Source organism: Halopseudomonas sabulinigri (assembly GCF_900105255.1).
GTDB classification, from domain to species: domain Bacteria; phylum Pseudomonadota; class Gammaproteobacteria; order Pseudomonadales; family Pseudomonadaceae; genus Halopseudomonas; species Halopseudomonas sabulinigri.
In genome coordinates, this window is the sequence record NZ_LT629763.1 from 1,380,897 (window position 1) to 1,494,677 (window position 113,781).

A 113,781-nucleotide genomic window follows, 5' to 3' on the forward strand; every position below is an offset into this window, starting at 1 on the left:
CCATGACCGTCTGGGTTTGCTCTGGACTTTGCAGGCGATTGACCGCCAGTTGCACCTCGGCGTCCAGATCCTGCACGCCAAAGCTGACGCGGTTAAAGCCCAGCTCACGCAACAATCCCATGGTGGCCCAGTCGGCCTCACGCGGATCTATCTCGATGCTGTAGTCACCGCCATCGTCGTCGTGCAATACAAAGTGTTCACGCAGGCAGGCCATCAGCTCGCGCAGTTCGGCGTGGCTGAGAAAGGTCGGGGTACCGCCGCCGAAGTGCAGCTGTTCAACCCGCTGCTGCGGGCCGGTATGGCGGCTTACCAGCTCTATCTCGCGCTGCAGCGCCGCCAGATACTCACGGGCGCGGCTGCGGTCCTTGGTGATCACCTTATTGCAGGCGCAGTAATAGCAGATGTTGGCGCAGAACGGGATGTGCACATACAGCGAGAGGCCGCGTTGCTGCTGGCGGCTATCATCCAGGGCATGCAGAAATTCGGTCGGCCGTATGCCATCGTGGAACTGCACTGCCGTTGGATAGGAGGTGTAACGCGGACCGGCGTGGTCGTAGCGACGAATCAGGTCTGCGTCCCAACGAATAGAGCTAAGCATGGAGGTTCTCCGGCGCTATAAAGTCTGAGCTTGCAGACTACGCCGGGGGTTCTTACGAGGTTTTGACGCGGATCAATAGACGCCGGAATCCCGCCACCAGGCGATGAACGGGCGCACGCCGCTCAGCCGCCGGTGGCGTTCATGAAACGCAGCACCTGCACTTCGCCGTCAACGGCAAACTCATGGCGTGCCGGTTTGTGATGCAGGGCGCGCTCCAGGGCTTCGCGGATCGGCTCGTCGTTATCAGGGTGGCGGCGTACCAGGTCACGCATGTCCAGTGCGTTCTCGTGGCCCAAACACAGCAGCAGGCGGCCTTCAGTGGTCAGGCGCACACGGTTGCAGGTATCGCAGAAATTGTGAGAATGCGGTGAGATAAAGCCGATGCGGCTGGCGGGATAGCCCTCAACGCGCAGATAGCGCGCCGGCCCACCACTGGACTCATCGCTATCGATCAGACGATGCTGCCGGCTGATCATCTCGCGCACCTCGGCGCTGGAACAAAAAGCCTCGCCGCGCTCGCGGCCAACGTCGCCCAGCGGCATCTCTTCAATAAAGGTAATGTCCAGCCCACGCTGCAGGGCAAAATCGGTCAGCGTGGTTACTTCATCGTGATTGCGTCCCTTCATCACCACCACGTTCAGCTTGATACGCTCGAAGCCCGCGGTGCGCGCTGCCTCGATACCGCTGAGCACCTGGCCCAGTTCGCCGGTGCGGGTGATTGCCTTGAATTTGTCTGCCTGCAGACTATCCAGACTGATATTCAGGCGCTTGACGCCCGCCTCAGCCAGCGGCTTGGCCAGGCGTTCGAGCTGCGAGCCGTTGGTGGTCATGACCAGCTCATGCAGCCCTGGCAGCTGACTCAGGCGGGCACACAACTCGACGATGCCGCGGCGCACCAGCGGCTCGCCACCGGTCAGACGAATCTTGCTAACGCCCTGCGCTACAAACAGCCGGGCAATGCGCTCCAGCTCTTCAAGACTGAGAATCTGCGCACGCGGCAGAAAGGTCATGTCTTCGGCCATGCAGTAGACACAGCGAAAGTCGCACCTGTCGGTTACCGAGAGGCGCAAATACTCTATGCGGCGTCCCTGACCGTCCTGTAGTCGACCCTGTGTCATGCCTAGCTCCAGTTGCTACTTGATGGGCACTGTACCACGCTGGCTCAGGACTCGGACCAGCGCGACAGTGCCTGTTCATCGCTATCTCGCGCCTCGACCCAACGCTCGCCCTGCGGCGTGGTCTCCCGCTTCCAGAACGGCGCACGGGTTTTCAGGTAATCCATGATGAATTCGGTCGCCGCAAAGGCGTCCTGCCGGTGCGCTGAAGCAGCCCCCACAAACACGATCGGCTCTCCGGGTTCCAGCTGCCCGACCCGATGAATCAACTGCACATCCAGCAGCGCCCAGCGCGCCGCAGCCTGCTCGGCAATCGTCTGGAGGGCTTTTTCGGTCATGCCGGGATAATGCTCCAGCCACATACCGGCGACGTCCTTGCCGTCGTTGTAGTCGCGCACGTACCCAACAAAGCCGGTTACCGCACCGGTGCCGCGGTTGTCGCCGTGCAGCCGGTTGAGCCATTCGCCGGGATCAAACACGGCCTCCTGCACCACAATGCGCATATCAGCCTCCGGTCACCGGCGGAAAGAACGCCAGCTCATCGCCATCGGCGATAGCACTATCGAGCCCACACATTTCCTGATTGCGCGCGCACATGATGCGCGGCTCGGCCAGCACCTGCCACGGCTCGCCGCGCGCCAGCAAACGCTGACGCACATCCTCCAACGTGCGCAACTCGCCGTCCCAGGCAAGCTGTTCTGCGCTGCAGCCAAGCTGCTCACGGTAGCGGGCAAAAAACTGCAGGCTGATCATGGCGCCACCGCAGCCTTGTAATCACCGCTCTTACCGCCCGACTTGTTTAACAGCCGTGTGGCTTCAATCACCATGCCCTTGTCGACCGCCTTGCACATGTCGTAGAGCGTGAGCGCGGCCACGCTGGCCGCGGTCAGTGCCTCCATCTCCACGCCGGTCTGCCCGGCCAGCTTGCAGCGCGCCTGAATGCGCACTGCATCGGGCGCCTCCAGCAACAGCTCTACCTTGACGCTGGTCAGCATCAGCGGGTGGCACAGAGGAATGAGGTCAGCCGTTTTCTTTGCCGCCTGGATACCGGCAATCCGCGCCACCGCCAGAACGTCTCCCTTGGGGTGCCCGCCAGATTGGATCAGCTCAAAGGTTTGCGGGCGCATGCGCACCAGTGATTCGGCGAGGGCCTCGCGCGAGGTCACGGCCTTGTCGGTCACATCGACCATATTGGCGCGACCTTGTGCATCCAGATGAGTCAGCATACATTTGCTCTATCAGGTTCAGTGGGCTCTACTTTACTGGAATCAGGCCTGCGGTTCAGCCTCGGGAAACTGTCAGCGCGCAAAAGAGTCACAGGCCCAGACAGTGTTGCACGCACATTTGCGCTGCCGACGGCAGACCGCCGTTGCCGTCCCTTGAATTTCCCGGCAACAACCTCAGATAGGCAAAAGCTATCTGCAATTTAGTTGAAATTTATTTTAAGTATTCTTAATAGGCGCCTAGTATTGCACCTGTCTTCTCAACCAACGACGCAAACGACTCAACAAGGAGTTAATCGATGTCAGTTATCAATACCGAAATCAAACCTTTCAAGGCCCAGGCATTCAAGAACGGCGAATTCTTTGAAGTTACCGACGCCGACGTAAAAGGCAAGTGGGCGATCTTCTTCTTCTACCCCGCTGACTTCACCTTCGTTTGCCCCACCGAGCTGGGCGACGTTGCTGATTACTACGACGAGCTGCAAGGCATGGGCGTTGAAGTCTACTCTGTGTCTACCGACACTCACTTCACCCACAAAGCCTGGCACGATGCTTCCGAGACCATCGCGAAGATCAAGTACACCATGATCGGCGATCCGACTGGCACCATCACCCGCAACTTCGACAACATGCGCGAAGACATGGGTCTGGCTGACCGCGGTACCTTCATCATCGATCCGCAGGGCATCATCCAGGCGGTTGAAGTGACCAGCGAAGGCATCGGCCGTAACGCTGAAGACCTGGTTCGCAAGGTCAAGGCGGCTCAGTACATTGCTGCTCACCCAGGCGAAGTCTGCCCGGCCAAGTGGAAAGAAGGCGAAGCCACTTTGGCTCCTTCTCTCGACCTGGTAGGCAAGATCTAAGATTGCCTGATGACCCGGCCCGCAGCGGAGCGCCACGCGCTCCCGGTTGGCGGGCCGGGTTTTTTACGCCCAGAATTTGACTATTTGTTTAAAGGACACGCACATGTTGGACGCCAATCTGAAGAAACAACTGGACACGTACCTGCAGAACATCGTTAACCCGATTGAAATCAGCGTGTCCGTCGATGACAGCCCAAAGGGCAAAGAATTACACGAACTCGCGGTCGAAATCGCCGAAATGTCGAGCAAGATAGGCCTGGTAGCCGCTGACGACAAACGCACGCCCAGCATGGGCGTTGGCCCCAGTGGCCAGCCGTCGCGCGTGCGCTTCGCCGGTATCCCGATGGGCCACGAGTTCACCTCACTGGTACTGGCGCTGCTGCAGTCCGGTGGCCACCCCTCCAAGGCCGATCCGGCGCTGCTTGACCAGATCCGTCACCTGGAAGGTGAGTTTCACTTCGAGACCTATATTTCGCTGTCATGCCAGAACTGCCCCGATGTGGTTCAGGCGCTGAACCTGATGGCGACCCTGAATCCCAACATCACTCACGTGATGATTGACGGCGCCCTGTTCCAGGATGAAGTCGATGCGCGCCAGATCATGGCAGTACCGTCGGTTTACCTGAACGGCGAGCATTTTGGTCAGGGCCGCATGACGCTGCCCGAAATCGTCAACAAGGTCGACAGTGGAGCTTCCAAGCGCCGCGCCGCCGAGCTGAACGAGAAGAAGCCCTACGACGTGCTCATCGTTGGCGGCGGCCCGGCTGCCGCTTCGGCCGCGATCTACGCCGCACGCAAGGGCATTCGCACCGGTATCGTGGCTGAACGCTTTGGCGGTCAGGTGCTCGATACCGTGGGTATCGAGAACTTCATCTCCGTGCCGTACACCGAAGGCCCCAAGCTGGTCGCCAGCCTGGAACAGCACGTGAAAGAGTATGACGTCGATCTGATCACCGAGCAGACTGCCGCCAAGCTGACCACTGGTGATTACGTGCAGATCGCACTGGAAAGCGGCGCCACACTGGAGAGCCGCGCCGTGATTCTGGCCACCGGTGCACGCTGGAGAGAAATGAACGTGCCTGGCGAGCAGGAGTACCGCGGCAAGGGCGTGGCGTACTGCCCGCACTGTGACGGCCCGCTGTTCAAGGGAAAACGGGTGGCGGTCATCGGTGGCGGCAACTCGGGTATCGAAGCAGCCATCGATCTGGCCGGTATTGTCGAGCACGTTACCGTGCTGGAGTTTGCCGACACCCTGCGCGCCGATGAAGTACTGCAGCGCAAGGCACGTTCGATGCGCAACATCGACATCATCAAGAGCGCGCAAACCACCGAAGTACGCGGCGACGGCAACAAAGTGGTTGGCCTGACCTACAAGGACCGCACCACCGAAGAGCTGAAGCAGGTCGATGTGGCGGGTATCTTCGTGCAGATAGGTCTGGTGCCCAACACCGAGTGGCTGAAAGACAGCGAGCTGAGCCTGACCCGCTTTGGCGAGATCGAGATTGACGCACGCGGCGCCACCAACATTCCCGGCGTGTTTGCCGCCGGCGATGTCACCACGGTCCCGTTCAAGCAGATCATCGTCGCCATGGGTGCCGGCTCGACCGCGTCACTGGCAGCGTTCGACCACCTGATCCGCACGCCTGACCCGGCAGCGGCCAAGGAAGAAGCCGTCAGCGCCTGATCGCCCGGCTGCACTAACGCAAAACCGCCCCATGGGGCGGTTTTGTCGTTTCTGTGAACCGCAGGCGCTTAACTGGGCAACCAGAGCGAGTCGAGATTTCTGAACGGCCAATCCTCGGGGTTCTCCCGGCCGACAATACGATCCTTCTCATGCTCGCTGGCCAAATCAACGACGGTTACCGGCGTGCCCTGCTTGAGTCGAATCGAGTAGAACACGCTCACCTTGGGTACCAGCAGCGACTCCTTGCCCTGCTCCACCACCACGCCCAGACGCTGCGACTCAAGACGCACCAGCGAACCGACCGGGTAGATTCCCAGCATCCGGACGAAGAGCTTGAACAGCGCGGGGTCAAAATGCCCCTGCCAACTCGCCATTCGGCTGAGCGATTCCGAGGGGTCCCAGCCAGCTTTGTAAGGTCGATTGGAGGTGATGGCGTCATATACATCACAAATGGCGCCTACCCGCGCCAGCAGCGAAATGTTATCGCCAGCCAGGCGTTCGGGATAACCGCTGCCATCCACTTTTTCATGGTGATGCAGACAGACGTCGAGCACCGAGTCCGGCACGCTGTCCCATTCCAGCAACAACTTGTGCCCCTCGCCCGGATGACCACGCATGATGGCAAATTCATCGTCGGTGAGCTTGCCGGGCTTGTTCAACACCGCCTCGGGCATGACCGCCTTGCCCATGTCATGCAGCAGGCCGGCCATACCGGCTTCCAGCACCTGGGGCTCGGACATGCCCAGCGCACGCGCCATACCCACCATCATGGCGGCAACGGCTACCGAGTGCAGGTAAGTATATTCGTCCTTCGTCTTGATGCGGGCAACGCTGATCAACGCATGCGGGTTACGGCTGAGCGAGCTGTTCATCTCGGTGACCAGCTCGCTCAGGCCGGCGGTATTCACCACCTGGCCCAGGCGCACATCAGTAAACATGGCCTTGACCGCCTGTTTGCCGCGCCGAAAGATCTGCTGCGCGCGCAGCACTTCATCGGCCATCGAACTGGCTTGCAGGTGTTCAGCCGGTGCAGGGGGCGTTTGCGTAGCCTCAGCGGCCTCAACCGGGCTGGCTGGCGCCACTTCTAGCGGTTCTTCAATGGCGGGCTCTGGCGCTGCTACATCCAGGCCTTTACTGGTATCGATCACCAGCTCGCTGACTGAACTTTCTTTGATCTGGTTAAGCGTTTGCCGGTCTTCTATCAGCATCTTGCTGGACCAGAATGGGTGCTGTATCCACGAACCACAAAAGCGTTCGACGTACATGCCTATGCGGACTTCATCTGTGGTAATTTTTTTTAACATCGTTACCGGACGTCCCAATATCACTGTTGAGCAAGCATCCTTACCACCTCTATCTGCAGGGGCCCGCGTTGAAATCGGGCGCCTCTAGATGCATACGGCATAGCCATTTGCCACACCCAGTATAAGCAGCCAGCTAAGCGCCTGAACAGCGACTTTAGTCGTCCTCGAATAATTCTGTGCGCGTGTCTGCCGCTGCAGAAAAGTCTGCTCCCATCTGTTCGTTAAGCGCTTGCGGAGAAAACCGCAGCAGGCAACCTTCGCCCTGCAGATCAGGCAAAGCTGCGGCGCCGGCGGCCAGCGGGTCAGCTTCAGCGAAGTCGTCGTCGAACGCCTTCATTTCGGCGCAGCGTGCTGGTTGTAGGTTTGCATGGCACGCAGGATATCCCGGCGACTGATCTGCCCCACCAGCTTGCCCTCATCAATCACCGGCAAGCGGCGCCGGCGCATGCGAATGAAGTGCTCCGCGGCCTTGACGATGTCGGCGTCCGCGTCGATGGTCTCCACCACCACCGTCATCACCGAGGCGACCGTGCCACCAGCTTCCTCGAAGTAGCTGCCAGCCAGGATACCCTTGAGGCAGTCACCCTCTGACAGCAGCCCAATGAGATGACCGTGCTCATCCAGCACCGGCGCCCCCGAAATCCGGTGGGCAAGCAGGCGATCAATCGCCCGAAACAAGTCCATGTCGGCGGTAAAGGTCACCAGATCCGACGTCATGTAATCGCGCACTTTGACCGATTTCAGCATAAAGCCTCCTGCCTTGGGTTGTCCCCTTACAGCTTAGCTGAACACCACAGTTTTGTTGTCGTGGACCAGCACACGATCTTCCAGGTGATAACGCAGGCCGCGAGACAACACCATTTTCTCCACGTCCTTGCCCAGGCGTACCATGTCATCGGCGTTGTGCCTGTGGGTAATGCGCACAACGTCCTGCTCAATGATGGGGCCGGCATCCAGCTCTTCAGTCACGTAGTGGCAGGTGGCGCCGATCAGTTTCACACCGCGCTGCGCCGCCTGGTGATAAGGACGTGCGCCCACAAAGGACGGCAGAAAGCTGTGATGAATGTTGATAATGCGATGGGCATACCGGGCGCAGAGTTCGGGCGGCAGGATCTGCATATAACGCGCCAGCACAATACAATCGGCCTGCTGCTCGGCCACCAGTTCGTTTACCTCGGCAAACGCCGGTGCCTTGTCTTGCGGATTGACCGGCACGTGATGAAAGGGAATACCATGCCATTCAACCATACTGCGCAAATCATCATGATTCGAAATCACGCTGGTAATATCGCAATCAAGTTCACCGCTATGCCAACGGTGCAGCAAGTCGGCCAAACAGTGCGATTCCCGACTGGCCATCAACACCACTTTCTTGCGCTGCGCCGAATCGCTGACGCGCCAGTCCATCTTGAACTCATTGCCGATGGGCGCGAACGCGGTACGTAATCCATCCACATCAAACGGCAATGAATCTGCGCGAATTTCGTGGCGCATGAAGAACCAGCCAGACAAATTATCGGAGTGATGATTGGCTTCGGTAATCCAGCCGTTATACGCCGCCAGAACATTACTTACCTTGGCAACAATACCGACCCGATCAGGGCAGGCGATGACCAACCTGAAAGTACGCATTTTCACTCCTCTATCAATTACCAAAACAACAAAACAATGATCAACAAAGACACCCGGCCGGCGCGAATTGTCAGCCAGCCTGATGAGCTGGACGTCCAGGCGCAGGCGCAACGCAGCGCTCTGGCACACCGAGGCGGGCATTCTAACCGTTAGCACGAAGCAGTGGCAGCGAAATAATGCCTGTTGCAGGATTGTTCAAGCCAGGCCGAGGCACTTAACTTGAAAAAGTGGCCAATTGTCAGAGGGAAGTTACAACTTGTTGTAAGGAAACATTGTATAAACTACTATTACAACGTTTTCGTCTATCACACCCGTTACAAAAGGTAACTTCCATGTCCATGCTGCAAGAATATCGTCAGATTGAAGAAACCATTCGCGAACTTAACGAGCGCCTTCAGTCATTGTCCAATGACGACAAGCTGAAAAAAGAAATTGAGTTTGAAGAAAAGCTGCGCAGCCTGATGGGTCAGTACAACAAGTCGCTTAAAGATGTTGTTGGCATTCTTGATCCTGACAATAAAGTTGCTGCAGGCAAAAAAGCCTCCACCGGCAGCAAGCGCGCACGCAAGGTAAAACAGTACAAAAACCCCAACACCGGTGAAGTTATTGAAACCAAGGGCGGCAACCACAAGACGCTGAAAGCCTGGAAAGAACAGTACGGCAGCGAGAAAGTTGAATCCTGGATGACCATTCTGGGTTGAAGTATTAATCGCTGAAGCAAAAAACCCGATGCCAGGCATCGGGTTTTTTTATGCGTGCAATGTGCTTAGTCGCACTCGATGCCGAGCCTTCGCGCGCGCCCTTTCGCCTCAGCCTGCCAAGCCAGTAGCAGTGCCTGCTGCTGCGCATCAGCCTCAGGCAACAGCGTGTTGATGCCCTGCATGAAGTCGTTCAAGGTGATGGGCGCGCCGGGTGCGGTGCCGGTAAGGCGATCCCGGCAGAACTGCTGCCATTGCGCCCGCTCCTGTTCATTCAGCGACGCCGTAAAATTGCGTGCGCGATAGCGAAACAGCATGTCTACCAGCCGTTGATCACGCAGTGGCCACTGCGTGGCCGCCAACGCACCGCCATCAGCCTCCCGGATCGCCGGCAGCAGCCGACGATCGGCATCACCAATAAAGCTGCCATACAGCTGCAGTTCCGGATCGTCCTCAGCGCCAGCGGGGTTATCCTGGTGCGCGTAGACGTGTGCCAGCAGACCTTGGGCGTCACCACGCCAGGCGGCAAGCTGGTCGGCCCGATGCAGCAACTGCGGCATATCCAGCTGCAAGCGCTCTATGTCTGCCGGCAGGAGCACCTTGGTATCGGCCAGTACCGGGGACTTGTTGATGTGCACGAGTTTCAGCCCGGGGCGCGCTTCGCCTACTGCCAACTCCTCGTGGCGGGTATACAGCAGACGGCGAATCTCTTCGGCCGGCTGTGCCATGATCAGCGCCGGGTCAGCGGCCAGGTCGTAGACAATCAGCGCGTTGCGGTTGGTTGGGTGCCAGCCCAGCGGCAGCACCAGGCCCAAGCCACTGCGCTCACGGCCAAAGCGTCCAGAAACATGCACCAGAGGCCTGGTGCTCTGCAGATCGATCAGTTCACTGACGCGGTGTTTACTGCGCAGCGTCAGCAGGTAGTCAAACAGCCGGGGCTGGGCTTGACGCAACAGCCGCGCCATGGCGATGGTGGCCCGCACATCGGCGAGCGCGTCGTGAGCCTGGCCGTGGTCAATGCCATTGGCGGCAGTCAGCGCTTCCAGACGCAGACTGGTGAAACCATCCTGCTGGGGCCAAACGATACCGTCAGGACGCAGCGCGTGGGCTGCACGCAACGCATCCAGCAAATCCCAGCGGCTGTTACCGCCCTGCCACTCACGGGCATAGGGATCATGGAAGTTGCGATACAGGGTAAACCGCGTCATCTCGTCATCGTAACGCAGGCTGTTGTAGCCGACGCTACAAGTACCCGGCACCATCATCTGCTCGTGCAGGCGATGAATAAACTCGGGCTCGCCAAGACCGGCGGCAACCCGCTCGGGCCCAATACCGGTGACCAGGCAAGCCATTGGGTGCGGCAGCACGTCATCGGGCAGTTGGCAGTCGATGCACAACGGCTCGCCTATTTCCTCCAGCTGCTCGTTGGTACGCACGCCGGCGACCTGCACCGGACGATCTCGGCGTGGGTCTATGCCCGTGGACTCAAAGTCGTACCAGAAAAAACTCTTGCTCATGCCCTGCCCCCGTTAACTGAGGAGAGCAGGGTAACGCAATGCCGCGGCTCAGGCATCCGCCGGCTGACTGAAGCTGAAATAGCGCTGCAGTACTGCGGCGAGGCCGGAAAAAGCATTGGGGTTGGAGGTAATGCTGAAACCGCAGTCGTAGTAGCCCGGGGTGATGTCCTGGCGACACCAGTGGCTGTGAACGCGAAAATGCACTTCTTGCGTTTGCTCGCCCTCGGTCGCGGGCAACTTGAGCATCAGGTCATATTCCTGGTCGAGCATCACCGGTAGAGCGGTTATCAGCATGATACCCAGCCGCGAAACATTGCCGACGTAGCCGAAGGGCCGATCGGTCTGGCTGTTGTACACACGCAGGAAGGCGCTGAGCTGATGACGCGGGATCTGCCGTTGCTCTATCGGCCGATCACTGCTGGAGCTGGGTACCACATGCATATCAACAACCCTCCCGGAGCTGCGCCAGCAATGCATTCTTGCTGGCCTGAACCCGGTCATTGGGAACCTCGACCCGGCGTCCGTTGGCATCTTCCTCGTACCAGAAAACCCGTTTGTCATAGAGCGCCAGTTGCTCACGCAACTTGGCACAGCGTGCGCTCTGCTGCTGTCTCAGCTGCGCATTGAGCTCACGTTGTTCAGCGCGTTCCTGCTCACGCACATCGAACAGACGCTGGCGATTCTGCTCGCTTTCGCGCACGTGTTCTTCACGCTCGACTACTTGCGGCCGCACTTCTATCTGCTCGGCGCCCTGGCGCGGACGCTGATCAAAATGCACTTGCCCCTGCGCATCGACCCAACGATAGATCTGCGCCTCGGCCTGCCCCAGCGCGCAGGTGGACAGCAAAGGCAGCAGCAACAGACGTAGCTTCATGACGGTTCCCGGTGAATCCCTGACCAGACGGTCGAGCATAGCCCACTGCTATCAACGATCCAAGCCCCGCTAATCCGACTAGCGCTATCAGCGTACCTGCGGCGCCAAGGGTTTATCCGGATCGTAATGACCGAGCTGGCGCAGGGTCTCCAGTCGCGCACCCGCGCGGTAGGCGTATTCGTTATGCGGATAATGATCAACCAGATAGCGATACACCTGGGCAGCATCCAGATAGAGCGCCTGCCGTTCCAGACACTGGCCGCGTAACAGGGAAATTTCCGGCTGCAGGTAAGGGCGCGAGCGGCTGACCCGTTCGGTCTCTGACAGCTGGCTGATAACCTCCGCGCAATCACCGCGGTCGTAGGCGCTGTAGGCCTTGCTCAGGTGCTTGCTGTAGGCCGTCGAACCGCAGCCGGTCAACAGCAGCAGGCCGGCAAGCAAGAGTGAAAACTGACTCGTCATGGGCATCTCGGCAAAAGGCAATGTTATTGAAGTATCGGCGCCGTGACGGAATTCTTCAGTCTGCCGTTCACTTGATGCAGGTCAGTGACAGCTGCCGGCATGGGCACTATTTTGAGTCTATGCACTCTCTTTGCATAACGCGCATGCTGACGAGCAAACAAGCATGCCACCGCGCTATGCACCCCACCGCTGCCGGAGAACAACATGAACATTAATCACCTGCTGGTTGTGATAGACCCGACGACCGAAGAGCAACAACCTTGCCTGGCACGGGCGGAAAACCTTGTCCAAAGCCACCCCGAGGCGCGCCTGACCCTGCTGCTCTGCGACTATGTCGCCGCCCTTGACGGCGGCACCCTGTTTGAAAGCAACAGTCTGGAAAAAGCCCGCGCGTCATTGCTGCACAACCACACCGCGTTTCTTGAGCGCCTGGCCGCGCCGCTGCGCGCCCAGGGCCTGCAGGTGGATGTACAGGCGGTCTGGGGCAAGCGACTGGATCGCCATATTCTGCAGGCCGCGCAACAGCTGAAGCCCGATATCGTTCTGAAAACCACGCACCATCACAATGCGCTTAAGCGACTGTTTCTGACCAATACCGATTGGCAGTTGATTCGTCACTGCGAAGCACCACTGTGGCTGGTCAAGCGCGGTGAGCAGCCGATTACGCAAATCGGGGCTGCCGTCGATCCCCTGCACATCGACGACAAGCCGGCCAGCCTTGATCTGAAGCTGATCAACGAGGCACGCGCGCTCGCCGACAGTACCGCAGCTACGCTGCATCTGGTGCACTGCTATAACCCGTTGCCACGCACCATGGTGGTTGATGCAACCCTGGTTGTGGATTATCAGGGCTATGCAGACGACGTGAAAAAGCAGCACACCGATGCCTTCAGCGACTTGCTGGGACGCACCAAGGCGGGCCAGGCTCAGCAGCACCTGCTGAAAGGTTATCCGGAGGAGGCCATACCGCAACTGGTAGAAAAGCTCGGCATCAACCTGTTGCTGCTGGGCGCGGTATCGCGTTCACGGATGGAGAGCGCATTGATTGGCCATACCGCAGAACGCCTGCTGGATGAGGTGCCCTGCGATTTGCTGATCATCAAGCCGGATGATTTTCGCGACCCGAGCAAGCCAGCCTGATCGGGGAATAAACCGCCAAGGCGCAACGCGTCTCAGCGCTGCGCTGCCATTGTGCTGGCGGCCCGGCTGAGACGCGTGATTGCGGCCCAGTCGCCAGCGGCGATGGCAGCCTTGGGTGCGACCCAGCTGCCGCCTACCGCCATGACGTTATCCAGTGTCAGATAGTCAGCGTAACTTTCCTGGTCAATACCACCGGTGGGGCAGAAACGTACGTCCTTGAACGGGCCGGCAAATGCCTTTAGCAGTGCAGTGCCGCCCAGCACGGCGGCAGGAAACACCTTGAAGCGGCGGTAACCCAAACGGTACCCGGCAAGGATCTCCGAGGCGCTGGCGATGCCCGGCAGCAACGGCACCTCGCTGCGCAGGCCCAACTCCAGCAACTCGTCGGTAATACCCGGCGTTACGACGAACTGCGCGCCGGCCTTGACCACCTCGCGGTACTGCGCGGCATCGGTCACGGTACCTGCGCCAATGCACAGCGCCGGACGCTCGCGCCGCAGCAGGGCAATCGCCGGCAGCCCAAGCGCGGTGCGCAGGGTGATTTCCAGGGTGGTGATGCCGCCGGCAGCCAGGGCATCAGCCAGCGGCAGAATGTCGGCCTCCCGCTCGATGTTAATCACCGGCAGCAGCGTCACCTCGGCGAATAACGCATCCAGAGTCTGTGTCATATCCATGTACTGCGTCGTTCTCCCAGCAGACCGTTAAAAAGTGAACGTCCTCATTACCACTCTGCCACAACCCGCCGGCTAACTGGCGTCCGCGCTATAGACAATCTGCAGCGGCGGGCGCAGGAAGGCGCTGACAGGCCACTCCGGCCGCCCCCCGGCCAGCGCTGCAGTCAGCGTGCTGGCTTTATCCTCACCTCTTATTGCCAGCAACTGCAAGCGCGCGGAGTGTAACGCAGCGCCGGTGAGCGTCAACCGCTGCCTGCCGTCCGGCGCCTGGCAGGAAAGGCAAGGTACTTCAGCGTGCCGACTCAGTGCGGCCGCCAGACCCTCCATGCCCGGAAACAGCGACGCGGTGTGGCCATCGCTCCCCATACCCAACACCACGACATCCAGCGGCAGCCAGGCCTGCAACGCAGCGCTGCTGCGCTCAGCATCCGGCGCCGCCCCAGCACCATAATAGAGCGGTTGCCAATGAACCCGAGACATCACCTGGGGCATGTGCCGCCATAGCAGGCCAGCGTTGCTCTCGGCGTGTTCTGGCGGCACCCAACGCTCATCCACCAGCGTAATGCCCACCTGCTCCCAGGCCAGCTCGATCAGGTTCAACGCCTGCAGCAGCGGTATCGGGCTGCGCCCACCGGAGAGCGCCAAAGTCGCGCACCCTCTTGCCAGCAGCGCTTCCTGCAAGGCCTTGGTTATGCGCTGCGCCAACCATTGCGCCTGTTGCTGCGCCGAGGCCGCGGTATGCAGCATCACGCCGTGCTGTTCAGCCAGCCGCGCCAGCTCACTCACCGGTCCGCCTGCTGCAGGCTGGCGGTAAATACGCTACCACCCTGCTCCGCCGAGCTGGCTTCAGCGCGCATGAAGGCAAACAACTCTCGGCCCAGACCGCGGCGTACCGACTGCGGCTGCAGCGCTGGCGTGCGTGCTTGCCATGCCGCTTCGTCCAGCGCCACCTTGAGGTAACCTTGCCCGGCATCCAACGCGATCAAATCTCCATCTCGCAGATAGGCGAGCGGCCCACCGTTTGCCGCTTCAGGACAGAGGTGAATCGCCGCCGGCACTTTGCCCGAGGCGCCCGACATGCGTCCATCCGTCACCAGTGCCACCTGATGGCCACGGTCCTGCAGTACACCCAGATAGGGCATGAGCTTGTGCAACTCTGGCATACCGTTGGCCCGCGGGCCTTGAAAGCGCAAAACGGCTACGCAGTCGCGATCCAGCTCACCAGCCTGGAAGGCCGCGACAAAGGCCTCCTGGTCATCAAATACCCGGCAAGGCGCACTGACCTGCCAGTGCGCCTGTGCGACTGCCGAGACCTTCAGCACGCCCCTGCCGAGATTGCCCTGTAGCAAGCGCAAGCCGCCATCGACCAGAAAAGGCGCGTTGAGTGGACGCAAGATGCTTTCGTCCAGGCTAACTTGCGGCCCGTCGCGCCAGTGCAACTTGCCGTCCTGCAGCACAGGTTCGCGGCAGTAACGTGCCAAGCCGAACCCGGCGACCGTTTGTACCTGCTCATGCAGCAAGCCACCGGCCAGCAACTGGCGAAATAGCCAGGCGGTGCCGCCGGCGGCATGAAACTGATTGATATCCGCCTTGCCGCTCGGGTAGATATGCGCGAGCGTCGGTACCACCGCCGAGAGCGAGGCCATATCTTCCCAGCGCAGCTGCAGGCCGGCAGCCTGGCCGATGGCAACCAGATGGATAGTCAGGTTGGTTGAGCCGCCGGTCGCCAGCAGCATCACCAGCGCGTTAACCAGTGCGCGCTCATCCAGAATATCGGCCAGCCGCACGTCACCGGCTTGCGCCAGCCGCACAACCTGCTCTGCAGCGTGATTGGTCAAGGCATCACGCAGTGGTGTGCCAGGCGCCACAAAGGAAGCGCCGGGCAGCTGTAGCCCCATGGCTTCGAGTAGCATCTGATTGGTGTTGGCTGTGCCATAGAAGGTGCAGGTGCCGGCGCTGTGGTAGGAGGCGCTTTCAGCCGCAAGCAAGGCATCACGATCCACTTTGCCGGCGGCGAACAGCTCGCGTACCCGCGCCTTCTCGCTGTTGGGCAGCCCGCTCGGCATCGGCCCCGCCGGTACAAAGAGCACCGGTAGATGGCCAAACCGCAACGCGCCCATCAACAGACCGGGGACGATCTTGTCGCAGATACCCAAGCAAAGCGCACCGTTGAACATGTTGTGTGACAGGGCGATGGCGGTACTCATGGCGATCACATCGCGGCTGGCCAGCGAAAGCTCCATACCCGGCTCACCTTGCGTGACGCCATCGCACATCGCTGGCACGCCACCGGCCACCTGCCCGGTGGCGCCCATCCCGCGTAGCGCCTGACGAATCTGCGCCGGATAACTCTCGTAGGGCTGGTGGGCTGAAAGCATATCGTTATAGGCGGTGACCAGGCCGATGTTGACCGCGTCCACCATACGCAAGCGATCTTTATCTGTAGCAGAGCAGGCCGCCATGCCGTGCGCCAGATTGCCACAGGACAAGCCCTTGCGCCCCGGAGGAGCGGCCTGGATTTGCGCCAGATAGGCAGCTCGACTGCGTTTGCTACGCTCGCGTATTGCTGCCGTAACGGCTTCAACCTGTGGATGCATGCAACCCTCCTCTGTCAACCTACCCGCGAAGGGCAATTATGTTCTATTGTAGAACCCATTCCCAATCGCCCGTCCATCACACAAGGACCTTCGCATGTCGTTGCGCCGCACCAAAATCGTCGCCACCCTCGGACCCGCCACAAGCAGCCCCGAACGCATCGCTGAACTGATTGCCGCCGGCATGAACGTCGCACGGATGAACTTCTCTCACGGTAGTGCGGATGAACATCGCCGCCGCGCGCGCCTGGTCCGGGAAATTGCCGAAGAAAATGGTCAGCACGTTGCCCTGCTGGGCGACCTGCAAGGCCCGAAGATCCGCATCGGTCGTTTTACCGAAGGACGTATTGAGCTGGAGGTCGGTGACAACTTCCGCCTGTCTACGGTACATGATCTCGAAAACGGCACCAGCGATATCGTCGGCCTCGACTACCCCGATCTAGTGAAGGACTGCCGCGCCGGTGACGAGCTGTTACTGGACGATGGCCGCGTGGTGCTGGCGGTGGAAAGCGTTGGCCGTGATGAAGTGCGCTGTCGCGTAACCGTGGGCGGCCCGCTCTCCAACAACAAGGGCATCAACCGCCGCGGTGGTGGCCTGTCGGCCGCGGCCTTGACCGACAAGGATCGCAACGACATCAATCTCGCTGCCGAGCTGCAGATGGATTACGTGGCTGTGTCCTTCCCGCGCGATGCCGCCGACATGCATCTGGCGCGCAAGCTGCTGCGCGACGCTGAATCCGAAGCTTGGCTGATCGCCAAGATCGAGCGCGCCGAAGCCGTGGCCGACGATGAAGCGCTGGACGGCCTGATTCAGGCCAGTGACGGCGTCATGGTGGCGCGAGGCGACCTGGGCGTAGAAATCGGCGATGCCGAGCTGGTAGGCATTCAGAAACACATCATCAGCCGCGCGCGCAAACAGAACAAGGTGGTGATCACCGCCACCCAGATGATGGAGTCGATGATCTCCAGCCCCTTGCCCACACGTGCCGAAGTGTCCGACGTGGCTAACGCCGCGCTGGATTACACCGACGCGGTGATGCTCTCGGCGGAAACCGCTGCCGGTGACTACCCGGTAGAAGCCGTGCGCGCCATGGACCGCATCTGCCGCGGAGCGGAAAAGCACCCCACCAGCCAGAAGTCCGGGCACCGTCTGTACCAGAAATTCGAGCGCTGTGACGAAACCGTGGCACTGGCGGCCATGTACGCCGGTAATCACTTCCCCGGTGTTACTGCGGTGATCACCCTGACCGAAAGCGGCTTTACCCCGCTGATCATGTCACGCATTCGCTCGCATCTGCCGATTTTCGCACTGTCGCCCAACACCCAGACCCTGGGCCGCGTAGCGCTGTATCGCGGCGTGCAGGCAATTCCCTTCAACCCGGCAGACATGCCCTCCAGCGACATCAACCAGCAGGCCGTCAACAAGCTGCTTGAAGGCGGCTATGTGGAGCCCGGCGACTGGGTCATTCTGACCAAGGGCGACGTTTACAACTCACGTGGCGGCACCAACTCGATGAAGTTGCTGCATGTAGGTGAATCACTGGTGTAAGGAAGCACTATTGGCTGCACATCGTGCCTTGCAGCTGCACGCTTGAGCACTCGCAGAGGGCGTGAGGAACGGCTCAGTGTTTCCTTCACGCTGTAACAAGCCGCTGGCCGGCGAGTCTTTTGGGTAGTTCACCAACCACCCAGGGACTCGCCCCATGCTTGCCACTCTCAACCGTCTGCAAGACCGCCTCGACGCCACCCGGCGTCTCAATTTCATCGCCCCGCTACTGCTGCGCCTTTACCTGGTTCCGGTGTTGTGGATGGCCGGCAGCCGAAAGCTGCAACATATGGATGCCACCATTGCCTGGTTCGGTGACGTGGAAAATGGTCTTGGCCTGCCATTCCCGGAGTTGCTTGCCTGGCTGGCGACCCTGACCGAAGTGGGCGGCGCTGTGCTGCTGTTGGTCGGGCTGGCGGTGCGCTGGATCAGCATTCCGCTGATCATCACCATGCTGGTGGCCATCTTTGTCGTGCATTGGCCCTACGGCTGGCCGGTAATCGCCGATCCCTCGTCATTGTTCGCCACCGACCGCATCGCCGCCTCCGCAGACAAACTGGCCAAGGCCCGAGAGTTACTACAGCAGCACGGTAACTACGACTGGCTCACCAGCAGCGGCCGACTGGTGATCCTCAACAACGGCATCGAATGGGCCGCAACCTACCTGCTGATGCTGTTGACGCTGTTCTTTACCGGCGCCGGGCGCTGGCTGAGTGTGGATTACTGGATCGCGCGGCGCTGGCGCTCTGCCGCACTGTAAGATCGGCGGCGACCACAAAAAAGGGCCTCGCAAGCGAGACCCTTTTTCAACACCTGGTAGCCTTTACTTCACTTCAACTGCCAGGCTCTCGGCAATTTTCTTCTGCCAGATCTGCGGGCCGGTAATGTGCGCCGACTCGCCGGTACTGTCGACCGCAACGGTGACCGGCATGTCCTGCACGTCGAACTCGTAGATCGCTTCCATGCCCAGCTCGGGGAAGGCGATAACCTCAGCTTTCTTGATTGCCTGAGCAACCAGATAGGCCGCACCGCCCACCGCCATGAGATAAACCGCCTTGTGATCCTTGATGGCCTCAATGGCAATCGGCCCCCGCTCGGACTTGCCGATCATGCCCAACAGGCCGGTCGCCTCAAGGATCTGACGGGTGAACTTGTCCATGCGCGTCGCCGTGGTGGGGCCAGCCGGGCCAACCACCTCGTCACGCACCGGGTCAACCGGGCCAACGTAGTAGATAAAGCGGCCCTTGAGATCAACCGGCAACTCTTCGCCCTTGTTCAGCATGTCGACCATGCGCTTGTGCGCCGCATCGCGGCCGGTCAACATCTTGCCCGACAGCAGCACGGTTTCGCCGCTCTTCCAGCTCAGCACATCTTCAGGGGTCACCGTGTCGAGATTGACACGCCGCACGCCCTCGCCCACTTCCCAGGTGATTTCCGGGTAGGCATCCAACGGCGGTGCCTTGAGTTCTGCCGGGCCACTGCCATCCAGCGTGAAGTGCGCGTGGCGGGTGGCGGCACAGTTGGGGATCATGCACACCGGCAGGCTGGCGGCATGGGTCGGGTAATCCTTGATCTTCACGTCCAGCACAGTGGTCAGACCGCCCAGGCCCTGGGCGCCGATACCCAGGGCGTTGACCTTGTCCATGATCTCCAGACGCAGCTCTTCAACCCGGTTTTGCGGGCCACGCGCGCGCAGCTCATGGATGTCGATGGAATCCATCAACGACTCCTTGGCCATCACCGCGGCTTTCTCGGCGGTACCGCCAATGCCGATGCCCAGCATACCCGGCGGGCACCAGCCGGCACCCATGGTCGGGACGGTCTTGAGCACCCAGTCGACAATGGAGTCGGAGGGATTGAGCATCGCCATTTTGGATTTGTTCTCGGAGCCGCCGCCCTTGGCTGCGACGTCAATCTCGACAGTGTCGCCGGGTACCATCTGGTAGTGAATGACCGCCGGAGTGTTGTCCTTGGTATTGGTCCGCTTGCCGGCAGGGTCAGCCAGAATCGAGGCGCGCAATACGTTTTCAGGCAGGTTGTAAGCTTGGCGCACACCCTCGTTGATCATGTCGTCGAGGCTCATGGTGACCCCTTCCCAGCTGACATTCATACCGATCTTGACGAAGATGGTGACGATGCCGGTGTCCTGACAGATCGGGCGGTGCCCGGTAGCGCACATGCGCGAGTTGATCAGGATCTGAGCGATGGCATCCTTGGCCGCCTTCGACTCTTCACGCTCATAGGCTTCATGTACGGCTTGAATGAAGTCGACGGGATGGTAGTAGGAAATATACTGCAGCGCGTCGGCTACGCTCTGAATCAGATCATCTTGCTTGATAACGGCCATGCTCGGACAGGCTCCTCTCATTCGGCGGCTGACACGGACAGCGCTATGTCAGACCAGGCTCACGGAATCGGACAGGCTCGGGTGCTGTAAGGCCACACCCTTGAGAAAACAGTCGCCAAGTATACCCGAGCTGGCCCGATGGCATAGCGCCTCGGGCGACTCTCTGACGAAATGGACCACTCCCTGATCGCTGACTCCGCAAAAACCGCGCGGCCCGCTGTTTTTCAAGACTGCCGAGCCGGTCTCAGTCATTCCCGGTACGAGTGAAATAAAATGCTTTTCAAAACAAGGTTGAAACTATAAATTGACGTCATAATGCCATCACATAAAAACAGGCCGAATCGTGAGCGAATTGCAGGATGCAAACAGCGATAAATTCCAGGCACTGAGGCTGCAGCGCTTCTACCTGGCGCAAATCAACTATCTGATCACCTACGTCGTGATCGGCGTTGCTTGGGCGGCTGGGCAATATGATGCTTCGGCCTGGATGGCCACGACCCATGTGCTACTGGGTATTTTGACCCAGGGCGTCTTTCTGCTGCTGTTCAAGAGCGGGATGAACCTGCGCTTCCGCGAACCCAGCCTGACCAACCCGCAGATCGTGGTCGCCATTCTGCTGACTACCTATCTGCTGGCTTTTGCCGGCAGCCTGCGCGGCAGCCTGGTAATGGTGTACGCCAACATCCTCGTATTCGGTATCTTTCAGCTCTCGCGCCGCGACCTGCTGCTGCAGGCCGGTCTGGCGTTGGCCTGCTTTGGCGGCCTGATCGCCCTGGAAACCAATCGCACCGGCAGCGCCCACAGCCTCACACTGAGCCTGGTGCAGTGGTTCATTCTCGCCTGCTTCCTGGGCTGCCTGACCTTTACCGGTAGCTACATTCGCGAACTGCGCGAGCGCCTGCAGCAACGCCACAGCACCTTGCAGGCGCACCAGGAAACCCTGCGCGGCATGATGGGCCAGCTGCAGAACCTGGCCACTACTGACGGCTTGACAGGCCTGGCCAACCGCCGCTATTTCATTGACGAAACCCGTCGCCGCATGACGCTGATGCGGCCCAGCCAGCAGTTGGGTGTCGCACTGATCGATCTGGATCACTTCAAGCGTATCAATGACCTGTATGGCCACTCTGCCGGCGACGAGGTGCTGCAGGGCTTTGCCACGCTGGCGCGCGACAGTTTGCGTGACGGCGATCTGGTAGCGCGCTTCGGCGGCGAAGAGTTCGTCATCCTGCTCAGCAATACCGATCTTGGCGCGCTGCACCAGTGCCTGGAGCGGATTCGCGACAACTTTGCCAAGGTTCAGTTTGCTTGCTTACCAGAGGGAGTACACTGCACGCTGTCTGCTGGTCTGAGCCTGATCCGCCAGGAAGATGACCTTGAGGTGTGCCTGAACGATGCCGATCAGGCGCTATATCTGGCCAAGCACAGTGGCCGCAACCGCTGCGAGCATCATGTCCCCAAACAAAATCATACCGATCCCGCCTGACTCGCCGCATGCCTGAGCTGAGCATTCGCGGTCATCAGTTCCAGGTGCCCGCCGGCAGCAACCTGCTCTCGGCATTGCAGGCGGCTGGGCAACCGGTGAGTTGGTCCTGCCGCGCCGGCCAATGCCAGAGCTGCCTGGTACAGGCGCCCGCGCAAGCCATACCGGCCGCCGCGCAGCGCGGACTGACACCGCAACAACAGGCCGAGGGGTGGCTGCTGGCTTGCCAATGCAGCGTCGAGCAGGACATGCAGCTGACCCTGCATGACCCGGCCAGCGACGGCCTGCCCGCGCAGATCGAATCCCTTGAGCGACTGCCCGGCGGTATCCTGGTGCTGCGCTTACGCCCTCTGCGGCCACTGCGCTATCAGGCTGGCCAGCACCTGACCCTGTGGTTGTCGCCTCAATTGGGGCGTAGCTATTCGCTCGCCAGTCTGCCCACCGAACCACTGCTGGAGTTTCACCTTCAGTTGCACGAGGGTGGCGCCTTCTCCAACCAGATCCGCCAGGCTGAACCGGGCCAACAGCTTTACCTAGGCGCTGCCACCGGGCATCTGTGTTATGACCCGGCCTGGCACGACCGGCCGCTGCTCTTGCTCGCCCGGGGTACCGGGCTGGCGCCCCTGCAGGCACTGGCCCGCGACGCCCTACGCCAGGAACACGCCGCCCCCATCCAGCTGTGGCACTGGTCGGCCGCCGAGCAAGACTGCTACCTGCAGCAGCCGCTGCGTGAGCTGGCAGCCAATACCCCCAGCCTGCAGCTGCACTTGCGCACCCGCGCACAGTTCGACACCGACCTGCGCGCGCTGCGCATCGGCTCGCGCAACAGCCTCGCGCTGCTGTGCGGCAGCCCAGGCTTTATTGAGCAACTGCGCCGCCCGTTATTCATGGCCGGACTGGCCGGCCGGCAGATCATTGACGAAGCCTTTCTAGCGCCGCAATTGGGCTAACCTGCGCAGCCCGCCACCCGGCCGCTAGCAAAGCACTCAATAGCGCCTACACTCTTGCCGATGGGCCTTGGATCACGGCAGCCGCCAGCGCGCTAGCCGCACATCATCTCTATCGAGCCACAGCATGCTCATTAAACCTGACCGCCCCCGTAGCCGATGTATCAACAGCTTGCTGGCCGCCCTGCTACTGCAGTCTGCCGGCGCCCTGGCGGACTGCGTAACGCCTCCAGCCAACGCCGATTGGCCCACCGCCCCAGCTGGCCAGCATGGCTTTACTGCCGCCCAGTTGCAGGTCGCCCTCAACACCTTCAATGAGCCGGATACAAACCTGCATGCGTTGCTGATCGAACGTGACGGCGAGCTATTGCTGGAATGCTATCGCAGCGGCAAAGACACCCCGATCACCCGCCGCTACGGCTTGCCGCTACCCTTCACCGGCAGCAGCGAGTTCGATGCTGACGAACTGCACGACCAACGTTCCATCAGCAAAAGTGTGGTCAGCCTGCTCTACGGCATCGCACTCGCCGAGCAACAGGCGCCGCCGCTGGATCGACCGGTGCTCAAGGACTACCCCTCGATTACTCCCGTCTGGCAGCACAGCGAGCCACCACTGACCTATCGGCATCTGTTGGGCATGACCGCAGGGCTCGACTGGCAAGAGCTGGGGCATGGCCTGTTCAGCAGTGATGAAACGCCGCTCTACTGGCGCCGCGACCTGGCGGCCTACGTGCTCGAGCGCGACCGGGTAGCCAGCCCCGGCACTCGCTTCACCTACAACGGCGGCGCCACCGCGCTGCTGGCCGCCACGCTGGAGCAGCGCAGCCAGCAAACGCTGACGGCGCTCGCGGCAGATCGCCTGTTCGCGCCCCTGGGCATTACTCGATTCGAGTGGGCTGAGGACGCCCGCAACCGCTCGCTGGCTTTTTCCGGCCTGCGGCTGCGCCCCCGTGATCTGCTGAAAATCGGCCGGCTGGTCAATCAACGCGGCCAGTGGCACGGGCAGCAGTTGGTCAGCGCCGATTGGATCGACAAGATTACCGCCGCTCAGATTACAACCGACATTGATCTGTTCTCACTCGACGGCAAGTCGGTGCAGTACGGCTACCAGTGGTGGAGCGGTACCGTGCAGGTTGCTGGCCGCGAGCACCGCTGGGTAGCCGCCATCGGCAATGGTGGGCAGCGCTTGCTGCTGATTCCAGCGCTGCAATTGGGCCTGGTGCTACAGGGCGGGGATTATGGCTCGGCGGAGATACAGCGCCGTGAAAACCAGCTGGTACTTCAGCTACTGGCAGCCATGACGCGCCAGGACTAATCCGGCGCCGTTATACGGCTTCATTCGGCGCGCCAAGGGTTGGTGGGGCAGCACGCTGTTTCATGCGACCATGCCGCTTTAGCCTTTTGACTGCCAGAACCAGGAGATACCGTGAGCGAACATGTATTGATCGAGCGCAACAGCGGCGTACTGACGCTGACAATGAACCGTGCCGACAAGAAAAATGCCCTGACGCAGAATATGTATGGCGCAATGGCCGATGCCATCAAGGCCGCGCAAGAAGACACGCAGGTTCGTGCCGTCGTCATCCAGGGCAGCGACAGCTGCTTCACCAGCGGCAACGATGTGAGTGACTTCGTCAATTCACCGCGCAGCGACACCAAGAGCCCGGTCTATCACTTCCTGCGCGCCATCTGTCACGCCGAGAAGCCATTGATCGCTGCCGTCAACGGCCCAGCCGTCGGCGTTGGCGTGACCATGTTGCTGCATTGTGACCTGGTGTTCGTAGCGGATAACGCACGCCTGAAAATGCCCTTCGTCAATCTTGGCCTCTGCCCCGAAGCTGGCTCCAGCTTCCTGCTGCCACGCCTGCTCGGCCATCTGCGTGCCGCCGAGCTGTTGCTTTTGGGGGATGAAATTTCCGGCCAGCGCGCCACTGAAATTGGCCTCGCCAACCGGGCGCTGCCTGCCGGCGCTGCAGTACTGCAAGCCGCGCAGGAAGCAGCCCAGCGCATCAGCGAACAGCCTCCGGGTTCGGTCAAGCTGACCAAACAGTTGATCAAGCAAGGGGTGGCGCAGATTGCCGAGCAAACCATGGACGCCGAGGGCGACCACTTCACCCAGTTGCTGGCTGGCCCTGAGGCCCGAGAAGCACTGACCGCCTTCCTGGAAAAACGCAAACCGGTGTTCGCCAACAACTGACCGGCTAGCGGCTCCGCGCGTTGCGTGGAGCCGCCTTAGCGCTGGATACCAAAGATCCGCATCACCCAGCGGTTTATCTGCCCCCACACGCGTATTTTCAACCGGTGCGACAACGGCAGATTGCGCCAGCGCGCCAGAGTCCATTCGTGGCTCTCGGCAAAATCGTTCTCAAAGCTCCCAGTGACCGCACGGGTCAAGGTCGGGTCAACCGCCTGCTGGTTGGCTTCAAGGTTCCAGTGCAGCGTCCAGTGGTCAAAATTGCAGGATCCCAGCGAGACCCAATTATCGACCATGGCGGTCTTCAGGTGGGTAAAGCGCGGCTGAAATTCAAAAATACGCACCCCGGCCTTGAGCAGCCGCCGGTAATAACGCTGGCCAGCATAAAGCACAGCTGGGTGATCGATGCTGGTACCACAGAGCAACAACCGTACATCAACGCCGCGCCGTGCCGCACGCATCAGCGCTCGCCGGATACGCCAGGAGGGCAGAAAGTACGGCGTGGCCAGCCAGGCACGTTCGCTGCTATCGGCCAGTGCCGAGAGCAGCGAGGCGACTACCTCTTTCTGTTCCCGGGCCCCGATGTAAGAGACCCGGCCATGGCCTTCGCCGTCTTTGGGTCGAGGTGGGATTCGCACTCGGCGTACGGCAGAAAGCCCGCGCCGCTGAAAGCGGCCTACCCGCGCCCACTCGGTTTCAAACAGATCGAGCCAGTCAGACACTACCGGGCCCTGTACTTCCAGCATCTGCTCGTGCCAACGCGGACATTGACCATCCTCGTCGGTCTGACAGAACTCATCGGTAAACCCGGTGCCTCCGACAAAGGTGATACGGCGATCAACAATGATCAGCTTGCGGTGGTCCCGGTGGAACATGCGTCGCCCGTGGTACCAGGACGCGGGGTTGTAAATGCGCAGTTCTACACCACCATCACGCAGACGGTCACGGTCATCCTCCTTCAGTTTTTCACTGCCGATGGCATCAAACAGGAAGCGTATTTCCACCCCGCGTTCGGCCGCTCGCAACAATGCATCGATGACCTGGTCGCAACTGGTTCCGGAAGTGACCAAATACATCTCAATATCGATGCTGTTCTGCGCCTGATCAAAGGCTTCGAGCAGGCGCGGGAAATAACGGTGTCCGTCCACGCGCAAGGTGAATTGGTTGTCCTGATGCCACTCATACACGCGCGACGACATAAAACTCCTTGAACCCGACAATAAAGTGCCAGAGATAGATCAGGGGATGCGGTAATCGTCCTGTGTCAGCAGGTCGAGGCCGCATTCCAATTGACTGATCCAGTCCAGAAAAGCGTTGATCATAACAGGGCCAACGAAGGGACGGCCGTGCTGCGGCACCAACATGGCCGGCGCCAGCTGGCGAACCATGTTGGCCCAGAGCCGGCAGGCCTTGTTGCCGGCCATATAGCGCCGGTGAAAGCCCTCCATACTGGATTTGTGAGTCGCAAAGTCGGCCACAGGTTCCGCATCGTCCAGCATTGAAGCGCCCATGTCGCCGGAAAACAGAATGCCGCTGATCGGATCAAAGAACTGCAGGTTGCCTACCGAGTGCAGAAAATGCGCCGGTAGCACCTTGAGAATCGACTTGCCCAGCGGCACATCGGCACCGCGATCGGCAATCGCAATCATGCGATCGGTGGTCGACATGCCCAACTGGCGGTTCAGATAACCCGCACTTAGGTGCGGCAAAAAGCGCGCCCACAGCTTGGAGCACACTACCTGACAGCGGGTGTGCAGCAACCATTTGTCCAGCGAGGCGATGATGTCCGGATCCTGGTGTGAAGCAAATACATAGGTAAGGTCGGTCAGCGGAATGTAACGACTAACCGCCAGCGACAGCGGCATGTAGGTCAAGTCGCCACCCGGATCAAGCAGCGCGTGCTGATCATGATCAATGATCAGAAACTGGTTGGATTGCACCCCATCGCCCGTCACCAGTTGGTCAAAACAAAGCACTTTGTGCGGACCGTTATCAAACAACACCCTTGCCACTGCCATTGCTGCCACTCCCGAACCCGTCATTGGAGCGACCCTTATAAAGCAGCCAGCACTACCGCTCCCTGACCTGTATCAAGATGTACGCAGTAACACGAACGTCACCAAGTATTCACAAGCCTGACACCCGAGCGCCATAGGCTCAGCCTGTACATCAAATAACAGATGCCCGGATGGAGGTGTCCATGTCACAAGCAGCGCTCGCCCTCGAAGATTCCAACAGCCGCCAGCTGGCGGTAGAACTTGTTACCGACGCCCGCCACATCAGAGCCGCACAGGCTTTGCGCTATCAGGTGTTTGCCGAAGAGTGCGGTGCCCGGCTGCACACCAGCGAGACTGGGCTGGATCAAGACCACTACGACCTGCACTGCGAACATCTGATCGTGCGCGACCTGAGCACCAACCGCGTGGTGGCCACCACGCGCATTCTGGATAGCCGACGCGCACCCGCCGCCGGTGGCTTTTACAGCGAAAGCGAATTTCAACTGGTGGGCCTGACAGACCTGCGTGGCGACATCATGGAGATTGGCCGCACCTGCGTGCACGCCGACTACCGCAATGGCGCGACCATTTCGGTGCTCTGGTCCGGACTGGCACAACTGATGAACGAGCGCCGCTACAACTACCTGATGGGCTGCGCCAGCATCGACATGCACGACGGTGGCCTGCAGGCCCACGCCATCATGCAGCGCTTGCGCGGCCGCTACCTGAGCCGTGAGTACCTCAATGCCATTCCGCGTCTGCCGATTCCCGAGCGCGACCTGCCGGCCAACCTGACGGCGCAACTGCCACCACTGCTCAAGGCCTACATGCGCCTGGGCGCCAAGGTCTGCGGTGAGCCGTGCTGGGACCCGGAGTTCAACTGCGCCGATGTGTTCATTCTGCTGCGCCGCGAACAACTCTGTCCGCGCTACGCCCGTCACTTCAAGGCGAGCTGAGGATGACGCTGAACAAGGCGGTGCGTCTGGTGGCGGTGGTGGGCTGGATTGCCTGTGGCCTGCTGTTGGCCACCTGGGTTGCCCTACTGCAACCCTTCAAGCCAGCCTTTCTGGATGGGCAACGGCAACGTCTGACCCGCTGGTGGATGCGCAACTTGATCCGCCTGCTACCGCTGCGCCTGCATGTGCACGGCGCGCCGGTCAACGACACCGCGCTGTGGGTCAGCAACCATGTGTCCTGGTTGGATATTGTGGTGCTGGGTGCGCAGGCGCCGGTGCACTTTCTTTCCAAGGCCGAGGTGCGCCAGTGGCCGGTTATCGGCTGGCTGGCCGCTGCCGCCGGCACCTGCTTCATTCAGCGCGGCAAATCCGTCAGCCAGTGCTTGCAGCAGTTGACCGAGGTTTTACAGCAGGGGCGCAGTCTGGTGATCTTTGCCGAAGGCACCACCACCGCCGGTGACCGCGTGCGTACCTTTCACGGTCGCCTGTTGGGCAGTGCGATAGACGCCGCGGTACCGGTACAGCCGGTCGCGGTCGCCTATCGATTGAATGGCGCCGTCGATCAGGTTGCGCCCTTCATCAACGACGACGAGTTTTCGCAGCACCTGCTGCGCCTGCTCGACGCACACACCATCGATGTGCATCTGCACTTCCTGCCCCCACTGGACAGCCATGACGGCAACCGCAACCAGTTAGCACGCGAAGCCCAGTCAGCGGTGAGTCAGGCGCTGGACCTGCCTGACGGCACGATCAAATCGACGCCACCCACGCTCAGCAACGCCGCCTGATCGGCGGCGTACGCCTGAACCTCGGGCATGAAGCGCAAAAAGTCATCCTCAAACGCCGCGTAATCTGCCTCCAGCTCAGCCACCGCACCAGGCAGCGGGTTATCCCGGCGCAAGCGGCGCGCCATGTTGTCGAGCGCGCGATGCAGATGAGGTAGCTGTGCGTAGCTGCTCAGCCAGTCGTGCTCGCTCATGTGCGCAATCACCGGTCGAGCATTCGCCGGAATCAGCTCAGGCTGATTCAACACATCCCGATAGGCCTGTTGTGCGAACACCGCCAGCGGCTGATCAGAAAACCGCTGCCAATGATGGGCCAGCAGGTGGTCGTAGAACATGTCCACCATGATGCCGGCAAACCGTCGGCGCTCAGCACTCACCCGCGCCTTGCTCTGCAACACCAGCGGATGGCTGTCGGTGAACACATCGATCCGGCGGTGTAGCCAGATGCCACCGCGCACCTCCTCCGGCAGAGCAATCTGTTGCACCGGGCCTTTGACGAAATCTCCCAGCAGACTGCCCAGCGCCTGCTGCGGCGTTTGCGAGCCCATCAACAGGTGGGCCAGAAAATTCATCAGTTGCCCTGCACCTGCGCGTGCAGCGCGGCAAGCTGACTCTGAAGCGTACTGATGCTGCGGTTGGTCTGCAGGCGGAAGCTGTCGATGGCGTCCAGCGCCTGATCGGTTTGCGCTGCGCGCTGATCCAGCTCGGTGCGCATGATCAACAGGCTCTGCTCTATGTCAGCAGTGCCCTTGCCCTGCAGCGCCTGCACTGCCTGCTGCTGACGCGCCAGCTGCGCGGCTTGCTCGCTCAACTGCTGCTGCAACGCGTCCAGGCTGCCCAACTGTGCCTGCAAATCGCTGAGGGCGGTGTTGGCCGTAGTCAGCTGCTCGGTCAGGTTGTCGAGCCGCTGATCCTGCTGCTTCAACGCTTGCTCCGCTGCCGCTGCGCTGGCGCTGAGCGCGGCCAGCTCGGTCTGTTGCGTCGCCAACCGCTTGGCCAGATCAGAGCTGCCCGCATTCGCCGTGCTCAGGCGGCCATCGTGCTCACCCAGGGTCTGGCCCAGCGCCGCAATCTGGCTCTCCAGCTTTGCCACCCGGGCATTACGTGCCTGCTCGGCGGCACTGAGTGATGACTCGTTGGCGCTGACCTTGCCGGTGATGTCCTGGATACGCCCGGAGGCTTCTTCGCTGATTCTCGCGAAGCTGGTCTGGGTAGCGACCAGTTGCTGTTTGAGCAGGGTCTGTTGCTGGTAAGTCCAGTAACCCAGCGCGACCAATGCGAGTGACAGCGCCGCGCAGAGTGCCCACAGGGGCCCGTTGCCGCGCGCAGGCAGCGCCGTGGGCGGCTCGGCGCGCAGACCACTGGCTGGCGCCCGGCGCGCGGCAGCGGCCGGCTCAAAGCCATCGTCACGGCTCGCATGCAAGCTGGGCAAGTCGTCGCTCCTGTCCTGATCCTTCATACATCCCCCACTTATCAATTTCTGCCGAAAGCCCGCGCCAGAGCGGTGCAGGCTCGCACCAAGGCATAGCATACAAGCGCCATATGCCAGCGCTGAAGCGCCCTGACCCCGCCCCGAGCTGCCGATATCCGGTAAATCTGCGTATTGGTACACATTCTGCTTGCAGATTGTTGCCTTGGCTACCGCACCTTGCGCGGCCATTGATACTTCGGGGGTAAAAGCATGATTGCAGAAGCGCAGTTCAACCGAGCGACCCTTGACTGCATGACCAGCCTGCGGCGCCATATCAAGCGCTCACTAGGGGTAACCGTGCGTCTGGGTGATCCGGACGCCGTGGAAAGCATGATCGGGCTAAGCAAGGACTGCCCCTTCGCCGACATCCGCGAGTTGGGCAGCCGTCTGGCCGAGATGGTCGCGCCGCCAGCGCCCGTAGCGGAAGACAGCATGGTCGCCCAGGGGGCCATCGCCGCACGGCAATATCAGGCCCCTGCCCAACGCGGTTCCAGTACAGCGGCTGAGCCGGCGCCCGCAGCGTCCAGCGGCAGCGTGCGCATCTACCGTGGCCAGGTCATTCGCTGACCGCTGATCGATAGCGCGCCGGTTCACACAACGGCGCTTTTGCGCCCACCAGCGCACTCAACCCGCTGGCGCATCCTCCGCGCAGACATTACCCTGAACCTTCCCGGGATCGAGGAGTGACGGAATGGCTGAATGGATGATTTACGGTGCTAATGGATACGCAGGTTCGCTGCTGGCAAGGGAGGCTGTGGCCCGTGGGCTGACGCCGGTACTGGCAGGGCGCAACCAGAAAGCGGTTGCCGATCTTGCCGCCGAACTCAAGCTGCAGGCACGTCACTTTCGTCTCGATGATGCCAACGCCACACGCCAGGGCGTCGAAGGCATGAGCATCGTCGTGCACTGCGCCGGACCCTTCTCGGCAACCAGTCAGCCGATGATCGACGCCTGCCTGCAAAATCAGTGTCATTACCTCGACATTACCGGCGAGATTGATGTGTTTGTCGCCGCCCAAAGTCGTCACAACGAAGCCACCGAAGCCAATATTGTCATTTGCCCCGGCGTCGGCTTTGACGTGATCCCTACCGATTGCATCGCCGCTCGACTGAAAGAGGCGATGCCCGACGCAGACCGGCTGGCACTCGGTTTTGACTCACGCAGCAGCTTCTCTCCCGGCACCGCGAGAACCTCGGTGGAGGGTCTGAAGTACGGTGGACGCATTCGCAAGGACGATAAGATCAAAACCGTGCCGCTGGCCTACCAAAGCCGCGACATCGACTTTGGCAACGGCACCAAGCACGCCGTGACCATTCCCTGGGGCGATATCGCCACGGCCTGGTTCTCGACCGGCATTGACGACATTGAAGTCTTCATTCCCATGGCGCCCAGCGCCGCCACGCGCCTGCGACGGCTGGATCGCCTGCGACCGCTGCTCGGGCTGCCGCCGGTACAGGCGCTGCTCAAGCATCTCGTCGGTCGCCGGATTCTCGGGCCAGACAGCAGCCAACGGGAAAAAGCGCGCACCTACGTTTGGGGCGAGGCACAGAACCGCGCCGGCAAGAAGATTACCGCCCGCATTCAGACCGCCAACGGTTACGACGTGACAACCGAAGGCGCCCTGTTCGCCGTCGAGTTTCTGCGTCAGAACGAACCCGCACCGGGCTACTACACCCCTTCGCGCCTGCTTGGCTCGGACTGTATCGAGAAGCTGCCCGGCTCCGGCGAAATGCACCTGGAATAATCAGGCCAGCAGCCTTGGCACCCGCGCCGCCAGCTCGCGGGTCAAGCCTTCGAGCAGTTGCCCGCCATTGCGCCAGTAATGCCAGTACAGCGCGACTTGCTGCGCCTGCCCGGGTACCAGCTCACACAACACGCCACTGCGCAGCTCGGTGGCGACTTGCAGCGCTGGCACCATGCCCCAACCAACGCCCGCCGTGAGCAAACGGACAAAACCCTCGGAAGACGGACAGAGGTGATATTCGAATTCACCCGTCACACCCAATTGACGTAAAAAACGGTGCTGCAGTTGATCGTCAGGGCCAAATACAATGGCCGGAACCTGCGGCAACTGCGCCATGCTCACACCATCCGGGAAATGCCGCGCAATAAATTCGCGGTTGGCCACCGCCAGATAAGGCATATGGCCCAGCAGCAGGCTGCGCGCCCCCGCGACCGGCTGCTCGGTGGCACAGACACAGGCCGCCACCTCGCCGTTGCGCATCCGCCGCAGGCCTACATCCTGATCTTCCACCTGCATATCCAGCAGCACCTGCTCGGCGCTGCACCAGCCACTGATCGCCTGCGCCCACCAGGTCGCCAGGCTGTCTGCATTCAGCGCGACGCGCAAACGCGACATGCCGCTACGGCTATCCATCGCCGGCAGGTCGGTGCGCAGATCGCGCTCCAACAACCGCACCTGCTGCACATGGTTGAGCAGCCGCTGCCCGGCTGCGGTTGCCTGCGGCGGCGACATTCTGACCAGCACCGGCGTTCCCAGACGCGACTCCAACAGCTTTATTCGCTGCGACACCGCCGATTGGGACAGCCCCAGGCTTGCGGCACCGCGCTCAAACCCGCCGTGCTCTATCACCGCATTCAGCGCGGCCAGCAACTTGTAATCCAGCATGATTAATTTCTCTTATATCTCATCAGTATTATTCTCTTTTTTAATAAACCTGGCCACGCCAGAATGCGCCCACTTACCTGGCCACAAGGCGCGCGCCATGTCCACTCTGCTGCACAGTTACACTAACGGTCTGTTTATCGCCGCCGGATTGATCATGGCCATAGGCGCGCAAAACGCGTTCGTGCTGGCGCAGGGTCTGCGCCGTGAATATCACCTCAGCGCCGCGCTGATTTGCATGAGTTGCGACGCCGTGTTGATCCTGGCCGGAACATTCGGCCTGGCAGCGCTGTTGCAAAGTCATCCGCTGGCAATGGAAATCACCCGCTGGGCGGGTGTGGCGTTTCTCTCGCTTTACGCCATGCAGGCGCTGCGCCGGGCGCTGTCACCCCATGTAATGAATGCGGGCAAGCAGCCACGCCGCTCGCGCCGGGCGGTGCTGCTCAGCACCCTGGCGGTGACCTTGCTCAATCCCCACGTCTACCTCGACACCATGGTGCTGATCGGGTCGGTTGGCGCGCAGAATCCGTTGCCGCTGGTTTTCGCCCTGGGCGCAGTCAGCGCCTCGGTACTCTGGTTCAGCCTTCTGGCACTGGGTTCAGCCAGGTTGGCCCCACTGCTGAGCCGCCCCGTGACCTGGCGCTGCATCGATCTGGCAGTTGCCGCGATGATGCTGGCAGTAGCCTGGTCCCTCGCCAGACCGGCGTTGCAGACACTCTGAATCGCTATAACCCTATACTTGGTGCGTGGATAGGCCCGCTTTCAGGTGCTATCATCGAGACTTCCCGATCGCAAGACGGGCAGCGCCCCAAGGAGCCAGTATCAGCTCCGGCAAAAGAGGCGTAACAGATTGTCTACTCTGCCGGCGTGGCAGCCGTGGCCAACTTGATCGAACTGTAGAGCGGTAAAGCCGGTCGTACAGTAAGCAGTATTCCGTTTCTGGACCCTGATACCTGATGATGGAGATAAATCATGGCTTTTGAATTACCAGCACTCCCCTACGAGAAGAATGCACTGGAACCGCACATCTCTGCGGAAACTCTGGAATACCACTACGGCAAGCACCACAACACCTACGTTGTTAACCTGAACAACATGGTTCCGGGCACCGAGTACGAAGGTAAAAGCCTGGAAGAGATCATCAAGACATCCAGCGGCGGCGTATTCAACAACGCAGCGCAAATCTGGAACCACACCTTCTACTGGAACTGCCTGAGCCCGAACGGCGGTGGCGAACCTACTGGCGAGCTGGCCGAAGCCATCAACAAGGCATTCGGTTCCTTCGCTGCCTTCAAAGAAGAGTTCAGCAAAACCTCCATCGGCACCTTCGGCTCTGGTTGGGGCTGGCTGGTCAAGAAGGCTGACGGCTCTCTGGCCCTGGCAAGCACCATCGGCGCCGGCAACCCGATCACCTCAGGTGACACTCCGCTGCTGACCTGCGATGTTTGGGAACACGCCTATTACATCGATTACCGCAATGCTCGTCCCAAGTACGTCGAAGCATTCTGGAACCTGGTCAACTGGGACTTCGTAGCGAAGAACTTCGCTGCCTGATCGCAGTTACTGCAGTTCAACAACACCCCGCTCCGGCGGGGTGTTGTGCGTTCTGGGTCGGCAAAAGTGATTTCACTTTGACGTCACACTGCAGTTTGTCGATACTCGACTTAACACTGCACAAACGAATAACAATGATTGCAGGAGTTGCGCAGGCCAATCAGATACTTGCATGATGGCCCTGAAGCTCAACTCACCACGACAGGAATAAAAAGATCTTGAAGCTAGAGCGCCGCCACAGCCTTTCCATCAAGCTACTGCGTCTGGTGTTGCTCTGGGCACTCGTGGTCGGTGTTGTACTCAGCATGGGGCAAATCGCCTACGACCTGCGCAAGGAAAGCCAGCTGATCGACAGCAACGCCGAGCAGATCCTCGCCATGTCGCAGGACCCCGCCACCCAGGCCGTTTACAGCCTGGACCGCGAGATGGCGCTGCAGGTCATTGGCGGCCTGTTCGAGCATGAAGCCGTTCGCTACGCCGCCATCGGCCACCCCGATGAAACCCAGCTGGCCAGCCGCGAACGCCCCTTGAAAGACTCTCCCTATCGCACGCTGACCGACTGGCTGTTTGGCGTCGAGCAGCAATACAGCGTCGGACTCTTTGGCCGCGAACCCTACAACGAGTATTACGGTGACCTGCGCATCACGCTGGATACCGCGCCCTACGGCGAAGACTTTCTGCAAAGCTCACTGATCATTCTGCTGTCTGGCGTGCTACGCGCCATGGCCATGGCCTTTGCCCTGTACCTGCTGTACCACATTCTGCTGACCAAGCCCCTGGCCGGCATCATCGACCGCATTGCCGACATAAACCCTGACCACCCCGGCAAGATGCACATTCCCATGCTACCCGGGCAGGAAAAGAACGAACTGGGCTTATGGATCAGAAAGGCCAATGAGCTGCTGGAGTCGATCGAACGCAACAGCAGCCGGCGCCGCGAAGCAGAGGCCAACCTGCTGCACATGGCGCAGCACGACCACCTGACCGGGCTACCTAATCGCAGCATGCTGCAGGAGCAGCTCGCGCGCATTCTCGCCGATGCCGGACGCCGCCAGCGTGGCGTTGCGGTGCTCTGCTGCGGCCTGGATGACTTCAAGGAAATCAACGAGCAATTCAGCTATCAATCTGGCGACAGCCTGCTGGTAACCGTCGCCGACCGCCTGCGTGCCAACAGTGGCCGTCTGGGTAGCCTGGCTCGCCTAGGTGGCGATCAGTTCGCCCTGGTGCAAACCGGCGTCGGTGAGCCCTACGAAGCCGCTGAACTGGCGCAGACCATTCTCGACGACCTGAGCCGCCCCTTCGAGCTGGGCGACCACACTGTCAGCTTGCGGGCAACCATCGGCATCACCCTGTTCCCCGACGACGGCGACAACGCCGAGAAACTGCTGCAGAAAGCCGAACAAACCATGATGCTGGCCAAGGCCCGCTCACGAAACCGCTACCAGTTCTACATCGCCAGCCTGGACAGTGAAATGCGTGTGCGCCGAGAGCTCGACAAGGAGCTACGCGGTGCGCTGGAGCGAAACGAGTTTCACCTGACCTACCAACCGCAGGTCAGCTACGCGACCCATCAGGTAGTCGGTGTAGAGGCGCTGCTGCGCTGGCAGCATCCCGAACGCGGACTGGTACCGCCAGACTTGTTCATTCCTCTGGCGGAACAGAACGGCATCATCATCAGCATTGGCGAGTGGGTACTGGATCAGGCCTGCAAACAGCTGCGCGAATGGCATGATCAGGGGTTCAACGAGCTGCGCATGGCGGTCAATCTGTCCACAGTGCAGCTTCACCACAGCGAGCTGTCACGTGTGGTGACCAACCTGATGCAGCGCTATCAACTGCCGGCCCACTGCCTGGAAATGGAAGTGACCGAGACCGGTCTGATGGAAGATATTGCCGCTGCAGCGAGCCACCTCAACAGCCTCAAGAAGGCCGGCGTACTGATCGCGATTGACGATTTCGGCACCGGCTACTCCTCGCTGAGCTACCTGCGCGGCCTGCCGCTCGACAAGATCAAGATCGACAAGAGCTTCGTCCAGGACGTTCTGGTCGACGAAGACGATGCCACCATCGTGCGGGCCATCATTCAGCTCGGCCGCAGCCTGAATATGGAGGTCATCGCCGAGGGTGTGGAGTCCGCCGAACAGGAAGCCTACGTCATTGCCCAGGGTTGCAACGAAGGCCAGGGTTACTATTACAGCAGGCCGCTGTCAGCTGCCGCGTTCGGCGATTGGATAGTGCAGTACCGCGCCGAGACCAGCAAGACTCGCAGCAGCTCGGAAATCAGCTAACGACCCTCAGGCCAACCAGAGCCAGCAAGCCAAGGTGGCACTGCAGGCCAGTCCGACCAGGGCCCACCTGCTGTTGCCGCGCAGCCTGTTACTGAGGTCATCCTGGTGATGATCCGACAGTACAAAGGGCAAACCTCGGCGCGCCGGCTTGCGCAATACATGTACCACCGGCGCTTGCCCGGCAGTTCGTGCCTCCTGCTCTGCAGCCTGATTGGCCGCGCGGCGCACCCGCTCCCACTCTTCCAGATCGATCTTGCCGTCACCGTTACGGTCAAAACGCGCCAGCAGGTCAGGGTAATCCGCTTTCCAGTTGCTGATTACCTGGCGTGACAGCGCGTTCATATCCACCGCCTCACGTCCGCCACCGCGGCTCTCGAACCAGCCTATGGCATACAACGGCTCCTCCGCTACAAACCACTCTTCGGTGTATCTATAGCGCTTGCGTAGCAGGCTACCCAAAAACCCCTTGGCAACGGACGTTTCCGCCGGCCAGCGCTGGCTGCCCTCCCAGCGACGACGGTGCTTGGGATGCACCTCAGCGCCCAGCGGATTGATCCAACAGGCGCCGGTAGCGTCGCGTAGCAGAAAAGGCCGTTCTGACACGCCCTGCTCCACCGTACGCCACTGACTATCGCGGTCGGAATTGCCCTTGTGCTCCTCCACCCGGAAGCGATACCAGAGGCAGGGGCGCTTTGCCAGTGGTGACAGCAACGGCTCATGCCCACCAGCGTCCAGCATGCCATTGAGCTCAACCAGGCCCTGCGCCGCTGAACGAACGCGTGAGGTAGGTGTATCTTCGATCCAACGTGCGCGCTGCAAGCGCGTCAACATCAGATAAAGGCATGCCACGGCCGCAGCGGTGGCCAGCCCGGTAAACAGATAGTAATGCGCTGGGGACAACCACATCACCCCATGCACATCAATCATGAAAACAGCGCCCGCAGATTAACGTCGGCCTTCTCCTCGTCGGTAAACTGCAGCAGCTCGGCCGATTTGAAGGAAAACAGGCGCGCGAGCAGCACTTCCGGAAACTGCTCGATACGCACGTTATTGATATTCACCGCCGCGTTGTAAAGCTCGCGGCGATCGGCAATGCCGTTCTCCAGTCCGGTAATGCGTTCCTGCAAATGCTGGAACGACTCGCTGGCCTTCAACTCCGGGTAATTTTCGGCCAGCGCAAAGAGTTGGCCCAGCCCGCTGCGTAGCGCCGTCTCGGCAACGCCAACCCCCTTCACATCGCTTTGCTGGCGTGCGCTTGCCACAGCGCCACGCGCCGCGATCACGCGCTCCAGCGTCTCACCCTCGTACTGCATATAACGGCGGCAGGCTTCAACCAGCTTGGGCAATTCATCATGACGCTGACGCAACAACACATCGATGTTCGACCAGGCCTGGCTGACCGCATGCTTCACGCTGACCAACTGGTTGTACAGCATGATGGCGTAGATCAGGCCTACCGCTAGCACCACAAGAATAATCAGAGTAGTCAGTTCCATTGCACAAATTCCTCTTGTATGGCGCGAATGCGCCTTCAGCAAGCCCTGCCAGGGGCATCCAGTGACTACTATAACGGCACATACGGCGAAGTGGCAGAGCATTTCAACTACCGATAAAACGGGAGGGGTTGCTACGCGTACGATGCGGATGGGGGGACTTCACGCTTCACCGCCAGAGACGGTGAAGCGCTATCTGGCCAGCAGGTTTCAGGCCTTACTGGAACAGAGACTCGCTGGACAGGCCGTGCTGCTCAAGAATATCGCGCAGGCGCTTGAGGGCCTCTACCTGAATCTGGCGTACGCGCTCACGGGTCAGACCTATCTCGCGACCCACCTCTTCCAGGGTGCTGCTTTCGTGGCCGCGCAGACCGAAGCGACGAGTCACAACCTCGCGCTGCTTCTCGGTCAACTCGGAGAGCCAGCTGTCGATACTGGTGTTGAGGTCGTCGTCCTGCAGCTGATCGCAAGGATCGCTACCTTGATCGTCCGTCAGCGTATCGAGCAGCGTCTTGTCTGAATCCGGCCCCAGTGACATATCCACTGAAGCCACCCGCTCATTCAGACCGAGCATGCGCTTGACGTCCGCAACCGGTTTGTCGAGCAGCAAGGCAATCTCTTCCGGCGAGGGCTCATGATCGAGTTTCTGCGTCAGTTCACGCGCGGCGCGCAGATAGATATTGAGTTCCTTGACGACGTGGATTGGCAAGCGAATGGTGCGCGTCTGGTTCATGATCGCGCGCTCGATCGTTTGCCGGATCCACCAGGTAGCGTAGGTAGAGAAACGGAAGCCACGTTCCGGATCAAACTTTTCCACGGCGCGGATCAGGCCAAGGTTGCCCTCTTCGATCAGGTCGAGCAGGGTCAGGCCGCGATTGACGTAGCGTCGGGCAATTTTCACCACCAGGCGCAAATTGCTCTCGATCATGCGCTTGCGACCGGCAGGATCACCCTTCTGCGCAAGTCGCGCAAAATGCACTTCCTCTTCGGGGGTCAACAGCGGGGAAAAACCGATTTCATTGAGATACAGCTGAGTGGCATCCAGCTGCTTGGTAAACTCAAAAGCGTTTTCACGCTTGTGATTACGTGGCGTTGCTCTTTTTGCGGCAGTTGTTGAAGCAGACATTGCAGCCTCCTCATCATCCTTGATACCACGCTCAGACGGCGTGGGTTGGTCCATCATGGTCTGCCCTGGCTGTTTCTTATTCTTGACTGCCATATACATGCCCCATTTCCGGTCAAAACGCGGTATGAAAGCTACTGCAGCAACGACCCACCACTGGCCGACAGCATGAGTATCGACCGAGCCGCCCAACATTCATACCTGTGCAAACATCTCTGCTTGTTCAGGCAGCCTGCCTGTACGACATGACAACTTTGTGTCAGCAACAACACCTTAGCATCAAGATTTCGGCAAATACGCCAACGGGTCTACAGGTTGGCCTTTTCGTCTGATCTCGAAGTGCAATTTCACCCTGTCAGTACCGCTGCTACCCATCTCTGCGACAGTCTGGCCGACTTTTACCTGGTCGCCTTCCTTGACCAGCAAGCGGCTGTTGTGCGCGTAAGCGCTCAGATAGGTTTCGTCGTGTTTGATGATGATCATCTCGCCGTATCCGATCAATCCGCGCCCGGCGTACACCACAACACCATCAGCGGCCGCTTTCACAGGCTCACCCAATTGTCCGGCAATATCAATCCCTTTATTCAAACTGCCGTTTGACTGAAAACGCGCCAACAGCGTGCCGCGCGCAGGCCAGTTCCAACCGGCCACTGTCGTCGGCAGGCTGGCCTGCGCAGCGGCGGTCGGCGGCGTCCGTGGTGGTGGCGTGGTAGCGCGCGGCGTCACCGGTGTTGTGGTGGTGGTGAGCCCGGGTTTGGGTTGGGTGGTTGGGCGCGAGACAACCGCCGATCCAGTGCTGGCCGGGACTGGCCTGGCGGTAGGCGGTCGCGTGCTATTGGACGAAGGTCTAACCGGCGCAGGACGCGATGCCGTGCGCGTATTCAGGTTGATACGCTGTCCGGGATAAATAGTGTAAGGGGCCGCCATATGGTTGTTGCTGGCGAGTGCTTTCCAATCCCAGCCATAGCGAAAAGCAATCTGGTACAGGGTTTCGCCACGTTGAACTGTATGGTAACCGGATGTAACCGTATCGGCGCGCTGCCCACCGCGGCCGCGCTCGTCAATAGGAACAGTGCCGGATGGCCCGGCACAGGCAACCAGCAGCATAGCCAGCAAAGAAATACCTAGCTGTTTGATTTTCACACCCGCCTGTAGCCTGTAACGCACACACCGCCCCATTTCCAGGTTGGCTCCCGTTCTTTCCCTACTGCAGCTGTGGTACCGATGTCAGGCAGCCGAGCGCCGCCCCCACCAGTCCAATAGCCACACTAATACCACGGCCAGGGCCATCAACGCCAACCCGGCCTGCCACAAGGAGGGCTCACCGCTGACGCTTTGATACTGTGCCGGCAGCAGGTTCTGCTGCAGCAAGGGAACCTGCTCGCCGTGGCTATCGGTACGCCAGGTCAGGGTTTCCTTCCAGGGCCAGACCTTGTTCAGCGAACCAATCAGCAGGCCGGTCAAAAAGGCCACGGTAATGTTGCGCATATGCCCCAGCAGCCATGACAACAAGCGTGAAAAGCTCAGGATGCCAATGATGCAGCCGAGCAGAAAGCAGCCCAGCAACGCCAGATCGAACGTTTTCACCGCCTGCAATACACCGCTGTACAACCCCAGCAGCAGCAGAATGAAGCTACCGGAGATGCCAGGCAAGATCATCGCGCAGATAGCAATACTACCGCCGAGCAAGAGTGTGAGTGGTGTCACACTCAGCGCCAGTGGCGACGCCACCGTGATCAGGTAGGCAAAAGCGCAGCCTATAACACCCGCCGCCACCGTCGCTGCATTCCAGCGCTGAATTTCACGTCCTACCAGATACACCGAGATCAGAATCAGGCCGAAAAAGAACGACCATACCAGCACACCATGCTCAGCCAACAGGTAGCTGATCACCCGCGCCAGGCTGGCGATACTGCAGAGAATGCCGGCCAGCAGCGCGAGTAGAAAGCCGCCGTCGATGGCTTGCCAGGTTTCGCGAAAACGACCGCGCGCCAGCCACAGCAACTTGTCTGGCGTACAGGCCGCAATGGCCGCCAACAGACGGTCGTAAATACCGGAGATAAACGCGATAGTGCCGCCTGACACGCCGGGCACTACATCCGCGGCCCCCATGGCGATGCCACGCAGAAAAATAAAAATGTATTCCCTCACCTGCACCTTCCTCTGGGGGGTAATTCAGGAACGAATCGCGCCCGCCAGCAAAGGCACAAAGCGAACCGGTTCAACCTGCTGATAAATGAATTCGTCGCCGTTGCGCACCACCAGCATCAGATGCTGGTCCTGCTCCCCGACCGGGATCACCATACGGCCACCGTCGGCCAGCTGGCTGAGCAGTTCCTTCGGCACCTCTGCCGGCGCGGCGGTCACCAGAATGGCATCGTAAGGCCCGTACTGTGGCCAGCCCCAGTTACCGTCGGCGTGGCGAAACACCACGTTGCGGATATTGATATCCTTGAGTACGGCCTTGGCCCGCTCCTGCAGCGGATAAATGCGCTCCACACTGAAAATGCGCTCCACCACCTGGGCCAGAATGGCGGTTTGGTACCCGGAGCCGGTACCGACCTCCATCACCTTGTCGAGCGGGCCACCGCCGAGCAACAACTCGGTCATGCGCGCCACAATGTAAGGCTGCGACAGGGTCTGGTTGTGGCCGATCGGCAGCGCAGTATCTTCGTAGGCGCGGTGCGCCAGCGCTTCATCCACAAACAGGTGGCGCGGCGTGCGGCGAATCGCCTCCAGCACATGCAGGTTGCGGATTCCCTCCTCAAACAGGCGCTCCAACAACCGTTCGCGGGTGCGCTGGGAGGTCATGCCGATGCCATTTTTATAAAGTTCGTCGCGCACCATGGTTCAGCCCAGATTACCCAGCCAGCCTTGCAGGTGGTCGAAGACTTCGTAATGCGTCTTGTCGACCCGCAAGGGTGTTACCGAAACATAACCCTGCATGACCGCGTGAAAATCAGTACCTTCGCCGCCATCCTCGGCATCACCTGCAACTGAAATCCAGTAGCCTTCCTTGCCGCGCGGGTCAGTCCACTTGATCGGCCGCGCTGCACGTGAACGGTGGCCCAGACGCGTCAGGCAGATACCCTTGATCTGCGCCAGCGGCAGGTTGGGAATATTGACGCTCAGAATGGTCCGCGGCGGCAGGTCGAGCTTGTCGTGGGCCTCGACCATCTGCCGGGCAATGGCCGCGGCTGCGGGCAGGTTTTCGGTCTGCCGGCCCACCAACGAAAAGGCCATCGCCGGGCGCGCCAGAAAGCGCCCTTCCAGCGCCGCCGCTACCGTGCCCGAATAAAGCACATCATCGCCCAGGTTAGCGCCCAGATTGATGCCGGAGACGACCATATCCACGCTATCTTCATAAAAGGCATTGAGGCCCAGATGCACGCAGTCGGTCGGTGTGCCGTTAAGGCCGATAAAACCGTTTTCATACACAAAGGGACGCAACGGCCGATCGAGGCTCAAGGCACTGCTGGCGCCGCTGCGGTCTTCTTCCGGAGCGACCACGACGCAGTCGGCATAGTCCGCCAGCGCGCCGTGCAGGGCTTTGATACCCGGCGCCAGCACACCGTCGTCATTGGCTATCAGAATACGCATCAGTTTTCGCTTTCTAGCCCACCGCCGGCCTGGCTGACCAGCACTACCAGCTCGCGCAGTACCGCGGTTGCAAAGCAGCCGGTGGGCAGGGTGAATTCAAGTTCAAGGCAATCCGAGGACGGATAATGCCACGTCAGACCGGCAATGGGGAGGCGTAAAATGCGCCGCGCCTGATCCAGTCCGGCCGCCGCCAACCACTCTGCCAGAAGCCGATGCTGTGCCGCTACCCTTGCCTCCATGTCTGCCTGCTCGCCGCTGCTGTCCAGCTCACCCGCACCCCAAAGCGAAGCGGTCGGGTGCAGATCCAGCTGCGCTACGCGGGGGTCGTCAGCGGCCAGCTCTGCCGCCGGAAACTGGCTGCGACTCTGGGTGAAAGCCAGGCAGTCGCCTGCCATCACGGTGTTCCAGTTGGCCGCCGCCACACGCTCGGCGAGCATCTGGTTAAACAGATAACTGCGCGCCGCAGACAGCAGCCGCGAGCGTGTACCCCGCGCTGGCGGATACGCACTGCGCTCTGCCCAGCTGCGTGCATCGTGCAGATTGCCGCCGGCAAAACCGAAGCGCTGAGGGCCAAAATAATTGGGCACTCCCTGCTCCGCCAGCAGCTGCAGACGCGCATCAAGTCGCGGTTTATCCGCCTGCAGTTCAGTCAGGCGAATCAAAAAGCGGTTGGCGCTATGGGCGCCGCGCTGCAGTTTGCGCTTATGTCGCAGCTGTTGCAGGCAACGGAGGTTATCGCCCCAAAGCGCTGAGAAATCCGGATCGGCCTTGCCCGGCAACTGCAGGCTGAACCACTGCCGGGTGACCGCAATGCGATCCTTCAGCCCGGCATAACTTATGTTGCGCAGAGACACGCCACTGGCGCGGGCCAGCTTGCGCGCCACCTCTTCGGTATTCAGGCCGCGCTTTTCCAGCAACAGCCAAAGGTGCTCGCCCTGACCGGACAGCTCGATATCCAGCACTTCGGTGACGCGAAAGTCTTCCGGCGCCGCTTTCAGCACCGCCGCACCGCAGGGCTCGCCCCAGGCGCGCTGACCTAACAGCTCGGCCTCAAGCATGGGGCAACAACAGGGCAACGGCGTGCACCGCGATACCCTCTTCCCGCCCGGTGAAACCCAATTTCTCAGTAGTAGTGGCCTTGACGTTGACCTGATCCAACGTGACCTGCAGGTCAGCGGCGATCAACTCACGCATGGCGTCAATGTGCGGCGCCATCTTTGGCGCCTGGGCGATGATGGTGGCGTCGACATTGGCAACCTGCCAGCCCTTGCCCTGCACCAGCCCCAGCACATGCCGCAGCAATACGCGGCTATCGGCACCGGCGTAGGCGGCATCGGTATCCGGGAAGTGCTTGCCGATGTCGCCCAGCGCCGCCGCGCCCAGCAGGGCGTCGCTCAGGGCATGCAGCAATACATCGCCATCGGAGTGCGCCAGCAGGCCGAATCGATGCGCAATGCGCACGCCACCCAGAGTAACGAAATCCCCCTCGGTGAAGCGGTGTACATCATAGCCGTGACCGATACGCATACTGTGTTCCTGCCTGATTCAAAGTGCCGGCGATTCTACCGCCTTGGGCCATCCAGTGACAGGCCGATGACCCAAGGCGGAGAAAGCAAGGATCGCCCTATCAGAGCAGCCCCAGCGCTTTGCCGTGATGACGCAAATGATCATCGATGAAGCTGGCGATAAAGAAGTAGCTGTGATCGTACCCAGGCTGCCTGCGCAGCGTGAGCGGGTGCCCGGCTACCTGGGCGGCGGCTTCGAGCGCTTCAGGCTTGAGTTGCTCAGTCAGAAAGTTGTCTGCCTCGCCCTGATCCACCAACAAGGGCAAACGCTCTTCGGCCTCGGCAATCAGTTCGCAGGCATCCCACTGCTTCCAGGCTTGGCGGTCATTACCCAGGTAATTGCCCAGCGCCTTGTGCCCCCAGGGGCAGTCCAGCGGATGGGTGATTGGCGCAAAGGCCGACACCGAGCGATAACGGCCGGGGTTGCGCAGAGCGCACACCAGAGCGCCGTGCCCACCCATCGAATGACCACTGATACTGCGCTGATCGCTGACCGGAAAGTGCTCCTCAATCAGGGCTGGCAGCTCGTCTACCACATAGTCGTACATGCGGTAGTGCTCTGCCCAAGGCAACTGGGTGGCGTTGACGTAAAACCCGGCGCCCAGGCCGAAGTCGTAGGCACCGGCCGCATCATCCGGCACGCCTTCACCGCGCGGGCTGGTGTCGGGCATCACCAGCACCATGCCGAGCTCGGCCGCCAGCCGCTGCGCGCCCGCCTTCTGGCTGAAATTCTCGTCATTGCAGGTCAAGCCCGACAACCAGTACAGCACCGGCAGCGGCTTGCCCTGATCCGCCTGCGGCGGCAGGTAAATACCGAACACCATGTCACACCGCAGCGCCTTGGACTGGTGCCGATAACGCTTCTGCCAACCGCCGAAACTTTTGTTGGCAGAAACCAATTCAATATCGTTCATAGGAAACCTCCGATTTCAGCGGCAAGCTACAAGCTGCAAGCGACCAGCAGAACAGTCATGAGCGCAGGGGCGACAGGTAGATTCCCAACCTGCCCCATCAAGCCTCCAGAAACCTGCTCGGTTCATCACCGAGCAGGTTTTCTTGGCGCTTGCAGCTTGCGGCTTGCGGCTGCGTTAAAAATGAATGACGGTGCGAATGCTCTTGCCTTCGTGCATCAGATCAAAAGCTTCGTTGATCTGATCCAGCCCCATGGTGTGGGTGATGAAGCTGTCCAGCGGGATCTCGCCGGTCTGGGATTTCTCGACATAGCTCGGCAGTTCGGTACGTCCCTTGACGCCACCGAAGGCGCTGCCGCGCCAGACGCGGCCGGTCACCAGCTGGAACGGGCGGGTGCTGATCTCGGCACCGGCCGGAGCCACGCCGATGATGGTGGATTCACCCCAGCCCTTGTGACAGCACTCCAACGCGGCACGCATCAGCTGCACGTTGCCGATGCACTCGAAACTGTAGTCCACGCCGCCATCGGTCATGTCGACGATGACTTCCTGAATCGGCTTGTCGTAGTCCTTTGGATTGACGAACTCATCCATGCCCAGCTCCCGGGCAATAGCTTCCTTGGCCGGGTTAATGTCGACACCAATAATACGGCTCGCGCCGGCCATCTTGGCGCCGATGATCGCGGCCAGACCGATACCGCCCAGACCAAAGATGGCGACAGTCGCGCCCGCCTCCACCTTGGCGGTGTTCAGTACCGCACCAATACCGGTAGTAACACCACAGCCCAGCAGACAGACCTTTTCCAACGGTGCTTCCTTGGGAATCACGGCGACCGAAACTTCCGGCAGCACGGTGTATTCGGAGAAGGTTGAGCAGCCCATGTAGTGGTAGACCGGCTCGCCGTTGTAGCTGAAGCGGCTGGTGCCGTCCGGCATCAAACCCTTGCCCTGGGTGGTACGCACGGAGCTGCACAGGTTGGTCTTGCCGGACTTGCAGAATTTGCACTCGCGGCACTCAGCGGTGTACAGCGGAATCACATGATCGCCGACCTGGACGGATGTCACACCTTCGCCGACCGCTTCAACCACGCCGCCGCCCTCGTGACCGAGGATGCACGGGAACACGCCTTCGCTGTCCTGACCAGACAGGGTGTAGGCGTCGGTATGGCAAACGCCGGAAGCAACGATGCGAATCAGCACCTCGCCGGCCTGCGGCGGTGCAACATCCACTTCTACGATCTGCAGGGGTTCATTCGGCGCAAAGGCCACAGCGGCGCGGGACTTGATCATGGGGCTCTCCAGTGAGTGAGGTAATGACAGGAGGCAAGTGTAGTAGAACGCGGTTTCGTGGATAATCACCCATCGAACAAAACATTATTGCCGCACAGGGATAATCAGGGGCGTTGGTGCATGGGCAACTGGGAAGGTATCGAAGAATTTGTAGCCGTAGCTGAAACCGGGCACTTCACCGGCGCGGCTACTCGTCTGGGCCTGTCCTCATCCCACGTGAGTCGGCAGATTGCGAGACTCGAAGACCGTCTGCAAACCCGCCTGTTCTACCGCAGCACGCGTAAAGTCAGCTTGACCGAGGCCGGACAGACCTTTCTGCAGCATTGCCAGCGCCTGCAGGATGCGCGCGATGAGGCGCTACAGGCGATCACCGACCTGGGCAGCGAACCCAAGGGCCTGTTGCGCATGACCTGCTCGGTTGCCTACGGCGAAAGCTTCATCATGCCGCTGGTAGACGACTTCATGCAGCAGCATCCTCAGCTGCGAATCGAAATGACCCTGACCAATCAGACGCTGGACCTGCTGCACGGCAGCTACGACCTGGCAATCCGCCTGGGGCGTCTGCAAGACTCCAGCCTGATCGCCACCCGGCTGGCACCGCGGCATATGTACCTTTGCGCGGCGCCAAGCTACCTGGTGCACCACGGCGCGCCGCACAGCCTGTCTGAGTTGCCGCGGCACAATTGTCTTATCGGCAGCAGCGATGTTTGGAGTTTTCAGCAACGCGGCAAGGAGGTGCCGGTGCGGGTGCAGGGCAATTGGCGCTGCAACAGTGGGCAAGCGGTGCTGGAGGCTGCCTTGCGCGGGTTCGGGCTGTGCCAGTTGCCGGACTACTATGTGCGCGAACATTTGCGCAGCGGCGCCTTGCGTGCCTTGCTGCCGCAACATCAGCCGCCGCATACCGCGGTGTGGGCGTTGTACCCCCAGCAGCGCCATCTCTCACCCAAAGTGCGCCAGCTGGTCGATTACCTGAAGCACGGACTGGCCTTACGTCCGGAGTACCGGCACGACCAGGCACCCTGAATCGGCCCCCACGAAACACCCACAAAAAAGGGGCCGAAGCCCCTTTTTATGCGTTCCCATAGCGGCGAAAGCTATGGAGATCAGACCTGATCAGGTCTTAGTTGTATTGCTGAGCGCGCTGGCGCAGCTCCATGTCGGTCTGCATACGCGAGGCGATTTCGTTGTAGCGCGGAATGTCCAGCTCCTCGTCCTGAATGGCCTCAACCATCTCTTTCTGGGCACCCATCTGCAGTTCCTGGGCTTCCTGCTGGTCGCCGGCACTGCTCAGCTCCTCAGTCAGGTCTTCACGAATTTCGTTCACTTTCTTCTCGGCACTGACGAACTTCTCCAGATCCGCTTCGCTGACCGGGGCCGATGCCTGGGCTGAGCCTTGTGGCTCACCGTATTGCTGCTGGGTGGCACCGTCCATTGACTGCGCCATGGCAAAGGGTACACCGGCGGTAGCGGTCATGGTGGCAATGGCAAGAGCGGCACTGAGCTTTTTAATGTTCATCATGAGTATCTCCTTCGGTTGAACTCACTGAAGGTATTACACAGACCATGCCAGCTTTGCATAAAACACTCTAACTAGCTGATTAAAAACAATAAAATATTTTAAACGCAGGCAAAGCCCAGCTGCATCAGCTTGCATTAACCGAAATAACATGTATCTTTTTTAAACATGAGCAAAAAAGACCCGTTTAGTTTTGGCACACTAGCCCGCCGTTTGGCTCCTTCGCGCCTGAGCGGCCTGCAGCGCACCCTGCTGCTGTTTGTGGTGCTGCCACTCTTGCTGCTGACAGCACTCGGCATCCGCTTTGGGCTAGAGCAGGCCAGCCAGTTTCAGCAGCAACGCCTGAAAAATGACCTGGAGCTGATCGGCCGCGCCATCAGCATTCCCATCGGCACCGCGTTGGGCGAGAACGACCGCCAGGCTATTGAACTGGCACTGGGCTCGGTCTTCGTGCTCGGCGAGGTGTACGGCGCCTCGGTGTTTGACGTCAACGGCGTGCGCCTGGCTTCGGCGGGCGTTACCGAAAGCGATCTCACGCGTACCCGCATACCCGACCTGATTGTCGCCACCGGCGAGGCACAGCAAGGCTTCAGTCAGGTCGGCGGGCGCCATCTGTTCTCCCACTTCATGCCGCTGTTTGATGTTGGCGGCAACATTCAAGGCCTGATCCAGATTACCCGCCGCGCCAGCGACTTCGGTCGCGCGCTGGACCAGCTGACGATCATCGCCTGGGCCGCCTGGGGCGTGCTCGGGCTCACTATTATCTGCGCCGTCATGCTCGGCCACTACGGCGGCGTAGGTCGGCACGTGGATAAGCTGCTGGAGCATATGCAGCGGGTTGCCCAGGGTGACCATTCCCACCGCGCGGCACTGGAGGGGCCGGCCGAGGTCGCGGCGCTGGCCGAGGGTCTCAATCACATGCTCGACAGCATCGAGCAGGCGCGTCGCGAAGTGGATGAGCACCGCGCGGCGGAGACCGCCCTGCTGGCGCAACTCAAGGACAACGAGAAAATGGCGGCGATCGGCGGCATGGCCCGCGGCGTCGCACATGAGTTGGGCGCGCCGCTCAGCGTCATCGATGGCCGCGCCCGTCGCCTGCAACGCAGCAGCGATCCAGACTCGCCACAGCAACGCGAATTCAGCGCGATACGCGCTCAGGTCGCACGCCTGACCAGCACCGTGAAGCAACTGCTCGATTACAGCCGGCCCGCCGCCGCGACCCTGCGCAGAACCGATCCCGTGCAACTGAGCAACAGCGCGCTGGACGCCATCACCCCGGAGTTCGAACAGTCCGGTAAACAGCTGCAGCGTCACTATCAACCAGCGGCGCCGGCGCTGTTCGGCGACCCGGCAAGACTGGAACTGGCCTTGCTGAACCTGCTGCGCAATGCCCTGCAGGCGGCGCGTAGCCGCGTCGAGGTGAGTCTGAGCAACAACGAGCAGCAATTGATTATCCGCATCAGCGACGATGGCCCCGGCCTGCCGGACAACGATGTGACTCAGTTGCTGGAGCCCTTCTTCACCACCAAGGCGCCCGGCGAAGGAACCGGCCTGGGTCTGGCTATCGTACAAAACATCGTTGAGGAGCACGGCGGCGCCCTGCTGCTGGCCAACCGACCCGAGGGCGGATGCTGCGCCAGCCTGCTGTTGCCCATACACAAGGAGGCGGATGCATGAGCCACACCGAACACCTGTTACTGGTTGAAGACGACAGCGGCCTGCGCGAGTTACTGCAGGAGGAGCTGGAGGCCGAGGGCTATCAGGTCACCGCCTGCGGCAGTGCCGAGGACGCCCTTGGCCCCCTGCAGCAGGCCGAGATTGACTTGCTGATCAGCGATTTGCGCCTGCCCGGTGCCGATGGCCTGAGCCTGCTGCCGCCCGCGCAGGCCCTATCGCCCGCCCCGGCAGTGCTGATCATCACCGCCTTTGGCTCGGTGCAGCAGGCGGTCAACGCGCTGCAAAATGGCGCCGACGACTTCCTCACCAAACCCCTGGAAATCGATCATTTTCTGCTTACCGTCAAGCGCCTGCTGGAGAACCGCCGCCTGCGCCGTGAAGTACAGCGCTACCGCTCGATCATGGCAGTGGAGCAGTTCCACGGCATCATCGGCCAGAGCAGCGGCATGCGCCGGCTGTTTCAGCACATCCGGCAGATGGCCGGTGCCGACGGCCCGGTGCTGATCCAGGGCGAAAGCGGCACCGGTAAGGAACTGGTAGCGCGCGCCGTGCACGAAGAAAGCGGACGCAGCGGCAAGCCCTACATGGTGGTCAACTGTGGCGGCATTCCGGCTGAGCTGATGGAAAGCGAATTCTTTGGCCACGCGGCCGGTGCCTACACTGGCGCGCGCAAGGCCCGCGCCGGGCTGTTTCAACAGGCCGAAGGCGGCACTCTGATGCTCGATGAAATCGGTGAAATGCCGCTCGCGTTGCAGGCCAAGCTGCTGCGCGCCCTGCAGGACGGCAACGTCAGGCCGGTGGGTAGCGACCATGAAATACAACTGGACGTGCGCGTCATTGCGGCCACCAACCGCAATCTGACCGAATGCGTCGAGCAGGGCACCTTCCGCGAGGACCTGTTCTACCGGCTGGAGACCTTCAACCTGCAGGTGCCGCCGCTGCGCGAGCGCAGTGACGACATTCATTACCTGGCGGATTTCTTTCTGGCCCGCTTCAACGCTCGCCAGCAGCGGCAGATCAAGGGCTTCAGTGACGCGGCGCGCCAGGCACTGCTGCATTACCCCTTTCCCGGCAACGTGCGTGAACTGCAAAATGCGGTGGAACGTGCGGCCACCTTTTCCCAGGGCGCACTGATCGAACTGCACGACCTGCCCGAGCGCATGCAAAGCAGCAATCTCAGCAATCCGGTCACCCACAGCCAGGCGCCAGGCAGCCCGCCGCAAACTGACGATCAGCTCCCCAGCCTGGAGCAGGTACAACGCCGCTACATCCATCAGGTACTCGATGCCACGGGCGGCAACAAGCGCAAGGCTGCCGACATTCTGGGTATCACCCGGCGCACGCTTTACCGCTGGATCGAGTAACGCAGAGCATGCACCGCGGGCTGGCACTGCGGTAAGCTAGCTAATCGCACCCAGCCAGGAGAACCTCGTGTCACGCGTGTTACGGCTCAATACATTGCTCGATCGCCGCTTTCAGCCAGGCGCCATATCGCTCGACGCCATGCGGGCGGAACTGAGCCGACTTGATGCCCTGTGCAAAACGCTAGGGGTCAGCGAACTCAGCCGCTTTCTCGACACCACCGCCGTTGAGCTGCAGCAAGCGGTGATCCTGATAGATGACACGCAGGTGCCCACCGCGGACACTGCCAGTGACCCAGAAACCGGTTTAGCCTACGGCATCGAAGACATGAGCTGGCAGCCGATTGCCGCCGGGATGAGCAGCCTGGAAGCGCTGGAGCAACACCTGCAACGTGAACACCAGGGAGCCAGGACCTCATCCCTGCTGGATGAGCTCGCCTACTGCCTCCGGGCCCTGAGCCCACTGGAAGCCGAGGGCGCGCAGTTTCACCTCGCCCTGACCCCGGACTGACGTCCAGCAACCATCAGTCGTCCAGCAACCCCCAGCCGCGCAACTGGTCGATACAGGCCGGCACATCCACCTCATCCAGTTGCTCTGGCGCCAGGAAGCGCCGGCCGTATTGCAGGTGCACACCGGTACTCAGAAACAGCGCCAGCAGCCGCGCGTCCAAATGCTGATCGCGCGCCATGAACAGCATGATGCGTACCGACTCAGAGAGCTTCTTGGCCTCCTTGTATGGCCGATCGGCTGCGGTCAGGGCTTCAAAGATGTCGGCGATGGCCAGCACCCTATCCTCCACCGACAACTGCTCGGCACTGAGGCGCCGTGGGTAACCGGTGCCGTCCAGCCGTTCGTGGTGCGTGGCAGCCAACTCCGGCACGCGCGCCAGCGCCTTGGGAAACGGCAGGGTCGATAGCATGATCAGCGTCTGCACTATGTGGTCGTTGATCTTGAAGCGTTCCTCCGCCGTGAGCGTGCCACGCGCGATCGACAGGTTGTACAGCTCGCCCAGGTTACTGCTATGGGCTGGCAGCTCCATATCAAAACCCCAGCGGTTGGCGGGGTCGTTCGCAGCGACCGGCGGCTTGCGCTCGCCCCAGGGCACCAGGTGTTCCGGGCGGTCCATCAGCAACTGCTCTTCGACCGGCAAGGCCGCCGCCGACACGCCGATCAATTGCTGCTGCTCATCGCCAGACAAACCCAAGCGATTGTCGAAGTAACGTAACCAGGTTTGCTTGCCAATCACCTGCAACCGCTCCCTATCTTCCTGCGCCATGAATTCACCACCGGTGTTGGCCTTGGCGACCACCGCAAACTCCTCACGCAGGCGCGCCTGCTCGGCGTCACGCGTTTGCTGCAACACCGACTCATCCTCGCCCGCGGCGCGACCTTGCCAATAGCGAATATCGGCTTCGCGCCAGAGCACTTCAAAACGGGTGCGAATTTCATGAATGCGGTTGTACAGGGTTTCCAGCTTGGTGGCCTTATCGACGACATACTCCGGGCTGGTGATCTTGCCGCAGTCGTGCAGCCAAGCCGCGGTGCGGAAGGCGTAGCGCTGCTCCTGCGTCAATGCAAAGCTGGCAAAGGGTCCTTCCTCTGCCTGCTGTGCCTGCTCCAGCAGCATTTCCGCCAGCTGCGGCACGCGATCGCAATGGCCGCCGGTATAGGGCGACTTGGCGTCGATGGCTGACGCCAGCAGCCGGATAATCGATTCCAGCAGTAACTGCTGGTCGTCGAATAGCTGCCGGGTCTCAATGGCCACTGCCAGTGTGCCGGCCAGGCTGCCAAGGAACTGGCGCAGGCTGCGCACCGCCTCATTGGTCAGCAGCGGCGAGACCTCTACCGCCAGCACCCCCTGCAGGTCGCCCTGGCGATCACGCAGAGCCAAGGTTAGGTAACGATGCTCGTCGTCCAGCTGGCTGGCCAGGCTGCGCGCCGGATCTTTTAGTCGCGCGTCGTCCAGCGGCACACTGCCCGGGTAATGCACCGGCCGGGTGTCGCCGGCGCAGCGCAACACGCCGTCATCCTCGTCATACAGATACACGGCGCCGCCCTGCCCACCGGCAATCGCGATCAGCTGTTCTAGCACCAAGTCCAGCATGCGCTCCAGATTGGTTTCTCGGCTGAGCGTCAGGGTGATGGTTTGAAAGCGGGCAATCGCCTTCGCCATGCGCGCAGTCATCTTGCTCAGGTCGTTTACCTCGCGGATGCGCGAACGCACGCCAATCGGGGCACTGAAATCGAACCCAGCGAGTTGTTCCACCTGATCGCCCAGCGACTTCAGCGGCTGGCCGAGCCGCTGTCCCAACGCCCAGCCAATAAGCAGCAGCAGCGCCGCCAGAGCAAATACCAGCCGCGCCTGGTCACGCAGCGTATCGCGCACCCCGGCCAGAAGTTCCTTGGCCGGCATGGCGATCAGAATACTGCCGGGATTGTTACCCACCTTGCGCAGCGGCAGATTCAGTACGTACCACTCCTGCCCCCCGAGCTCCACTAACTGCGGCGTGCGCGCCTCAGCGGCCATATTGTGTGCCGCCTCCAGCACTGGGACCCCCAGCTCCGGCAACGTGGCCAACTGCAGACCCTCAGCGCCGTCGGTGACGATCCGCTGCAGATCGGTGTAGGCAATCACTTTGCCGCGCTCGCCCACCAACGCGATCTCGGTACCGGGTGTGAGTCGCAGATCATTTACCTCGCCCGCCAAGTCTTGCAGTGACGCATCCAGGCCAAAGACCACACCGGCCGGATTGCGCCGCGCCATGGTCACGCCGATATTCCTGTTGGTAAAAAACAGGTAGGGCTCGGTCAACACAATATCCGAGGCAGATTCCGCCAATTGATACCAGGGCCGCGTGCGGGGGTCGAACCGGTAATCACTGACCGCCACCTCTCGCAATGCCTCACCCTGGTTGTCATACGCCAGCCAGCGACCTTGCACGTTGGCGCCAGCCAGGTGCTCTATCGACTGCACCAGATAGGCGGTACCTCGGGGCAACTGCCGCCCGCCGGCCTGCAGGCCGGACTCAACGCGGCGTAGCAGGAAGAAGTCGCCATTCGGGTACCCGGCGTACACCGCGCTGAGCGTGCGGTTGCTGCGTAGCGTCTCGATCAGGACCGGCAGGCGTTGCAACCGCTGCTCCAGCGTATTGCTCTGAGCCAAAGGGTCGTAATTCAGAATACGCAGCGCACTTTCCGCCGGCCCCAACAAGCGCTCCGAACGCTCATTCAGCAACACTCCCAGCTGCTGCGCGGCATCATTGGCCGCCGCGATCAACAAGGTACGGGAGCCCCGGTAGCCTTGCCACACGGTCAAGCTGGCCATCGCCAGCAAACAGATCACCATCGACCAAGCGATCAACCACTGCAGACTGACGCTCGACTTCGTCTTTCCCATTACGTTACCCACTCCCTGTCAACATCGAACCTAGCTGGTCTTGAGAATAGCCTAGCCAAGCCGCCTGCGAGCAGCTTCGTAAACGTCAGTCACATCGATTCGGCGCATGGCCGCTACTTCGGCTGGTGAATAGCCCAAGCACAGAGCAAGCCAACTGCCCGCGGTTTTGCCATAGTGTGGCCAGCAGACAACAGGGAGCACCCCCGATGGATCAGTTCGAACACCAGATGATCCCCACCAACAACATCGAGCTCAGCCTTTACACCCTGGGGCCCAAAAGCGGCCGACCGGTATGGCTGCTGCACGGCTTTCCGGAATGCTGGTACTCCTGGCGCCATCAGACGCAGGCATTGGCGGCACAGGGCTACCGCGTGCACATACCCGAAATGCGCGGATATGGCGCCAGCAGTGCACCCGAGGCAGTCGATCAATATGACCTGATCACTCTCTGCGCCGATATCCAGGGGGCGATGAATCACCTTGGCCACGAACAGGTGGCCATGATCGGCCACGATTGGGGCGCCCCGATCGCCTGGCACCTGGCATTACTGGAACCGGCGCGAGTCAAGGCAGTTTGCGGTATGTCGGTCCCCTTCGGCGGCCGCCCCCGGCAACCGGCGATCAACATGATGCGCGAAGCCTACAAGGATCGCTTTCACTACATCGTCTATTTCCAGCAGCCCGGCCTCGCCGAGGCCGAGATGGCCGCTGACATCCCCCGCACCATGCGCCTGATGATGCACGGATTGTCGGGCACCGACGGCGACAACTCGCTGGTGCAGGATAAACCGGCAGACTCGCGCTGGCTGGACGACTATATGGACCCCGGCACGCCGCCAGTCTGGTGCTCGGCCGAAGCCTTTGCGGTTTACGTGAAGACCTTCGAGCAGAGCGGCTTCCATGGCCCGATCAACTGGTACCGCAACTTCGAGCGCAGCTGGCAGCGCACCGAGGCGCTGGCCGGCAAACAGATTGAGCAGCCGGCACTGTTTCTGATTGGCGACCGGGACCCGGTCGGCACCCTGGAGGCCTACACCATCAAGAAAATGCCCAACGTAGTGCCCCGGGTAGAGCAACGTGTCATCGCCGATTGCGGCCACTGGATTCAGGCAGAGAAGCCGGCAGAAGTGAACGCCGAACTGCTACCCTTTCTGGCACGACACTTTCCCGCTGGCTGATATCGGAGCATCACCATGGCCCTGTGCGACCTTACTGGAAAACGTATTCTGCTGACCCAGGCCGATGCCTTCATGGGCCCTGCCCTGCAGCAAACACTGCAGCGCCACGGTGCCGAGGTGGTTGCCGACACCCGCGACTTTCTGGACCCCAAGGCGCCGGAACAGCTGGTCAACGAGGTGGGCACAATTGATGTGCTGCTGCTCAACCTGGGCGTACCCGCGCCCAGCACCCCGGCCGCGCTGGTGGAAGATGACGAGTGGGGGCTGCTGTTTCGGCATATGGTCGACCCGCTACCGCGCTTTGCCCGCGCTCTGCTACCAATGATGACCGAGCGCCAGCATGGCAAGATTATCCTGATGGGCAGCGCCTCCGCACTGCGCGGCATGAAGCGTGCTTCCAGCTACAGCGCCGCCCGCGGCGCGCAGCTGGCCTGGGTGCAAGCGGTCGGCGCTGAAGTGGCGAGCAAGGGCGTGCAGGTCAACGCTATTGCGCAGAACTTCGTCGACAATCCGACTTACTTCCCCGCCGACATACAAGCCAATCCGGCCTTTCAGGCGCGCCTGCAACGCGAGGTGCCGCTGGGCCGCCTGGTCAGCGCCGAAGAAGACGCCAGCTTCGCCGCGTACCTGTGCAGCGATGCAGCCAATTGTTTTGTCGGTCAGATATTTCCGGTTTGCGGTGGCTGGAGCCACTGACACCCCTCTTCACTCAGGATCACAGCATGCAGCAACGCGAACACATCATCAGTATCAGCTCACGCTTTTGCGGCCCTCCCAACAGTGGTAATGGTGGCTACGTTTCCGGCCTGCTAGCCAAGGCCATGGGCGTGCCCTGCCAGATCACACTGCACGCGCCGCCGCCACTGGATACCCCTCTGCAGCTATTGGCCAACGACGAGGGCGCCGAACTACGCTTGGGCGAGCAGCTACTCGGCAGCGCCAAGCCCCATGTGTTTGAGCTGAATTTACCCAGCGCGGTGGATGCGGCAACTGCGGCCCAGGCACAAGAGCGTTTTGAAGGCTTTGAACAGCACAACCTGCCGTGCTGCTTTGTCTGCGGCACCAACCGCGACCCCCTGGATGGCCTGCGCATTTTTGCCGGCCCGACCGAGCTGCGCGACGAGCAGGTTGCCGCGCTCTGGACGCCGGACGATACGCTGACTGACGAGAGCGGTATGGTGAGCAGTGAATATCTCTGGGCAGCACTCGACTGCCCCGGTTACTTCGCGGTGCGCGGCCAGGCCGGTATAGCGCTGCTCGGGCGCTTTTCTGCCCACATCGAACAACCAGTACGCGCCGGCGAACCTCTGGTGGTGGCTGGTTGGGCGTTAGGCCACGATGGCCGCAAGCATTTTGCCGGCACCGCCCTGTATAACCAGCAGGGCGAGGCCGTGGCCTGGGCGGAGGCAACCTGGATCAGCCTGCAAAAGGCCGCCGCAGCCTGAGTGCTATTCGGCGCTCAGGTAGGAAGAGCGCGTCAGCCCCAACCGCAGTGCATCGACAAAGCGGGTGCGCTCCGCGGGACTGAGCTTGGCGCCGGCCACCTTGTCACGATAGAGGGTAACCAGTTCATCCGGGGCAAAGTGCACGTAGCGCAGCATGTCCTCGATGGTGTCGTGGGTTTCGATACCGCCGTGCACCACCTTGCCATCGGGGCGCAGGTAAACATTGACCGAGTCGGTATCACCAAACAGGTTGTGCATGTCGCCGAGAATTTCCTGATAGGCACCGACCAGGAAAATCCCCAACAAGTAGTCCTCACCTTCGCGCAGCTCATGCACTGGCAGGCTATTCTCGATGCTTTGCTCATCCACGTAATGGCGGATCTTGCCATCGGAGTCGCAGGTCAGATCCTGCAGCACGGCGCGACGCAGCGGCTCTTCTTCCAGGCGGTCGAGCGGCATGATCGGCAGCACCTGATCAATCGCCCAGGTGTCGGGCAGACTCTGGAAGACCGAGAAGTTGCAAATGTACTTGTCGGCCATCTTGTCGTTCAGCTCGTCCAACACCTGACGGTGCGAACGCTGGCGCGCCTTCAGCTGGGTGTGCAAGCGGTTACACAGGGCGAAGTAGCACTGCTCGGCGAGCGCCTTTTGCGACAGCGTCAGCTTGCCCTCGGCATACTGCGCCGCGACGTCGGCCATATAGTGTGTGGCGCGCCAGTAGGTCTCGGTGACCATTTCAATATCGTGCTGGTCCTGCAGACCAACCAGGTTGCGCACCACCTGGGGCAATTCGTCCAGATTGTCGATTTCCGGCAGCACGTCGTTGTAGCGCTCTACATCGGTGACTTGCACCACCAGTACGGCGTGATGCGCGGTCATCGCCCGGCCGCTTTCGGAGAAGATGTGCGGGTGCGGCAGACCCTGCTCGTCGCAGAAGTCCTTGAGCATGCCAACCACCGTCTGCGCGTATTCCCGGACGTCATAGTTGATCGAGCTGGCATTGCGAGAATGGGTGCCATCGTAATCGACGCCCAAACCGCCACCCACGTCGATGTGATCGACCGGCAAACCCAGCGCGCGCAGCTCGCCAAAATAGCGAATCGCTTCACGAAAACCATGTTGGTAGTCCGCCAGGTTGGCGATCTGCGAGCCCATGTGAAAATGCAGCAACCGCACGCCATCCTGCAAACCAGCCGCGGTGAAGGCATCGACCACGCGCAACAGTTGCGCCGCCGACAGACCGAACTTTGACTTCTCCCCGCCAGTGTCAGCCCATTTGCTGGAGGCCAGCGACGACAAGCGCACACGCAGCCCCACCTGCGGCGTGACACCCAGCTTCTCGGCCTCCTCAATCACCAGGCGTACTTCAGACTCTTTCTCGATGACGATAAAGACCTTGTGCCCGAGCTTCTGACCAATCAACGCCAGATGAATGAACTCGCGATCCTTGTAGCCGTTACAAACAATGGTTCCGCCCTTGGGCGCCAGCGCCAGCACTGCCATCAGCTCTGGCTTGGAGCCGGCTTCAAGACCAATGGAGACGTTGTCGGTAGCGATGATGTTCTCGACCACGGTCTCCTGCTGATTGACCTTGATCGGGTAAAGCGCGGTGTAGCCGCTGTCGTATTCCAGCGCCGCAATGCTCTGATCGAAGGCGCCGGTCAGTTGCTTGACCCGCGATTGCAGAATATCGGGGAAGCGCACCAGCAACGGCAAATCCAGCCCGCTGTCACGCAGCTGGCCGACCAGCTCATGCAGATCAATACTGCCGGCCTCTGCTCCGCGCGGCATGACCTCAACGTGCCCAGCGTCACTGACGTTGAAATAGCCCGCACCCCAATGCCGAATGCCGTACACACTGCGGCTGTCCGCCACTGTCCAGGCTGATGCATCTTCCTTGCGTGAACGCCGTACTGGGCCCATGACTACCTCGCTTGCCGATTGATTGGTGCAGCCACTGAGATAAGCTGCCGAGCAAACAGTTCATTTGCCGGGCACAGCGGCCTGATCGCCACAGGATAAAGCAAAAGCGCAACGCGCGCCCGGTCACGCAGCATGCATGAGCCGGCATTTGCGCTCTGGATAAACCTTCACTTTGCTTGGGTGCCGGTTACACGCGTATTAAGGTATCGGCCATACCTGAACCGCATTCAACATCATCACGAGGAGAATTCACATGCAGCAGTATTTCAGCCTGGCGGGGCGCACCGCACTGGTAACCGGCGGCAGTCGCGGCATCGGCCGCATGATCGCGCAGGGCTATCTCGAGGCCGGCGCCAAAGTCATCATCTGCTGCCGCAAACTGGCCGAAGGCCAGCAAACTGCGCAGGAACTGAGCCAGTACGGCGAGTGCATCGCCATTGGTGCCGACCTGTCCAGCGAGGCCGGCGCCAAGCAGTTGGCTGCCGACGTTGCCGAGCACACCGACCATCTTGATATTCTGGTGAACAACGCAGGTACCAGCTGGGGCGCGCCGCTGGAAGACTTCCCGGTTTCCGGCTGGGAAAAGGTGATGCAGCTCAACGTTGTCTCGGTGTTCAGCTGCATCCAGCAGCTGTTGCCCATGCTGCGCAATAACGCCAGCGCAGAGAACCCCGCGCGCGTCATCAACATCGGCTCGGTAGCCGGCATCAGCTCCTTTGGTGAAGAAGCCTACTCCTACGGCCCCAGCAAGGCGGCAGTGCATCAGCTCTCGCGCAATCTGGCGCGTGAACTGGTGAGCCAGCACATCAACGTCAACGTGATCGCGCCCGGACGTTTCCCCAGCAAGATGACCCAGCACATTCACCAAGACGCTGCCGCGATGGCGGAAGATTGCCAGCATATCCCGATGAAGCGCTGGGGCCGCGAAGAAGAGATGTCGGCGCTCGCCATCATGCTCGCCAGCGCCGGCGGCGCGTACATGACCGGCAACGTCATCCCGATCGACGGTGGCTTCACCCTCTAACGCTGCAATCACTCATTTGCCGGCAACGCGAACTCGATGCCGGCATCTCGCCGCCATTCACTTTCGCTGCAGCATCGCACCAAACCACCCCGGCACCAGCCAAAGCTACCAGCAATCTCGGCAACAGCCGCTCCTGCACAAGCCCTCCCTGCCATCGCCAAGCGCGCAAGCCCATCAGCTGACGCACAACTATGGTGCAAGAACGCTTTACCAACCTGTTCCACTTCGGCGCAAAAAAATAATTTTGCACCAGCATCCTGCAAGCAATGCGCTTTTTTGCGCCCTGCAAAAACCACAACCAAGCTATTCACTGGAACTTTTCCGGCCTCCCCGCAATCCCTTTAATGGCAAGGGCTGAACGCCGAAACAACAAATAAAACACCTCAAATATGACGCCAATATTTAACAGCTATAAATATTTGATGCGCAAAAATATTGGCCTGTAAGCGGCATTGTCAGCGGGTTGAGATAATTTTCCGGATATGTTTATTATGGAAAAAGAATTCAAGCATAAACATTCAGGGACTTACCTTTGGCTTCCATAAACGCGACACTCCGCCAGCCCACCGCTGCGGACGGCTTTGCTCTGAATCAGCTGGTTGCACGTTGTCAGCCGCTGGATACCAACTCGGTCTACTGCAATTTATTGCAGTGTGCGGATTTCGCGGACACCGCGATCGCTGCCGAGACAGATGATGGTGATTTGGTCGGATTCATATCCGGCTATCGCCCCCCGGCCCGCCCCGACACCTTGTTCGTGTGGCAGGTCGCCGTAGACAGCCGCATGCGCGGTCAGGGTCTGGCGCTGAAGATGCTGCTCGCTTTGGTCGAGCGCACTCGCGCCGCTGGCGTCACCCGATTGGAGACGACCATATCCCCTGGCAACGACGCATCAGAGGCGCTGTTCAAAAAAGCCTTCCGCCTGTTGGGCGCTGAATACACCACTGAAGTGCTGTTCTCTCGCGAGACGCATTTCAACGGACAGCACGACGACGAAGTTATCTACCGTGCTGGACCCTTTACTCAATCAACTACTCAATCAGCTCACGCTTGAGACCAGGAGAAATCATGAACAATTTCGAACAGTTCGAGAAAAACGAATCCGACATTCGCAGCTATTGCCGCTCGTTCCCGGTCATCTTCAACCAGGCGCAGGGCGCGGAGCTGGTCACCACCGAAGGCAAGCGCTACATCGACTTTCTGGCCGGTGCCGGCACGCTGAATTACGGGCACAACCACCCCGTACTGAAAAAAGCATTGATTCAGTACCTGGAAGAGGACGGCATCACCCATGGCCTGGATATGTACTCGGCTGCCAAGGAACGTTTTCTGGAGACCTTCAACCGGGTCATCCTTGAGCCCCGTGGCTTCGCCAACTACAAAATCCAGTTCAGCGGCCCGACCGGTGCCAATGCGGTAGAAGCCGCACTCAAGCTGGCCCGCAAGGTGACTGGTCGCAGCAACATCATCAGCTTCACCAACGGCTTCCATGGCTGCACCATCGGTGCGCTGGCGGCCACCGGTAACGGTCATCACCGTGGCGCTGCTGGCGTGCCGCTGACCGATGTCAGCCGTATGCCTTACGCCAACTACTTTGGCGACAACGTCAATACCATCTCGATGATGGATAAGCTGCTGAGCGACCCGAGCAGCGGCATCGACAAGCCCGCAGCGGTTATCGTTGAGGTCGTGCAGGGTGAAGGCGGCCTGAACGCTGCTTCAGCGGAGTGGATGCGCAAGCTTGAGAAGCTCTGCCGCAAGCATGAAATGCTGCTGATCGCCGACGACATCCAGGCAGGTTGTGGCCGCACCGGTACTTTCTTCAGCTTTGAAGAAATGGGTATCAAGCCGGACATCATCACTATGTCCAAGTCATTGAGCGGCTTTGGTCTGCCCTTTGCCATCGTGATCATGCGCAACGAGCTGGACCAGTGGGAGCCAGGTGAGCACAACGGTACTTTCCGTGGCAACAACCACGCCTTTGTCACCGCCGCCGCCGCGCTGGAACACTTCTGGACCAACGATGAGTTCGCGAAGAGCGTGCAAGCCAAGGGCAAGCTGATCAAGGAACGCATGCAGAAGATCGCTCGCAAGCATGGCCCCGACTCCCTGTTCGTCAAAGGTCGCGGCATGATGGTCGGCATCAGCTGCCCCAATGGCGAGATTGCTTCCGCCATCTGTAAAGAAGCCTTTGCCAACGGCTTGGTTATCGAAACGAGCGGTAATCACAGCCAGGTCGTCAAATGCCTGTGCCCACTGACCATTACCGACGAGCAGATCGACAAGGCCCTGACTATTCTGGACGCGGCCTTTGCCAAGGTCATGGCTGAAGACATCGCCAACCAGGCTTCCTGAAGCTTGGCGTCCTGTCCCGATTATCCGCAGAGGAAAAAGAAAATATGATCGTACGTACACTGGAAGAATGTGAAAACTCGGAACGTCGTGTTACCACCGAGACGTGGGAAAGCACCCGCATGCTGCTCAAGGACGACAACATGGGCTTCTCGTTTCACATCACCACCATCTACGCCAACAAGGAAACCCACATCCACTACAAGAACCATCTTGAGTCGGTGTACTGCATGAGTGGGAACGGCGAGATCGAAACACTGTCGGACGGGAAGGTATATCAGATTCGTCCCGGCACGCTGTACATTCTGGACAAGCACGACGACCATATGCTGCGCGGTGGCACCGAAGACATGAAAATGGCTTGCGTGTTCAACCCACCGATCAGCGGTCGCGAAGTACACGACAAGGACGGCGTATACCCCGTAGATAACACCTAACGAGGTAATGTAGAGGAGGAATTATGACGGTAGCAGCTGACGTATATCCATCACGACAGCTCAACCAACAACCCCGCTGGCTCGATCGCCTGGACCCGATAATTCACGGAGATCCATCGAACGATGCCCCGCTCACGGCAGACCAGATGGCACGTTTTGAACGTGATGGTTTTCTGGTCTTGCCAGAGTTGTTTAATCAGGATGAGGTCGCGGTTTTCCGCAACGAAGTAAACCGCCTGCGTAACGACAAAGAGGTGCTCGAACAGCCCTCGGCGATACGCGAACCGGATAGCGGTGCACTACGCTCGCTATTCGCCATCCACCGCAGCAACAATCTGTTCAAGCGTATTGCCAGCGATGAAAGAATCGCCAGCATCGCCAGCTACATAGTCGGCGGTGATGTGTATGTACATCAGTCGCGCATGAACCTGAAGCCTGGCTTCAAGGGCAAGGAGTTCTACTGGCACTCCGACTTTGAGACCTGGCATGTGGAAGACGGCCTGCCCCGCATGCGCGCGGTGAGCTGCTCGATTCTGCTGACCGACAACACGCCCTACAACGGGCCACTGATGCTGATTCCCGGATCGCACCGCCACTATATAAGCTGCACCGGCGACACTCCGGACAATCACTATCAGCGCTCACTGCGCAAGCAGGAACTGGGCGTACCGGATGACAGCAGCCTGAACGATATGGTTGCCGAAGGCGGGATAGAAGCGGTGACTGGCAAGGCCGGTACAGTAGTACTGTTTGATTGCAATACGCTGCATGGCTCGAACAGCAACATCACGCCGAGTCCGCGCAGCAATCTGTTTTACGTCTACAACCATGTAGACAACCAACCGGTCGCGCCCTACGGCGAATTAACACCCAGACCGGACTTTGTCGCAGAACGCGGCCCGGTAGAACCGCTGCAGATTGCACCGCAGCACTACCGATAACGAGGGCATGAGGCCCTCGACCTGCTGGTGGCAGGACAAGATTCACCAACGACAGAAACCAGGACTATGCATACAGTAGAGAAAATCGGCGGCACATCAATGAGTCGCTTTGAGGAAGTACTGAACAACATTTTCATTGGCCAACGTCAGGGTACCGAGCTGTACCAGCGTGTTTTCGTTGTCTCTGCCTACAGCGGTATGACCAACATGCTGCTTGAGCATAAAAAGACCGGTGAGCCGGGGGTCTATGAGCGCTTCGCTGATGCGCACGTGGAGGATGCCTGGCTAGAGGCGCTGGACAACGTGCAGAGCGCGATGGTCAGCAAGAATGCCGAGCTGTTCAAGGGCGAGTACGAGCGTCAGGCGGCCGATCGCTTTATCGAAGGCCGCATCAGCGACGTGCGTGATTGCATGGTCAGCCTGCATCAGCTGTGTTCCTACGGACATTTTCAGCTGACCGAACACCTGATGAAGGTGCGCGAGATGCTCGCTTCTCTGGGCGAAGCGCACAGTGCCTTCAATACCGTACTGGCGCTGAAGAAAAAAGGCATCAACGCCCGCCTCGTCGATCTGACCGGTTGGAACCAGAGTGAGCCCAAGGCCTTTCAGGATATGGTCAAGGACAGCTTTGACGGTATCGACCTGAGCCGTGAGCTGGTGGTGGCCACGGGTTACACGCATTGCAGCGAAGGTCTGATGAACACCTTTGATCGCGGCTACAGCGAGATCACCTTCGCTCAAATCGCCGCCAGCACCAGCGCGCGTGAGGCGATCATCCACAAGGAATATCACCTCTCCAGTGCCGACCCGAACCTGGTTGGCGTGGACAAGGTAGTGACTATCGGTCGGACCAATTACGACGTGGCCGACCAACTGTCCAACCTTGGCATGGAGGCGATCCACCCCAAGGCAGCCCGCACCCTGCGCCGCGCCGGCATCCACCTGCGCATCAAGAATGCGTTCGAGCCGGATCACGGCGGTACCCTGATCAGTCAGGATTACTGCAGCGAGAAGCCCTGCGTGGAGATCATCGCCGGTCGCAAGGATGTCTTTGGGCTGGAAGTGTTCGACCAGGAAATGCTGGGCGACGTAGGTTACGACCTGGAAATCACCAAGCTGCTGAAGCAGCTCAAGCTCTATGTGGTGAACAAGGACTCCGACGCCAACAGCATCACCTACTACGCCTCAGGCTCGCGCAAGATGATCAACCGTGCCTCGCGCCTGATTGAAGAGCGCTATCCGATGGCCGAGGTAAACGTGCACAACATCGCGATCGTCTCAGCCATTGGCTCGGATCTGAAGGTCAAAGGCATACTGGCCAAGACTGTTGCAGCCTTGGCAGCCTCCGACATCAGCATCCAGGCGATTCACCAGTCGATCCGCCAGGTGGAGATGCAGTGCATCATCAAGGAAGAAGACTACGATGCTGCAGTCGCCTCGCTGCACTCGGCGCTGATTGAGCCAGAGAACCACGGCGACGTGATCGTCGCCGCCTGATTCCAGCTGGCAGCGATTGACGAGGGCTCGGCAGGCAACTGCCGGGCCCTTGTCGTTTCTGCCGCCCTGCCCTGCACGGAACAGCAAACTTCGATATAGTCTGGCGAGCTACCCGCCTGCTCGGAACAACCAGCGCGGGCCCAGGTAGCACCTTATATACGGAAACGGGAATCGCCTGTGATTGAAGCAGTATGGATTGCTTTCGCCTTCTTGATGGGCTTGGCCACGCGCCAGGTTGGGCTGCCACCGCTGATTGGCTATCTGGGTGCTGGTTTTGCGCTCTCGGCGCTGGGTACACAGGTCGGAGTCGGGCCCGAGGATAGTGAAATACTCTCCCATATTGCCCACCTGGGCGTGCTTCTGCTGCTGTTTACCGTAGGACTCAAGCTCAAGGTCAAGAACCTGGTTCGTCCCGAGGTGATCGGTGGCAGCCTGCTGCATTTCGGGCTCTCCACCGGTTTGCTGCTGGCCGGTCTGCTGTATTTTCTGGAGCTGCCTTTGGGCGAGGCAACCTTGCTCGCAATGGCACTGTCGTTCTCCAGCACGGTGCTGGCCGCCAAGGTGCTAGAGAGCAAGCGCGAGCTGCGCGCCTTCCACGGCCGCGTTGCAATTGGCGTGCTGATCATGCAGGACCTCATCGCGCTGGTGGCGATCAGCGTCGCCAGTGGCAAAAGCCCCTCTGCGTGGGCGCTGCTGGTGCTGATACTGCCGCTGAGCAAACCACTGCTGTTCAAACTGCTGGACATGAGCGGCCACGAAGAGCTGATGATCCTGCTGGGCCTGCTGCTGGCGCTGGTCGTCGGCGGCGCCGGCTTTGAAGCACTCGGGCTTAGCTCCGAGCTGGGCGCCCTGGCCTTCGGCGCGCTCATGGCCGGTCACAAGCGCGCCGGCGAGCTGTCGCAATCGCTTTGGAGCCTGAAGGAAATCTTTCTGGTCGGCTTCTTTCTGCAGATCGGGCTGGGCGGCCTGCCCGACATGCACGCGGTCGTCTTCGCCCTGGTGCTGACCCTGTTGCTGCCGCTCAAGGCGCTGCTGTTCTTCTTCCTCTTCGTGGGCTTCAAACTGCGCGCGCGCAGTGCCTTTCTCAGCAGCCTGACGCTGGCCAACTACAGCGAGTTCGGTTTGATCATGGCTAGTCTGGTGCTGCCTCAGTGGCTGATACCGCTGGCATTGACCGTTGCCTTTTCGTTCCTGCTGTCGGCGCCGCTCAATCGCATCGTGCACTCCGTCTACGAGCGCCTGTCACCGTATCTGCTACCGTTCGAGCGCAACATCCGCCATCCGGATGAACAACCCATAACCCTGGGCGACGCGCAGATTCTGGTCATGGGGCTGGGCCGCACCGGCCGCGCCGCCTACGACAACCTGTTCGAGCAGGGCTTCAACGTTATTGCACTGGACTCCGACCCCGTGGCCGTAGACGCCAGCCTGCAGGCTGGGCGCCGGGCGCTGTTTGCCGACGCGGAAGATCAGGTGTTCTGGCAAAACCTCGACATGCCCAACATACACTCGGTGATACTGGCGATGAACGATGCCGAGGCCAAGACCATCGCCGTACAGAAGCTACGCTCACGCGGCTTCGATGGACTGATTGTTTCGCATGCCATGTATGAAGATATTGCCCGCCGTATCATCCGCGCCGGCGCCGACCATACCTACCTGACCATGAGCGAGGCCGGCGCCGGCCTTGCCGAGCACGTCGCACGCAGCGCACGCGAGCGCGCCAGCCTGCTCAGCGAAACCGCCGGGCCCAATGCCGCAAGCAACAACAGCTAGCCCAGCAGCGTCTGGCTCACCTTCTGAGCCGCGAGGCGCGGGTGTTCCAGCATAAAGCAGTGCCCGCCGGTGGTTTTCTGTGCGGTAAAAGCCGAACTGCTGGCGGCCAGTCGCCGGGCGCTGGCCGCAACGAATGGATAGCTGCGATCGCCGTAAATGATATGGGTGGCAGTACTGACGCGTCGCAGGCTGCGCCACAATCCTTGCGGCATGGTCATGAATACCTCGGCTTCACGACTGGGGCGACAACACAGCTCCACCCCGCGCTCGGGGTGCTCACGCAGCGCATGCGCAATGTGCGCGGCGAATGCGCTCTCATCCCAGCCCCGGAACATACCGCGATTATGCAGCCCGGCATGCGCTGCAGCGCGATCAGGCCAGTTGTCGCGGCGCAAACGTGCGCGCTTGGCGACCGGGTTGTTATGCAACCCCAACACGCCGAGGCTGCGGCGCAACGCGATCAAACCCGGCGGAAAAAACACCGGGTCCAGGAGAACCGCGCGATTGAATAGCGATGGTCGCGCCGCCAGGATCAGCCCGGTTAATACACCGCCGAAGCTGTGACCGCACGCGTAGGAAGGCACTTCACCAAAGCGTTCGCGCCCAGCTTCAAAGGCTTCCAACGCCAGCTCGGCGTTACGATTCCAGCCGACGAAGCGCTCACCGTGATCGCTCTGCCCATGCCCTTGCAAGTCACACAACCACAGGTCGAAGTCTGCAGCCAGCACCTCCAGCAGCGGCTCATAGCTACGCGTGCAAAAGCCGTTGCCGTGCAGAAAATGCAGCAGCGGCTTTCCGCTGGGCGGGCTATGCCAACCGCGCAGGGTAAAACCGGCGTTTGTTTCATGCGCCCAGGGTAACAACTCCATGCCCAATACCCTCTGAAAAGCAGCCAGTCTAAACGTCGCAGGCAGCACTGTCAGCGCTATGGGTATTTGCTAAGCTGCCGCATCGATATCGGGAATGGTGACTTATGCTTCAGGTCGAAATAGCCGGTGCAGGCCCCAGTCTGGTCTGGGGCCACGGTCTGTTGGGCTGTATGGCGCAGGAAGGTGCCAGTGGCTGGTTTCACCGCGCTGGCCTGCCCGTTCGCCTGGTGCGCTATGACGCCTGCGGCCACGGCCTGTCGCAGCGACCGCTGGATTCCACGCGTTACACCTGGCCTGCGCTGGCGGCAGATATGCTCACCGTTGCCCGCCAACACGCCGGTCGGCACTATGCCCTGGGCGGACACTCGCTGGGGTGTGCCAGCGCCTTGCTCGCCGCGCTCAAGGCACCAGAGCGCGTCAGCCGGCTGGTACTGGCTACACCGCCGGCCATTTGGCAACAACGCGCCGCCCAACAGCGGCGTTATCAGCAGATGATTCGCCTCCTGCAGGGGCGCGGCCTGAATGCATTCATTCAGCTTTCTCGCCGCTTCCCGGCCTTGCCGGATTGGCTATTGCAGGGGCAACCCGATGCTGCAGTACCGCAACTCGAGGCCCTCAACGGCTTTACCCGAGAGTTACTGATCGCGCTGCTAAAAGGCGCCATGCTGTCCGACCTGCCGCCACCGGAACGCCTGGCAAGCTTGCAGCAACCCACCCTGATACTGGCCTGGCAAGGCGATGCGACCCATCCGTTGGCCAGCGCCGAGCAACTGGCTGACCATCTGCCCAATGCCGAGCTGAGAGTGATCGCCTCGCGCCAGGAACTCGGAAACTGGCCACAGCAGATAGCCGAGTTCATCAACCGGTGACACAGGCAAAGCCCTACTCCAGGCTGTAATCAATATTGGTGACCACGCGAATGCGCTTGGTTTCCGGCGTAAACGGGTCGACGTCCTCGATCGAGAAATAGCCTTGAGACGCGCGCCGGATGCTCCCCACCTCGGCACCGGCATCGCGGGCGAATTGATCCGCTGCCGCACGTGCATCCCGGGTAGCGTCAGCGATCATGTCCGGCTTGATGCTATCGAGTTGCGTGAACAGAAAGCTCGGCTGAAATTCATAGCTCTGCGTCAGGGCTACGCCAGATTTGACCAGCTCGCCAACCGACTGCATGCCCTGCTTGACGCTATCCACATCCTCGGTACGCACCAGCACCGTCACCTCGGCGCGATAACGGTCGGGCGGTAAAGTATTGCCATAGGCATTGGCGTGCTGATCCGTAATCTTGGGTACCGATAGCTGGATCTCAGGCTCCTTGAACCCCTTGAGCAGCAGAAAAGAACGCACCAGACCCTGTTGAGTGTCTATGTCATCCTGCAACTGGTCTAGACTGTTGCCAGTAAGGGTAAAATTGACCGGCCAAAGCGCCAGATCTGCCGGCACTTCGCGCTCCGCCAGTCCTTTGACGCTTACCACACGGTCAGCGCCACGAAACTGCAGCAGTCCGGTTTTCAGACTGATAGCCATGAAAGCCAGCGATAACGCGATCAACGCAGCGGCCAGGATAGAGCCCCAGGCAATACGAGAAGCAGACGGCATAGGTACCTCCATAAAAACAAAATCGGACCCGGCAACAAAGGACGGACATTTGACACCAGGCATTTAACTTACGGGCGTTCCCCCTTAGAATAGCGCCCCGCTGCCATCGCCCGAACTTTCTTTGCTGTACCTCCATCACAATTCAAGGAGCAAAAGTGGATCTCGCGACACTTATTGGCCTTATCGGCGCTATCGGCATCATTGCCGCCTCCATCCTTCTGGGGACCGGCGCACAAGTCTTTTTCAACGTTCCCTCATTGCTGATTGTGGTCTGCGGCAGTCTTTTCGTGGTGCTGGCAAAATTCAACGTGGGCCAGTTCATCGGCGCCATCAAGGTCGCAGGCCGCGCATTCCGCTTCAAACTGCCGGATGTGGAAGAAAGCATTACCGAACTGATCGATCTGGCCACCGTGTCGCGCAAACAGGGATTGCTGGCTCTTGAGGACAAGGAAATTTCTGCGGACTTTCTGAAGAGCGGCATCCAACTGCTGATCGACGGCCATCCGCAGGAAACCGTCAAGGCCATCCTGGAAAAGGAACGCCTGCTCACCCTGGACCGTAACCGCTGGGGCGCCAAGGTATTTACCGCGCTGGGCGACGTGGGTCCCGCGATGGGCATGATTGGTACGCTGATTGGCCTGGTGCAGATGCTCTCCAATATGGAAGATCCAAAATCCATTGGCCCCGCCATGGCGGTCGCACTGCTGACGACCCTCTACGGCGCGATGCTGGCGACCATGATCTGTATTCCGATTGCCGACAAACTGACCCTGCGCATGACCGAAGAGGCGCGCATGCAAGAGCTGTGGATTGACGCCATTCTGGCCATCCAGGAAGGCACCAACCCGCGAGTCATAGAGCAGCTGCTGAGCAGTTACCTGCCACGCGGCAAAGTCGCCAAGCCCGGCGGCGAAGCGGAAGACGCCTGATGGACGGTGAAGACGACAAGCCCGGTATCCCGGCGTGGGTCATGACCTTCGCCGACCTGATGTCGCTGCTGATGTGCTTCTTTGTGCTGCTGTTATCCTTCTCTGAAATTGACGCACAGAAGTTCAAACAGATAGCCGGTGAGTTATCCAAAGCCTTTGGGGTGCAACGTGACGTGCCCGTACTGGACATCCCCATGGGCACCAGCCCGATTTTCGACAACTTTTCGCCGGGCAAACCCGAGCCGACACCGGTCGATAGCGTGCGTCAGCAAACCACTGAAGAAGCGCCGCAACTGGAAACCCTGAAAGCGGAAATGGAAGGCAAGCTGCAAGAACAGGTGGCAGAAACCACCGAGAAGCAGGTCGATACCAGCGTCGAGGCACTGCGTGACGTGCTGGAAAATGAACTGCAGGAAGGTCGCATTCAGCTAGAGCACGACCGCAAGCGCATCGTCATCCGCGTGGAGGAAAAAGGCTCCTTCCCCTCTGGCTCGGCCGACATGACCGCCGACTTTGAGGACATGCTCGACAAAATCGCCGACGTCATTGCGCGCCTGCCCGGCGAGATCACTATTGAAGGACATACCGACGACATACCGATTAGCACCTATCGCTTTCAGTCGAACTGGGACCTCTCCGCTGCCCGAGCCTCGTCGGTGGCCAACGCGCTCTTGATCGGCGACGCGGTACAGCCGGAACGTCTCAAGGTGCAGGGTTACGCCGAAACCCGTCCACGCGCGGACAACGATTCAGCGGAAAACCGGGCATTGAATCGCCGGGTGGAAATCATTATTGACCTGTCCGGTTCGATCGAAGAATACGAAGCGCAGCTGCGCCGCCTGATGGAAGAGGATTTGGGCGATCTGATCAAGGATCTGGAGCTGCAGGACAGCCCGAGCCCCACGCCGCCGCCCGCCGAGCAGCCGTGAGGTTACTTCTTCAGATCGTCCGGGATAGGCGGCTCGGGCATGGGGCCAGGGCGCTTGCCCTGCCCCGCTCGATACTGCCGCAGCTGGAAGACATAGGCCAGCACTTGGGCGACCGCCAGATAGAGGCCCGCCGGAATCTCCTGATCCAGCTCGGTGCTGTAATACACCGCCCGCGCCAGCGGCGGAGACTCCAGCACCACCACCTCATTTTCATTCGCCACTTCACGGATCTTCTGCGCGATAAAGTCCGCCCCTTTGGCCAGCACCACGGGCGCCCCTCGGTTTAGCGGGTCATACTTCAGCGCCACGGCAAAGTGCGTCGGGTTGGTAATCACCACGTCGGCCTGCGGTACCTTCTCCATCATCCTCCGCTCGGCCATCTCGCGCTGCATCTGGCGAATCTTCGACTTGACCTCGGGTTTACCTTCGGAGTCCTTGTACTCGTCACGCACTTCCTGCTTGGTCATCATCAGCTTCTGCTTGTTGTCCCAGAGCTGAAAAGGCACATCCACGGCGGCAATCAGAATCAGCGACGCCGACAGAATCAGCAGCGCACTCGCCAGCGCCCAGGCGCAATGCACAATCGCCTGCTCCAGCGGCTCTTGGCCCATGGTCAGAAAGTCGTCGGTACGCAGGTGCAGCACCAGCAAGGCCACGCTCAGCACCACCAGAAACTTGCCCAGTGCCTTCAGCAGCTCAACCAACGCCTTGAGCGAAAACATGCGTTTGAGCCCCGACAACGGGTTCATGCGCTCGAACTTGGGTGCCAGCGACGAAGCACTGAATAGCCAGCCGCCGAGCATAATCGGGCCAACGATAGAGGCGACCAGCAGGAACCCGAACAGCGGCGCCAGCACCATCAGGCCTTCCTTCACGGAGGCAAACAGGTGCAAGGCCATGGCGTCGGTACCGAACAGCGCCTCGCGCTCGAAGGAAAAATTGAACACCATGATGTCCATCAGCTTGCGCACCATGGCAGGCCCCAACATCAGCAACGCCACCGCCGCCACCATCACCACCGCCAGCGTGTTCAGCTCCTTGGAGCGCGCGACCTGCCCCTTGTCACGCGACTCCTTGAGCCGTTTCGCCGTGGGCTCTTCGGTTTTTTCCTGACCGCTCTCGGAGTCTGCCATCAGCCAGCCCTCACCAGTGCGCGAAGCCAGACCAGGGCATTGGCAGCCAGCTCCTGGTACTGCCCCAGCACATTACTCAGCAGCACCCAGAGAATGAACAGACCAAACACCAGGGTCAGCGGAAAACCAATGGAAAAAATGTTCAGCTGCGGCGCTGCGCGCATCATCACACCAAACGACAGGTTGACGATAAGCAGGGCCGTAATGGCCGGCAAGCCGATCAGGATGGCCGACGCCATGACCCAGGAGAAGCGGTAGACCAGCGCCTCGAAATCGGTGACCGCCAGGGTTTCCCCAATCGGCAGAGTAGTAAAGCTCTCTACCAGCACCTCGATCACCACCAGGTGGCCGTTCATCGCGAGAAACAACAGCGTCACCAGCATGGTGAAAACCTGTGCGACCACGGCAACGGAGATCCCCATACTGGGGTCGTTCATGGAAGCGAACCCAAGCCCCATCTGCATGGCCACGATCTGCCCGGCCAGCACGTGAACCTGAAATAACAGCTGTAGGGAGAAGCCCATGGCCGCGCCAATCAGTATCTGCTCGGCGATGATCACCCAGGTACTCAGTGACAGCGCATCCAGGGTTGGCACTTCCGGAATCTGCGGCGCGACCAGCAGGGTCAGTGCCAGCGCAAAGTACAGGCGTATGCGCGTCGGCACCAGCTGGGTACCGAATACCGGCATGGTCATCAGCACGCTGGCGATGCGAAACAGCACCCACAGGTAACTGGCCACCCAGCGGCTGAGCTCGGCGCTGGACAGCTCCAGCATCAGCCGATCAGCCCGGGAATACTGCGATACAGAGTATCGGTGAACTCGATCAACTGGGTGGTCAACCAGGGCCCCAGCCAAATCAGGGTCAGAAAGGTGACCAGCAAACGCGGCAGAAAACTCAGGGTTTGCTCGTTGATCTGGGTAGCGGCCTGGAACATGGCGACCACCAGGCCGATCAGCAGGCTGGGCATGACCACCACGGCCACCATAATCCCGGTCAGCCACAGCGCCTGGCGAAACAGATCAACCGCTACTTCCGGCGTCATCGCAGTTCTCCTAGCTCACCGCAAAACTGGCGGCCAGGGTGCCGATAATCAGCGCCCAGCCATCCACCAGTACAAAGAGCATGATCTTGAATGGCAATGAAATGATCAGCGGCGAGAGCATCATCATACCCATGGCCATGAGCACGCTGGCCACCACCAGGTCGATCACCAGAAAGGGAATGAAGATCATGAAGCCGATCTGGAAAGCGGTTTTCAGCTCCGAGGTCACAAAGGCCGGCACCAGAATATGGAACGGCACCTCCTCCGGACTGGCCAAATCGGTCCGCTTGGCCAAGCGCACGAACAGCTCAAGGTCAGTCTCACGGGTCTGTGCCAGCATGAACTCGCGCATCGGTACGCTGGCGACCTGGATGGCTTCCTGTGCCTGCATCTGTTCGTTGATATAGGGCTGCAATGCCGACTCGTTGATGCGATCAAATACCGGCGCCATGATGAACAGGGTCAGAAACAGCGCCAGCCCCACCATGATCTGGCTCGACGGCGTCTGCTGCAAGCCCAGCGCCTGACGCAGAATGGCAAAGACGATGATAATCCGGGTAAAACTGGTCATCATCATCACAAAGGCCGGGATGAAGGTCAGCGCCGACATCAGCAGCAGCACCTGCAAGCTGACCGAGTAGGTCTGCTCGCCGTCGGCGTCGGTGCTCAGGGTCACCGCCGGTAGGCTCAGCGGGTCTGCAGCGGTCTGCGCCAACACGGAGGGTGCGGCCAGTAACAAGAGTAGCCAGATCCAGCGCATCATGAATCGGCTCCCCGTTTCAGCATCGCCTGCAACTTGCGAGCAAAATCACTGTTGCCAGCCGCTGCCGAAGACAGGTCTGCAACCGGCTGTTCGAATACGTGCAGGGTGTTGATCCGCCCGGGAGAGGTGCCCAGCAGCATTTGAGTGCCGCCTACGTCCACCAGCAGCAGACGGTCACGTGGTCCTAGCGGCAGACTGCTGACCAGTTTGATGTGCTGACCACCCTGTGGCGCCAATGGTCCGACACGACGCATCAGGTAACCCAGGCCAAAAATCAGCCCTACCACGACCGCCAGCCCCAGCCCCAGTTGCAGCAACTGGCCAAGCAGCGAGCCGCTGGAGGCCGCACCCACAGCGGCCGCCGCCGGCTCTTGCGCCGCGTAGACCATTCCCGGCGCAAGGAGCGATAGCAATAGAGCTCGCAGCATCGCGAGGCTCACCGCAACTTCTTGATGCGTTCAGTGGGACTAATGACATCCGTCAGGCGAATGCCGAATTTTTCGTTCACCACCACCACTTCGCCATGGGCAATCAGCGTGCCGTTAACCTTGACGTCCAGCGGCTCACCGGCCAGACGGTCCAGCTCGACTACCGAGCCCTGGTTCAGCTGCAGCAGGTTACGGATGGTGATATCGGTATTGCCCACTTCCATCGAAATGGTGACCGGAATATCCAGAATCACATCCAGGTTAGGACTGTCACCCGGATCAAAGCTGTCCTCGCCGCCCTTGGCTGGCGCATTGAACTCTTCCATCGGCATACGCGGCTGCGCATCGCTCTGCGCCAACATCGCATCGATATCGTCCTGACTGGCATCCCCCGCCTCGTCCAGCGCGGCCGCCCATTCGTCCGCCAGCGCCTGCTCCTCAGGAGTGACTTCGTCCGGGTTCTTGTCATCAGCCATCGTGCTGTTCCTCTGTTATTGATATGGGTAGGTTGCTGATGTGCGCTTAACGCGGCCGGGTCAGCGGACCCAGAATCTGCAGTGCCAGGTTGCCTTTTACTGAACCCAGCTTGGCCTTGAACGTCGGTACGCCATTGGCACAGAGCACCATGTGCTCGGGCAGCTCAACCGGAATCACATCGCCCGGCTGCATGCTTAGCAGGTCATTGAGCTTGAGCTGGCTTTTCACCACGGTCGCGGTCAGCGGCACCTTGACGCCGGTAATCTCTTCACGCAACGCCCGAACCCAGCGCTCATCATGCTCGTCAACATCCGACTGCACACCCGAGTCCAGTACCTCACGCAGCGGTTCGATCATCGAATAAGGGAAGGTCACATGCAGGTCGCCACCACCGCCATCCAGCTCGATGTGGAAGGTCGACACCACCACCACTTCGCTGGGGCTGACGATGTTCGCCAGCGCCGGGTTTACCTCGGAATTGACGTACTCGAACTGCACATCATGCACCGCCTGCCAGGCTTCCTTCAGGTCCACAAAGGCCTGATCCAGCACCATGCGCACTACGCGCAACTCGGTGGGGGTAAATTCCCGGCCCTCGATCTTGGCGTGGCGGCCATCACCACCAAAGAAGTTGTCGACCAGCTTGAACACCAATTTGGCATCCAGAATGAACAGCGCCGTGCCACGCAACGGCTTCATCTTTACCAGGTTCAGACTGGTCGGTACGTAGAGGGAATGGACGTACTCGCCAAACTTCATGACCTGCACACCGCCGACGGCGACGTCGGCCGAGCGGCGCATGAGGTTGAACATGCTGATACGGGTATAGCGAGCGAAGCGCTCGTTGATCATCTCCAGCGTGGGCATGCGCCCACGCACGATCCGATCCTGGCTGGTCAGATCGTAGCTTTTGATCGACCCCGGCTCGCTTTCCAGGTCGGTATCGATGGCACCGTCGTCTACCCCGTGCAACAGGGCATCGATTTCATCCTGGGACAGCAGATCCTGTACGGCCATGAAAGCTTCCTATTGCAGAACCATATTGGTAAAAAGCACCGACTCGATTACCGGGTCGCCCACTTCCTTTTCCAGCAGCGCCTTGACCGCCAGGCTGGCCTTCTCGCGCAGCGCTTCCTTGCCTTCCGGACTCATCAGGGTGGCAAACTCTTCGCTGCCAAACAGCATCACCAACTGATTGCGGATCAGCGGCAGGTGCTGATTGAGCTTGGCCATGCCTTCCGCGTCACGCCCCATCAGCACAACGCTGACCTGCATGTAACGCTGCCGACCGCTGTCGGTGTAGTTGACCACAAAGGGCGGTTCCAGCGCCTGATACAGCGCTACCTGCTTGACCGGCTCGGCGGGCTCCTGCTCAGCGGCCTCTTCGTCATCACCCGACAACAGGTAGTAGGCTACGCCGCCCGCTGACAGCAACAGCGCCAGCAGCCCTATACCGATCAATATGAAAAGTTTCTTGCGACTCTTGGCAGGTTTTTCCTGCCCGTCTTCTGCCGCGGCCTTATCTGCTTGTTTCGCCATGACAATATTCCGTCACTCCAGCGGGATTTTCCCTGTTTCCAGGGCTGATGCATCGAGCGTGCCAGCTCGTGCCTGCCTATACCGGTTATTCGCAGAATAGCGCAGGCCTCGGGCCTGCGCTCGGCTGCCAGGGCCGGTTCGGCATAGGATAAAGGGAAAGCGGGTAAATGTCTTTGCCAGGCCACCGGCTATCGGCGGCCTGGCAAGCGCCAGGAAGAGCAATCAGCATAGGCCCGACAGTGCGAGCCTGGGAGGTCAGGCGTAGTAATCCACCAGCCTGTTATTGGCCACGATACTTTGCGCCGCAGCCATTGGCAGCTCGTCTTCACCGCCCACCTGGGCTGAGCCGCCCAGCGAGCTGCCACCACGGCCGTTGCCGTCACCACCGGCAAAGCTGCTGCGAGCCTCGCTACCGGACTGCTGACCGCTGTTGCCGTCTGACACTGAGACATCGAGCTGATCAACCCCCTGCTGGGAGAACAGCTCACGCAGGCGGTGTACCTGGCCTTCCAGCGCCTCGCGCACGCCGGGGTTCTGGCTGACGAACTGTACCTGGTGCTCAAGACCCCGAGTCTGAATCTTGATTTCCAGCGGCCCGAGTTCAGCCGGATCGAGCTGGATCTCAACGCTCTTCAAATTCTGGCTCGACATCCACATGACCTTGTTCACCACCGACTCGCTCCAGCCACTCTGACCAAAGGGTACTGCGGCGGCTTGCACCGCAGCGGCGACCGGTCGCTGGGTCAAGGCATTCTGCGCGGCGTTGGCGGCGGCGCTTGCCCTATCCTGCCCAGCCAAGCCATCTATTGCGTTGCTATCCAACTTGCCTGGCTCGCGCCCTTTCTGCTCGGCCAATCGAGCAGCGGCAAGGCCCGGCGCGTCCATGCTGGCCGCCAGGCTGGCTACCCGCTGAGCTTGCTGCGGCTGATCGGTCGGGTTGGCCTGCCTGGCTTGATTTAGCAGCTTCTCGTCGCCGTCAGCCAGTGCTTTTCCTTTACCCGCGGCGTCAGCATCAGCGCCCGTCGCCGCACGTGCGCTGCCATCATCCTCGGCGCTGGCAGCCCCAGCACCGGACATGGCAGCCCGCAGCTGCGCCAACATATCTGGCAAGCTCAGAGTACCCGCAGTGGCCGGAATGACCTTGTCACCTGGTAGACCGGCGCTGAACTCGGCGTCGGTGAGCGGCTGGGTCGCTTTATCCGCGAGCGCGCCCGGCACCGAGAGCAACCTAGGGTCGACAGCCGCGTCGGCACCTGCAGCAGCCTCACCAACGGACGCCGCGTCCTCTTCCTGCGGCAGCTGGGCCAACCACTGCTGCCATTGGCTGCTCAAACCGGCGAGCAGATCCAGCCGCTCCTGATCCGCTTGCTCACCCGTCCCGGTCGCATCCGCTGCTTCATCACTAGCGCCTGCGGCACTCTGCACTGGGGATTCGAGCATGGCCAGCTTTTGCAGCCAATCCTTGATCTCCACCGGCAAGCTATTGCCGTCGGCGGCAAACCCAGGCAGAGCTTCTTCGGTTTCGACAGTGTCACCCTGCAACTGGTGCAACTGACTGAACAGTGCCTTCAGCTCCGCCGGTTTTTGCGCTGCAAGAATCGAAGAGAAAGCGCCAAACCCTTCTGTTTCGCTGCTTTCGCCCTTGACGGCGTTTAGCCCCGCGAACTTGTCTCGTGGCATTTCAGCGCCCATTAGCGCCAGCAGATTTTGCCCAATTGGCATGATTGAATCTCCACCCCGGTCTGCAAGAAACCTTGCGTTTGCAAGCAACTTGCAATGCACGGGCCAACCAGGTGGATTGTGATCAGGAAAGAATGGCTTGCAAGCGCGTAAAGCGTTCGCGAATGCGCGAATAACTGCTGGAGGCTGCGTGCGCGTCGCCCTCAAGAGCGGCTTTCTCGGCATTCAGGCAAGCATGTTCGAGAGCCAGCGCACCCATGTTGCCGCAGCTGCCCTTGAAGCTATGCGCCGCCTGACGAAAGGCCTCCAGGTCATCACTGACCAAGGCTTCACGCAGTTGAGTCAGTCGCACATTGGCGTCCGCCAAGAAGGTTTCCAGCAACAGAGGGTAATCCTCCTGCATCAACTCGCGCAGCGCTTCCAGCGCAGCGTTATCGACATCTGGAAACTGATCTGACATACGCAAAAAACTCTATGACGAAAGAAAGTGGGCGTTTCTGCGACCGCAACTAAAAGTAAAAACAGCCGCTAGAAAGCAACAACAGCCTAGCAGACGACCATGCAGGAAAACGTACCGCCTAGACAGAAACTGCAGGCAGTATGCCACGCTACCAGCTGAATACCACCCTGACCCGGCTCCCCGCAGCGTCTACCTCAACCTCCTGCGCCAACGCGGCGACCAACGCCAGGCCTCGCCCTGCATAATCAGCTGCAGCGCAGGCGGGATCAAAGCCGTTGCCACTGTCTTCACACTCGATCTGCAACAGACCACCCTCGGCCGTCGGCAGATGATTCAGGGTCAGACGTATCCATCCCTCGCTCAGCGCTCGCAGACGCTCCCCACGTTCTTGGTAGTAGAGTGCAAAGCCATCGGAGTCCTGCTTCCAGGCAGAGTCCAGGTGCAGCAGCCCGTGCTCCAGCGCATTGCTGTACAACTCGCTAAGCACGGTAAACAGCGCACCGGCCTGCGGACGCAGACCGGGAATCTCAAGCAGCCGGGCGAGCAGGAACGGCAACGGATTCTGCTCACGAATCGAGCCGGCGCGGTAGGTGTACCCCAGCCGCCAGTCCTGCGCCGGCGCTGGCGGTACCGGAGCGCGTAGTACCGCTGTCTGCTCGGCGGCGGTCGGCATAACAACCTGCAACAGACTGACGTCGTCCTCCGGGCTGCCGTGAAACCGCTCCAAAGCCTCGAGCAAGCCATCGAACACCTTGGCCGGGTGCCCCACGTAGGTATCCAGCACCTCGTGCACACCGGCCTCACCAAAGAGTTCACCTGCCTGGTTGCGGCTTTCGATCACCCCGTCGGTCCAGCACAGCAGCCGTTCACCGGGGCGCATCACCAGCACCACGGGCTCGGCATTGAAACGCTCACGACTGGCGACGCCCAATGGCAAGTGCGTGGACGCCACGCGCTGCATCAACTCGCCCGAACTTCCCAGGATCATGACTTCCGGTAGGCCGCCGTTCCATATCTCCACCAACCCCTTGCCGGAATTGACCTCAATCAGCACAGCACAACAGAAGATGCCGACCGGCAGAATGGTGGCCAGCTTGTCATTCAACTCGAGCAGAATGTCGCGCAGCGTAAAGCCCTTGGCGGTCATGGCGTAGAACACTTCCGCCAGCGGCATGGCGCCAATGGCGGCCGACAGACCATGGCCGGTAAAGTCGCCCAACAGCAGATGCATTTCACCGGAGGGCCTATTCGCCGCCAACAGGATATCGCCGTTGAACATGGCGTAAGCCGACTGCAGATAGCGCAGACTGCTGTGGCTGAGGGCCCCGGAATGCGCCACGCGATCAAAGATGATCTTCGCCAGTTCCTGATCCTGCACCAGGCTGGCGTGCTGCGCAGCAATCACGTCGCGCTGCGCCTGCAGCGTCTGGTGCATTTCGCGCATACGGCGAAAGGCGCGAATCTTGGCGTCGAGGATTACCGGGTTGTAGGGTTTTGTCAGAAAGTCGTCACCGCCGGCCTCTAGGCACTGCACCAGGGCGTCAGTTTCGGTCAGGCTGGTGAGAAAGATGATCGGCACCAGGTCTTCGCCGGCCTGCTGCTTGATCAGCCGCGCCGCCTCAAAGCCGTCCATCACGGGCATCAAGGCGTCCAGCAGCACAATATCGGGCTGCACCGCGGTGAACTGCTCTACCGCTAGCCGACCGTTCTCAGCCAGGTACACCTGGTGCCCAAGACGCTCGACCAGACGGCCCAGAATCATCCGATCAGCGGGGTTGTCGTCGGCCACCAGCACACTGAGGCGGGCAACCGCAGGCGGCACCTCTGGGCCATCCGCCGCTGACAAACGCTGATTGGCCATCCGGCGTTACTTGATGCTGAACAGCTGTTCGAAGTTGGAAATACTCAGTACTTTGCGCACATCGGGATTGCAGTGCACGATGCTGACCTGCGCGCTGTCGCCGCCCGCGTGGTCACGCAACAGGAGCAACATGCCGAGTGCAGAACTGTCGATGTAGTCGGTTTCATGCAAATCAACCACATAGCGTTGCGGAGTCAGGCCACTGCGTTCGTAGGCGTTGCGAAAGTCCTGATGCGCACCGAAGTCGAAGCGACCTTTGACGCTGATGGTGAGTACTTGGCTGTCCGCCGATAAAGTTGCCTGAATCGACATGATTTCTCCCTGGCAAGTTTTGGGTGTTCCACTTCTTTTAGCACAGGGATGGGGGACTGTCAGGCATTATTTCCGCGTTGCGCGTGGGCCCTCTGAGACAACTCGTCGAGCAGTTTCTGCTCTTGCCGGTCTGCTCTGGCCTGCGCCTCTTGGCGGTATTTTTCGATCAGTTTGCGCAGCGCCTCAAGGCGTTGATAGCGCTGGCGCCAGTTCTCACGCGCCTTGTCGATACTCTGGCTATTCCAGCTCACTGTCTGGCGCTGTTGCTCCAGCGCCACTTCCATCTGCGCCATGAAGCGCTGATAGTTCATCAGCCACTCACGGCCAACACCCTGGCCGCCCCGCTGAGTCCAGCCTTTGGCATATTCGCCACAGTAGTACTCCAGATCGCGCAGCCGAGTCTGCGCCTCATCCAGCTGCTTCTGGCATTGTCCCAACACGGTTGCCGCCTTGCGCTCTTCCTCCAGCGCCATGTCCAGCACCGGAATCAGCCGGCGAATGCGGCTTTCACTCATTGCTGATGGTCTGTTCCAGCGCGGCCTGGCTGTCGTTCAGGTTCACACTGACATGCAGCCCCTGTCGCAAAAACGCCTGCATGGACGGCATTTTTTCCATTGCCTTGTCGGTCAGCGGGTCAGAACCCGCTGAGTAGGCACCCACGCTGATCAAATCACGGCTCTGCTGATAACGAGCATAGAGCTGCTTGAAAACCTGCGCCTTTTGCAGCTGCTCAGGCGAAACGATCTGTGGCATCGCACGGCTGATCGAAGCTTCGATATCAATCGCCGGATAGTGCCCTTCCTCCGCCAGACGCCGCGATAGCACCACGTGGCCATCGAGAATCGCCCGCGAGGCGTCGGCGATCGGGTCCTGCTGGTCATCGCCCTCGGAGAGCACGGTGTAGAAGGCCGTGATAGAGCCGCCACCCTGCTCAGCGTTACCGGCACGCTCAACCAGCTGTGGCAGCTTGGCAAATACTGACGGCGGATAACCCTTGGTCGCCGGAGGCTCGCCGATGGCCAGGGCGATCTCTCGCTGAGCCTGGGCAAAGCGCGTCAGCGAGTCCATCAACAGCAGCACGTTCTTCCCCTGATCGCGGAAGTATTCGGCAATACGCGTGCAATACATCGCTGCGCGCAGGCGCATCAGCGGCGCGTCATCCGCCGGTGAGGCAACCACTACGGAGCGCGCCATGCCCTTCTCGCCGAGGATCTGCTCGATGAACTCCTTGACCTCACGGCCCCGTTCGCCCACCAGGCCGACAATGGTAATGTCAGCGTCGGTAAAGCGCGTCATCATGCCCAGCAACATGCTCTTGCCCACGCCACTGCCGGCAAACAAGCCAAGACGTTGCCCCCGCCCTACCGTCAACAAACTGTTGATGGAGCGAATACCCACATCCAGCGGCTCTTCAATCGGGTGGCGCTTGAGCGGGTTGATCACCGGGCCATTCAGATCAACCCAGTCATCGGCCTTGAAACTGCCCTTGCCGTCCAGCGGCCGCCCGATGCCATCAACTACCCGGCCCAGCATCGCCGAGCCCATGGGCAGTTTGCCGCCGCCGCCCGATGGCACTACGCGGGCGCCGGGCTGCAAACCCTCCAACCGGTCGACCGGCATCAGGTAGATCTTGTTGCCAGCAAAGCCCATGACCTCGGCCTCGATACTGCTTTGCCCGCTGGGGGTATCGCTGATCACCTGGCAGCGGCTGCCGACCGGCGCCTTGCAGCCCTCGGCCTCCAGCGTTAACCCGACCATGCGAATCAGCCGACCCTCCACTACCGGGTCGGCCGGCAGCTTGATCGCGCCCTGATAGCGCGAGAGACGGCGTGCAAAGCTGATGCGTTCCAGACTACTCATGATCTGGCTCACCCGGGGCATCGATGGCCTCAGGCGTAATGCTCAGGTCAGCTGCAGGAGGATGCGCACGCTGCTCGCGCTGCTGTTCGTAAAGCTGGGAAATGAGCTGCTGCAGGCGGGTTTCCAGGGTGGCATCCACCTGGCTGTGCTCGGTTTCAACCCGGCAGCCGCCAGGCATCAGGCTGTCGTCTTCAAGCAGGCGCCAGGTTTCTTCATGCCGCTCACGCAGCGCCTTGACGGCGTCAAAGTCAGCAGGATTGAGATAAATGCGAATGTTGCCGGCGCCCACAGGGAGGGCTTTGAGGGCGCCGCGCAAGACCTGAAGCACTTGGGCTTGATCGGCCCGCATCTCACGCTGCAATATCTCGCGCAGCATGCCTTCGAGCAGCGTCAGCAGCATATCTTCAATCTGCTCGTCCTGCCCTTGCAAAGGCGCCATCAGTTGCCCCATCAGGCTTTCCAGTTCAACCAGCCGGGCATCCAGTACCGTGCGCGCTTCTTGCTGGCCCTTTAGCTGGCCCGCATGAAAACCGTCTTTCTCGCCGGTGGCAAAACCGTCGTTGTAGGCCTCTTGGCGGATCTGCTCCAGCTCTTCAACGGTAAAGGGCTTGACCTCTTCCAGCTCTTCCTCGTCCGGCGGCAGCTCGGGTTCTTCCGGCTCGGGCTCCGGTTGGTCGCGTTCGAGCGCGACCTGATGCGGGGCGCTATCGAAGCTGGGCAGATCCCAAAGGCTGAAGGCTTCTACCTGGCCAGCGCGCAGCAACTCGGATTCAGACTTGTTTGAAGACATGCGCTACTACCCTGCAGCTGGTTGAATGACGGCGTCAGAATACCACCTTGCCACCCGACGGCAGCACCGGCGGGTTAGATCATCTCCTCGCCACCCTTGCCACCGAGCACGATTTCGCCAGCGTCGGCCATGCGTCGGGCAATGGTAAGAATCTCTTTCTGCGCGGCTTCCACCTCGCTGATGCGCACCGGCCCCTTGGCTTCCAGGTCGTCCTGCAGCAGTTCGGAGGCACGCTTGGACATATTGCGGAAAATCTTTTCCTTGATGTCATCGTCGGCGCCCTTGAGCGCGACAATCAACACTTCAGACGACACCTCGCGCAGCAGCGCCTGAATACCGCGATCGTCGACCTCGGACAGGTTGTCGAAAACAAACATGAGATCCTCGATCTTCGAGGACAAATCCTCGTCCATCTCGCGAATGGCCTCGATCAATTGCGATTCGGTGCTGGACTCGAGGAAGTTCATGATGTCGGCAGTACGCTTGATGCCGCCCATATTGGCCCGCGTGGTGTTGGAGTTGCCGGCAAACTGCTTCTCCAGAATCTCGTTCAGCTCCTTCAGCGCTGAAGGCTGAACGGTGTTCAGCGAGGCCACCCGCAGCAACACATCCAAACGCACCTTGTGGTCGAAATAGCCTACCACCTCCGCGGCCATATCCGGGTCGAGGTAGGCCACCACAATCGCCTGGATCTGCGGGTGCTCGTAACGAATGACATCGGCAACGGCGCGCGGCTCCATCCACTTCAGGCTGTCCAGCCCGGAGGTGCTGCCGCCGAGCAGAATGCGATCAACCAGGCTGTTGGCTTTGTCTTCGCCCAGCGCCTGGGTCAGCATGGTCCGAATATAGCCGTCGGCACCCACGCCGAGGCCGGTCTGATCGCCGACCACTTCGATGAAGTCGCCCATGACCTCCTGTACCTGCTCACGATGCACCGTGCGCAGCCCGGCCATGGCACTGCCGACGCGCTGCACTTCCTTTGGCCCCATGTGCTTGAGAATGGCGGCAGCGTCTGACTCACCCAGGCTGAGCAAAAAAATGGCGGCCTTGTCCAGACGGGACAGTTTCGGCGGGCGCTTGCTGGCTTCTTCACTCATCGGCGTTAATCCACTCTTTTACGACTTGCGCCACGCGACCAGGATCTTCGGCTAACAGGCCCTTGATGGCGTTCAACTGCTGTTCATAACCGGCGCCCGGTGGCGGCAACAGCACCGGCGCTGAAGCCGGACCGGACAAGCTTACCTGATCAGGACTCAGCTCATCCTCCAGTCCGCCGCCAGCACCACCCGGCATGGAGGCTGGGTAGCCACCCTCGCCGCTGCCACGATTGGCTACCGTCAAATTTTTCAGTGCCGGGCGCAGTACCGCGAACACCAGAATCAGTACAAAAAGGATACCCAGAATCTGCTTGGCCACATCCCAGAACCAGGGCTGCTCCCAGAACGGAATGTCTGGCAGCGGCTCGGCAGCGGCTTGCGCAACAAAGGCGCTGTTGATCACGCTGACGCTGTCACCCCGACTAGCATCAAAACCGACGGCATCCTGCACCAGGCGGGTCAAGCGCGCAATCTCTGCCTCGCCCAGAGGGGTACGGGTGACCTCACCGGTTTCCGCGTTCACTTCTGACGGGTCGTCCACCACCACCGCAACAGACAGGCGGCGCAGGCGGCCCTGCTGCTGGCGCGTGTGACTGATCTGGCGGTCCAGTTCATAGTTACGGGTCGCCTGCTCACGGGTATCTTTCGGCACCACTGGCGCGGCGGCCTGGCCGGTGGCCGGGTCAATCGCCTGCTCAGGCGCCTGGCCGGCGGCCGGCGGCTGGTTGGACAGCGCACCGGGAATACCCACCGGGCCGGTACTGCCACTGCGCTGCTCACTGACTACCTGCTCGCTACGCAGCGCCGCTTCAGGGCTATACATTTCTGCGGTGGACTCGACCGCGCTGAAGTCCACGTCTGCCGAGACCTCGGCCTTGTAACGGCCTTCACCGAGCACTGGCTGCAGAATGTTGTGCACGCGACGGGTATAGGTGTCTTCTACGCGGCGAGTGTAATCGAACTGACGGCCGGCGACGGTCAGCTCATTCAGCTCGTTCTGATTGGACAACAGATTGCCGTTCTGGTCGACAACGGTCACGTCATCCTTGCCCAGTTCAGGCACACTGGTCGCCACCAGATTGACAATCGCCATCACCTGGGCAGGTTCCAGTCGACGGCCGGCATACATCTCCAGCAGCACCGAGGCGCTGGGCTTGCGCTCATCGCGCACAAATACGGTGGAGCGCGGAATCGCAATATGCACCCGCGCATTCTTGACGTTATACAGGCTGGAGATGGTCCGCGCCATTTCGCCTTCCAGGCCACGGCGGTAGCGGGTGGTTTCCATGAACTGGCTGGTACCCAGGCCCTGCTCACGATCGAGAATTTCAAAACCCAGATTGCCATCGGTCGGCGCGATACCCGCGCTGGCCAGGCGCATGCGCGCATCGGCAAGGTCTTCGGTACGAACCAGCAAGGCGCCGCTATTGGGCTCGACTTTATAATCAATACGGCTCTGCTGCAGCATGTCCACCACTTGGGCGGCGTCATAGCCTTCCATGCTGTTGTACAGCGGGCGATACTCGGCTTCCTGCGACCAGAGCACGACAGCAAAACCAATCGCCACACTGGCAGCCAGCCCCACCAGCAGTCCGAACTGCCTGAGCATCGGCAGCTGCGCCAGATTGTCCAGAAAGGTCAACCCCATCAGCGGCTTGCGATCAGCCTCCAATTGGCTCTGGGTAGCGGGGGTGTTGGCGGATTCCATGGGACTTTCCTCAGGCAGTCAGCAGCAATAGGTACAAGCTAGATGGGCATCTTCATGATGTCTTCATAGGCGCTCACCATCTTGTTACGTACCTGGGTGATGGCCTGAAAGGCAACTGACGACTTCTGTGAGGCAATCATCACTTCGGTCAGGTCGATGCCCTGATCGCCGCGCTCGTAACCGGTCTGCAGATTGCTGGTAGTCTGCTGCAGCTCGTTCACCCGATCAACGGCCTGTTTCAGCATATCGTCGAATGCCGGCGCGTTGACGTTCTTTTCGACTGGTGCCGCAGGCTGCGGTTTGCCCATGGCTTCCATCTGCATGGTGCGCATCTGCAACATCAAACGATTGAATTCAACACCCTGGGTCATACCTGCCTCCACGCCGTAAATTTTTTGACGGCTACTGTCGCTTTACAGGTACTTGAGCAAGATCGATGCCAACCTGAGTTTCAGGTCGAAGTATTGGCTAATGCGAGTGCCCAATGGCGCGCAGGGGATGACGCGCAAAGACACGGGGCAAGATGAACAGGGCATAAAACCTGCCTCTGCCCTGGGGCAAGCAAACCGGGAGTATACGGGCGGCTGACTTGATGGGAACGTGATGGGAACGTGATGAGAGGAGTGCGTGGCACTCCCCTCATTAGGCAACTCGACAAAAATGCTGCTGCCAGACATAACGGAGAAGCTCACACCCCGGCAAACAGGCTGGCCTCCACATCCAAGCCAGCATCACGCATCTGCGCCAGCTTGTAACGCAGCGTGCGTGGACTGATACCCAAACGATCCGCCGCTTCCTTGCGTTTGCCATGCTCGGCGCGCAGCACATCGATAATCAGCTGATACTCGCGTTGCTTGACCCCCGCGCCCAGCCCGCCCGAATTAGCGGGCTGAACCGCCGCAGGCGCTGGGTCGGCTACAACCGCACTGGCTACAGGCCTGACTGCACTGGCGGTCACAGCAGCACCCGGCGCCACCGACAAACACAGGTCATGTGGCAAGATCATGCCGCCTTGCTGCAATACCAGAGCGCGCTGTACTGCGTTGTCCAGCTCACGCACGTTGCCCGGCCAGGCGTGCGCCTGCAGGGCCTGTACCGCTTCGCCAGAGAACCGAATATTGTGCATATTCATCTTGCTGCTGTGCTTGGCCAGCAGCCGCTCGGCAATCGGCAGGATATCGCTCGGACGCTCGCGCAGCGCCTGCCACTGCAACGGGAACACCCCCAAGCGGTAGTACAGATCCTCGCGGAAACGTCCCGCCGCAACCTCAGCAGGCAGGTCGCGGTTGGTTGTGGCGATAACGCGGATATCCAGTTGAATCAACTTGCGCCCCCCCACCCGCTCGACTTCGCGCTCCTGCAAAACCCGCAACAACTTGGCCTGCAGGCTCAGTGGCATCTCGGAAATTTCATCCAGCAACAAGGTACCGCCGTTAGCCTGCTCAAACTTCCCAGCCTGCGCGGCAACTGCGCCAGTGAAAGCGCCTTTTTCATGCCCAAACAGCGTCGCTTCCAGCATATTCTCCGGGATGGCGGCACAATTAATGGCAATAAAGGGCTGCGTGGCACGCGGGGAATTCTGATGAATATAGCGCGCAAGCACCTCTTTACCAGTGCCTGACTCGCCCGACACCAGTACCGTCGAATCACTGGCGGCAACACGACGCGCCAGTTCCAGTAATTGCACACTGGCCGGCTCTACCGCGACCGGACCTTCACCGGGGCTGGCCTGCAGCTTGCCCTGCGCGTGTTGCGCCACCAGGTCGAGCAGCGCCTTGGGCGCGAACGGCTTGACCAGGTAATCAACCGCGCCATCGCGCATCGCCGTCACTGCCTGTTGCACTGTGCCATAGGCCGTCATCAGCAAGACCGGCAGATGGGGGTATTGGCAGCGCAGATTACGCAGCAAGGCGTGACCGTCCATGCCGGGCATGTTGACGTCACTGATGACCATGCTGACGCTTTCCTGACGCAGCAACCCAAGCGCGGTTTCCGCGTCGGCCGCCTGCACATAATCGTAGCCGCCCAACATCAGGGTATCGGCCAACGCCTCGCGTAGCGACTGGTCGTCCTCAACCAGCAGCACCCGTGTAGTGTGAGTATTCATACCGCCTCCCGCTCCTCGCCCGGCATGGCCCGCACCGGCAAGATAACTTCTGCACAGGTGCCCCAACCCGCCTTGCTGCGCAACGCGAACTGGCCGCCGTGGGCCTGCACCACTGATTTGACCACAGCCACACCCAGCCCGGTGCCCTGCGCACGGGTGGTATGGAAGGGCTCGCCAATACGGGCCAGTTGCTCGGGTGACATGCCGCGACCGGTATCCACCACGCTGATACTCAGCTGGTCTTCAATAAGCCGCATGCAGACCTTCAGGCTCGGCTGCGGCGCACCTGCCTGCAGGGCGTTGTCAATCAGGTTGATCACGGCACCGGCCAGGGTGTCGCGGTTGCAGCGCAGCATCACATCAGCAGACAGCAGGTACTCCCAACGGCACTGCCCACCCTTCTCGTCGATCAGGCTGTCGGCATGGCTCTGCAGCCATTCAAAGAAAATGGACGCCGGTAAGCGATCTTCGATCGGCAGGTCGCCCTTGGCGAACTGCAGCATGTCGCGAATCTGGTGTTCAATGCTGTGCAGCCGGCCTTGCAGGCGATCGGCAAAACGTACTCGATGCGCCGGCGCCAGTGCCTCGTTGTTAAGGTGCTCGGCATACAGCAGCGCGGCTGACAGCGGAGTACGAATCTGATGCGCCAGGGAGGCAACCATGCGACCCAGAGCCGACAGGCGCTCGTTACGCGCCAGCTGGCTTTGCAACTCACGGGTTTCAGTCAGGTCGTTAAGCAGAATCAGTTGGCCAGGCTCGCCAACGAGCGAACGCGTCGCCAGCGAAACGCGTCGACCGCTGCGCAGAGACACCTCATGGTAATCATCTTCGCGGGGCGCAAAACGATCCCGAATCAGGTCACGCCACAGCTCACCCTCGAGTGGCTCACCCAGCAATTCACGAGCGGCCGGATTGGCTTCCCGTACCACACCCCGTCCATCCAGCAGCACGACACCGCCGGGCAGCAAGTCCAGCACGTTCTGCAAACGTCCAGCCAGCCGCGCCTTTTCGGCCAGCTCATGCACCCGTTGTGCCTCGGCCTCTGCCAGCTGCCGCTTGAGCATGGACACCTGCTGCTCCAACAGGGCATGCGATTGCTCCAGCTGCGCAGACACATCACTGAAGCGCGCGTACGCCTGGGCCAGCGGCTCAGTCTGAGCAGCATCGGTTGGCGTTGCAGTCGGTGAAATGGGTTTTGCGGATACGGCCATCGGGATTCCCCTGGGTACTGAAACCTGTCGTCAGGGGAGATAAAGCAAGGGCTATGCCATAAGCAATAAAACCTTATTAAACATAGCCTTGTAGGGAAAAATGAAAATACGCGTCAGTCTTCTGACACATCAGTCCCGCGATTGAGACCGTACTTGCGCATCTTCTCAACCAGGGTGGTACGACGGATTTTGAGGCGTTCCGCCGCCCGCGCAACAACCCCGTTGGATTCATCCAGCGCCTGCTGAATCAGGGTTTGTTCCAGGCCAGCAAGGTACTCCTTGAGGTCCAACCCTTCTGGCGGAAGAAAGGCCGGGCTATCCAGGCCAATCAGGCCACTGAAGGCTTCGCCACGCTCATCTTCGTCTTCGCGCAGCTGGCGCAGATCATCCTGATCGTCTTCCACGTAGCGGAACTTGCGCGGCAGCTCGCCCACGCCGATAACGCCATGCGGATGCATGATCGCCATGCGCTCGACCAGATTGGCCAGCTCACGCACATTCCCAGGCCATTCGTGCTGACACAGCGACATGATTGCCGACGTGCTGAAACGAATTGATCCACGCTTCTCCTTTTCCATCCGCGTGATCAGCTCGTTAAGCAGCAGCGGCAGGTCTTCAATGCGCTCGCGCATGGCCGGCATATCAATCGGGAAAACGTTCAGACGGTAGAACAGATCCTCACGGAAACCACCCTGTTCAATCATCTGCTCAAGATTCTTGTGGGTCGCGGCGATCACGCGCACGTCAGCCGCCTGCACTTTGTTACTGCCCACCCGTTCAAAGGTCCGCTCTTGCAACACCCGCAGTAGCTTGACCTGCATTGGCAGCGGCATATCGCCAATCTCGTCGAGAAACAGGGTGCCACCCTGCGCCAACTCAAAGCGCCCGGCACGGCTGGTGATGGCGCCAGTAAAGGCGCCCTTCTCGTGACCGAACAGCTCGCTCTCAAGCAGTTCAGCGGGGATCGCACCACAATTCACCGGCACAAAAGGCGCATCTTTACGGCGGGAGTGATAATGCAGGTTGCGCGCAACCACCTCTTTGCCGGTACCCGACTCGCCTAGAATAAGTACGGTCGCCTCGGTATCAGCTACCTGCTGCATCATCTGGCGCACCGACTGAATCGATCGGCTGGTACCCACTAGACTACGGAACAGGTTAGGTTCGCGTTGACGCTGGCGGTTGGTATTCTCTTCAAAAACTTCGCGGTACACCTGCGCACGATGCAGTGCATCGAGCAGATGGTTGTAACTCAAAGGGGGTTCCAGCACCGCCAGCAGACGCTGCTTGAGGTGATCGGGCCAGCGGCTTGACTGCTCTGGGTCGAGCAGAATCACAGGCAGATTCTCGTCCCACTTATCCAACTGACCCAACAAAGCCGGCAAACCTTGCTCATGCTCGCAACGCCCGAGAATGACGCACTTGACCGCGTCCGGGGATGACACCTGTTCGGACGCTGCCGTCAACCAGTTCTGCGAGTCGCTGATGATCGCCTCTTCTCCCAGGAACCCGAGAATGACAGCCAGATCGTGGCGGTTTTGCGGAGAGTCGTCGATCGACAAAATATGACTGTTGGGCAGCATAGGCAGGGGAGCTTTCCTGTTGGCTCGCTGGGCTGGTCGTGGCGCTATGATGGCGCCGCGCCATACCCTGTTATCTTGGGCTTAAATGTAGTCAGAAATGGCGCCAGAGTCAAATAGTTGGCGCAGCAAAGTTGGCTGCTTTTCGGGAGTCAAAAGCCCCCGCCAGCAAACGCCCTTCAGGAAAACATCTGATAGACCTTGGCACTCTGGCGGCTTTTCTGCAGCCCCTGTAGCTCTTCTGCCAATTTGCCCTGCACTGCCTGACACAGGGCAACCACCTCACGATAGGTACCACTTAGGCTTTCCAGCACCTCGGCGATCTGTTGATCGTCTCGCTGGGGGTCTTGCATTGCCTGCTTCACCTGCAAACGACATAACTTGTCCAGCTCGCCCACTTGCTGCCAGTCACCGGCCTGAACAGCAGCGATCAGGCACTCATGGGTGTTTTGAATCTGCTCAACGGCATTGGCCATCGGAATACTCCTCAAGATTGGCGAATGCCGTCCCAGCCGGCTTTCACTTCACGCAGCAAGTCGATTACTTCATCCAGCAGTGCAACATCGTTCCGCAGGTTCGCCTCGCTGAGGCGCTGCTGCATGAAAGCATATAGCCTCTCGAGGTTGCCTGCCACCTCGCCACCCTGTTGATGGTCCAAAGACTCACGCAGACCACCAATGATCGCCACGGCCTTGCCGATCTGCTCGCCCTTCAGTGCCAGGTTGCCATGCTGCATCGCCCCCTTGGCCTGGGCGATACGTTGCAAGCCACCTTCCATCAACATCTGAATCAAACGATGCGGATCAGCTTCGCTGACCTGCGCATTGACGTTGACGGTCTGGTACTGCTTCATCGCGGCATAAGCATTCATGGGACGTATCCTGAAGATAGGTGGCACATGATGTTTATATCGGCAGCGCGGGGGAAACTTGAGGCAAATAGACTAAAAAGGTGGCGACTTCGTACTGGCTCGCAAAAGCGCGGCGCGACTACGCGGGAACGCGCTGGTTCTAACTGCACAGGCCGCGCTTCATCGCGGCCTGTGGCGGTGGCTGGCACCCAAGATCGCTGCAACTTCACCTTGCCTGGCAACAGCAACAGCAACAGCAACAGCAACAGCAACAGCAATGGGAATGGGAATGGCAAACTACGCTTGATTTGGCTGGTTTCGCCCAACTCTAACCGGTACTGGCCGTGACTAACCCCCGCCAGAACAGCCGGTCAAGCAGGCTCGATAGAATCCCAGGCTTCTTTTATCTCACCCAGCAAGTGCTGAACTTCATCCAGCGAGCGCGGCGTATCATCCAGTGCCACACCCGCCAGTTTGCGCGTCATGTAATCGTACAAGGCGTCCAGGTTTTCCGCGATCTCGCCACCCAAATCCTTGTCCAGCGACGTTTGCAGTGCGCCGATAATGCTGATGGTACTGCTCACGGCTACGCCGCGACGCTCCGGATTCCCGGTCGCCTGCGCGTGTCGAGCCAGCTTGACCCGCTCAATGGCGCCATCCAGCAACAGCTGAACCGCACGATACTGCGACACTTCCTGAGAGATATTGACCTTTTTGTAGGTATCGATCGGGTTAGCCATTTACGAATCCTTTTTGACGACGCCAGGCAGGTTTGCCAGTTGGCCGGTGAGGTAGTCACTGGTGCTAGAGAGGCCTGCAACCAATGTATCCATTGCGTTGAACTGCGCCAATAGCCGCGCCTCCAGCTTTTCCAGGCGCAGATTCAGCGTCTCACGCTGATCGTCGATATCGGAGAGCCGGTTCTGCAGTGACGTGGTACGCCCGTCAAGAATGCCGCCACTTTTGGTGTAGGGGTCAATTTTCGCATCCAACTGACCGATCAAGCCGTTATCGCCGGCGAGAAAATCGCTGACCGCCTCGTAGTTGTTTTCGAGTGCATCATCCAGCTTGCTGCTGTCAATTGCCAAAGTACCATCGCGCTGGGTGGTGATGCCCAGGTCAGCCAGCATACGGATGCTACCGCTGTTGCTCGAGCCCAGTACGCTACGCATAGACGACATCAACGAACGCACAGAAGAGTCGCCAACCAGGGCCCCAGTGAGCGGCTCGCCATCATCGCCCCCTACGGAAGTGACTGCGGTCAGAGAACCAATCGACTTCATCATGGCGTTGTAACCATCGACAAAGGATTGGAGCGAGGTTTTAACGCCCGCCTTGTCTTCGGCCACACGGAGACTGATGCTGGTACCTGCGTCAATGGCGTCCTGCGACTGAGCCGCCTTGAGCGTGATTGTTACGCCATCAATGGCGTCAGAAATAGTATTACTGGTACTGGAAATAGCGAGGCCGTCAATCGCCAAGTTGGCATCACGGGCATAGGAAATGACTCTCGGCTCACGCGGGTTGCCGGGGTCGGCCGGGGTTGCCGCAAAGTCTGTGGTTGCCGGAGGTGTATAGGCCAGGTCGGCCAGGTTCCCGGTATCGGTGCCGTCCGTTGCAACACTGACACTGATGTCGTTTCCTGTACCGGCTTTGGTAGAGCCCAGCACCAGACGAGAGCCGCCAGCACCGCTGGGATCCGTCACAATAGTGGCGCTGATGCCGCTATCCTTACCCGCGGCGTTGATCGCATCGCGAATACCAGAGAGGCTACTGTTGGCGTCGGTAATATCAATATCCAGCGTCGTGTCGCCCGCTGTAATGGTCATGGTTCCCGTGCCAACGGCATCGGTCGCATTATCTTGACCGCGCAGCGCTACCTTACTGGTCTGGGCCAGATTGAACACCTGCACATCATAATTGCCAGTCGCCGCCGTACTGTCAGCGGTTACACTGAAGTTGGTCGCACTGCCAGAGGTAGCAGTGCGCTTCTGATATATCTCGGTGCTATTGAGCTTGTCCAATACCGACTGGAAGGTGGAGAGAGCGCTGCGAAAAGTACCAAGCCCGGTAAATTTGGCCGTTGTCGCGCTTTCCAGACGAGTTAACTGGGCTGCTTTGGGGGCGCCGTCGGCGTTAACCAGAGCGCTGACGATATTACTGATGTCAAGACCAGAGCCAATGCCTGTGATAGCCATATACTGTACCTCGCGACCGTTTTTTGACGGAGCGCCTACCGAAGAGAGTGTCCCGGTCTATCAGGCAAGTAGCGTGCCAGTAAAACCGGCGGGCAGAAAATCAGGCCTCTGCCTCAAACAGCACGCTACGGATTTCCGACAGATTCTCGGCTAACCGAAGCGCTTCTTCCGAGGGGATCTGGCGGATTACATCGCCACTGGTTGCCTCGGTTACATTAATCACCACCCGGCCGCTATCATCATCAAGGTTGAAATTGATGTCTCGGCGAACCGACTGAACAAAATTCTGAATATCAGAAACCGCTGCCTGCAGCTGATCACGCTCAACTTCAGCGCTTTGCTCTACCGCTTCACGTGTTTGAACTGCCACCGGAGCTGGTTCCGATTTCGCCTGTGCAGCTTCCATCTGCCTTACTGCCTGGCCTTTGCCGGCACCCGCTTCCACCGCAACAGCGCTGGACGCAGAGCGGGTTACTTCAAACGGTTTAATAACACCCATATCCATGGTGCTTACCTCGCAACGGACAACGCGGAGGGAAGGTTACCCTTCCCCCCGCATATTACCCCTGATCCAGACTTAGCCCAAGAGGCTAAGTACGGCCTGAGGCAGCTGGTTGGCCTGGGCCAGGATCGCAGTACCTGCCTGTTGCAGGATCTGGTTCTTGGTCAGGTTTGCAGTTTCAGCCGCGTAGTCAGTGTCCTGAATCCGGCCGCGAGCGGCAGAGGCGTTTTCAGCCACGTTCTGCAGGTTGCTGATGGTCGAATCAAAGCGGTTCTGAGCAGCACCCAGAGAAGCACGCTGACTGTCGATCGACTCCAAAGCCGCGTCGATGATATAGACCGCTTTCTGAGCGCCTTCGGCAGTGCTGATGTCGATGTCGCGAACTTCAGCATCGGTTGCAGCAACAGAAGCCAGAGTAACCGCAGTACCGCCAGCCTCTGCCGCAGTTTGTGCTGCAGCTGCTGTAGCGCCGGAAGCGAAGGCGATCGACAGCTCACCATCGTTAGTACCCAGATCAGCATTGGTGACAACGTTGATTGAGCCATCATCAGCGATGAACGCACCCACACCGATGTTCGCATCGTTAATCGCGGTAGCCAGATTTTGAACCTGCTCAGTCACAGTGGCGCCGGAAGCAAAATCAGAGCTAATGGTAAACACACGATCGGTGCCGTCTGCACTACCGGCAGCGATAGTGAAAGACACTGCCATGGAGCCCGAAGCTGCAGCAGTAGCGCCCGCTACGTCCGAAGTCGCAATGCTGCCGCTGCTGATCGAATCGCTACGCAGGGACTTGGTGCTGGTCTCGTCAAGCTTCAAGCTGATTGCTTCGTTAGCAGCACTGCCCACCTGGAAGGTTTCAGTACCGAAACTACCGTCAAACAACTTCTTGCCACCGAAGGCAGTAGTGTTGGAGATACGGTCGAGTTCCTTCTTGAGTTCGGTAACTTCCGAGTTCAGAGCGTCACGCTCGGAATCACCGTTGGAGCCGTTGGCAGCCTGCAGTGACAGATCGCGCATACGCTGCAGAATGGTAGTGGACTCCTGCAGAGCGCCTTCAGCGGTCTGTGCAATGGAGATACCGTTGTTGGCGTTCTTGGTAGCCACGCCCAGACCGTTGATCTGACTGGTCAGACGGTTGGAAATCTGCAGGCCAGCCGCGTCATCTTTTGCGCTGTTGATCTGAGAACCCGAAGACAGGCGCTCCAGAGAAGTGGCCAGCGAGTTGGATGAAGAACCCAGGTTACGCTGGGCGTTCAGAGAAGCTACGTTTGTGTTGACTGTAAGGGCCATGGTATTGCCTCCAAAGGACCTGAAAATGTTTGCCTGAGCTTGCGACTCGTGGGCCGGACCTGCCCAGGCACCCATTGAGTTCGCATTCAGTTACTGTATCGACGCTTTGCCAGAAAGCTTTAGGATGAATTTCACATATTTTTCTTGCTAATTTCATCGCTTCGGCTAAGGCACCGCTGGCAAACACGCCAGCCATGACTCTTTATCGACCAGCTACACTATTCCTTTAGCGCTTTAGTTGCCGTTCATCGCCTTAATCACGGGCTAGGGCAGCCATGCCTCACGCCAACGTTCAAGCCCTTCACCGTCAAGCATCCAGGCAGTTTTCACCGCTTGGTGCAAATCACGCCCCTGTGCGGCAGAGGCTGCAGGCTCTGCCAAGTGCGCACGTACCGCATCCATCCAGTCACGATAACGATTTTTGACCCGCGTTACGGGCAGCGTGCCCGCGTAACAGCGCACATCGGAACAGATGACTGGATAAGAGCAGGCACCGTACTCCAGCAAACGCAGATTACTTTTGCACTCGTTGAACAGATGCTCCTCAACCGGGGCGAGCGCCAAATCCAGATTGAGCGAAGCCAGTTTCCGAGGATATTTTTCAATGCTCACCCCCTCATGAAACTCGTGTACGTAAGGACGAAGCTTTTCCGGACACATGCCCAAAAAAACCCATTCGACTTCATCGGCGAGATCTTTCACCAGATCAAAAATCAGCTCAAGATCCCCGGTATGACTGGCACCCCCTGCCCACCCTACTCTCGGCTTGGTCGATGCATTGCGAACTGAAGGCGGCAGGTTGCCCCACCAACGCGGATCAAGCCGGTTATGTACCACCTGAATGTCGTCATGAAAGCCAGTAAATGCCTCAGCCAGGGCATCTGTGGAGACGACAAAGCGATCAACAAACGACAACCCGCGCTTCAATGATTTGACGATATCTTTGGGCATCGCATTACGGTGTGCATTTTTCATTGGCAAGTTGGGCAGATAGTCATCCAGCTCATAGACTTTAAAAGCACTGGAGAAAGCCTTCATACGACGCATGGCTTCCAGCCGGTCATCACCTATCTGCCGCTGTAGCACCACGACATCCGGCGCATAGCGTTCAAGATCAGTAACATGCATCAAGCCTTGGGATAGAGCTCCGTCCACTAGCCCTGCACTGAGCAGCGCGTTAAATGGTTGAATAACGCGATAGTGACCACAACCGAACAAATCGGCCGGATGGGCCAGCACTACCGGCTGAGGACGCCACACTTCGAGAGGACGCCAGGAAATCTGCGGCGCCGCCAGTTTGAAACCGCCAGGCTTAGCCAGCGAGAAATTGGGATTGTAAGCAGGATCGCGTGCCAGCCGCGCCAGCCAACGTGCGTATAACTTATCCTCCGTATCCACCGTCATACTTGGCTTGGGCGTACTGTGAAGCAGGGTCGCCCTGGGAGTCCAAACAATAATGTAGCCGCTATCGGTGACACGCAGGCACAGGTCCAAGGCTGCTCCTTCGTCGGCAAAGGCACCCGCGTCCAGACCACCAAGGTCAATGTAAAGCGACTTTCTTATCAACAGGCATTTGCCGGAAACAGCGCTAACGTTTCGATCAACCTGGAGTCGCTGCATATAGCCGGGCGCTCCCAGCGGCTCGCCAAGAAAAACTTCGCCTGCGGGGCCCTCAAGACCCAGAACCTGCCCGGCATGGGTAATCTTGCCCTCGGCATTAACGGTGCATAGACCCACAACGCCGACCTCGGGTCGCTGCGCGTGATTCATCAGCTCATCCAACCAGCTGTCGTTGATTACCGCCACATCGGGGCCTAGCAAAAATAAATAGTCACCGCTTGCGTTGAGCGCAGCCTGGTTATTCGCATCGCTTTGGCTTAAACGCTCCGCCGAGCGCAATACCTTGACCAAAGCAGTGTCCATTTGCTCCAGCGCGGCCAGCCAGTCAAGCGTCGCACCCTCGCGGCTAGCGTTATCGATCAGCAAAATCTCGTAGCGCCCGTATGCTGTGTTCTCGAGCACACTCATGACACAACGTTGCGCGGCAGCCAGCTCATCGCTGACCAGTATCACAATGGACACCAGCGGAGTCTCTGCATGACCGTAGTCAATCTGATACTGACCGGGAAGGACGCTTTTTACCGACGCCTGCGGGTAACCTCTGGCCGCCAGATGCGTTTTGATGACTGAGCGCTCTAGCTCGGAATCGCGTAGCACCAACGCCTGACTCAACACCAAGGGCTCTGGAACATGACCCAATCCGGTCAAGCCATGTTGATTTACCAACCGCAGTATCAGGTCGAGCTCCATAGCCTCGCCGGTCTGCGCGTCAAAACCACCAAGGCTCAACAGATTCTCGCGATTAAATAACCAATGCTGGGACATCCCCTGCGGGAAGCTCAACAGATAATCGAGATTGAAGTCGGGGCGCAGCGCCAATCCATAATCGGCGTCATCTTGACGGTATAAGCCATCAGCGTAGATAGCTCGACAATCAGGGTTAGCCTGCAGCTCAAGCGACACCATTTGCAAACCGCTGGAAGCAAACTCATCACCCGCCCTGCACAGCATGACCCAGTCAGCAGAAGCTGAGGCAAGCGTATTGTTTAGCTCATCTATCCAAGTGTGCTTATCAACCTGCCGCCACTGCCCATCATGTCCCACCGGCGGCGCCGCAACACTGAACACCAGCGATGAGACATTGGGCACCTCCAGCTCGAGCTGAAAGGAGTTAAGGCTTTGAGTCACGGCTGAAAGGTCGCCATCAAGGTCAATAATGACGGCCATCAGCTGACCTGCTGATGCCTCTTGCTGCTGGGTATAGTCCCTCACGAGACGCTGCTGAATTGGTGTCAACTTGCGCGCAGCAAGCCACGTTCGCACGGGTCTGGGATCGCCCTTGGCGACAACACCCAGAGAACGCAGCTGGTTTGAGCGTCCTTCGCGGACCCGCTTGCTGCCAAGATCCGAATGGCGGCGGTAGATTTCCTGGTAAAGCTCGGCGTAGTTTTTAGAAGCCTGATCGGATCTGCGTTCTGCACTCTCGTCAGCCGCGCGCATTCTGACTTCAACAGTGGTGCGCGGCAGATGCACGAAATCTGAGCGTGCCGCCAAGCGCAAAAGGAAATCCCAGTCTTCTAGGCCGGACAATGCTTCATCAAAATCACCGACCTCCATAGCAAGCCTTCTTGAGCAGGCAAAAGTGTTGACCGGAATGTAGTTGTCGACAAAAAACTGTTCTTTTGAGTAGGCAACGTGATCGTAGCGATGATCTCTGGCCAACTCGATACGGGCGCCCTGTTCCAGCTTCTCGGTAATGAACACCGCGTCGGAGTACACAATGGCGTCAGGATGGCTTTCAAGGGCGGTAGCAAGCGACTGTAGGTGGTCCGGCAGGAAGATGTCATCATCGTCCAGAAAAGCAAGATAGCGACCTTTCGCCAGCCGCAACGCCGCATTACGAGCGGCAGCCGGACCTTTATTGGCACCCTGACGCAGGTAGGTCAGAGGGAAATCAAAACCATCAAGTAACGATTCGACAGGCTCGCCGTGATCATTGACCAGAATGACCTCAAAGTCGTGCAGCGTTTGTGCAGCGATACTGCGCAATGCATCCAGCAGCATGGCTGGGCGATTGAAGGTTGTGAGGACGATGGAAAACAGAGCCTGCTCATCAAGATCAGCCAACGCCTCAAGATTTTGACACAGCTCATCAACTCGCAATCCTAGAGACGAAGATTGTTCACTTGGATACAACCTGAGGCGCCGGCGCAGATGCGCAGCCACCGCGAGCTCAAAACCCCGCAACTTACTCTCCGCGCCACGCTCGAAAACCCCTTCGACCAAGCGTATATGGTCAGCAAGCGGGGCATTGGAAGAGTAGAACTCGGTCGAGAGCTGCGCGGAGTGGGTTCGATAGGTGACCCCTGGCTCACTTAGAAAAATGAAATCGGGGTGCTTCTCGGCCACCTGCACCATCGAAAGCCAGTCACCCGCGCCATTAAGCCTGGGGTCTCTGCGCCAAACCTGCAGAAAGGGCTCTCGCTGGATCAGCGTAGCAGAAGGCGGAATGTAGCTGTCGTAAATCAACAGATCCGCGACCTCGTTGCGGCCACCAATATAGTCCTGCTTCTTGTATCCCGGATGCCTGGGCACAGTGAGCCCACGTCCCTGCTCATTGACCCAGCGGATCGAGGTATAACCAACAACTACATGCGGATTTTCCAGCATGCGTGGCATCAGGCTAGAAAGGTAGCCAGGATTGTAATAATCGTCTGCCATCAGGAGCGACAAGTAACGCCCCTGCGCAATCTGGATTCCGTTAAGTACGTTGTAGCTGGGACCTACATTGCGTGCATTCCTGAAATAACGCACACGAGGCTCTTTCGCAAACGAGCGCAGAACCTTAGGAGTGTTGTCGGTAGAGGCGTTATCGAGAACCAGGACCTCGATATCTGCATAGCACTGATCCAATACCGACGAGATGGTTTGGTTCAGAAACCGACCATAGTTGTAGGCAGGAATGATGACACTGAGCAGCGGCCGGGTGTCGCGAACTGCAGCGGCATCACCCGCGATGGCAGCCGTTAGCGCGGTAACCCAGCAATCACTTGAGTAGGGATAGCTGGTCTTGTTGTTCAAGAACGCGTGCAGCGCCTCAGCAGCTGCCTGGACGCGGGTGTTGCAGTAATCCTGCAGTGTTGGCTGACCATTAAATTCATGCGCATCAATGTAGCTACCCTGCGGGATCCACTCGGGAACCGGCCAGGTGCCAAGGTGCACCGGAACGCGACCAGCTGCCAGGCAGTCGCACCATTGCTGCGGGAGCAAGCCCGGCAGTTCAGGCACCTCATCGCAGAGTAACCATTCCTGCAGGGCGGCTGGCGATGCGGGCAGGCTGAGCGGCTGGTTCAGCGAAACCAGTTGGCCATCGGTAAATGGCTCGCCGAGAGGCAGAAAGATACGTGAGAACGACGCTTCATGCTCGGGGGCCAAGCGTGCCTGACTACCCCGCAGCAATAGGTACTGCCGAAGCTGCGAGTCTAGGCCGTTCAGAGGTTGTCCGGGTTCATCGTTCAGCACCAGCAACAACGCGTCATGATCAATATTGTCGCTGTGCAATATCGGCTCGAAGATCAACCCATTGGCGTCGGCGTAAGCTTTGAGCTGGTGCCAAGGCAGTTGGCGCATGAGGTCACGCCAGAATACGTCACTGAGAACGAAGGGCCGACCCGGGTCATCACGTGTAATGCCTGCGATCCCGACTCGCCATGGCTTGCCTAAGCACCGGCCTCCAGCCATCAAATCACGCTCGATCATGCCCACCCTCCTTCTCTAAACCCCTGGAAAGGCATCCCTGCAAGTGACGTCGCCACGAGCCGAATGCCTTCAACCAAATACGCATCCACACCATTCAAGAAAGCATTCCATATCGGCGGGATGCTCACGAGAGCGCATGAAACGTCAGCAAGTCATGGAACAGGCAGCCGTGCTCGACTCCCGCCTCCCTTAAATGCGACTCCGCATATTCACGCCCGGCGTAGGTCGAGATGAAAACGTATACGCCTTCACGCCGTAGCCTTTCCAGCGCGTCCGAGCGCACTACCGGCACAGCGCAGAAACGCTCCGCCTGCAGATATTCATCAACAACCGCAACCAACTCGCTGCCTGGCCTCAACTGTGCAAGGGCGCGACTCAGACGCACACCATGGGTATTGGCACCCCAAAAAGCAAAGCGCAATGGAGCTCTACCCGGAGGTATCAGCTGCTCCAATGCTTGCGTCATCATGTGGTTGTAATGGCTCGGCTCACGGCTTTCGTAGAATGCACTGATCTCGGCCCACGGCGCCCAGCGCTCACGCGCTCGCGCGACCTGTTTGGCAGCCGCGCCAAGTATCATCCGCTTGGTTTCCTCAAGATCGGGAACGCTGGGATTCCAGTCAATCTGACCAAAGGTTTCACGCGTGTGAATCTTCACATATCGATCCAGCCAGGCGAATCGGTCGCTGATATTGTGAGCCACAACGACGGTCGGAACCCCCATCGCGATACAAGGCGCAGCGCAATGCAGACGACTGGTCACGACCAGAGCGCCCTCGTCGGCATAGCGCCTGCAAAGCTCACGCGCCAGGGCGTCCAGACGATCAGCCTCCTGCTGATCCGAGGGAATGCGTTCGTATGGATATACGTGTGTCAGATGCTCCGCGTTGTCGAGAAGCTCCCGCGGTATATGTTCCAGTACCTCCTCAGGTACATCCACAAGAAACACCTTACCCTTTGCCGGGGCGCGCTCGCGGCGAGGAAAAGCGATAGTCAGGCAGCCGGAAAGGAAGGCCGCCACGCCGCGCGAGCGGAACATCTGCATGACCCGTTCGTCTCGAGTCCCTATGGGCTCATGGCGACGAAAATGATCCAGGTCTGCGGGGTCATCTACATCACTAGAGAGACCAAAACTGAAGTACACCGGAATGATGTAAGGCGATAAAGGCAGCGGGCTCTGCGCGTTACCCAGGGTAAAGTAACCACACATTGGCATGAGGATGTAGCCGTGTCGCCCGTCATACTCCTGGAACTCGTAGCGATTCAGCCGCACAACCTGGTCGGGCTCAATACCCATGAAAGCGTATAGATGCTCGACGGCGTGGGTCTGGATGTCGTCGCCAAGGTTGCTTCGGCTGCCGGCCGTGAGGTGGCCAAATGTCATTACATTGGTGATAAGACCATATTTCATGGCCATTGGCGCGGCCATTGTGTGAGCCTTCATCAGACGAGTGCTTCCCATTCAGAAATAACCTTGGCGTGCTTTTGCGGGTGCATGAACACGTAGTTGGTTTGCACCGTCTCTTCGGTTACCACGGGACAGGCTTCCAGTCTGCCATCCTCGCGAAAGACCCATGCCTGGTATCCGTAATTGCCGAGCAAGGCAAAGACATCATTGGGGTGATAACCGAACGCCTTTGACCACTTGCGCAACAGCTCCATCAAGATGATCGGTGTGCTGTGCAAGGTCTTCTGAGCACCTTCGACCACCATCAGCTCAGCGCCCTCCACATCAATCTTCAGCAAGCTCGGGACTATATCGTGGGCGGCGCAAAAGACATCAATGGTGGTGGTTTGACACGCTACGTTTTGAATTGACGTTCTGCCCCTATCTTGGCCAGTCAACTTCAGTGAGGTGGCGCCGGACACGTCAGGAGCGAAGAGAAAATCCAGTTCGTCTACCTTATTGAAAACCCCCATGCAAACTGCCTGGATGTTCTCCAGATGATTGAGCCGGATGTTTTTCTCCATGATCTCAACAGTCGATGGAATAGGTTCGAAAGCGAAAATCCTTGAGGAAGGACAATTTCGTCCCAGAACCAAAGAATACCAACCCAGGTTTGCACCAATATCGAGGAATACATCACCATCGGCGAAGACGGACTTGAGAAACTGGGTTTCAACAGCCTCGTAGCTTCCGAAATCCAGCAGCGTGTAGGGTGTCGCGTGTAGATCCACATTATCAAGCAACATTGCAATCCCATGGGATGCCGAGCTCACCGCAACGCCTTGAGTAGTAATCCGGATTTCAGCCACATCCGTGCCAGCCAGGAATTGTGGGTAATCGAATAACCCCGCATGCTCATCGTTGATGTGACCAGCGTATTGGAACTTGTCGATTTCACCTTTTTTAAACTTCTCCCTGACAAGGACAAGGCGGTTCTGCTGGGTGGTTTCCATATTGGATTTTCCGTTCAATGCTGGGTGAAGTAACGCAGGGTTCGCTCAAAGCCTGCTTCAGGTAGGGTGGTCGGCCGCCATCCCAATAGCTCTATTTTTTTGAGATCAAAGTGCCCACCCGCCCGGAACAGCGCCTGCCGCTGTGATGTCGGGGCCTGGCACACCACCTCAAGGTCGGGGTTAGGTGACAGACGTGCAATCAATCGAGCCAATTCAAGTATGGTTGTTTCCTCATCCATACCCACATTGTAGGCGTCACCCGCCTGGCCCCGTAGCAAGAGCATCAGAAAAGCGGCAGTAGCGTCGGCCACATAACAGAAAGGCCTACTACCCGAGCCGTCGCTGCTGAGGACAATCCGCCGCCCCGCAATGGCATCTGCAATAAAGTCTGCGAAAGACCGGCCGTCATCAAGCGCTATGCCTGGACCATAGGTATGTGAAATGCGCGCGATAACAGCAGCCACCCCATGCTGGCGATGGTAGTCCGCGCACAGCGTCTCAGCCATTCGCTTGCTTTCCCCGTAGCACGCGGAGATATCCAGCGGATCGAGGGCGCCGAAACCTGTTTCATTGATCGCTTGATCGCTTTGACCATGGCCGTAGACCGCACCGCTACTCATGAATAACAAGCGAGATTTGCATGACCGGGCAAGTTCAAGCAGATTCAGTACACCCAGTACGTTGGCACGCGCAGTACCGACGGGATCGGCAAGGTAGTGTTTCGGGCTCCCAGCACCGGCAGCGTGGACGATAAAATCAACGCGTTCTAGCGTCGGTAGCGGATCGCAAACGTCCTGAATGATCGGTCGAAACCAGTCCAGCCCGGTTAAATGGGGAAAGCGCGCTTCCAGCTTTTTTCGATCTCGTGCCAAAGCGTGAATGACGACGGGTCGCTCAGGCCAGCGCTCACTAAGGAGTGCAAAAAACTCTATCAAGTATGCGGCCAGAAAGCTGGTTGCACCGGCAATCAGCACATGACTACCTGCGAAACCTAGCCATTGTTCCGAACGAGAGAAAATCAGCTCCACGTCTTCTGCGATGACAGGATGGCGGCGTGCGCTCCCTATAGAAGACGCCATATCAAGCCTTCCTCGCCAGCAAGCCCATTACCTCGCCTTGGGTCCAGCCTATGTCGACGGGCAGATGCAGAACATTCACGGCGACCAACCCAGCGCGCTCCAGCAGAGCATGCAGGGCTGACTCAGTGAAAAAGTTCACGTGTTCGTGCCAATGACGTTTATGGGTCGCCAACTGCAAGCTACCCGGATGAGCGCGCATCAACGCTTCGTGAGGGACCTCAAGGTAGAGCAGAGAATCGGCGCGCAAGGCCGGTAGCATTTGTTTAACAAAGTCCAGCGGATCAGGAACATGCTCCAACACCTGGCTGCAGGTCACCAGGTCATAGTGGCTTTGCTTGATCCGCTCAAGATCCGCACGTTCCGCGCCTGGCACAAGCTCCACGCCCGAGATGTCGTGAATGTGCAGCAGTTGGTTATGTTCGCGAAACAAGCTGTTAATACCGCTATCACCACCAAAGTCCAGTACCGCCGGGGCCTCTGGCAGATAGGGCGCCAGCCACGCCTCCACTTCACGCAAGTAGTCGGCCCGTTGATGGTAATGGCGTACTACAGTGGCGTACCCGGGCTCGAACCGAATGCGTTGCTCGTTGTACAGGTCATCACGGTAGTTGCTGTAAAGGGCCGCCATCTGCTCATCGGTGAAGCGATAATCCAGAAACAGAGCACCACAGTTCTGACATTGCAGCGAACTACACAGGGTATAGGCCATACCTTGTCGCAGATCACGCAGTCCCCACTCCGCGGTGATTTCCACCGGCTCATGCCCAAAAACACGTAGCGCGACAAAGGGCATGAGTACTGCCGGAGATCTGTTCAGGTCGTCGCTATTACAGCAGATACAGTGACGGGCAATGAGTTCGCGACTCACCATGCGCTGCGCCCCCCATCAATTACCAGATTGGAGCCGTTCATGTAAGAAGAGGCGTCAGAACAGAGAAAGGCAATGGCGCCACGGTACTCATCGGCGTTGGCCATGCGACCCAACGGGATAAGCTGCGCCAGCTTGGCCACAAATACGTCGTTCTGCCCCGCATGAACACCGCCCGGTGACAGCGCATTACAGCGCACGCCCTGTTCGCACCAGTAAGTCGCCAGATACTTGGTCAAGCCAATCAGCCCGTGCTTGACCACTGAGTAGGTAACCGGTTTCACCGGCTGATTATCCGGCTCAACGCCTTCTTTACGGTACAGGCGTTGGTCGGGCGCTATGACGCCCAGGTCAGAGGCAATATTGATAATTACCCCGCGTCCCTGCTTCGCCATTTGCTGACCGAAGACCTTGGCGCAATTGAAGGCACCGCCCAGCCCCACGTCCAGATCCAGACGCCACTGCTCCCAGGGGAAGTGCTCCAAACGGGAAAAGTCCTGCCCATTGGCGTTCTCCACCTTCGGATTACGCGCCGCATTGTTGATCAGGATGTCTACGCGCCCGTGGTGCGCCTGCAACTGCTCCCAGGCTGCGCGCAGCGCGTCGATATCAGTGATATCTGCAACCAGAGTCAGCGCCTTGCACCCTGTTTCCGCCTCCAGTCTGGTGGCGTTATCGGCAAGTGCTTGCGCATTGATATCAAGCAGTACCGGTAAGCCACCTAGCGCCGCGATGGTGGCTGCGTGCTGATAACCCAGCAATCCTGCGCCGCCGGTAACCACCGCGACCCGGCCATCCAGGCGAAATAGCGTTTCAACGCTGGCCATGAATGCTCACCTCACTCAACTGCACCTCACATCCCTCACGCAGAGAGCGCCGCGCTGCCAAGGCCATACGCAAACTTTGCATGCCATCGACCAGATCGACTACCGGCTTGCTCCCGTTAGCCAAACACTCAAGGAAGTGCCGGGCCTGTGCCAGGAACATGTCGTTGCGGTTGAAGTCGGCAAAGTCATTCTGCTCGCACAACTCTCCCGCCTCGTCATAGACATACAAGCGATTGGCAATCAGATCCATTTCTGCACAGCCGGCATCGCCCACTATCCTGAACTTGCGCGACGGAGGACGCTGCACAAAATCCTGATGCAGCAGTAAGGGAAAACAACCACGCTCCCCATCGAATCGCATCAAAGAAGAGGCACTGTCCTCAACATCAATCTCCAGGCCACTCAAATGCCCGCCATGGGTCGACAGGCTGCGGGGCAAGCCGAAATACCAATAAATCAGGTCCATCTCATGGATCTGAGACAGGATCACCCCGCCGCCCTGATCAGCGCGCGCAGCATACATCTGCCGGTAATCTTCGTAGCGATGCCAATTGGGCAGATACTCGCCAATCTCTGAGCGTACGCTGACGAGCCGTCCAAAAAAGCCGTCGTCAAGCAAGGCCTTGAGCCGCTGTAAGCCAGGATGAAAGCGGAAGTTATAACCGACATGGAACAGCAACTCGCGCTTCTGAACCTCGGCCAGCAGTTCATCCAGACCGTTCATATCGCTTGCTAACGGCTTTTCCATGAATATCGGAACGCCGGCGCGCGCGCATTCCAATGCCACAGGTACATGCAGCGCGTTAGGGTTGCAGATAAAAACCGCCTCAGGCTGCTGCGCGAGAGCATCTGCTAGCTCGTGGTGTACCTGGATGGCGTAATCCTTTTCCAGATCCGCTCCCTCATCGACTGTCAGGTTATCCAGCAGCTTGATGCGCTGACCGCGTACACGATAGGCGTGCACCTCCAGCGTGTCACCCAGCAACAGGCGCAGGTTGCGCAGGTGGCGCTGACCGATACCACCCAGCCCACAAAACAGAATCTTCACGATAGCGCTCTCTTGTCGTCGTTCAGGGCACAGCCGCGCAGCCATTGCGCTGCCAGGCTGGCCATTTCCGCGAGCCAGCGCGGCTCGTCCCCTGGCTCACCGCGCGCGACCTGCAGCACGAAGTCACCACGGTAGTCATACTTGATCAATTGCTCGCGCAGGCTACAAAAATCGGTGTCACCCCGGCCCAGCTCAACGGTGCTCGCACCACGCTGACGGTCCTTGATATGAACACTGCCGACCCGCGGCCCATAGGCGGCAAACTCATCTGCAGGCAAATACCCCAGCGAGGCGCTGTTGCCCGCGTCATAGTTGACGCGGACCAGAGGATGCTCAAGCGCCGAAAGCAGTCGTTGAAAAGCATCAGGGGCAAGGTCGGTTTCAAGGTGCAGTTCTACCGCATGCCGTTCGGCGCTAGGCAACACCTGACGCAATGCTTCAATCACCTCAGCTCGCTCAGCTTCACTGCGAATACTTGAGGCATCGACGAAGGGTAAAACCACGCGCCCTATGCCGAGTTCGCCACACACAGCAAGCAGCCACTCCAGACGCGCGAGCAAAGCAGCACGCTCTGCAGCGTCGGTGCGCAACAGCGGGCGGTCCATAAAATAGTCGGCACAAACCGATACCACGGCAATACCATGCTCACCCAGCAAGCGGGTTAGCTCTTGGCGGCCGTCTTCAGTTTCTAGCGGGTTTTCGCCCTCGCCGTAGAGGTCGTAAATCCATTCGATACCGCGCAGCCCAATTTGCGCTGCACGTTCTATTTCCAGGCGCCAATGATGACGAGGAAAGGACTGAAAGCGCCCTTCTTCTGGCGCGCTGAGCCTCCCCTGCATGGTATACAGGCCGCCATCGGCGTAGGCAGTCAGAAAGTCAGCCATATCACTCCTCCACCAACGGAATAAGCATATTGGCGCGCAGTTCATCGCGCTCCAGGAAGGGAAAGAGATCCTCCAGCGGACTGGAAACCATGGCGCCGTTCTGTCCGATGCGCGAGGTTATGCGCGGGCCAATTGCCTGATCCGGCTCGACCATCACCTCACACACCACCGGCCCCTCATGCGCCAGCGCCTGCTCAATGGTAGCGCGCAGGTCGCCAGTGCCATCGACCCGTAAGACGGGCAGACCAAAGGCCGCGGCCAAAGCCGAAATGTCCGGCAGCGTCAGGCCGGACGTTGGGTCACAGCCAATTGTCTGCTTGAAATAGCCGCCCTGGGATGCGCGAATTGATGCATAACCGTTGTTGTTGAGCACAAAATACTTGATTGGCAGCTGCAGGCGCCGAACCACTTCCAACTCTTGAATATTCATCACAAAGCCGCCATCGCCATCAATGGAGACCGTGCGGCGGCTGCCGCTGCCCAGGCACCCGCCAATGGAGGCAGGCAACCCGTAACCCATGGAGCCAAGACCACCGGTGGCAACCGCTCGCTGGCCGCGTTTAAGGCGCAGCGCCAACCAGAAGGTATCCAGCGCCGCACCCGAACTACCGGGAATAATCTGATCGCCCTCCGCCAGCAGCTCGGAAAGCACCTCGGTAAACACGTAGGTATTAACGTAGTTACTCGGCTTGCGATACTCCTCCAGCACAACAGGATAAGCCGCCTTCCATTGCGCGCAGCGCGAACGCCACGCGTCACACTCCAGCTGAGTTCCAGCGCTAATCCGGTGTAACTGCTGAACAAAGTCCTTGGCATCGCACACAAAGCTTTCGTCCGGCATATCACCCAGCTTGGCTATCTCGGCTGGATCCACATCAACCACCACGATCCCGGCCTCGCGGGCGAAGTGTTTGCGGTTAAAGCCGGTAATGGAGAAATCCATTCGGCAGCCAATGGCCAGCACCAGATCCGCATTTTGCACCGAGAAGTTGGGGCCACGCGGCGCGACCGTACCACAGCGGCCCGCGTAAAGGGGATGATCATGTTCCAACAGATCAGCGCCAATCCAGGTCGTCAGGGTCGGGATACGCAAGCTTTCAATAAGTTGCCGCAGCTCTGCCTCTGCCCCAGCTGCGTGCACGCCATTGCCAACCAGCAGTACCGGACGCTGCGCGGACCGCAACCGATCCATCATCCGTGCCAGTGCCGCTTCATCCGGTAGCAGCAGCTCAGCCTCATCCGGGATGAAGCCTTCCAGCTGCTGCGGATCTATCTCGGTTGCCTGCACATCCAGCGGCACGTCAATCCACGCCGGGCCCTTGCGTCCACTGAGCATCAGATGCAGGGCTTTCTCCAGTTCATAGCGAACGCGCAACGGATCCAGCAGGCATACCGCATATTTGGTCAGGGGCCCAGCCACACTGACGATATCCAGCTCCTGAGTACCCAGTTGGCGCAAGCCGCTATCGCCTTTCAGATCCGCACGCTTTACCTGGCCTGAAACGAAAAGCGTCGGGGTCGATTCGAACCAGGCTCCTGCCAGCCCCGTCAGGGCATTGGTAGCTCCGGGGCCGGAGGTCACCAGGCATACGCCAATACCACCCGAGGTGCGCGCATAGCCTTCTGCGGCTATCGCTGCGCCTTGCTCGTGCAACATGCTGACCGGGGTCAGACGAGTCTGACGGTAAAGCGCGTTGTTCAAATGCATCGCACCACCGCCAGGCAGAAAGAAAATATGCTTTACACCCTGTTTAGCAATGAACTCAAAAATATAATCGGCAACACGCATGGCTTTACTCACAGCTCGAATCAAGTTGGAAGGCGATGTTCAGGCACGGCATACAGCACAAGATCCCAGCCATCGCTAACGTGGGGACCAAGGCTATACCGATAGTTTTTAGAGTAACTGTGCAGCTGCAGCAGGATTTGCCACAGGTGGCTTTGTTCGTGATAGACGCTGACCGCGATCACCGGTTCGTGCTCGGTGATCATTGCTCTTCCGCCGGCAAGGCATTGAGGCTCAAGGCCTTCGATGTCTATCTTGATAAACGTCGGCAGTAAACCTCTGGCTGATAGCTCGTCAAGTGTTGTCATGGGAACCAGCTCATCGCCCATACCTACCCGCGATGATGGCCCGTTGGCCGCCTCTATCAATACATCACCAAAGCCTTCGCCAATCGCTAATCGGTGAGTCTGCACGCGGACATCATCAACTCGCTGCACACACGCCTGAAGTTGCGCAAAATTCTGCGTAACTGGCTCAAAGCAGTGGTACTCCAGAAAGTCCCGACCGCTGGCCAGGTAACTTTCCAATGTATCGCCATTGAATGCACCCAGATCAAAAACCACTTCTGCCGCATAGTTAGTACTGAAATGAGCATCAAAATAAATCTGCAGCGGGGAGGATACGGGTAGCAGATCATGATCCAGATGCAGCCGCCATTCGACATGATCGACGTACAGCTTGCGCGACGTCTCGTCCGCGAGCAAAGCAAATGCCTTCCTGATTGCTCCAGCTTCCGGCAGCACATTCTCTGGTAGATCCATGCAGTAATGCGGAAGCAGGTATTGCGGAAAGCGCCACGCCAGATGTCCAAATAAAGCTATACGCTCGAAGCCCAACTCGACCAAGGGCTGAAGCCGGTCTGACATGCAATCATGGATGTGGCCGCTCCAGATGGTGCAGATGACTGACGGCAAGGCGCCTTCCCATGTCTCCGCCAGCTTAGCTGGGCTGAGCACCAGAACAGAGTCAATCTGAGTCCCCCAGAGCGCCGGATTGTTATCCAAGAAGGCGCAGGGAACGAAGCCCAGCTCCTTCAGGACTGCCAAGGCCTTGCGGCCAAGCTGACTTGCGCCAAACAGGACGAAGGGACGATCAAGCCCGCCAATGCGTTGGTCAAGCGTACCGGCTTGACGCTCACGAACCGATTGCAGAGGTTCGCTAAGCAAGCGTTCCAGTCGCTGGGTAAGGTCTTCTGTATTCATGGTATGCATCTCAAAGTGATTGCAAATACGCCAATGCGGACCAGAACCCAGCCCCATGATCTTTGTGCCCCTGCCAGACTTCTGGGATAAAACTGGCATCGCTGGCTTTGACTTGCGCCCAGGTGGCCGGCCAGTCCACATCACCTGTGCCCATCAGTACGCCTTCGCCGTTGGTGCCTTTGGCATCGGCCACATGCAGATGCGCGGAAAGGGGTAGCAAGCGACGCAATGCCTGCTGAAAATCCAAGCCAAAGTGAAAACACGTCATCTGCAGATGAGATAGATCCAGGCACAACCGCAAGCCAAAAGCCTCAGCCTTCTGCGCCAGCTCCTCGGGCATCATGAAGATGTTCTGGTGGCGTTGGCCACCAAAGTGCCAGGGGAACGGCGCCATGTTCTGCGGAATTAGCTCGGTGGAGCCAAAGTCAATCTGCGCGCACGAGTTGCGAAAGCGCGCGTAAAGCGCCTCGCGCTGCTCCACGGGCAGCGGCGCGTCAGCCGAAAAGCCACCCACGTTGGCCACAATCAGCTGCGCATCTGCCTGCGGGAAAAAAGCGGCAATACGCTGAGTCGCATCCACCACCCGCTGCAGGTTGACGATGGAGCGCTGCCGATAGGCTTCATCCTCGGCAACCAGATCAAGCAGCTCACTATTCTCGAATAGTTCAGGCGCATGCACGACCAACCGATTGCAGTTAACCATGTCGAGATAGGGTTCAGGGTCGACCGACAAGTCGCGATACGAGAGGTGAAACTCAAACAAATCGGGTGAGATACGCGCGTGATACTGCAAAAAATCGTGGTAGCGCACTGGCACGCCCCAGCGTATCGGCAAGTCAAACGCCAACTGTTCCTGCCCTGCACCGGCAATATCACTCTCGAACAGGAAGTCGCCCTGTTCAATATCACGGCAAGCAGCACGTCCCAGCAGGTCTGCCAGACGGTAGGGAGGCAATCCCTGACCGGGGCTGGCAATCCGCAGCTTGTCCTGCGTGAACACTTCCCCTGCGTTGATCTTGGTGGCGGCTATCACGCTCTTGCCGAGATTCTCGCGGTTAAGCAGCTCTCCCTGACTCACCTGACGTTGCATGCCTGCGCAGGGCAGCGCCTTTTCCAGTTGTCGAACGCCATCTACCAATTGCTTGAACTCGGTTGGCTCAAGGCTTGCCAGGTGGTCCGGCCCTTCCATATTCCGATCCAGCGTGATGTGTCGCTCAAGCAACTTGGCACCCAATGCGACCGCGGCAAGTGAAATGGCAATGCCTCGCTCATGCCCCGAATAGCCAACCAAACCGTGCAGTTCACGCAAGCGAGCAATGTAACCGAGCTGAATATCCGTCTCAGGCGCCGGATAGGCACTATTGCAATGCAGCAAGGCAAAAGGCACCTGCAAGGCTCGCAATTGCTCAATCGCAGCCACCACCTCATGCTCGTATGACATACCCGTGGAGAGAATCATCGGCTTGCCCAAGGTCGCTGCCTTTGCAATCAGGTAGGGATTGCACAAATCTGCCGAAGCCAGTTTGACCGCGGGCAGGTCGAAGTCGGCCAGCGCATCAACACTGGCCTCATCCCAAGGCGTGCAGAGATAAAGAATATCCTGGCTTGAACAGTAGTCGCGCAACTCCCTGTGCTCTGCCAGTGTCAACTCGACCTTGTCCAGCAGGTCCTGAATGTATTCCACACCCAGGTCTTCGGCACGTGAGCCATCCGCCTTGCTACGGTAGAGTGCGGCGCGGTTGCGCAGCTGAAACTTGACGCAGTCGGCACCCACCGCGATGGCAGCATCAACCAATTTTTTGGCGAGATCGAGCGAGCCATTGTGATTGTTGCCTACCTCAGCAATAACGAATACCCGCTCTCCGCCGACGGAAAACCCACCGATATCCATGCTTGCGCCAGTCATTGTATTTTTGTCCGCCATGAGGTCACGCCACTGGATTCAAATCGAAAATTGGTTGTCGAGCAGCCTATCTCATGCATGGCACGAACGACTGCCTGACGATGTTGGGGCTGTACATAGAACAGGAAAAAGCCGCCGGCCCCGGCCCCCAGCAACTTGCCACCGA

112 protein-coding genes (2 of these 112 running past the window's edge) are annotated in these 113,781 nt (G+C 59.6%); 34 read left to right on the forward strand and 78 right to left on the reverse strand.

All coding sequences use genetic code 11. From position 1 onward, the window contains the following. From hemN to moaC, 5 genes are all read right to left on the reverse strand, one after another. A protein-coding gene (gene hemN, locus BLU26_RS06135; protein ID WP_092284830.1) for an oxygen-independent coproporphyrinogen III oxidase crosses the window boundary here: on the reverse strand, positions 1-598 show its beginning. 785 nt of this gene lie to the left of the window's left edge; 598 of the gene's 1,383 nt are visible here — the first part of the coding sequence; its start codon is at positions 596-598; the stop codon falls past the left edge of the window. Between the two features lie 122 nt (positions 599-720). Beyond that, positions 721-1,716: a GTP 3',8-cyclase MoaA gene (gene moaA, locus BLU26_RS06140; RefSeq protein ID WP_092284832.1), complete on the reverse strand. Its 996-nt coding sequence runs from the start codon at positions 1,714-1,716 to the stop codon at positions 721-723. Positions 1,717-1,760: 44 nt separating this feature from the next. Next, positions 1,761-2,216, reverse strand: coding sequence for a molybdopterin synthase catalytic subunit MoaE (gene moaE / locus BLU26_RS06145; protein WP_092284834.1), 456 nt, complete (start codon positions 2,214-2,216; stop codon positions 1,761-1,763). 1 nt (position 2,217) lies between these two features. Beyond that, positions 2,218-2,466 (reverse strand): MoaD/ThiS family protein, encoded by a 249-nt coding sequence (locus BLU26_RS06150; protein ID WP_092284836.1) that lies wholly within the window; start codon positions 2,464-2,466, stop codon positions 2,218-2,220. Continuing rightward, positions 2,463-2,939, reverse strand: coding sequence for a cyclic pyranopterin monophosphate synthase MoaC (gene moaC, locus BLU26_RS06155; RefSeq protein ID WP_092284838.1), 477 nt, complete (start codon positions 2,937-2,939; stop codon positions 2,463-2,465). The genes BLU26_RS06150 and moaC overlap by 4 nt, the downstream gene beginning before the upstream one ends. A 296-nt stretch (positions 2,940-3,235) precedes the next feature. Between moaC and ahpC the strand changes: the two genes are divergently transcribed. Together ahpC and ahpF are read left to right on the forward strand one after the other, a co-directional pair. Continuing rightward, positions 3,236-3,799: an alkyl hydroperoxide reductase subunit C gene (gene ahpC, locus BLU26_RS06160; RefSeq protein ID WP_092284840.1), complete on the forward strand. Its 564-nt coding sequence runs from the start codon at positions 3,236-3,238 to the stop codon at positions 3,797-3,799. A 103-nt stretch (positions 3,800-3,902) separates the two neighbouring features. Continuing rightward, positions 3,903-5,483: an alkyl hydroperoxide reductase subunit F gene (ahpF, locus tag BLU26_RS06165; protein WP_092284842.1), complete on the forward strand. Its 1,581-nt coding sequence runs from the start codon at positions 3,903-3,905 to the stop codon at positions 5,481-5,483. Between the two features lie 68 nt (positions 5,484-5,551). On the opposite strand, the gene BLU26_RS06170 is transcribed toward ahpF, so the two are convergent. The 4 genes from BLU26_RS06170 to purU all read right to left on the reverse strand — a co-directional run bounded on the left by BLU26_RS06170 (position 5,552) and on the right by purU (position 8,419). Next, positions 5,552-6,787, reverse strand: a complete 1,236-nt coding sequence (locus BLU26_RS06170; protein WP_092284844.1) for an HD-GYP domain-containing protein — start codon at positions 6,785-6,787, stop codon at positions 5,552-5,554. Between the two features lie 154 nt (positions 6,788-6,941). Continuing rightward, positions 6,942-7,124, reverse strand: coding sequence for a hypothetical protein (locus tag BLU26_RS06175; RefSeq protein WP_092284846.1), 183 nt, complete (start codon positions 7,122-7,124; stop codon positions 6,942-6,944). Beyond that, positions 7,121-7,534, reverse strand: coding sequence for a CBS domain-containing protein (locus BLU26_RS06180; RefSeq protein WP_092284848.1), 414 nt, complete (start codon positions 7,532-7,534; stop codon positions 7,121-7,123). The genes BLU26_RS06175 and BLU26_RS06180 overlap by 4 nt, the downstream gene beginning before the upstream one ends. A gap of 33 nt (positions 7,535-7,567) precedes the next feature. After that, entirely contained in the window at positions 7,568-8,419 is an 852-nt protein-coding gene (gene purU, locus BLU26_RS06185) for a formyltetrahydrofolate deformylase (protein WP_092284851.1), read from the reverse strand. Positions 8,420-8,751: 332 nt separating this feature from the next. On the opposite strand from purU, the gene mvaT reads away from it, so the two are divergent. After that, positions 8,752-9,120, forward strand: a complete 369-nt coding sequence (gene mvaT / locus BLU26_RS06190) for a histone-like nucleoid-structuring protein MvaT (RefSeq protein ID WP_092284853.1) — start codon at positions 8,752-8,754, stop codon at positions 9,118-9,120. 65 nt (positions 9,121-9,185) lie between these two features. Here mvaT and sbcB read toward each other — a convergent pair whose 3' ends face one another. The 4 genes from sbcB to BLU26_RS06210 all read right to left on the reverse strand — a co-directional run bounded on the left by sbcB (position 9,186) and on the right by BLU26_RS06210 (position 11,970). Further along, positions 9,186-10,634, reverse strand: a complete 1,449-nt coding sequence (sbcB, locus tag BLU26_RS06195) for an exodeoxyribonuclease I (RefSeq protein WP_092284855.1) — start codon at positions 10,632-10,634, stop codon at positions 9,186-9,188. 48 nt (positions 10,635-10,682) lie between these two features. Further along, positions 10,683-11,075: a hypothetical protein gene (locus BLU26_RS06200; RefSeq protein ID WP_092284857.1), complete on the reverse strand. Its 393-nt coding sequence runs from the start codon at positions 11,073-11,075 to the stop codon at positions 10,683-10,685. 1 nt (position 11,076) lies between these two features. Continuing rightward, on the reverse strand, positions 11,077-11,508 hold the full coding sequence (locus BLU26_RS06205) for a DUF4124 domain-containing protein (protein WP_092284859.1): 432 nt from the start codon (positions 11,506-11,508) through the stop codon (positions 11,077-11,079). An 87-nt stretch (positions 11,509-11,595) separates the two neighbouring features. Next, the gene (locus tag BLU26_RS06210; RefSeq protein ID WP_172830645.1) at positions 11,596-11,970 is read right to left on the reverse strand and encodes a tetratricopeptide repeat protein; all 375 of its coding nucleotides are present in this window, start codon (positions 11,968-11,970) and stop codon (positions 11,596-11,598) included. A 204-nt stretch (positions 11,971-12,174) separates the two neighbouring features. Here BLU26_RS06210 and BLU26_RS06215 point away from each other — a divergent pair, with 204 nt between their 5' ends. After that, positions 12,175-13,110 carry a universal stress protein gene (locus BLU26_RS06215; protein WP_092284861.1) on the forward strand — a complete coding sequence of 312 codons (936 nt, stop codon included), beginning with the start codon at positions 12,175-12,177 and terminating at the stop codon, positions 13,108-13,110. Between the two features lie 32 nt (positions 13,111-13,142). On the opposite strand, the gene eda is transcribed toward BLU26_RS06215, so the two are convergent. The 3 genes from eda to edd all read right to left on the reverse strand — a co-directional run bounded on the left by eda (position 13,143) and on the right by edd (position 16,381). Beyond that, positions 13,143-13,784, reverse strand: coding sequence for a bifunctional 4-hydroxy-2-oxoglutarate aldolase/2-dehydro-3-deoxy-phosphogluconate aldolase (eda, locus tag BLU26_RS06220; RefSeq protein ID WP_092284863.1), 642 nt, complete (start codon positions 13,782-13,784; stop codon positions 13,143-13,145). 72 nt (positions 13,785-13,856) lie between these two features. Next, positions 13,857-14,570, reverse strand: a complete 714-nt coding sequence (gene pgl, locus BLU26_RS06225; protein WP_092284865.1) for a 6-phosphogluconolactonase — start codon at positions 14,568-14,570, stop codon at positions 13,857-13,859. Next, complete coding sequence (gene edd, locus BLU26_RS06230) at positions 14,567-16,381, reverse strand: phosphogluconate dehydratase (RefSeq protein ID WP_092284867.1); 1,815 nt, start codon at positions 16,379-16,381, stop codon at positions 14,567-14,569. Before edd ends, pgl begins: the two co-directional genes overlap by 4 nt. 94 nt (positions 16,382-16,475) lie before the next feature. On the opposite strand from edd, the gene pyk reads away from it, so the two are divergent. Together pyk and BLU26_RS06240 are read left to right on the forward strand one after the other, a co-directional pair. Beyond that, entirely contained in the window at positions 16,476-17,927 is a 1,452-nt protein-coding gene (gene pyk / locus BLU26_RS06235) for a pyruvate kinase (protein WP_092284869.1), read from the forward strand. Positions 17,928-18,081: 154 nt separating this feature from the next. Next, complete coding sequence (locus BLU26_RS06240; protein ID WP_092284871.1) at positions 18,082-18,684, forward strand: HvfX family Cu-binding RiPP maturation protein; 603 nt, start codon at positions 18,082-18,084, stop codon at positions 18,682-18,684. A gap of 63 nt (positions 18,685-18,747) precedes the next feature. Here the strand turns inward: BLU26_RS06240 and BLU26_RS06245 are convergent, their stop codons facing one another. Further along, positions 18,748-20,271: a fumarate hydratase gene (locus tag BLU26_RS06245; RefSeq protein ID WP_092284873.1), complete on the reverse strand. Its 1,524-nt coding sequence runs from the start codon at positions 20,269-20,271 to the stop codon at positions 18,748-18,750. A 343-nt stretch (positions 20,272-20,614) separates the two neighbouring features. On the opposite strand from BLU26_RS06245, the gene BLU26_RS06250 reads away from it, so the two are divergent. The 4 genes from BLU26_RS06250 (at position 20,615) to BLU26_RS06265 (ending at position 24,898) form a co-directional block, all read left to right on the forward strand. Then, positions 20,615-21,757: a GGDEF domain-containing protein gene (locus tag BLU26_RS06250; protein WP_092284875.1), complete on the forward strand. Its 1,143-nt coding sequence runs from the start codon at positions 20,615-20,617 to the stop codon at positions 21,755-21,757. Between the two features lie 8 nt (positions 21,758-21,765). Then, on the forward strand, positions 21,766-22,704 hold the full coding sequence (locus BLU26_RS06255; protein WP_092284877.1) for a 2Fe-2S iron-sulfur cluster-binding protein: 939 nt from the start codon (positions 21,766-21,768) through the stop codon (positions 22,702-22,704). Between the two features lie 124 nt (positions 22,705-22,828). Next, positions 22,829-24,016, forward strand: a complete 1,188-nt coding sequence (locus tag BLU26_RS06260) for a serine hydrolase domain-containing protein (RefSeq protein ID WP_092284879.1) — start codon at positions 22,829-22,831, stop codon at positions 24,014-24,016. A gap of 111 nt (positions 24,017-24,127) precedes the next feature. Further along, entirely contained in the window at positions 24,128-24,898 is a 771-nt protein-coding gene (locus tag BLU26_RS06265) for an enoyl-CoA hydratase (RefSeq protein ID WP_092284881.1), read from the forward strand. Between the two features lie 35 nt (positions 24,899-24,933). Here the strand turns inward: BLU26_RS06265 and BLU26_RS06270 are convergent, their stop codons facing one another. Both BLU26_RS06270 and BLU26_RS06275 read right to left on the reverse strand, forming a co-directional pair. Then, positions 24,934-26,094, reverse strand: coding sequence for a phospholipase D-like domain-containing protein (locus BLU26_RS06270; RefSeq protein ID WP_092284883.1), 1,161 nt, complete (start codon positions 26,092-26,094; stop codon positions 24,934-24,936). A gap of 39 nt (positions 26,095-26,133) precedes the next feature. Next, positions 26,134-26,913: an oxygen-binding di-iron domain-containing protein gene (locus tag BLU26_RS06275; RefSeq protein WP_092284885.1), complete on the reverse strand. Its 780-nt coding sequence runs from the start codon at positions 26,911-26,913 to the stop codon at positions 26,134-26,136. Between the two features lie 182 nt (positions 26,914-27,095). On the opposite strand from BLU26_RS06275, the gene BLU26_RS06280 reads away from it, so the two are divergent. Then, positions 27,096-27,848, forward strand: a complete 753-nt coding sequence (locus BLU26_RS06280) for a GNAT family N-acetyltransferase (protein WP_092284887.1) — start codon at positions 27,096-27,098, stop codon at positions 27,846-27,848. A 2-nt stretch (positions 27,849-27,850) separates the two neighbouring features. Beyond that, on the forward strand, positions 27,851-28,636 hold the full coding sequence (locus tag BLU26_RS06285) for a lysophospholipid acyltransferase family protein (protein WP_092284889.1): 786 nt from the start codon (positions 27,851-27,853) through the stop codon (positions 28,634-28,636). Here BLU26_RS06285 and BLU26_RS06290 read toward each other — a convergent pair. Together BLU26_RS06290 and BLU26_RS06295 are read right to left on the reverse strand one after the other, a co-directional pair. Beyond that, on the reverse strand, positions 28,570-29,205 hold the full coding sequence (locus tag BLU26_RS06290; protein WP_092284892.1) for an acyl carrier protein phosphodiesterase: 636 nt from the start codon (positions 29,203-29,205) through the stop codon (positions 28,570-28,572). The genes BLU26_RS06285 and BLU26_RS06290 overlap by 67 nt on opposite strands. Beyond that, a complete protein-coding gene (locus tag BLU26_RS06295) occupies positions 29,205-30,065 on the reverse strand; it encodes a hypothetical protein (RefSeq protein WP_092284894.1) in 861 nt (286 codons plus the stop codon). The genes BLU26_RS06290 and BLU26_RS06295 overlap by 1 nt, the downstream gene beginning before the upstream one ends. Positions 30,066-30,314: 249 nt before the next feature. Between BLU26_RS06295 and BLU26_RS06300 the strand changes: the two genes are divergently transcribed. Beyond that, positions 30,315-30,671 (forward strand): hypothetical protein, encoded by a 357-nt coding sequence (locus tag BLU26_RS06300; RefSeq protein ID WP_092284896.1) that lies wholly within the window; start codon positions 30,315-30,317, stop codon positions 30,669-30,671. A 124-nt stretch (positions 30,672-30,795) separates the two neighbouring features. Next, on the forward strand, positions 30,796-31,848 hold the full coding sequence (locus BLU26_RS06305; RefSeq protein ID WP_092284898.1) for a saccharopine dehydrogenase family protein: 1,053 nt from the start codon (positions 30,796-30,798) through the stop codon (positions 31,846-31,848). On the opposite strand, the gene BLU26_RS06310 is transcribed toward BLU26_RS06305, so the two are convergent. Further along, on the reverse strand, positions 31,849-32,733 hold the full coding sequence (locus tag BLU26_RS06310) for a LysR family transcriptional regulator ArgP (protein WP_092284900.1): 885 nt from the start codon (positions 32,731-32,733) through the stop codon (positions 31,849-31,851). It lies immediately after the preceding gene. Between the two features lie 97 nt (positions 32,734-32,830). Here BLU26_RS06310 and BLU26_RS06315 point away from each other — a divergent pair, with 97 nt between their 5' ends. From BLU26_RS06315 to BLU26_RS06325, 3 genes are all read left to right on the forward strand, one after another. Then, entirely contained in the window at positions 32,831-33,451 is a 621-nt protein-coding gene (locus tag BLU26_RS06315; protein ID WP_092284902.1) for a LysE/ArgO family amino acid transporter, read from the forward strand. A 251-nt stretch (positions 33,452-33,702) separates the two neighbouring features. Further along, a complete protein-coding gene (sodB, locus tag BLU26_RS06320; RefSeq protein ID WP_092284904.1) occupies positions 33,703-34,284 on the forward strand; it encodes a superoxide dismutase [Fe] in 582 nt (193 codons plus the stop codon). A 218-nt stretch (positions 34,285-34,502) separates the two neighbouring features. After that, positions 34,503-36,572 (forward strand): putative bifunctional diguanylate cyclase/phosphodiesterase, encoded by a 2,070-nt coding sequence (locus BLU26_RS06325; RefSeq protein ID WP_092284906.1) that lies wholly within the window; start codon positions 34,503-34,505, stop codon positions 36,570-36,572. 6 nt (positions 36,573-36,578) lie between these two features. Here the strand turns inward: BLU26_RS06325 and BLU26_RS06330 are convergent, their stop codons facing one another. From BLU26_RS06330 to BLU26_RS06380, 11 genes are all read right to left on the reverse strand, one after another. Then, a complete protein-coding gene (locus BLU26_RS06330; RefSeq protein ID WP_092284908.1) occupies positions 36,579-37,499 on the reverse strand; it encodes a GIDE domain-containing protein in 921 nt (306 codons plus the stop codon). Beyond that, on the reverse strand, positions 37,496-38,068 hold the full coding sequence (locus BLU26_RS06335) for a LemA family protein (RefSeq protein WP_092284910.1): 573 nt from the start codon (positions 38,066-38,068) through the stop codon (positions 37,496-37,498). Before BLU26_RS06335 ends, BLU26_RS06330 begins: the two co-directional genes overlap by 4 nt. A gap of 214 nt (positions 38,069-38,282) precedes the next feature. Further along, positions 38,283-39,284, reverse strand: coding sequence for an RNA polymerase sigma factor RpoS (rpoS, locus tag BLU26_RS06340; RefSeq protein WP_092288386.1), 1,002 nt, complete (start codon positions 39,282-39,284; stop codon positions 38,283-38,285). A gap of 183 nt (positions 39,285-39,467) precedes the next feature. Next, positions 39,468-40,367, reverse strand: coding sequence for a peptidoglycan DD-metalloendopeptidase family protein (locus BLU26_RS06345; protein ID WP_092284912.1), 900 nt, complete (start codon positions 40,365-40,367; stop codon positions 39,468-39,470). Positions 40,368-40,415: 48 nt separating this feature from the next. Further along, a complete protein-coding gene (locus tag BLU26_RS06350) occupies positions 40,416-41,339 on the reverse strand; it encodes a DUF368 domain-containing protein (protein WP_092284914.1) in 924 nt (307 codons plus the stop codon). Positions 41,340-41,363: 24 nt separating this feature from the next. Further along, positions 41,364-42,035 (reverse strand): protein-L-isoaspartate(D-aspartate) O-methyltransferase, encoded by a 672-nt coding sequence (locus BLU26_RS06355; RefSeq protein ID WP_092284916.1) that lies wholly within the window; start codon positions 42,033-42,035, stop codon positions 41,364-41,366. Positions 42,036-42,038: 3 nt separating this feature from the next. Continuing rightward, positions 42,039-42,788: a 5'/3'-nucleotidase SurE gene (gene surE, locus BLU26_RS06360; RefSeq protein ID WP_092284918.1), complete on the reverse strand. Its 750-nt coding sequence runs from the start codon at positions 42,786-42,788 to the stop codon at positions 42,039-42,041. Further along, positions 42,788-43,846, reverse strand: a complete 1,059-nt coding sequence (truD, locus tag BLU26_RS06365) for a tRNA pseudouridine(13) synthase TruD (RefSeq protein ID WP_092284920.1) — start codon at positions 43,844-43,846, stop codon at positions 42,788-42,790. The genes surE and truD overlap by 1 nt, the downstream gene beginning before the upstream one ends. Beyond that, positions 43,839-44,315: a 2-C-methyl-D-erythritol 2,4-cyclodiphosphate synthase gene (ispF, locus tag BLU26_RS06370; protein WP_092284922.1), complete on the reverse strand. Its 477-nt coding sequence runs from the start codon at positions 44,313-44,315 to the stop codon at positions 43,839-43,841. The genes truD and ispF overlap by 8 nt, the downstream gene beginning before the upstream one ends. Positions 44,316-44,415: 100 nt before the next feature. Continuing rightward, complete coding sequence (gene fghA, locus BLU26_RS06375; protein WP_092284924.1) at positions 44,416-45,267, reverse strand: S-formylglutathione hydrolase; 852 nt, start codon at positions 45,265-45,267, stop codon at positions 44,416-44,418. 174 nt (positions 45,268-45,441) lie between these two features. Beyond that, positions 45,442-46,554: an S-(hydroxymethyl)glutathione dehydrogenase/class III alcohol dehydrogenase gene (locus tag BLU26_RS06380; protein ID WP_092284926.1), complete on the reverse strand. Its 1,113-nt coding sequence runs from the start codon at positions 46,552-46,554 to the stop codon at positions 45,442-45,444. Positions 46,555-46,674: 120 nt separating this feature from the next. On the opposite strand from BLU26_RS06380, the gene BLU26_RS06385 reads away from it, so the two are divergent. Next, a complete protein-coding gene (locus tag BLU26_RS06385) occupies positions 46,675-47,577 on the forward strand; it encodes a LysR substrate-binding domain-containing protein (protein WP_092284928.1) in 903 nt (300 codons plus the stop codon). A 97-nt stretch (positions 47,578-47,674) separates the two neighbouring features. Here BLU26_RS06385 and BLU26_RS06390 read toward each other — a convergent pair whose 3' ends face one another. Beyond that, a complete protein-coding gene (locus BLU26_RS06390; protein ID WP_092284930.1) occupies positions 47,675-48,073 on the reverse strand; it encodes a DUF4168 domain-containing protein in 399 nt (132 codons plus the stop codon). Between the two features lie 165 nt (positions 48,074-48,238). Between BLU26_RS06390 and BLU26_RS06395 the strand changes: the two genes are divergently transcribed. The 3 genes from BLU26_RS06395 (at position 48,239) to BLU26_RS06405 (ending at position 51,619) form a co-directional block, all read left to right on the forward strand. Next, positions 48,239-49,747 carry a sensor histidine kinase gene (locus BLU26_RS06395; RefSeq protein ID WP_092284932.1) on the forward strand — a complete coding sequence of 503 codons (1,509 nt, stop codon included), beginning with the start codon at positions 48,239-48,241 and terminating at the stop codon, positions 49,745-49,747. Further along, positions 49,744-51,111 carry a sigma-54-dependent transcriptional regulator gene (locus BLU26_RS06400; RefSeq protein WP_092284934.1) on the forward strand — a complete coding sequence of 456 codons (1,368 nt, stop codon included), beginning with the start codon at positions 49,744-49,746 and terminating at the stop codon, positions 51,109-51,111. The genes BLU26_RS06395 and BLU26_RS06400 overlap by 4 nt, the downstream gene beginning before the upstream one ends. A gap of 67 nt (positions 51,112-51,178) precedes the next feature. Further along, positions 51,179-51,619 carry a hypothetical protein gene (locus tag BLU26_RS06405; protein WP_157719313.1) on the forward strand — a complete coding sequence of 147 codons (441 nt, stop codon included), beginning with the start codon at positions 51,179-51,181 and terminating at the stop codon, positions 51,617-51,619. Between the two features lie 13 nt (positions 51,620-51,632). Here BLU26_RS06405 and BLU26_RS06410 read toward each other — a convergent pair whose 3' ends face one another. Further along, positions 51,633-54,506, reverse strand: a complete 2,874-nt coding sequence (locus BLU26_RS06410; protein WP_092284938.1) for an HD domain-containing phosphohydrolase — start codon at positions 54,504-54,506, stop codon at positions 51,633-51,635. Between the two features lie 206 nt (positions 54,507-54,712). Here BLU26_RS06410 and BLU26_RS06415 point away from each other — a divergent pair, with 206 nt between their 5' ends. Genes BLU26_RS06415 through BLU26_RS06425 form a run of 3 tightly spaced genes read left to right on the forward strand, consistent with a single transcriptional unit; the run spans position 54,713 to position 57,129 of the window. Next, positions 54,713-55,684: an alpha/beta fold hydrolase gene (locus BLU26_RS06415; RefSeq protein WP_092284940.1), complete on the forward strand. Its 972-nt coding sequence runs from the start codon at positions 54,713-54,715 to the stop codon at positions 55,682-55,684. A gap of 15 nt (positions 55,685-55,699) precedes the next feature. Then, a complete protein-coding gene (locus BLU26_RS06420; protein WP_092284942.1) occupies positions 55,700-56,380 on the forward strand; it encodes an SDR family NAD(P)-dependent oxidoreductase in 681 nt (226 codons plus the stop codon). Between the two features lie 26 nt (positions 56,381-56,406). Next, a complete protein-coding gene (locus BLU26_RS06425; protein WP_092284944.1) occupies positions 56,407-57,129 on the forward strand; it encodes a hotdog fold domain-containing protein in 723 nt (240 codons plus the stop codon). A gap of 3 nt (positions 57,130-57,132) precedes the next feature. Here the strand turns inward: BLU26_RS06425 and speA are convergent, their stop codons facing one another. Then, a complete protein-coding gene (gene speA / locus BLU26_RS06430; RefSeq protein WP_092284946.1) occupies positions 57,133-59,052 on the reverse strand; it encodes an arginine decarboxylase in 1,920 nt (639 codons plus the stop codon). A gap of 253 nt (positions 59,053-59,305) precedes the next feature. On the opposite strand from speA, the gene BLU26_RS06435 reads away from it, so the two are divergent. Then, complete coding sequence (locus tag BLU26_RS06435; protein ID WP_092284948.1) at positions 59,306-60,076, forward strand: SDR family oxidoreductase; 771 nt, start codon at positions 59,306-59,308, stop codon at positions 60,074-60,076. 8 nt (positions 60,077-60,084) lie between these two features. Here the strand turns inward: BLU26_RS06435 and BLU26_RS18560 are convergent, their stop codons facing one another. Beyond that, a complete protein-coding gene (locus tag BLU26_RS18560; protein WP_157719315.1) occupies positions 60,085-60,387 on the reverse strand; it encodes a hypothetical protein in 303 nt (100 codons plus the stop codon). 221 nt (positions 60,388-60,608) lie between these two features. Here BLU26_RS18560 and ectA point away from each other — a divergent pair, with 221 nt between their 5' ends. The 6 genes from ectA to BLU26_RS06465 all read left to right on the forward strand — a co-directional run bounded on the left by ectA (position 60,609) and on the right by BLU26_RS06465 (position 67,079). Beyond that, complete coding sequence (ectA, locus tag BLU26_RS06440) at positions 60,609-61,130, forward strand: diaminobutyrate acetyltransferase (protein ID WP_092284950.1); 522 nt, start codon at positions 60,609-60,611, stop codon at positions 61,128-61,130. A 14-nt stretch (positions 61,131-61,144) separates the two neighbouring features. Next, positions 61,145-62,431: a diaminobutyrate--2-oxoglutarate transaminase gene (ectB, locus tag BLU26_RS06445; protein ID WP_092284952.1), complete on the forward strand. Its 1,287-nt coding sequence runs from the start codon at positions 61,145-61,147 to the stop codon at positions 62,429-62,431. A 44-nt stretch (positions 62,432-62,475) separates the two neighbouring features. Beyond that, complete coding sequence (locus BLU26_RS06450; protein WP_092284954.1) at positions 62,476-62,865, forward strand: ectoine synthase; 390 nt, start codon at positions 62,476-62,478, stop codon at positions 62,863-62,865. 23 nt (positions 62,866-62,888) lie between these two features. Continuing rightward, positions 62,889-63,806: an ectoine hydroxylase gene (gene thpD, locus BLU26_RS06455; protein ID WP_092284956.1), complete on the forward strand. Its 918-nt coding sequence runs from the start codon at positions 62,889-62,891 to the stop codon at positions 63,804-63,806. A gap of 66 nt (positions 63,807-63,872) precedes the next feature. After that, positions 63,873-65,303 (forward strand): aspartate kinase, encoded by a 1,431-nt coding sequence (locus BLU26_RS06460; protein ID WP_092284958.1) that lies wholly within the window; start codon positions 63,873-63,875, stop codon positions 65,301-65,303. A 177-nt stretch (positions 65,304-65,480) separates the two neighbouring features. Further along, complete coding sequence (locus tag BLU26_RS06465; RefSeq protein WP_092284960.1) at positions 65,481-67,079, forward strand: cation:proton antiporter family protein; 1,599 nt, start codon at positions 65,481-65,483, stop codon at positions 67,077-67,079. Here BLU26_RS06465 and BLU26_RS06470 read toward each other — a convergent pair. Then, the gene (locus tag BLU26_RS06470) at positions 67,076-67,948 is read right to left on the reverse strand and encodes an alpha/beta fold hydrolase (RefSeq protein WP_092284962.1); all 873 of its coding nucleotides are present in this window, start codon (positions 67,946-67,948) and stop codon (positions 67,076-67,078) included. The genes BLU26_RS06465 and BLU26_RS06470 overlap by 4 nt on opposite strands. A gap of 104 nt (positions 67,949-68,052) precedes the next feature. Here BLU26_RS06470 and BLU26_RS06475 point away from each other — a divergent pair, with 104 nt between their 5' ends. Beyond that, positions 68,053-68,817 (forward strand): alpha/beta fold hydrolase, encoded by a 765-nt coding sequence (locus BLU26_RS06475; protein ID WP_092284964.1) that lies wholly within the window; start codon positions 68,053-68,055, stop codon positions 68,815-68,817. A 13-nt stretch (positions 68,818-68,830) separates the two neighbouring features. Here the strand turns inward: BLU26_RS06475 and BLU26_RS06480 are convergent, their stop codons facing one another. Beyond that, positions 68,831-69,547 carry an SIMPL domain-containing protein gene (locus BLU26_RS06480; RefSeq protein ID WP_092284966.1) on the reverse strand — a complete coding sequence of 239 codons (717 nt, stop codon included), beginning with the start codon at positions 69,545-69,547 and terminating at the stop codon, positions 68,831-68,833. 155 nt (positions 69,548-69,702) lie between these two features. Between BLU26_RS06480 and pomA the strand changes: the two genes are divergently transcribed. Next, complete coding sequence (pomA, locus tag BLU26_RS06485) at positions 69,703-70,476, forward strand: flagellar motor protein PomA (protein WP_092284968.1); 774 nt, start codon at positions 69,703-69,705, stop codon at positions 70,474-70,476. Continuing rightward, on the forward strand, positions 70,476-71,405 hold the full coding sequence (locus BLU26_RS06490; RefSeq protein ID WP_092284970.1) for a flagellar motor protein MotB: 930 nt from the start codon (positions 70,476-70,478) through the stop codon (positions 71,403-71,405). The genes pomA and BLU26_RS06490 overlap by 1 nt, the downstream gene beginning before the upstream one ends. A gap of 2 nt (positions 71,406-71,407) precedes the next feature. Here the strand turns inward: BLU26_RS06490 and flhB are convergent, their stop codons facing one another. From flhB to BLU26_RS06685, 39 genes are all read right to left on the reverse strand, one after another. Then, complete coding sequence (flhB, locus tag BLU26_RS06495; RefSeq protein ID WP_092284972.1) at positions 71,408-72,538, reverse strand: flagellar biosynthesis protein FlhB; 1,131 nt, start codon at positions 72,536-72,538, stop codon at positions 71,408-71,410. Next, entirely contained in the window at positions 72,538-73,314 is a 777-nt protein-coding gene (fliR, locus tag BLU26_RS06500) for a flagellar biosynthetic protein FliR (RefSeq protein WP_092284974.1), read from the reverse strand. Before fliR ends, flhB begins: the two co-directional genes overlap by 1 nt. Next, on the reverse strand, positions 73,314-73,583 hold the full coding sequence (gene fliQ / locus BLU26_RS06505; RefSeq protein ID WP_092284976.1) for a flagellar biosynthesis protein FliQ: 270 nt from the start codon (positions 73,581-73,583) through the stop codon (positions 73,314-73,316). The genes fliR and fliQ overlap by 1 nt, the downstream gene beginning before the upstream one ends. Before the next feature lie 10 nt (positions 73,584-73,593). Beyond that, positions 73,594-74,346, reverse strand: coding sequence for a flagellar type III secretion system pore protein FliP (gene fliP / locus BLU26_RS06510; RefSeq protein WP_092284978.1), 753 nt, complete (start codon positions 74,344-74,346; stop codon positions 73,594-73,596). Beyond that, complete coding sequence (fliO, locus tag BLU26_RS06515; RefSeq protein WP_092288387.1) at positions 74,343-74,774, reverse strand: flagellar biosynthetic protein FliO; 432 nt, start codon at positions 74,772-74,774, stop codon at positions 74,343-74,345. The genes fliP and fliO overlap by 4 nt, the downstream gene beginning before the upstream one ends. An 8-nt stretch (positions 74,775-74,782) precedes the next feature. Beyond that, complete coding sequence (fliN, locus tag BLU26_RS06520; RefSeq protein WP_092284980.1) at positions 74,783-75,250, reverse strand: flagellar motor switch protein FliN; 468 nt, start codon at positions 75,248-75,250, stop codon at positions 74,783-74,785. A gap of 46 nt (positions 75,251-75,296) precedes the next feature. Continuing rightward, the gene (fliM, locus tag BLU26_RS06525) at positions 75,297-76,268 is read right to left on the reverse strand and encodes a flagellar motor switch protein FliM (protein ID WP_092284982.1); all 972 of its coding nucleotides are present in this window, start codon (positions 76,266-76,268) and stop codon (positions 75,297-75,299) included. 9 nt (positions 76,269-76,277) lie between these two features. Next, positions 76,278-76,790, reverse strand: a complete 513-nt coding sequence (locus BLU26_RS06530) for a flagellar basal body-associated FliL family protein (RefSeq protein ID WP_092284984.1) — start codon at positions 76,788-76,790, stop codon at positions 76,278-76,280. A 255-nt stretch (positions 76,791-77,045) separates the two neighbouring features. Beyond that, a complete protein-coding gene (locus BLU26_RS06535; RefSeq protein WP_231702016.1) occupies positions 77,046-78,512 on the reverse strand; it encodes a flagellar hook-length control protein FliK in 1,467 nt (488 codons plus the stop codon). Positions 78,513-78,594: 82 nt separating this feature from the next. After that, positions 78,595-78,930 (reverse strand): Hpt domain-containing protein, encoded by a 336-nt coding sequence (locus BLU26_RS06540; protein ID WP_092284986.1) that lies wholly within the window; start codon positions 78,928-78,930, stop codon positions 78,595-78,597. A 148-nt stretch (positions 78,931-79,078) separates the two neighbouring features. Further along, on the reverse strand, positions 79,079-80,791 hold the full coding sequence (locus tag BLU26_RS06545; protein ID WP_092284988.1) for an ATP-binding SpoIIE family protein phosphatase: 1,713 nt from the start codon (positions 80,789-80,791) through the stop codon (positions 79,079-79,081). A 6-nt stretch (positions 80,792-80,797) separates the two neighbouring features. Beyond that, entirely contained in the window at positions 80,798-81,103 is a 306-nt protein-coding gene (locus BLU26_RS06550) for an STAS domain-containing protein (protein ID WP_092284990.1), read from the reverse strand. A 59-nt stretch (positions 81,104-81,162) separates the two neighbouring features. After that, positions 81,163-81,618, reverse strand: coding sequence for a flagellar export protein FliJ (fliJ, locus tag BLU26_RS06555; protein ID WP_092284992.1), 456 nt, complete (start codon positions 81,616-81,618; stop codon positions 81,163-81,165). After that, complete coding sequence (gene fliI / locus BLU26_RS06560; protein WP_092288389.1) at positions 81,611-82,963, reverse strand: flagellar protein export ATPase FliI; 1,353 nt, start codon at positions 82,961-82,963, stop codon at positions 81,611-81,613. Before fliI ends, fliJ begins: the two co-directional genes overlap by 8 nt. After that, positions 82,956-83,753, reverse strand: a complete 798-nt coding sequence (gene fliH, locus BLU26_RS06565; protein ID WP_092284994.1) for a flagellar assembly protein FliH — start codon at positions 83,751-83,753, stop codon at positions 82,956-82,958. Before fliH ends, fliI begins: the two co-directional genes overlap by 8 nt. Positions 83,754-83,827: 74 nt before the next feature. Then, the gene (fliG, locus tag BLU26_RS06570; RefSeq protein ID WP_092284996.1) at positions 83,828-84,850 is read right to left on the reverse strand and encodes a flagellar motor switch protein FliG; all 1,023 of its coding nucleotides are present in this window, start codon (positions 84,848-84,850) and stop codon (positions 83,828-83,830) included. Next, positions 84,843-86,558, reverse strand: a complete 1,716-nt coding sequence (gene fliF / locus BLU26_RS06575; protein WP_092284998.1) for a flagellar basal-body MS-ring/collar protein FliF — start codon at positions 86,556-86,558, stop codon at positions 84,843-84,845. The genes fliG and fliF overlap by 8 nt, the downstream gene beginning before the upstream one ends. 38 nt (positions 86,559-86,596) lie before the next feature. Next, complete coding sequence (gene fliE / locus BLU26_RS06580; RefSeq protein WP_092285000.1) at positions 86,597-86,929, reverse strand: flagellar hook-basal body complex protein FliE; 333 nt, start codon at positions 86,927-86,929, stop codon at positions 86,597-86,599. Between the two features lie 317 nt (positions 86,930-87,246). Further along, positions 87,247-88,665, reverse strand: coding sequence for a sigma-54-dependent transcriptional regulator (locus BLU26_RS06585; RefSeq protein ID WP_092285002.1), 1,419 nt, complete (start codon positions 88,663-88,665; stop codon positions 87,247-87,249). Then, positions 88,662-89,876, reverse strand: coding sequence for a sensor histidine kinase (locus BLU26_RS06590; protein ID WP_092285004.1), 1,215 nt, complete (start codon positions 89,874-89,876; stop codon positions 88,662-88,664). The genes BLU26_RS06585 and BLU26_RS06590 overlap by 4 nt, the downstream gene beginning before the upstream one ends. A 113-nt stretch (positions 89,877-89,989) precedes the next feature. Then, positions 89,990-91,459, reverse strand: a complete 1,470-nt coding sequence (locus tag BLU26_RS06595; RefSeq protein WP_092285006.1) for a sigma-54 dependent transcriptional regulator — start codon at positions 91,457-91,459, stop codon at positions 89,990-89,992. A 176-nt stretch (positions 91,460-91,635) separates the two neighbouring features. Beyond that, positions 91,636-91,932, reverse strand: coding sequence for a flagellar protein FliT (locus BLU26_RS06600; RefSeq protein ID WP_092285008.1), 297 nt, complete (start codon positions 91,930-91,932; stop codon positions 91,636-91,638). An 11-nt stretch (positions 91,933-91,943) separates the two neighbouring features. Next, the gene (fliS, locus tag BLU26_RS06605) at positions 91,944-92,327 is read right to left on the reverse strand and encodes a flagellar export chaperone FliS (protein WP_092285010.1); all 384 of its coding nucleotides are present in this window, start codon (positions 92,325-92,327) and stop codon (positions 91,944-91,946) included. 350 nt (positions 92,328-92,677) lie between these two features. Then, the gene (gene fliS / locus BLU26_RS06610; protein WP_092285012.1) at positions 92,678-93,046 is read right to left on the reverse strand and encodes a flagellar export chaperone FliS; all 369 of its coding nucleotides are present in this window, start codon (positions 93,044-93,046) and stop codon (positions 92,678-92,680) included. Continuing rightward, the gene (fliD, locus tag BLU26_RS06615) at positions 93,047-94,504 is read right to left on the reverse strand and encodes a flagellar filament capping protein FliD (protein WP_092285014.1); all 1,458 of its coding nucleotides are present in this window, start codon (positions 94,502-94,504) and stop codon (positions 93,047-93,049) included. Between the two features lie 100 nt (positions 94,505-94,604). Then, positions 94,605-95,009 (reverse strand): flagellar protein FlaG, encoded by a 405-nt coding sequence (locus BLU26_RS06620; RefSeq protein WP_092285016.1) that lies wholly within the window; start codon positions 95,007-95,009, stop codon positions 94,605-94,607. 72 nt (positions 95,010-95,081) lie between these two features. Continuing rightward, positions 95,082-96,299: a flagellin gene (locus BLU26_RS06625; protein ID WP_092288390.1), complete on the reverse strand. Its 1,218-nt coding sequence runs from the start codon at positions 96,297-96,299 to the stop codon at positions 95,082-95,084. A gap of 264 nt (positions 96,300-96,563) precedes the next feature. Next, positions 96,564-101,618, reverse strand: a complete 5,055-nt coding sequence (locus tag BLU26_RS06630; RefSeq protein ID WP_092285018.1) for a glycosyltransferase — start codon at positions 101,616-101,618, stop codon at positions 96,564-96,566. 124 nt (positions 101,619-101,742) lie between these two features. Next, positions 101,743-103,062 (reverse strand): polysaccharide pyruvyl transferase family protein, encoded by a 1,320-nt coding sequence (locus BLU26_RS06635; RefSeq protein ID WP_157719317.1) that lies wholly within the window; start codon positions 103,060-103,062, stop codon positions 101,743-101,745. Then, the gene (locus BLU26_RS06640) at positions 103,062-104,018 is read right to left on the reverse strand and encodes an FkbM family methyltransferase (RefSeq protein WP_092285022.1); all 957 of its coding nucleotides are present in this window, start codon (positions 104,016-104,018) and stop codon (positions 103,062-103,064) included. The genes BLU26_RS06635 and BLU26_RS06640 overlap by 1 nt, the downstream gene beginning before the upstream one ends. Before the next feature lie 14 nt (positions 104,019-104,032). Beyond that, positions 104,033-105,097 carry an NAD-dependent epimerase/dehydratase family protein gene (locus BLU26_RS06645; protein WP_092285024.1) on the reverse strand — a complete coding sequence of 355 codons (1,065 nt, stop codon included), beginning with the start codon at positions 105,095-105,097 and terminating at the stop codon, positions 104,033-104,035. 1 nt (position 105,098) lies between these two features. After that, positions 105,099-105,968: a class I SAM-dependent methyltransferase gene (locus BLU26_RS06650; protein WP_092285026.1), complete on the reverse strand. Its 870-nt coding sequence runs from the start codon at positions 105,966-105,968 to the stop codon at positions 105,099-105,101. After that, complete coding sequence (locus tag BLU26_RS06655; RefSeq protein WP_092285028.1) at positions 105,962-106,792, reverse strand: SDR family oxidoreductase; 831 nt, start codon at positions 106,790-106,792, stop codon at positions 105,962-105,964. The genes BLU26_RS06650 and BLU26_RS06655 overlap by 7 nt, the downstream gene beginning before the upstream one ends. Then, complete coding sequence (locus BLU26_RS06660) at positions 106,779-107,840, reverse strand: Gfo/Idh/MocA family protein (RefSeq protein ID WP_092285030.1); 1,062 nt, start codon at positions 107,838-107,840, stop codon at positions 106,779-106,781. Before BLU26_RS06660 ends, BLU26_RS06655 begins: the two co-directional genes overlap by 14 nt. Next, a complete protein-coding gene (locus BLU26_RS06665; protein WP_092285032.1) occupies positions 107,837-108,724 on the reverse strand; it encodes a sugar phosphate isomerase/epimerase family protein in 888 nt (295 codons plus the stop codon). Before BLU26_RS06665 ends, BLU26_RS06660 begins: the two co-directional genes overlap by 4 nt. A 1-nt stretch (position 108,725) precedes the next feature. Then, on the reverse strand, positions 108,726-110,513 hold the full coding sequence (locus BLU26_RS06670) for a thiamine pyrophosphate-binding protein (RefSeq protein ID WP_092288391.1): 1,788 nt from the start codon (positions 110,511-110,513) through the stop codon (positions 108,726-108,728). A 20-nt stretch (positions 110,514-110,533) separates the two neighbouring features. Then, positions 110,534-111,712: an FkbM family methyltransferase gene (locus BLU26_RS06675; protein ID WP_157719319.1), complete on the reverse strand. Its 1,179-nt coding sequence runs from the start codon at positions 111,710-111,712 to the stop codon at positions 110,534-110,536. Between the two features lie 10 nt (positions 111,713-111,722). Then, the gene (locus BLU26_RS06680; RefSeq protein ID WP_092285036.1) at positions 111,723-113,618 is read right to left on the reverse strand and encodes an N-acetylneuraminate synthase family protein; all 1,896 of its coding nucleotides are present in this window, start codon (positions 113,616-113,618) and stop codon (positions 111,723-111,725) included. Continuing rightward, positions 113,615-113,781: the final stretch of a GHMP family kinase ATP-binding protein gene (locus BLU26_RS06685; RefSeq protein WP_092285038.1), read on the reverse strand. The gene runs 1,198 nt beyond the window's last position; the window shows 167 of its 1,365 coding nt (coding positions 1,199-1,365); its start codon lies off the right edge, out of view — the gene reads right to left on this strand; its stop codon occupies positions 113,615-113,617. The genes BLU26_RS06680 and BLU26_RS06685 overlap by 4 nt, the downstream gene beginning before the upstream one ends.

What these genes read in the sequence shown, in the direction of transcription:
- moaA (WP_092284832.1), bottom strand. Translation starts at nt 1,716, where the DNA reads ATGACACAGGGTCGACTACAGGACGGTCAGGGACGCCGCATAGAGTAT.
- moaE (WP_092284834.1), bottom strand. Translation starts at nt 2,216, where the DNA reads ATGCGCATTGTGGTGCAGGAGGCCGTGTTTGATCCCGGCGAATGGCTC.
- BLU26_RS06150 (WP_092284836.1), bottom strand. Translation starts at nt 2,466, where the DNA reads ATGATCAGCCTGCAGTTTTTTGCCCGCTACCGTGAGCAGCTTGGCTGC.
- moaC (WP_092284838.1), bottom strand. Translation starts at nt 2,939, where the DNA reads ATGCTGACTCATCTGGATGCACAAGGTCGCGCCAATATGGTCGATGTG.
- ahpC (WP_092284840.1), top strand. Translation starts at nt 3,236, where the DNA reads ATGTCAGTTATCAATACCGAAATCAAACCTTTCAAGGCCCAGGCATTC.
- ahpF (WP_092284842.1), top strand. Translation starts at nt 3,903, where the DNA reads ATGTTGGACGCCAATCTGAAGAAACAACTGGACACGTACCTGCAGAAC.
- BLU26_RS06170 (WP_092284844.1), bottom strand. Translation starts at nt 6,787, where the DNA reads ATGTTAAAAAAAATTACCACAGATGAAGTCCGCATAGGCATGTACGTC.
- BLU26_RS06175 (WP_092284846.1), bottom strand. Translation starts at nt 7,124, where the DNA reads ATGAAGGCGTTCGACGACGACTTCGCTGAAGCTGACCCGCTGGCCGCC.
- BLU26_RS06180 (WP_092284848.1), bottom strand. Translation starts at nt 7,534, where the DNA reads ATGCTGAAATCGGTCAAAGTGCGCGATTACATGACGTCGGATCTGGTG.
- purU (WP_092284851.1), bottom strand. Translation starts at nt 8,419, where the DNA reads ATGCGTACTTTCAGGTTGGTCATCGCCTGCCCTGATCGGGTCGGTATT.
- mvaT (WP_092284853.1), top strand. Translation starts at nt 8,752, where the DNA reads ATGTCCATGCTGCAAGAATATCGTCAGATTGAAGAAACCATTCGCGAA.
- sbcB (WP_092284855.1), bottom strand. Translation starts at nt 10,634, where the DNA reads ATGAGCAAGAGTTTTTTCTGGTACGACTTTGAGTCCACGGGCATAGAC.
- BLU26_RS06200 (WP_092284857.1), bottom strand. Translation starts at nt 11,075, where the DNA reads ATGCATGTGGTACCCAGCTCCAGCAGTGATCGGCCGATAGAGCAACGG.
- BLU26_RS06205 (WP_092284859.1), bottom strand. Translation starts at nt 11,508, where the DNA reads ATGAAGCTACGTCTGTTGCTGCTGCCTTTGCTGTCCACCTGCGCGCTG.
- BLU26_RS06210 (WP_172830645.1), bottom strand. Translation starts at nt 11,970, where the DNA reads ATGACGAGTCAGTTTTCACTCTTGCTTGCCGGCCTGCTGCTGTTGACC.
- BLU26_RS06215 (WP_092284861.1), top strand. Translation starts at nt 12,175, where the DNA reads ATGAACATTAATCACCTGCTGGTTGTGATAGACCCGACGACCGAAGAG.
- eda (WP_092284863.1), bottom strand. Translation starts at nt 13,784, where the DNA reads ATGGATATGACACAGACTCTGGATGCGTTATTCGCCGAGGTGACGCTG.
- edd (WP_092284867.1), bottom strand. Translation starts at nt 16,381, where the DNA reads ATGCATCCACAGGTTGAAGCCGTTACGGCAGCAATACGCGAGCGTAGC.
- pyk (WP_092284869.1), top strand. Translation starts at nt 16,476, where the DNA reads ATGTCGTTGCGCCGCACCAAAATCGTCGCCACCCTCGGACCCGCCACA.
- BLU26_RS06240 (WP_092284871.1), top strand. Translation starts at nt 18,082, where the DNA reads ATGCTTGCCACTCTCAACCGTCTGCAAGACCGCCTCGACGCCACCCGG.
- BLU26_RS06245 (WP_092284873.1), bottom strand. Translation starts at nt 20,271, where the DNA reads ATGGCCGTTATCAAGCAAGATGATCTGATTCAGAGCGTAGCCGACGCG.
- BLU26_RS06255 (WP_092284877.1), top strand. Translation starts at nt 21,766, where the DNA reads ATGCCTGAGCTGAGCATTCGCGGTCATCAGTTCCAGGTGCCCGCCGGC.
- BLU26_RS06260 (WP_092284879.1), top strand. Translation starts at nt 22,829, where the DNA reads ATGCTCATTAAACCTGACCGCCCCCGTAGCCGATGTATCAACAGCTTG.
- BLU26_RS06270 (WP_092284883.1), bottom strand. Translation starts at nt 26,094, where the DNA reads ATGTCGTCGCGCGTGTATGAGTGGCATCAGGACAACCAATTCACCTTG.
- BLU26_RS06275 (WP_092284885.1), bottom strand. Translation starts at nt 26,913, where the DNA reads ATGGCAGTGGCAAGGGTGTTGTTTGATAACGGTCCGCACAAAGTGCTT.
- BLU26_RS06280 (WP_092284887.1), top strand. Translation starts at nt 27,096, where the DNA reads ATGTCACAAGCAGCGCTCGCCCTCGAAGATTCCAACAGCCGCCAGCTG.
- BLU26_RS06285 (WP_092284889.1), top strand. Translation starts at nt 27,851, where the DNA reads ATGACGCTGAACAAGGCGGTGCGTCTGGTGGCGGTGGTGGGCTGGATT.
- BLU26_RS06290 (WP_092284892.1), bottom strand. Translation starts at nt 29,205, where the DNA reads ATGAATTTTCTGGCCCACCTGTTGATGGGCTCGCAAACGCCGCAGCAG.
- BLU26_RS06300 (WP_092284896.1), top strand. Translation starts at nt 30,315, where the DNA reads ATGATTGCAGAAGCGCAGTTCAACCGAGCGACCCTTGACTGCATGACC.
- BLU26_RS06305 (WP_092284898.1), top strand. Translation starts at nt 30,796, where the DNA reads ATGGCTGAATGGATGATTTACGGTGCTAATGGATACGCAGGTTCGCTG.
- BLU26_RS06310 (WP_092284900.1), bottom strand. Translation starts at nt 32,733, where the DNA reads ATGCTGGATTACAAGTTGCTGGCCGCGCTGAATGCGGTGATAGAGCAC.
- BLU26_RS06315 (WP_092284902.1), top strand. Translation starts at nt 32,831, where the DNA reads ATGTCCACTCTGCTGCACAGTTACACTAACGGTCTGTTTATCGCCGCC.
- sodB (WP_092284904.1), top strand. Translation starts at nt 33,703, where the DNA reads ATGGCTTTTGAATTACCAGCACTCCCCTACGAGAAGAATGCACTGGAA.
- BLU26_RS06330 (WP_092284908.1), bottom strand. Translation starts at nt 37,499, where the DNA reads ATGATTGATGTGCATGGGGTGATGTGGTTGTCCCCAGCGCATTACTAT.
- BLU26_RS06335 (WP_092284910.1), bottom strand. Translation starts at nt 38,068, where the DNA reads ATGGAACTGACTACTCTGATTATTCTTGTGGTGCTAGCGGTAGGCCTG.
- rpoS (WP_092288386.1), bottom strand. Translation starts at nt 39,284, where the DNA reads ATGGCAGTCAAGAATAAGAAACAGCCAGGGCAGACCATGATGGACCAA.
- BLU26_RS06345 (WP_092284912.1), bottom strand. Translation starts at nt 40,367, where the DNA reads ATGGGGCGGTGTGTGCGTTACAGGCTACAGGCGGGTGTGAAAATCAAA.
- BLU26_RS06355 (WP_092284916.1), bottom strand. Translation starts at nt 42,035, where the DNA reads ATGGTGCGCGACGAACTTTATAAAAATGGCATCGGCATGACCTCCCAG.
- surE (WP_092284918.1), bottom strand. Translation starts at nt 42,788, where the DNA reads ATGCGTATTCTGATAGCCAATGACGACGGTGTGCTGGCGCCGGGTATC.
- truD (WP_092284920.1), bottom strand. Translation starts at nt 43,846, where the DNA reads ATGCTTGAGGCCGAGCTGTTAGGTCAGCGCGCCTGGGGCGAGCCCTGC.
- ispF (WP_092284922.1), bottom strand. Translation starts at nt 44,315, where the DNA reads ATGCGTATCGGTCACGGCTATGATGTACACCGCTTCACCGAGGGGGAT.
- fghA (WP_092284924.1), bottom strand. Translation starts at nt 45,267, where the DNA reads ATGAACGATATTGAATTGGTTTCTGCCAACAAAAGTTTCGGCGGTTGG.
- BLU26_RS06380 (WP_092284926.1), bottom strand. Translation starts at nt 46,554, where the DNA reads ATGATCAAGTCCCGCGCCGCTGTGGCCTTTGCGCCGAATGAACCCCTG.
- BLU26_RS06385 (WP_092284928.1), top strand. Translation starts at nt 46,675, where the DNA reads ATGGGCAACTGGGAAGGTATCGAAGAATTTGTAGCCGTAGCTGAAACC.
- BLU26_RS06390 (WP_092284930.1), bottom strand. Translation starts at nt 48,073, where the DNA reads ATGATGAACATTAAAAAGCTCAGTGCCGCTCTTGCCATTGCCACCATG.
- BLU26_RS06395 (WP_092284932.1), top strand. Translation starts at nt 48,239, where the DNA reads ATGAGCAAAAAAGACCCGTTTAGTTTTGGCACACTAGCCCGCCGTTTG.
- BLU26_RS06400 (WP_092284934.1), top strand. Translation starts at nt 49,744, where the DNA reads ATGAGCCACACCGAACACCTGTTACTGGTTGAAGACGACAGCGGCCTG.
- BLU26_RS06410 (WP_092284938.1), bottom strand. Translation starts at nt 54,506, where the DNA reads ATGGGAAAGACGAAGTCGAGCGTCAGTCTGCAGTGGTTGATCGCTTGG.
- BLU26_RS06415 (WP_092284940.1), top strand. Translation starts at nt 54,713, where the DNA reads ATGGATCAGTTCGAACACCAGATGATCCCCACCAACAACATCGAGCTC.
- BLU26_RS06420 (WP_092284942.1), top strand. Translation starts at nt 55,700, where the DNA reads ATGGCCCTGTGCGACCTTACTGGAAAACGTATTCTGCTGACCCAGGCC.
- BLU26_RS06425 (WP_092284944.1), top strand. Translation starts at nt 56,407, where the DNA reads ATGCAGCAACGCGAACACATCATCAGTATCAGCTCACGCTTTTGCGGC.
- speA (WP_092284946.1), bottom strand. Translation starts at nt 59,052, where the DNA reads ATGGGCCCAGTACGGCGTTCACGCAAGGAAGATGCATCAGCCTGGACA.
- BLU26_RS06435 (WP_092284948.1), top strand. Translation starts at nt 59,306, where the DNA reads ATGCAGCAGTATTTCAGCCTGGCGGGGCGCACCGCACTGGTAACCGGC.
- ectB (WP_092284952.1), top strand. Translation starts at nt 61,145, where the DNA reads ATGAACAATTTCGAACAGTTCGAGAAAAACGAATCCGACATTCGCAGC.
- BLU26_RS06450 (WP_092284954.1), top strand. Translation starts at nt 62,476, where the DNA reads ATGATCGTACGTACACTGGAAGAATGTGAAAACTCGGAACGTCGTGTT.
- thpD (WP_092284956.1), top strand. Translation starts at nt 62,889, where the DNA reads ATGACGGTAGCAGCTGACGTATATCCATCACGACAGCTCAACCAACAA.
- BLU26_RS06460 (WP_092284958.1), top strand. Translation starts at nt 63,873, where the DNA reads ATGCATACAGTAGAGAAAATCGGCGGCACATCAATGAGTCGCTTTGAG.
- BLU26_RS06470 (WP_092284962.1), bottom strand. Translation starts at nt 67,948, where the DNA reads ATGGAGTTGTTACCCTGGGCGCATGAAACAAACGCCGGTTTTACCCTG.
- BLU26_RS06475 (WP_092284964.1), top strand. Translation starts at nt 68,053, where the DNA reads ATGCTTCAGGTCGAAATAGCCGGTGCAGGCCCCAGTCTGGTCTGGGGC.
- BLU26_RS06480 (WP_092284966.1), bottom strand. Translation starts at nt 69,547, where the DNA reads ATGCCGTCTGCTTCTCGTATTGCCTGGGGCTCTATCCTGGCCGCTGCG.
- BLU26_RS06490 (WP_092284970.1), top strand. Translation starts at nt 70,476, where the DNA reads ATGGACGGTGAAGACGACAAGCCCGGTATCCCGGCGTGGGTCATGACC.
- flhB (WP_092284972.1), bottom strand. Translation starts at nt 72,538, where the DNA reads ATGGCAGACTCCGAGAGCGGTCAGGAAAAAACCGAAGAGCCCACGGCG.
- fliR (WP_092284974.1), bottom strand. Translation starts at nt 73,314, where the DNA reads ATGCTGGAGCTGTCCAGCGCCGAGCTCAGCCGCTGGGTGGCCAGTTAC.
- fliQ (WP_092284976.1), bottom strand. Translation starts at nt 73,583, where the DNA reads ATGACGCCGGAAGTAGCGGTTGATCTGTTTCGCCAGGCGCTGTGGCTG.
- fliP (WP_092284978.1), bottom strand. Translation starts at nt 74,346, where the DNA reads ATGATGCGCTGGATCTGGCTACTCTTGTTACTGGCCGCACCCTCCGTG.
- fliO (WP_092288387.1), bottom strand. Translation starts at nt 74,774, where the DNA reads ATGCTGCGAGCTCTATTGCTATCGCTCCTTGCGCCGGGAATGGTCTAC.
- fliN (WP_092284980.1), bottom strand. Translation starts at nt 75,250, where the DNA reads ATGGCTGATGACAAGAACCCGGACGAAGTCACTCCTGAGGAGCAGGCG.
- fliM (WP_092284982.1), bottom strand. Translation starts at nt 76,268, where the DNA reads ATGGCCGTACAGGATCTGCTGTCCCAGGATGAAATCGATGCCCTGTTG.
- BLU26_RS06530 (WP_092284984.1), bottom strand. Translation starts at nt 76,790, where the DNA reads ATGGCGAAACAAGCAGATAAGGCCGCGGCAGAAGACGGGCAGGAAAAA.
- BLU26_RS06535 (WP_231702016.1), bottom strand. Translation starts at nt 78,512, where the DNA reads ATGCCAATTGGGCAAAATCTGCTGGCGCTAATGGGCGCTGAAATGCCA.
- BLU26_RS06540 (WP_092284986.1), bottom strand. Translation starts at nt 78,930, where the DNA reads ATGTCAGATCAGTTTCCAGATGTCGATAACGCTGCGCTGGAAGCGCTG.
- BLU26_RS06545 (WP_092284988.1), bottom strand. Translation starts at nt 80,791, where the DNA reads ATGGCCAATCAGCGTTTGTCAGCGGCGGATGGCCCAGAGGTGCCGCCT.
- BLU26_RS06550 (WP_092284990.1), bottom strand. Translation starts at nt 81,103, where the DNA reads ATGTCGATTCAGGCAACTTTATCGGCGGACAGCCAAGTACTCACCATC.
- fliJ (WP_092284992.1), bottom strand. Translation starts at nt 81,618, where the DNA reads ATGAGTGAAAGCCGCATTCGCCGGCTGATTCCGGTGCTGGACATGGCG.
- fliI (WP_092288389.1), bottom strand. Translation starts at nt 82,963, where the DNA reads ATGAGTAGTCTGGAACGCATCAGCTTTGCACGCCGTCTCTCGCGCTAT.
- fliH (WP_092284994.1), bottom strand. Translation starts at nt 83,753, where the DNA reads ATGTCTTCAAACAAGTCTGAATCCGAGTTGCTGCGCGCTGGCCAGGTA.
- fliG (WP_092284996.1), bottom strand. Translation starts at nt 84,850, where the DNA reads ATGAGTGAAGAAGCCAGCAAGCGCCCGCCGAAACTGTCCCGTCTGGAC.
- fliF (WP_092284998.1), bottom strand. Translation starts at nt 86,558, where the DNA reads ATGGAATCCGCCAACACCCCCGCTACCCAGAGCCAATTGGAGGCTGAT.
- fliE (WP_092285000.1), bottom strand. Translation starts at nt 86,929, where the DNA reads ATGACCCAGGGTGTTGAATTCAATCGTTTGATGTTGCAGATGCGCACC.
- BLU26_RS06585 (WP_092285002.1), bottom strand. Translation starts at nt 88,665, where the DNA reads ATGAATACTCACACTACACGGGTGCTGCTGGTTGAGGACGACCAGTCG.
- BLU26_RS06590 (WP_092285004.1), bottom strand. Translation starts at nt 89,876, where the DNA reads ATGGCCGTATCCGCAAAACCCATTTCACCGACTGCAACGCCAACCGAT.
- BLU26_RS06595 (WP_092285006.1), bottom strand. Translation starts at nt 91,459, where the DNA reads ATGCTGCCCAACAGTCATATTTTGTCGATCGACGACTCTCCGCAAAAC.
- BLU26_RS06600 (WP_092285008.1), bottom strand. Translation starts at nt 91,932, where the DNA reads ATGGCCAATGCCGTTGAGCAGATTCAAAACACCCATGAGTGCCTGATC.
- fliS (WP_092285010.1), bottom strand. Translation starts at nt 92,327, where the DNA reads ATGAATGCTTATGCCGCGATGAAGCAGTACCAGACCGTCAACGTCAAT.
- fliS (WP_092285012.1), bottom strand. Translation starts at nt 93,046, where the DNA reads ATGGCTAACCCGATCGATACCTACAAAAAGGTCAATATCTCTCAGGAA.
- fliD (WP_092285014.1), bottom strand. Translation starts at nt 94,504, where the DNA reads ATGGCTATCACAGGCATTGGCTCTGGTCTTGACATCAGTAATATCGTC.
- BLU26_RS06620 (WP_092285016.1), bottom strand. Translation starts at nt 95,009, where the DNA reads ATGGATATGGGTGTTATTAAACCGTTTGAAGTAACCCGCTCTGCGTCC.
- BLU26_RS06625 (WP_092288390.1), bottom strand. Translation starts at nt 96,299, where the DNA reads ATGGCCCTTACAGTCAACACAAACGTAGCTTCTCTGAACGCCCAGCGT.
- BLU26_RS06630 (WP_092285018.1), bottom strand. Translation starts at nt 101,618, where the DNA reads ATGATCGAGCGTGATTTGATGGCTGGAGGCCGGTGCTTAGGCAAGCCA.
- BLU26_RS06635 (WP_157719317.1), bottom strand. Translation starts at nt 103,062, where the DNA reads ATGAAGGCTCACACAATGGCCGCGCCAATGGCCATGAAATATGGTCTT.
- BLU26_RS06640 (WP_092285022.1), bottom strand. Translation starts at nt 104,018, where the DNA reads ATGGAAACCACCCAGCAGAACCGCCTTGTCCTTGTCAGGGAGAAGTTT.
- BLU26_RS06645 (WP_092285024.1), bottom strand. Translation starts at nt 105,097, where the DNA reads ATGGCGTCTTCTATAGGGAGCGCACGCCGCCATCCTGTCATCGCAGAA.
- BLU26_RS06650 (WP_092285026.1), bottom strand. Translation starts at nt 105,968, where the DNA reads ATGGTGAGTCGCGAACTCATTGCCCGTCACTGTATCTGCTGTAATAGC.
- BLU26_RS06655 (WP_092285028.1), bottom strand. Translation starts at nt 106,792, where the DNA reads ATGGCCAGCGTTGAAACGCTATTTCGCCTGGATGGCCGGGTCGCGGTG.
- BLU26_RS06665 (WP_092285032.1), bottom strand. Translation starts at nt 108,724, where the DNA reads ATGGCTGACTTTCTGACTGCCTACGCCGATGGCGGCCTGTATACCATG.
- BLU26_RS06670 (WP_092288391.1), bottom strand. Translation starts at nt 110,513, where the DNA reads ATGCGTGTTGCCGATTATATTTTTGAGTTCATTGCTAAACAGGGTGTA.
- BLU26_RS06675 (WP_157719319.1), bottom strand. Translation starts at nt 111,712, where the DNA reads ATGAATACAGAAGACCTTACCCAGCGACTGGAACGCTTGCTTAGCGAA.
- BLU26_RS06680 (WP_092285036.1), bottom strand. Translation starts at nt 113,618, where the DNA reads ATGACTGGCGCAAGCATGGATATCGGTGGGTTTTCCGTCGGCGGAGAG.